Source organism: Rhodanobacter sp. AS-Z3 (assembly GCF_029224025.1).
In the GTDB taxonomy this organism is placed as follows: domain Bacteria; phylum Pseudomonadota; class Gammaproteobacteria; order Xanthomonadales; family Rhodanobacteraceae; genus Rhodanobacter.
The window spans coordinates 105,172-219,536 of sequence record NZ_CP119392.1; the positions used below are offsets into that span (position 1 = coordinate 105,172).

Genomic DNA, 114,365 nt, shown 5'->3' on the forward strand with positions numbered 1-114,365 from the left:
TCGACACCGAGACCACCAGCATCGATGCGATGCGCGCCGATATCGTCGGCCTCAGCCTGGCAGTGGAATCGGGCAAGGCCTGTTACATCCCGCTCGATCACGATTACCCGGGCGCACCGAAGCAACTGGATCGCGAAGCTGTGCTCGCCGCACTGAAGCCGATCTTCGAAGATCCGTCCCGACCCAAGCTCGGCCAGCACGCGAAGTACGACATCAACATCCTGGCGCGCTACGGCATCGCCGTGCAGGGTGTGCAACACGATTCGATGCTCGAATCGTACGTGTGGAATGCCACGGCCACACGCCACGACATGGATTCGCTGGCCAGAAAATATCTCGGCTACGAAACGATCAAGTACGAACAGGTGGCCGGCAAGGGCGCCAAGCAGATTTCGTTCTCGCAGGTGGATCTGGACACGGCCTGCGGCTACGCGGCCGAGGACGCGGACATCACCCTGCGCCTGCACCATGCGCTGTGGCCGAAGCTGGAGAGCGTGCCCGCCTTGCGTGACGTCTATCAGGACATCGAGATTCCGCTGGTACCGGTGCTCGCAGCGATGGAGCGCCGCGGCGTACTGATCGACGGTGCCGCCCTGCGCACGCAGAGCCAGCAGTTAGGCAAGCGCATGCTTGAATTGCAACAACAGTCCTACGCGCTGGCCGGCCACGAATTCAATCTCGACTCGCCCAAGCAGTTGCAGGCCGTGCTGTTCGACGAACTCGGCCTGGCGGCGAAATTGAAGACGCCGACCGGCCAGCCGTCGACCAACGAAGAAGCGCTGGACGCCATCGCCGATACGCACGAACTGCCGCGGCTGATCCTCGACTACCGCAGCCTGGCCAAGCTGCGTTCCACCTACACCGACAAGCTCTCCGGCATCGTCAATCCGCGTACCGGCCGCGTACACACCAGCTATCACCAGGGCTCGGTGGCAACCGGCCGCATCTCGTCATCCGACCCGAACCTGCAGAACATTCCGGTACGCACCGAAGAAGGCCGGCGCATTCGCCAGGCCTTCATTGCGCCACCCGGCTGGAAGGTGATGGCGGCAGACTATTCGCAGATCGAGTTGCGCATCATGGCGCACTTGTCCGGCGACGAAGGTTTGCTCAAGGCCTTTCACGAAGGCGGCGACGTGCATCGCGCCACCGCCGCCGAAGTCTTCGGACTGAAGCCTGCAGACGTCAGCACCAACCAGCGTCGCGCCGCGAAAGCGATCAACTTCGGTCTGATGTACGGCATGAGTGCGTTCGGCCTGGCCAAGCAACTGGGCGTGGATCGCGGCGAAGCCAGCGATTACATGGCGCGCTATTTCGCCCGCTACCCCGGCGTGCAAGCCTTCATGGAAGCCACCCGCGAACGCGCCCATCGCGACGGTTACGTGGAAACCATCTTTGGCCGTCGGCTGTATCTGGACAATCTCACCGCACGCAACCAGGGCCTGCGTCAGGGCGCCGAGCGCGCAGCGGTGAATGCGCCGATGCAGGGCAGCGCCGCGGACATCATCAAGCGCGCGATGATCGCCGTGGCAGCGTGGCTGAAGGATCGCGACGACGCCCACATGCTGATGCAGGTACACGACGAACTGGTGTTCGAGGTGCGTGCCGATGCTGTCGAAGCGGTGCGTGCCGGCGTGATCGAGCGAATGTCCGGCGCCGCTGAACTGGCCGTGCCGCTGGTGGTCGACGTGGGTGTGGGTAAGAACTGGGACGAGGCGCACTGAGGCACCGCGTGGCGGCGGAACAGCCATCTGTTCGTTAAGTTTTCATGGGAATGAATCGTCCATGAATTTCTTTTGGAACCGTGCAACTTTTGCTGAAAATGGCGCTCTAATCTTTCGGATGCACGCAACGGCATCCACGGCGGTTTCACCTCCCTGAGCCGCCACCGGCACGAACCTCTCCCCTGGGTCTTCGTGTCCGCCCTGCCCCGGATGCTTCCCCTGGCATCCGGGGCTTTTTTATCTGTCGTTCGCGCGACCTGTACATTCCGTGCACATCGGCATTCCGATACTCGACGCACTTCAACCAAGGGGAACATCATGCGTACTGGTCTGATCATCGTTGGCATCGTCCTGGTAGCCGCCGGCATCTGGGTCGTCGCTGGCCATGCCTTCTATCAGGACACCGACACCTTGCTGCAGGTAGGTTCGGCCAAGATCACCGCCACCCATGACAAGGGCGTTCCGCAGTGGGTCGGCATTGCCGGCATCGTGGTTGGCGCCTTGCTCGCGCTCGGCGGGCTGATGCAGAAGCGCTGATTGAAGCGTCCAGCCATCGAAAACCGCCGCTTAAGCGGCGGTTTTTCGTTGCGCCCACTACACTAGGCACGATGGATGTCTCGTACCTGATCGACCCGCTCAACGAAGCCCAGCGCGAAGCCGTCTGCGCGCCACCCGGCCACTATCTGGTGCTGGCCGGCGCCGGCTCCGGCAAGACCCGGGTACTGACCCACCGCATCGGCTGGCTGACCCAGGCCGAAGGGGTGCCGCCGTGGGCCATCTTGGCGGTGACCTTCACCAACAAGGCGGCCGGCGAAATGCGCGCGCGACTGGACGCGTTGATCCCCGGCAGTACGCAAGGCCTCACCGTCGGTACCTTCCACGGTATCGCGCATCGTCTGCTGCGCCGACACTGGCGTGATGCCGGGCTGCCCGAAACGTTTCAGATTCTGGATTCCGACGATCAACTGCGGCTGGTGAAACGCGTGGTCGCCGGGCTGGGGCTGGACGATGCGAAGTTTCCGCCACGTCAGGCCTGCTGGCAGATCAACAACTGGAAAGACGAAGGCAAACGCCCGGATGGCATCGAGCATCGCGATCATCCGGTTACCCACACCTTCGTCAACATCTACAAGGCGTACGAGGATGCCTGCCGCCGTGCCGGCCTTGTCGACTTTGGCGAACTGCTGCTGCGCGCGCATGAGTTGTGGCTGAAAAATCCGGCCGTACTGGAGCATTACCAGCAACGCTGGCGCCATCTGCTGGTCGACGAATTCCAGGACACCAACACGCTGCAATATGCGTGGATTCGGGTGCTCGCCGGCGCTACCGGCCAGGTCTTCGCGGTCGGCGATGATGACCAGTCGATCTACGGCTGGCGCGGTGCCAAGGTCGAGAACATGACCCAGTTCCTGCGCGATTTTCCCGGTGCCCGCACGATCAAGCTGGAACAGAACTACCGCTCCACCTCGACCATCCTGAAAGCTGCCAACCAAGTGATCCAACGCAATGGCAGCCGTCTGGGCAAGGAGCTGTGGACCGCTGGCGATGACGGCGAACGCATTGCGCTGTACGCCGCCTACAACGAACAGGACGAGGCGCGCTTCGTGATCGAGCGCATCCGTGAATACATCGACGAACAAGGCTCGGCGAAAGACTGCGCGATCCTGTATCGCTCCAACGCGCAGTCACGCAATTTCGAAGAGCAACTGGTCCAGCGCAAGATCGGCTACCGCGTCTATGGCGGCCAGCGCTTCTTCGAGCGCGCCGAAGTGAAGGACGCGCTAGCCTACCTGCGCCTCACCGCGAACCGCCACGACGACGCCGCGTTCGAGCGGGCCGTGAATACCCCACCGCGCGGCATCGGCGACCGTACGCTGGATATCCTGCGTCGCCGCGCCCGCAGCGAGAACGTCTCGATGTGGGAGGCCGTGCTGGGCGAACTGACCAGCGGCAACGAGCTGGCCGGGCGATCGAAGAATGCAGTGAAGGCGTTTCTTGCGCTGATCGATGAAATGGCGCGGGCATTCGGGGGAGCAGGAAACGGGGAACAGGGAACAGCGGAAGCGGCATTCGGCACAACTGACGCTGTGGCTCCTGTTCCCCGTTCCCCGCCACCGCCAGGAAGTCCCCTTGTGGGATTCCCCGTTGCCCAGCTACTGACGCTCGCCGAACAGATCGAACACGCCATCACCCACACCGGCTTGCGCGACTTCTACGAGAAGGACAGTCGCGGCAACGCCGAGTCACGCGTGGAAAATCTGGACGAACTGATCAACGTGGCCAGCCGCTTCGAGCGCAGCAACGAAGACATCGACGCCGGCATCAGCGAACTCAATGCGTTCCTGTCCAACGCCACGCTGGAAGCGGGCGAAAGTCAGGGCGAGGCATGGGACGACTGCGTGCAGTTGATGACGCTGCACTCTGCCAAAGGGCTGGAGTTTCCGGTGGTGTTTCTGGTCGGCATGGAAGAAGGGTTGTTCCCCAGCCAGCGTTCGGTCGACGACGAAGGCCGGCTGGAAGAAGAGCGCCGGCTCGCTTATGTCGGGATCACCCGCGCCCGCGAACGGCTCATCGTTACCCATGCCGAATCACGCCGCATGCACGGCACCGAAATGCTGGCGCGGCCGTCGCGTTTCCTCAGCGAGATGCCGGCCGAACTGATTGACGAAGTACGCCCACGCGTTAACGTGACTCGACCGATGTATGCCGGCCGCCCGCGCGAAACCTCCTCGTCACTGGAAGAGACCCTGCCGGTCAAGCTTGGCCAACGCGTCAGTCACCCCAGCTTCGGCGAAGGCGTGGTGGTCAGCGCCGAAGGCAGCGGGGCGCACACCCGCCTGCAGATCAATTTCGAAGGTGTGGGCAGCAAGTGGCTGGTAGCGGCGTATGCGAATCTGACGGCGCTGTAGTTTCACGCACGAGAGAAGGGCGCGAGCGCCCCTCTTTCAAAGCATCTCTGGCTTGAGTCCTAGTGTCCGCCTGCAGCAGCTCGCCTGGCCTTTACGTCGCTGGCGGCAATCTGCTTGCTCTGGTTGCCCCACGATGAGCGTTCGTGATTGACGATGTCGGCAATCTCCGCGTCGTTCAACTGACCTGCAAAGGGTGGCATCGCGGTGGGATAGACCACGCCACCAATGTTCTGGCCTTGCAGCCCCTTCAGTACCGCGTCGATCTGCACGGTCGGGTCAGGATCGAGTACGGCCGCATTCGCCTTGAGTGGCGGAAAAGCTCCGGCGATGCCTTCACCTGTCGGCTGGTGGCAGGCCGCGCAGTTCGCTCCGTAAAGCGCATCACCCTTGGCAGCATCCACGTGATACGGACCCAGGGCCGCCGACGCTGCCGCCATGTCTGCAGCCGGCGCAGCAGCTGCCGGCGCGGCTGCGGCAACCGCCGGCTCGACCGCCGCTGCACCCTCAGCACGCACTTCAAGCACGCCGATCGCGCCAATCATCGCGTGCGCCATGTCGTGATCGACGAACGGATACTTGCCGGGGCCGGGAATGACCAGGTCGAATACCGCACCAGCACCTGGTCCGATCGAGTAGGTCGAAACACCGCTCAACGCATGCGTGGCATCGCCATCGGGATAGACCTTGTCGAAGATCGCGCCGATCACGTGGAACGAGCTCCACAGATCCGGGCCGGCATCCACTACATACAGGCGCACGCGCTTGCCCGCGGTGGCCACCAGCGGGTGGTCGCGGTACTGGAACGCGGCGCCGTTGAACACCACTTCGTCGGGGCGTTCCTGCGACATCTTCTCGTAGTTGGCGCCCATCAGGTGATCGGCAACCTGCTGCGTATACCACTCGCTTTGCTCGATCACGTAACTCGCGTCGGCGGGCGGCAGCGGCGTGGCCGGGTCAACAATCAGCACGCCATACATGCCATTGGCGATATGCAGCAGTACCGGCGGTGTACCGCAGTGGTACAGGAATGCACCGGGCACCTCAGCCACGAACGAGAACTTGATCGCCTTGCCGGGCATGACCTCCACGTAGTTGTCACTCGGCGCCGTGATCGCCGCATGGAAGTCGATGGAATGCTGCATCGTGCCGCTGTTGCTGAAGGTCACATTGACCTTCTGGCCCTGACGCACGTGGATGATCGGGCCGGGCACCGTGCCACCGAAGGTCCACGCGTTGTAGTCGACACCGCTGGCAATGGAAACCTTGCTGTCCGAGGAATCAAGGTGCACCTCGACACTGTCACCCGTGCCGATCAGCGGCGGCAGGCGCGCATCGCGCGGATTGGCGATCGGCTGGCTGGACGCCATCGCCAGCGGGGAGACCGCCGCCGCTGCCGCCATCGGTGACGGCGACTGGACGTCCATACTGCTGTGCAGGCCGCCAATCAGGAAAACCAGCAACACCAGTACACCGAGCATGGCCGGAATCTGCACTCCCATCGGCAGGCGTTGCGGCTCCTGCGCCAGCGTTTCGCTGCTGCCCCACTCGGCGACACGGCGCCAGCGCGGCCAGCGCTTTTCGATGAAGTAGTCGAGGCTGTACGGGCTGCGGCCGCCGCGGGTGTTGATCGCGATCAGCGCCACGAAGATCAGTACATAGGTGATCGCCGTACCCATGTTGTTGGCGCCCACCGTGTAGGGGCCGCCGAAACCTTCAGCGGTGCTCCACACCAGCAGGCTGAACAAGGCACCGACCACGTACAGGGTCTTCCGCGCAAAACCGGTCAGCAGCGCCAGTGCGATGGTGGTTTCGATGATCCGCGTGAGCCAGGTGAACAGCATGGCGTGCGGCGTGACCACGCCGATCCACAGGGCGAACCAGCCGGCCAGCCAGGCCGGCTGGCCCTGCGCGGCATTGTGCAGGTAACCCACATAGTGAACGGCAAAATCCGGTGACCATGTCAGCGCGGCGCCCACCGCCCAGATGATGCCGAAGCCGACCCGCAACGCGGCGGCGGCCACGGCTGGCCATGCTCGCGAGGCAGTGCCTTGAAGCTGGGTTTGTGACATGTGCGTCCCCTGTTCGAGTGCCTTGCGACACGGTGATTGACTGGCAGTCTAGACCCTGAGCGCACGCTCAAGTCGAGCCGTGACGTCGCAGGCAAGACGCCCGCATCACCATCGTAAATTCAAACGAAATCAGAGTGCTGCACGCAACTTGTTGCGATCACTCGCGCAGGCGCGGCACCCCGTGGACATCGCGCTCTTCGATCGCAATCGGATGCGTATCCGGCTGCATCGGGCTGGCCGATTGCGCCAGCGGCGTGACCGCCTCGCCGCGAGAAAATGCGAGGGCGTTACGGTAACAACGCTGCGCCTGCGCAGTGTCGCCGCGCCCGGCAAAGGCATCGCCCAGCGCTTCCCAGGCCGCTGCGCCTGGCGCAAGCGCCAGCGAACGCTGCAGGTATTGATGCGCCTTGCCCCACACTTTCAGCCGCACACACATGCGGCCGAGGGTGAGCAACAGATTCGCGTCGTTCGGATGCGCGTCGAGCCAGCCTTCGGCACGCCGCAAACGAGCTTCGATGTCGTCGCCGGCCAGGCTGCCGTAGGTTTCGATCAACAGCGGCGACCATTCACGACGCAGCGCCGACTCCACCTCATCCATCGCCGGCAAGGTCAGTCCGAAGCTGGCGGCGCGACGCGCGTAGGCGTCAACCACCGCAGGCAGCCGACGCTGTGGCTTGGGCCACTGAGACCACATTGCGTTGAGCGTGGCGCCATCCGGGGTGGCGTTGATGGCAGCCACCAACACCTGGGTTTCCAGCGCCGCATAGGCGCGATGGCCCAGTGCACCACTTTTCTGCAGCGGCGCCAGCGCCTCGCGGGCACGGCGGATATCACCGGTTGCCAGCGCCGCCTGCACCAGTTCACGCCAACCACCGGGCGTCAGCGTGCCTTTGTCGGAGTCGGGCAACAGCAAGGCCAGCGCTTCGGCCGGCTTGCCATCGCGACGCAGCACGCGAGCGCGTAACACGCGTGCGGCTTGCGGCACCGATTGTGCAGCCTGATCCAGCGCCTCCAGCGCACGGCCATGCTCGCCACGGCGCGAGGCAGCTTCAGCGGAAGCCAGCAAGGCCGGGCCACGCAGACTGTCCAGTCGCGAGGCGCGATTGAGATCACGCTCGGCATCACCGTGACGGCCTTCGATCAACGCGATCAGGCCAGCGCCCAGACGCTGTTGGCTAAGCCGCCGGTGCCGGCGCGAAAGCGCGCCGAACGGCCAGCGCAGCAATCGCCACAAGGTGGTCAGCAAAGCCCATCCGAGCAGCAGGATGACCAGTGCCGCCACCACGGTGGTTTCCACCCTCCAGCCACGCAGGCGCACCAGCACGTAGCCCGGATCTTCGGCCACCCAGTGCCAGCCAAACGCGGCCAACGCCGCGGCAACCACCGCCAGCAGCACCCAGTACCAGAGCTTCATGGCCGCGCCTCGCCCGCCGCCGCCGCATCATGGCTCGGCGTCGGGCTGCCCAGGGCGTGTACTGCACGCAGGTTGCGCAATTCGTTCAACGCCGCGCCGAGTTGCACCGTGGGCTTCGTCGGCAATTGACTGGCCAACTGCTGCAACTTCGCGCGCACCTGCTGTACTTCCGGCGTAGCCAGATCGAATTGACTGGCCAGCGCAGCATCCACCCGTTGCAATGCCGCTGCGTAATCCTTGCTGTCGTAGGCGAGCAAGGCGGCCTGCGCCTGGGCCAGGTCGAGCGCAGCCAATTCACGCGCGAACCGTGCGTCGGCGACGGCCAACGGCGCGCCATTGTCGCGCTGCACGCTGACCACGCTGCTCAATGCGCGACGAACCCGCGACCAGCTATCGGTAGCCTGGGTAGCAGGATGATCCAGCGGCTTCAGCGGCAGCGCGGCCAACTCGCCACGCAGCGCCAGCAATTGCTGCAAGGCATCGTTCTGGCTGAGCGGCTGGCTTTTCGCCAGCGCTTCACGTTCGGCCTCGATGCTTTGGCGCAGCCCACCAAAAGCGCCATCGTTGACGGCTGCCAGAGCCTGGTCAGCCAACGCATAAGCTGCAGCGGCGCCCTGCGCGTCATGGAACAGCGTGTAGCGCTCACCGGCCATGCGCAACAGCGACTCGGTTTCATCCAGCAGCATGCCGTCACGACCGCTCAAACTTTTCTCGGCGAGCTTCGCCACCGCGTCCTCGACGTGGCGCGTACGCTCGGCCTGACCGAGCAACTCGTCGCGCAACGAGCGATTGACTTGCGCAGCATCATCCAGCCGCTGATTCAGACTGCTGCGCTGTTGGTCGAGGGCGGTCAGCGTGGTCTCCAGCGTGGCTACACGCTGCTGCAAATCAGCCATATTCCGGCTGTCGGCAGCCGTGCCCTGCTGTTGTTGCCACTGGCGCCAGCCGATGTAACCGGATGCGCCAACGGCGATCAACGCCAGCAGCACCGCCAAGCCCAGCGTGCCACCGCCATGCGAGCGCGGCGCCGGATGTACCGGAGCCGATCGCGTCGGACGAACCGGCGGTTCAACCAGTACGGCGTCACGCGGCGCAGGATCGGGACGAACGCCCTCGGGTTTGCTTGGTTGGTCTTGGTTGCTCATGCACGCATGCTAGCAGCCCATACGGGCCCGTTCGTAGCACCTCTACGTGAAGAAAACTCATGCTGCGGCGATGGCCTCGGCCAGCAAGTCGGCGGACACGGCTGAAACCGCCACGCGAGTGCGCCGAAAACCGGCCGCTCGCGCCGCCCCGGCCAGTCGTTCGCTGCTGACCACGGCGGAAGCAGCGCACAGCCGCTTCCACGCGGGCGCCGGCAACCTTTGCTGCAAGTTGCACAAGGCCTCGCTGCTGGACAGCAGCACCTGCGCCGTTACCGGTAACTGCAGCAACGCCTGCACATGGCGAGCATTCAGCCGTGGCGGAACGCGCTGGTAGACATGCAGCTCGCGCAGTTGCGCACCACGTGCAGCGAGCTGCTCACGCAGCACGCCGCGACCACCGGGCGCACCGATCAAGGCCACCCGACGCCCGTGCAGCGACTGCAGCTCAGGCAGATCCAGCAGACCTTCACTGTCCTGCTGGCGCGGCGCCAACGGTTCCGCAATACCGTGCCGACGCAACGCCCGCGCGGTGCCCTGGCCCACCGCCAGCACCCGCGCAGTTGTGCGCAACGGCAGCAGCGCGACCGCATGGCGCACTGCTGCCGGGCTGGTGAACACGATCATCTCGTCCGCCAGCGCGGCGCGCAGCCCGGCTCGAGCAGCATCGACGTCCGTGATGCCACGCAACGCAAGACCGGGCAACAGCAACGGCACGCCGCCCAGCGCACGCACCCGGCGCGCCAGCGCCGCAGCCGTGCCGACCGGCCGAGTAATCACCACGATCCGGCCACCCAGCCCCGCCGCTCTACGGGGGGCTGGTCGCTGCGTCCGCGCACCGTGTTCGCTCACTGTCATGGCCGCAGTGTAGCGGTGGCTTTACACTGTCGGGCTTCCCCGCACGCGAATCCCCATCACGTGAGTACGATTGAAGCGACCCTGCAAGCAGAACAACTGATCCAGTTCATTCGTGACGAGATTCCGCTGGCCCATGCGATGGACCTGGAGCTCGCCGGTTACGACGACGACAGCCTCACGCTGCGCGCGCCACTGGCGCCCAACATCAATGACAAGGGCTGCGCTTTCGGTGGCAGCCTGGTCAGCGTGATGACCTTGAGCGGTTGGGCACTGGTTGAGCTGGCACTGCGCCAGCGCGACATGGCCTGCGACGTGTTCGTCGCCGAATCCAGCGTGCGTTACCTGGCGCCGTTGTGGGACGACTTCCTCAGCGAAGCCCGACTGTCCGCCGACGCCGACTGGTCGATATTCTTCAACACGCTGCAGGCACGTGGCCGGGCGCGCATTGCGGTGGACTGCATCGTACCGGGTGAGAACGGTGAACCGGCGTGCATCTTGAACGCGCGCTTCGTGGCCAAACGCCGCGATTGAGTGGACAAGCCGTGCATCAGGCAGAATGGGCGAAACGTTCTCGGGGAGAAAATCACATGCGTCGGATTACCAGCATTGTTGTCGTACTGCTGTCGGTATTGCTGCTGGCGGGCTGCGCCACAAAGACGCGCAGTGACTCGCTCACCACCACGCTGAAGGCTTACGGCAGTACCCTGCGCTGGGGCGATTTTCAGAGCGCTACGCAATTCATCGAGCCCAAGGTTCGCACCGCGCATCCGCTGACCTCGCTGCAACGCGCGCGCTTCCAGCAGGTGCGGGTCACCGAGTACGACGATGGCGCCGGCCCCGTGCCGATCAACGACACCGACGTGCAGCAGACGGCGGTGATCAACCTGGTCAACATCCACACCCAGTCCGAGCGCAGCATTGTCGACCACCAGACCTGGCACTACGACGAGGCCACCAAGCATTGGTGGCTGATGAGCGGCCTGCCGGACATCACCCAGGACTGAGTGGCAGCGTGCGTCCGCGCGGCAGCTGGCAACCCCGTATAATCGCCGGTTTAGCTGATTGCCGCGCTTGCGCGAAGTGGACTGACGATGAATGATTTTCTGCAAAAATTGCCCGGATTTATCGGCAACAACACGGCCCTGGTGGCCCTGTTCGCAATCCTGCTGGTGGCGCTGATCGTCATGCAGATCAGCACGCTGTTCAGCAGGGTCAAGGAGCTGAGCCCCGCCGGCTTGACCCTGCTGATCAATCGCGAGACACCGCTGCTGATCGATCTGTCAGCGATTGCCGAGTTCGAAAAGATGCACGTACCCGGTGCGAAGCATGTGGCGATGAGCCAGTTCGATCCCGAGAACAAGGACCTCGCCAAGGCCAAGGAACTGCCCGTGGTGGTGATGGACAAGGATGGCCGTGGCAACTCGGTCAAGGCCGCGCAGCGCTTGGTCAAGGCGGGTTTCGGCAAGGTCCATCGGCTCGATGGCGGCGTGCTGGCCTGGCACGCTGCGCAATTGCCGGTCGCCAAGGGCAACCGGTAGAAGCCCAGCCTGAGGGCGAACCTCTTGAGCAACACCGGCTCCAGCGCAGCGCGCACAAGGTGCGCTGCTACAGCGGAAGGTCGCGAATGCCGGCACGGCCGGCAATGATCTGCGCCAGCACGTCGGGCGCGTATTCGAACGAATCGTAGTAGAGCCGATCTTCCGGCAGCCCAGCGGCGAGGAACGCAGGGTGCGCGACATCGATCATCGCCGGCGGACCGCTCATATAGAGATCGTGCCCGGACAGATCCGGGTGGTCGGCCAGTACCGCGTCGTGCACCAGACCCGTGCGCAAGCCAGCCACCTCACCGCCCTCGGACACCACGGCGTGGAACGCGAGGTTCGGCAACTGGCCGGCCCAGCGCTCGGCCAATCCACGCAAATACAAATCACTCGCCACCCGTGCACCCCAGTAAAACTGGATGGAACGACGCGTGCCCAACGCGATGAAGTGCTCGATGATCGCCTTCACGGGTGCAAAGCCGGTGCCGCCAGCCATGAAGATCATCGGTCGCTCCGAATCCTCGCGCGCCACAAACGTCCCCAGCGGCCCTTCGACGCGCAGGTGATCACCGGGCTGCAGGCCAGCGCTGACCCAGGAAGTGAAGCCGCCACCAGCGACATGGCGTACATGCATTTCGATCATGCCGTCGGTCTGCGGGCCATTGGCGATCGAGAACGGCCGGCGCTTGCCGTCCTCCAGCAGCACATCGATGTATTGGCCAGACAACCGCTTCAGCGGACGCTCGCCACGCGCCGGCAATAGCCGCAGGCCGGTCACATCCGGTGCCAGCGCCCATTTCTCGGTCACCATCATGCTGAGCTGGCGTCGCGCAATGTCTTCCACCGAGGTGACCTCGCGCGCCTCCAGCAGCAGGTCACTCGTCGGCACCGCCTGACACAGCAACACGGCATGATGCGCCTGCTCGTCAGCGTTCAGCGCCAGCGGCGGGTTGCGCGGATACTCGCAGCGCCCGTCCAGCAAGGTGGCCTTGCAACTGCCGCAGACACCGGCACGGCACGAATAAGGCAACGCCACACCCGCCCGCTGCGCGGCCTCCAGTACGGTTTCGCCTGCCGCCACCGAAAACTGACGGCCGGAAGTTTTGAGGGTGATTTTGAACACGCATGCATTGTCGTGGCGATGACTGCGGACAACAATGCGGGTTCGACCCACGAGAATCAACGATGAGCATCTGGAAGCAGGAACCCGATCTGGCCCGCATCAACACATGGAGCGCCAACACCATGATGGAGACGCTGGGCATCCGCATCACCGCGATCGGCGACGACTGGTTGCAAGGCACCATGCCGGTCGACCATCGCACCCATCAGCCCTACGGCTTGCTGCACGGCGGCGCCTCGGTGGTGCTGGCTGAAACCCTGGGCAGCACCGCAGCCATGCTGACGCTGGACCCGACCCGGGAACTGGCAGTCGGTCTGGACATCAACGCGAACCACATTCGCGGTGTGCGCAGCGGCACCGTCACCGGCACGGCGAAGATGCTGCACATCGGCCGCACCACCCAAGTGTGGGAGATCCGCATTGAAAGCGAGGAAGGCTCGCTGGTATGCATGTCGCGGATCACCATGGCGGTGATTCCGGCACGCACGATGGCGCCGCGTTGAACGATGCCCCGTACGCCAACCTCACTCCCGACCTGGTACTGGACGCGGTAAGCACCTGCGGCTTGTGGCCAGACGGCCGCTTGCTGGCGCTGAACAGCTACGAGAACCGCGTGTGGCAAGTCGGACTGGAACAGGATGGTCCTGAGCCGAGCCAGCCAGTCATCGCAAAGTTCTACCGGCCGGGCCGATGGAGCGACGCGGCGATTCTCGAAGAGCACACCTTCGCGCAGGAACTGGCCGACGCCGAACTGCCGGCTGTCGCACCGCTTGCGTTCGCTGGTCAGACTCTGCTGCATCACCAAGGTTTCCGCTATGCGTTGAGTCCGCGCCGGGGTGGCCGCGCACCGGAGCTGGAATCCGACGATCAACTGCAATGGCTGGGCCGGCTGATTGCGCGCATGCACCTGATCGGCGCGCGCACACCATTCGAGCATCGCGGCCGGCTGGATCGCGACACGATGGTGCAGCAACCGATGCAGGACGTACTCCATTCCAGCTTGCTGCCCGCGGCGCTGGCCACCAATTATCGTGCCGCCGCAAAGCGGTTGGACGCGGCAATCGGCGCACGCATGGAAGCGATCGGCCCGGTTCGCCAGTTGCGTCTGCATGGCGATTGCCACCCTGGCAACGTGTTATGGACGGATGCCGGCCCGCACTTTGTCGACTTCGATGACGCGCGTACCGGCCCGGCGGTGCAGGACTTGTGGATGCTGGCCGGCGACGAACGCACGATGAAGGCCCTGCTGGAGGGCTACCAGCAGTTCCGCGATTTCGACCATGGCGAACTGGCGTTGATTCCGGCCTTGCGCGCGATGCGTCAGCTGCACTACGCCGGCTGGATCGCCAACCGCTGGCATGATCCCGCGTTCCCCGCCGCGTTCCCGTTCGCCGCCGAGTCTCGTTGGTGGGAACAACACATCGCCGATCTGCACGACCTGTCGGATGAGCTGGAATAGCTATCGCCTGTAGCAACCCGCCAGCGGGCTCCTGCGGTTTCCAAATCCTATCCATCCGCAAGAACTTTCATCTATCCAGCCAAGCAGGCATGCTTGAGCGGATATTTTGCCGAGCGCACCCATGAAACGATCCCGCACCGCCGCCCTGCTGCTGATGAGCACCGCCCCGCTGCTGCTGACCGCCTGTGACCGCAACCAGTCGCGCGAGGGCTTGTACACCTCGGTCGAAGCCTGCGTAGCGCAGACCAACGACAGCGCAAGCTGCAACGAAGCGTTCGCCAAGGCGAAACAGGAGTCGCTGGCTACAGCCCCACGGTTTGCGAACCGCGAGGAATGCGAGGCCCGTTATGGCGCGCAGCAGTGCGCCGAACGTAGCGATGGCAACAATCATTCGTTCTTCGGCCCGCTGATGACCGGCTTCTTCCTATCGCAGATGATGCGCAACGGCGTGGCGACGAATGGTTTCAACAGCGCGCCAGCATTTCGCGACAGCAATGGCGGCTGGCAGCGGCCAGCGGCCGATGGCGCTTCAGGCGGCGTCTATCGCGGCGCCAATACGGGTACCGGCATGGTGCCAGTCACCGCCACACCAGACCGTGCCGTCACCAGCAGCCGCTCGGGCTTCGGCCGCTCCAGCGGCAGCCGCGGTTTCGGCAGCTGATGCGCCGCATCGCACTGGCCGAACGCTCCGACTGGCGTGCGAAGGCCGCTGACTGCGGCTTTGGGTTCCACACCATCGATGACGCGCCGTACTGGGATGAATCAGCGTATTACGCCTTCAGCCTGCGCGAGATCGAGCACGACATCGAGGCGCCCAGCGAAGAGCTGCACGCGATGGCACTGGACATGGTCGAGCGCATCGTCGGCAGCGAGCAGCACATGCAACAGCTGGCCATTCCCGAACCGTACCGCGACTGGATTGCGCAGAGCTGGCGCGAACGCCAGCCGCATCTGTACGGGCGCATGGATTTTGCCTATGACGGCAGCGCTCCGGCCAAGCTTTATGAACTGAACTACGACACACCAACTTCGCTGTTCGAGGCCGCCTTCTTCCAGTGGCAATGGCTGGAAGATCAACTCGCGCGTGGGCAGCTACCTGCCGGCAGCGACCAGTTCAATTCGATCCAGGAATCGCTGGTGGAAGCATTCGGCACGATCGCCCGCGGTATCGCGCGGCCATTCCACTTCGCCGCCGTGCGCGACTCCACCGAAGACCAGGGCACCATTGCCTACTTGCGTGATTGCGCGCTGCAAGCCGGTATCGACTGCGGCACGCTGGCGATCGAGGACATCGGCATTTCCGAGGATGGCCGTTTCACCGACCTCGACGACAACGTGATCGGCTGCCTGTTCAAGCTGTATCCGCTGGAAGACATGTTCCGCGAAACGTTCGGACCGTACCTGCCACGCGCAAGGCTGCAATTGATCGAGCCACCGTGGAAAGCACTGCTGAGCAACAAGGGCATTCTGCCGCTGCTGTGGGAGGCTCATCGCGGCCATCCGAACCTGTTGCCGGCCGAGTTCGATGCCGGCGGCGAGTTGCCACGCGGTTGGGTGCGCAAACCGCTGCACTCACGCGAGGGCGCCAACATCGCGATGCATCTGGATGACGGACGCGAGCTGCGCACCGACGGCCCATACGACGGCCCATGCATCCGTCAGGCCTGCCATCCGCTGACCGCGTTCGACGGTCACTATCCGTTGATCGGCAGCTGGGTGGTTGGCGACCGCGCCTGCGGCATCGGCATTCGCGAAGACAGCTCGCTGGTCACCCAGGACAGCGCGCGCTTCGTACCGCACGCGATCGTCGAGGAAGCGCGCGGCGTGCTGATCGCCTAAGCTTGCGTTTTTTCCGCCAAGGCCTCGCATGCGCACTGTTCTGTTCCGCCTGATCGGCGTCCTCGAAATCGCCGGTGGTTTCTATGGTGTGGCGGCGATGCTGCAGCGCCTGTTGCCGTTCGGCGCCCACGACAGCCTGATCGCCCTGCTCGGCCTGGCCTTGTATGGCTTCGTGCTCGCTGCCGGTATCCAGCTGGTCGCCGGCAGCGAACACGGCGTGCGCATGTCGCGCTGGGCACAGCTGCTGCAATTGCCGCTACTCGCCCTGCCGGTGCTCAGCTACGGCCTGCACTGCGGCGCCTTCGTCAACGTGTTCGCCACCTTGCAGGCGACGCCACGGCTGGGTATCGACTGGCACTTCGGCTCACAGGGTTTCATGCTGGCCGCTGCCGGTCCGTCCGTGTCACGTATCGGCATCAACCTGTTGGCACTGCTGTCGTGGCTGGTGCTGCGGCTGCGTTGAGCTCCGTCCATTCCCACTCCCGAGAAGCTGACCATGGCGCGTCCCAATTACATCGAACTGCCAGCGAGCGACATCGAGGCCGCGCGGACTTTTTATACCCGCGCCTTCGGCTGGGAGCTCACCAGTTTCGGCCCGAGCTACGCCTGCACGATGACCGGCGATGTCGATATCGGTTTGCAGGGCGACGCTGCCGAAGCGCCACGCGCGCCACTGCCGGTGATCAGCGTGGACGACCTTGAAGCGGCATTGGCGGCGGTCACGGCGGCAGGTGCCAGCATCGTGCGTCCGATCTTCGCCTTCCCCGGCGGGCGCCGCTTCCAGTTTCTCGACCCGCATGGCAACGAACTGGCGGTAATGCAGGCGGACTGAGCGCATTCCCGGAACGCTTGCTGCGTAGGGCGGGCACTGCCCGCCGCCTCCGCCACGAAGCCGAAAAACAACAGCGGCGGGCAGTGCCCGCCCTGCGGTTACCAGCCGAATTGTTGCCCCCACCAGTTATCATGCGCGGATGAATACTCCTGCCGCGCTGCCCGTCATCCGCCTGAAATCCGATCGCAACCCTGGCCACCCGTGGGTTTGGTCGGCACAGATCTACAAGCCGGAATGCAAGTTGCCACCGGGCAGCGTGGTCGAAGTGCAGGACTCGCGAGGTCGCTTTGTTGGCCGCGCGTTCTGGAACGGCCATGCGCGCATCGCACTGCGGGTGCTGGACACGCATGCCGAAGCCAGCATCGACGCCGAGTGGATTTCCGCACGCATCGCCCGCGCCGTGCAACTGCGTCGCGAGTGGTTGCAACTGGATCAGGTCAGCGACGCCTGGCGCGTGGTGCATAGCGAGGGCGACGATCTTTCCGGCTTGATCGTCGACCGCTACGCCAATGTCATCGTGATCGAATACTTCGCTGCCGGCATGTGGAAATTCCGCGAGGCGATCAATGGCGCGCTGCTCAGTCACTTCCCGGGCGCAGAGCTTTATTGGTTCGCCGAATCGCATGTGCAAAAGCAGGAATCCTTCGACTGCCGCAGCCCGGAAGTGCCTGCCGCGTTCGAAGTGCGTGAACACGGCTTGCGCTTCCACGCTGCACCGGGCTCCGGCCACAAGACCGGTTTCTTTGCCGACCAGCGCGACAACCGCAAGCGTTTTGCCGAACTGGCGAAAGGTCGTCGCGTGCTCGACCTGTGCTGCAATGCCGGCGGTTTCGCCGTGCATGCGATGGCCGCTGGCGCGAGTGAGGCGGTCGGCGTGGATCTGGACGTCGGCATCCTCGAGGTGGCCCGTGCCAACGCCGAGGCCAACAACGTCGCGGTGACGTTCGAGCAGTCCGATATCTTCGACTGGGTTCGCGCTGCCGTGGCTCGCGGCGAACGTTACGACGCCGTAGTCCTCGACCCGGCCAAGCTCACCCGCGACCGCAGCAAGGTGATGGACGCGCTAAAGAAGTATTTCGCGATGAACCGCATGGCGCTGGATATCATTCCGCCCGGCGGCCTGCTGCTGACCTGCTCGTGCACCGGACTGGTCGGCGAAGGCGAGTTCCTGGAAATGCTGCGCCGGGTGGCGCTGAACGCCGGCCGCGAAATACAGGTACTGGAAATCCGCGGCGCCGGCGCCGATCACCCGTTCCGCACCGACGTGCCGGAAGGTCGCTATCTGAAGGCGGTGTTCTGCCGGGTGGATTGAGTCGATACAGCCGGCGCAGCAGCGCACCCCGTGCGTGATGCTCCTGACAAAATCGGCAACAGAGCAGCGCGCACAGGATGTGCTTGTAAAGGCTCCCGACAATTTGCCTATCTGTCAGACGTCCATCAGAGCATGAGAATTCGAACGCTTCTGCTCACCGTTGCGACACTGGCGTGCCTCTATGTCGTCTCTGGAGCCTGCCTGCTGCGCTTCGCGCTTGAGCCGCTGCTGCTGCCACATGTCGATCTGTCCGCACCGGCGACTGCACCGCTGTTCTTGCGCATCCACAACGATGATGGCAATGCCATGCTGGTACGGCGCTACGGAGTGCCGAAGCTGGGCTGTGTCGTCTTCTTTCCCGGCCAACATGGCCTCATCCCGGCCTACCAGCAGCACCTATTCCCCGCATTTTCCACGCGGGGTATCGGCGTCCTTGCCGTCAGCTATTCGGGGCAGAATGGCGCCGCCGGCACAGCTCATCTGCACGAGCTTGTAGCGCTGGCCGCACAAGTAGTCGCTGCTGCTCAGGCCGCCTGTCCAGGCCATCGCGTCGTGGTGTACGGCCACTCGTTAGGCTCCATGGTCGCAGCCTATGCGGAAGGAAGATCGCATCCGACGGGACTTATCCTGGAGAGCACCGCACCCTCGTTCTCATCCGCGATTCGCCTTCGGTTGAGCGCACGCTGGTATCTGGCGCCGCTAACGCGGCTACCGGTTTCCAGACTGATCGCACATGACTATTCGCTCACCGAAGCGCTGTCGACCACTCTGGATATGCCCACCGTCGTATTTCAGGGCGCGACGGATAGCCAGACGCCCCTTGCAGAGCTACAGGCAGCCGGCATGCCGGGCAACCTGCAACTTGTCGTGGTCCCGGGCGGGACACACTCAACCACGTATTTGCTGGCCCGAAACCGGATGCTGCAAGCGACCCTGTCCATGCTTTGTGCACAGCAGAGCCAAAGCCCATGTGACTCTGACACGCCGCTTGTCTCAGGCGTTGCGCGGTAGCCGGCCACGCAAGGATGCCGCGTCAAACGGCCCGACTTCCGCGATCAGCTCACGCGCCGCATCGACCTGATCCCACACATTCCACAACAACACGCCACGCACGCGACCGGCGTCCAGGTAATACACCACGCCCTCGCGATAGGGCTCGCGCCAGTCTTCAACCACCTGCAGTCGGGTATCGAGCAGACCTACCGCTTCGTAGCCCAGATCGAACATATCTGAATAGAACAGTGGCGTCGCGGTGTAATCATCGCTGATACCGGTCATCGCGCGACCGGCGTGCCGGCCCATGCTCACCGCCGCATCCTCATGTTCCACGCGCATGCGTCGGTCCAGCGCCGCGCTGTGGAAGTTGGCCACGTCGCCGGCCGCCCAGATGTCCGCGTCGCCGGTCCGCAGTTGGGCATCCACCACGATGCCGTTGTCGACGGCCAGGCCGGCTTGCTCGGCCAGCCCCGTGTTCGGTGTCACGCCGATGCCGGCCACCGCCGCTTCCACGCGCAGCAGGCTGCCATCGGACAAGGTCAATTCCACCCCGCCATCGGTGGGTTGACTACCGGTGACCTGCACGCCGCTGCGCAAGTCGACGCCCTTGCTGCGGTAGTAGTCGTCGAGGTTATGTGCGAGATCATCCGGATAACGCCCCGCACCCAGCGTCTGCGCGGGAAACAACATGGTGACCTTGCAGCCGAGGCTGCATAGCGACGCGGCCAGCTCGCAGCCGATGAAGCCACCGCCAATCACCGCGATGTACGCGCCGGGCTGGGCGTAGTGGCGCAGCGTCTGGTAATCCTGCAGCGTACGAAAGTGGATGATGCGCTCGCCACCTTCGAACGGCAGTTGCCGCGAGGTGGCACCGGTGGCCAGCAACAGCTTGCGGTAGTGATACGTGTCGCCGTGATCATCCCGCGCCACATGCGCGGCACGATCCAGCGACTCGATCCGGCGCCCCTGATGCAGGATTGCGCCACTGCCCGCTGTGCCCAGATCGATGTCGGCCGGCGACTTGTCGCCCTTCCACAAGGCCTTGCTCAACGGCGGCCGCTGGTACGGTGGTGACGCCTCATCGCCCACGATGCCTATGTTCGCGCCGGGCTGGACTTCCGCAATGGCCTTGGCCGCCGCATCAGCAGCCATGCCCCCACCAATGATCAGGTAATCGTGGGTGTATTCCATAACGTTCTCCCGGGCTGATATCAGCCCATGATGCGCCGCCCCGGCAACGGCTACGTGAAATCCGGGCGCAGCCCATGAGACGGCTCGACGTACACTGGATGCATTACCCCGGGAAAACGTTCCATGCCGCTCAATGAAATTTTGCTGATCGTCCTCGTCATCCTCGCTGCAGCGCTGTTGCTGTTGCAGGTGATCATGCTGCTGCGCGGCCGCGGCGACCCCGGCCTTGGCATCAAGCTGGACGCCCTGAAAGACGACAGCGCCCGCGTAGAGCGCACCCTGCGCGAAGAGCAGCGTGCTGGCCGCGAGGAACTGCAGCAAGGCTTCGATCGCTTCCGCAGCCATCTGGGCGAACAGCTCAACGGCATGTCGCAACAGCAGGCCGAACGCATCGACGGGTTTGGCCAGCGCCTGACCCTGCTGACCGAGCGTACCGATGGCGGCTTGCAGACACTGGCGCAACGGCTGGCCGAGGATGGTCGCAAGAGCCGCGAGGAGGCCGCGCTCACGCTGGGTCGATTCGGCGAACAACAGCAGCAACAGTTCGCGGCACTGACCGGTGACAACGAAAAGCGCATGGGCGAAGTACGCGCGACGCTGGAGTCGCGACTCACCCAGCTCACCGAACGCACCGATACCGGTTTGCAGTCGCTGACCCAGCGACTGGTCGACGATGCGCGCAAGGGGCGTGAGGAAGTCACCATTACGTTGAACCGGCTCGGCGAACAGCAACAGCAGCGATTGGCCGCACTCACCGCCGACAACGAAAAGCGCATGAGCGAGATGCGCGCCACGCTGGAAGCCAAGCTCGGCGCGATCCAGCAGGACAACGCCGCAAAGCTGGAGCAGATGCGCGCCACCGTCGACGAGAAGCTGCACGCCACGCTGGAAACGCGTCTCGGCGAGTCGTTCAAACTGGTCTCCGAGCGACTGGAGGCGGTACAGCGCGGGCTGGGCGAAATGCAAAATCTGGCTGCCGGCGTGGGCGATTTGAAGCGCGTGCTGACCAACGTGAAAAAGCGCGGCATCTTTGGCGAAGTGCAATTGGGCGCGCTGCTGGAAGACATGCTCACTGCCGAGCAATACGGCTCCAACGTGATCACGGTACCGGGCAGCAATGACCGCGTGGAGTTCGCCATCCGCATGCCGGGGCAAGAGGAAGGCGAGCACGTCTATCTGCCGATCGATGCGAAATTTCCGGTCGAGGACTATCAGCGCCTGCTCGACGCGCAGGAAGCCTCCGATGCCGAAGGCGCATTGGCGGCCGGTCGCGCGCTGGAGACCCGCGTGCGCGAGGAAGCCAAACGCATCCACAGCAAGTATGTGGCGCCGCCGCACACCACCGATTTTGCGGTGCTGTATCTGCCCACCGAAGGGCTTTACGCCGAGGTGATCCGTCGCCCTGGCCTGTTCGAGAACCTGCAGCGCGACCATCGGGTGACCGTAGCAGGACCTACCACGCTGAGCGCCTTGCTCAACAGCCTGCAAATGGGCTTTCGCACGCTGGCGATCGCCAAGCGCAGCAGCGAGGTATGGAAGATCCTCGGCGCGGTGAAGAACGAGTTCGGCAAGTTCGGTGTGGTGTTGGACAAGACCCGCAAGCAACTCGACGCTGCGCGCAACAGCATCGACAGCGCGGGGGTACGTACCCGCGCCATCGAACGCACGCTGCGCGAGGTGGAATCGCTGTCCAGTGACGCCAGCCAACTGCTGCTCGATGACGCACCCTTGGCGAGCGACGACGACGGCGGCGACGACGAGTAGTCGTCTACAACGCGGTTGATCGCGGGCAGCCCTGCGCGCTTTGGGCAAGGAAGTTGCTGGCGAGAAACGCATGGACGCGGTCGAAGTGCGCCAGCGGGGCGGCATGACCACCGTCGAATACGTCGTGGGTGTGGGTGAAGGCGAATTGATGCGTATCGAGGCGTCGCATCATCGCCGCTGCCATCGGCTGCGACGGCCACAACTCATCGTGGGTTGCCGACATCAGGTATACCGGCCCGTTGATGCGCTCGACCGGAATGGCAGCGGCCTCGACCGCCGGCTGGTTGGTTGGTTGGTTGGTCAGCATCTTCTCGAAGGCCTCGCGCAGGTGGTGCTTCAGCAGGTCGGGCACGGCGGCCCATGGCACCGGCACATAGGGCAGCGGCTTGCCGTGCCAGGTAAATGCCGAGGTTTTCATCGATGGGGTATTGCCCGCGAACACCGCGCTGCCGGGCACGATAGCCATCACCGCCTTGATGTCCGGATAACGGCTGGCCACGGTCAACGCCAGTTCGGCGCCACGTGAGCCGCCGATCAGCGCGATGCAGCGACCTTCGACCTGCGGATTTTTCGCCGCGACAAGAATGGCGTCATGTACGGCGTCCAGCGAGAGGCGATCCAGCCGCTCAGGCGTGCCCGGCATGCCGAAGTAACCCGGCGCAAGGAACGCGTAGCCTTGCTTGACGAAGGTATCGCGCTCGCCCTGCCAATGCCGGCTGGCCCAGGCGTTGCCGCCCTCGGCACCACCGAAACCCGCCAGCAACGGTTGCCGCTCACCCTCACCGAGGTACAGTTTGCTGACCACCTTGCCGTAGTTGGTCGGCAGCGTGGTGGTATCGAACGTCTTCGCCTGATACCAGCCGTAGCCGACAACGCCGACGATGATGGCTACGACCGAAATGGCCATCCATTTGAAAATATTCCGCAACATCTTCCTCTAGCGTTTCCCCGGAGTGCTGCTCGGAGGGCAACGGCAACAACGTGACGCAACCACTGAATCAGCACGACTCGAAAACTCAGCGCTTCCATTGAAATACGTCTTCCACCCCCACACCGAACGCGCGGGAAATGCGAAACGCCAGTTCCAGTGACGGCGCGTACTTGCCACCTTCCAGGGCAATCACCGTCTGCCGGGTGATACCGCAGGCATCGGCCAGCGCTTGCTGGGTCATCTCGCCATGCTCGAAGCGCAGCTTGCGGATGACGTTGCCGATCGGCGTGCCAGTCATGCGCTGCGCCGGTCAAGCCAGCAGGTCATGCCGGTCACCACGTACTCCAGCAGGCACGAAGCGATCAGGCCGGCCATAAACAGATTGGAGAGTGTCATCGGCCTGGCCCAGCGCAGATGATCCAGCGGCGTGAAGGCGAACATCACCGCCAGCGCCAGCATGAAAACCGAAAGCCCGCCGCGCGCCCAGCTACTGGCGCGTGCCTCGATGTGGCGATCGCGCTCATCGGCCTCCACGGTGTCGCGCCAGCGTTTGCGCAGCACCCGCATCACCACCAGCCAGGCGATCACCACCCAGCTGATAGGCCGACCGATCGCCGAGGCTTCCGGCGCCATGGAGTCGTCTGCCTTCGCCGCCGCAGCCGATTCCCGCAGGCTCGCCCACAGCAGGTACCAGACCAGCCAGGCCGCCGCGAGCATGGCCAGACCACCCGGCCAGCCGAGGTCGATATCCGGCAGCACGAACAGCACATAGAACGCGAGCAACGACAGGGGAATCTGCACGGCATAACGCCGGGAACGGGACATGGTGTCATCTCCAATAGACGCTATGTACGTTAGACATTACATATTGTCATGTAAACATGACTTTTGCCCCAGCTTCACCCACCCAAACTGCCTGCCAACTGTGTTTCGTCAGCCAGCGCAGGCATCCGATCGCCGCACTACGTCGTACGGACAACAAACCTGAAGCGGCCAGTCGAGACTGGCATGCGGGTAAACTTTCCCTTCGATTGACCCAAGGACACGGCATGAGCGACCACGCCAAGCAAACCGACGTCACCCGCGACCAGGCCGAAGAGGCCGTGCGCACGCTGCTGCGCTGGGCCGGTGAAGACCCCACGCGCGAAGGCCTGCTCGACACGCCAAAACGCGTGGTGAAGGCTTACGGCGACTGGTTCTCCGGCTATGCCGAAGACCCGGCCGACTTCCTCAAACGCACCTTCAAGGAAGTGCAGGGCTACGACGAAATGGTGGTGCTGCGCGACATCCAGTTCGAGAGCCATTGCGAGCATCACATGGCGCCGATCATCGGCCGTGCGCATGTCGGCTACCTGCCGACCAACCGCGTGGTCGGCATCAGCAAGCTGGCGCGTGTGGTCGACGGTTTCGCGCGGCGTTTCCAGGTGCAGGAAAAGCTCACCGCGGAAATCGCCCATTGCATCCAGGAAACCCTGCAGCCGGCCGGCGTGGCGGTGGTGATCGACGCCAGCCACGAATGCATGACTACCCGCGGCGTGCACAAGCGCGGCGTGTCGATGGTGACCAGCCAGATGCTTGGCACGTTCCGCGAGGACGCGCGCACCCGCGCCGAATTTCTGCAGTTCATCGGCATCCACGGCGGCCATCGCTGAACATCCGGCGACTCGTCTGGTGGCTGGCCTTGCTGCCGACTGTCGCGGCGGCGCAGGACAGCCGCGCCGCCTATCTGCGCATGTTTGATAGCAACGGGGACGGCCGGGTCAGCGAGTCCGAGTACGTCAGCTGGATGAGCCGCGGCTTCGCCACGATGGACAGCAACGGCGACGGCATTCTGGAGCGATCCGAGCTGCCGGGCGGGCGCGGCAAGCCCGTTACCTTGCACGAATTCCAGGACAACCTGCGACGCCAGTTCCACCGACTCGACCGCAATCACGACGGCTACCTCAGCGCACGCGAGCTGACCGCACCGCCGCGCTGACTACTCATCCACCCCCGGACAAGCGGCCCCTCAGGTCGAGATCGCCAGCTTCTCCGAGCGATACAGCGCGATGGTCACCAACACCGCAATCAGCGCCGCTGCGAGGCTGCCCGCCAGGCACAAGCCAATCTGCGCGTCGGTGACACCATCGCCACGCAGCAATTGCATGATGCCGAGGTTCTGCCCCATCAACGGCACGGCATACATCCATGCCTTCGCCTTGATCGGCAGGAACGACAACAACAGGCTCGGCAGGATCGGCAGCAACATCAGCAACGAGATGTAGGTCTGTGCTTCGCGGTAACTCCTGGCAAATGCCGCCACCATCGACTGCAGCGCCGCCAGCAGCAGCACCAGTGGCAGCATCAACAGCAGCACCACGCTGGCGAAATGCACACCGAAGTCCAGTTCCATGCCGATCTTTTCCGCGGGAATGAAGTGGCCCATCACCGCGAACGCGAGCAGGCTGATCAACAGGCTGGCGGTGGAGAACACGCAGATCGCCGCCAGCTTGCCGCACAGGATTTTCCAGCGTGGCACCGGATTGGCAAACAGCGGTTCCAGCGATTGCCGCTCACGTTCGCCGGCGGTGAGGTCGATCGCCAGATACATGCCACCCATGAAGATCGTGATCACCAGAAAGTACGGCAGCATGGCGAACATCAGCACGGCACGCGACTGCGGCGTCGCCTGATCACGCGCAGCGACCTGCAGCGGCCACGCCGTGGTCGGTGACAGACCGCGTGCTACCAGTCGCATCACACCCTGCTGGCGGGCATAGCCTTCGATCAGCCGGGTGACCCGCTCCACCGAACTCTGCGCGTCACGCTGGGACGAGTCATGGAACAACTCGACCTGCACCGGCTCGCCCTTGCGCCACGCCTTGCCGAAATCCGGGGCAATCCGCAGCACGACATCCGCATCCTGCGCGCGCACGGTCTGCTCGGGATCAGCCACGGCAGGGCCGGGCATCACGCCACCGGCGCGCAATACATCGAGCAGGTTTGGCGCGTATTGCGCACCAATCACCGGCACGGTCAGCGGCTGCTCGGCCTTGTCCAGCTCGCGGTTCACGGTGAAGCTGATCAGCATCAGGAACAACAGCGGACCCAGCAGCGGGCCGGTCAGGAAGGCGCTCATCAAGGTGCGCCGGTCGCGCAGGTTCTCGCGCACTTCCTTGAGGAACACGGTAAGCCATGCGCTGCGACGCGTGGATACTGCACTGGCCGTCTTCATGCGGCCAGTCCTTCTTCGCTGCCAATGATCTTGACGAAGGCCTCTTCCAGATTCGCCTCACCGGTTTGTTCGCGCAGCGCATCGGGCGTTTCGTCGGCCACTACGCGACCATGTGCAATCACCACAATGCGGTCACACAGCGCAGCCACCTCCTGCATGATGTGGCTGGAAAATAGTACGCAACGTCCCTCGCCCTTCAGCCGCTGCATGAACTGGCGCAGCGCGCGGGTGGCCATCACGTCGAGCCCGTTGGTCGGCTCGTCGAGAATCACATTGCGCGGATCGTGCACCAAGGCGCGAGCGATCGCTGTCTTGACGCGCTGCCCCTGCGAGAAACCCTCGGTACGACGGTCGGCGATATCACGCATATCCAGCGCCTCGATCAAGGCCTCGCGACGAGTCGCCAGCAGCTCCTCCGGCAAGCCGTGCAGGCGTGCGAAGTAGTCGATGTTCTCGCGCGCGCTCAGTCGCTTGTACAAGCCGCGCGCATCCGGCAGCACGCCAAGCTGGCGGCGCACCGCAAGCGGATCGACAGCGGCGTCAATGCCATCCACCAATACCTGACCACGGTCAGGCGTCATCAGGGTGTAGAGCATGCGCAAGGTGGTGGTCTTGCCGGCTCCATTGGGACCGAGCAGGCCGGTGATCTCGCCATCACGTGCCGCGAAAGTGACGCCATCCACGGCCTTCACCGCGCCGAACGCCTTGTGCAAATCCCGCACCTCGATCATGGCGTAGCTCCGTTGAAGTCGATGAAGAAAGGTGTGGGCTGCAGCCGCTTCAGGCAGCTGGCATCCAGCGCCTTGGGCTCGGGCTTCTCGATGAAATCCTGGATCAACTGCGGCGCACAGCCTGCCGTCATCACGCCGTGCGCTTGCCCCTTGAAGTCCAATACGCGCGCATTCGGCAAACCGTTGGCCACCTCCTCCGCATAGCGCGGCGGCGTCACCGGGTCGTACTGGCCAGCGAGCAGCAGGACGGGCTTGTCGGTTTTCAGTGGCTGATGGAAGTCAGCCGGACGCGTACCTTTCGGCCAGATCGAGCAGACCGTCTTCAGCGCATCGACCATGCGGGTGCCGAGAATGGTTGAAGCGTCTTGCGGGCGATCGACCAGCAGGTCGGCATCCTCGGCGCAGATCACCGAGTACTGCATGCCACCACCGATCAGTTCCGACAAGTCACCTGACAGCAGGCGCGCCTGACCGAGCAGCGGCCCCACGTCACCATGGGCTGCCGTGTTGATCGACAACGGCAACAAGGCGGCGCTGCCCGGTCGGTAGGCAAACATGCGCACCACACTGGCCAGGGTATCCTCATCGAGCACTCGCTTCACCGTCTGCCAGGTCTGCGGATCGCGAAAACTGACCGGATGCGGGTTGGCGCGCAGCGCATCGCGCAGTTGGTACAAGGTCTGGCCAGGATCGCCAAACGCCTGCTTGCACGCAGGCTCGGCAGCGCAACGGGCGAACTGTGCCTTCAGCGCATCATCGAGGTTGCGCGCGAAGTCCTGGCCCAGTGCCAGCGAATTGGGCACCACACTGTCCAGCACCACGCTGCGCACGCTGGCCGGAAAGCGCATCAGATATTGCTGCGCCATTCGTGTGCCGTAGGACACGCCGACCAGATCAAGCGCCGGTGAGCCCAGCGCCTTGCGCACATCTTCAAGGTCCTGGGCGGCGATGGTAGTCGTGTAGTAGCGGGGGTCGGCGTGCGCCTGCAAACCCTTCAGGCAAGTGGCCGCAGCGGCGCGTAATTTGTCGGCATCGAAGGATGTATCGTCGTCAGCGGCGGCAGGGCCGTCAGACTCACTGCAACGCAGCGCATTGGAGCCACCGGTGCCGCGCTGATCCAGCAGCAGCACATGCCGGTGTGCCAGCAACGAGTGCATCACGCTGGCGACGCTGCCGGCCGACTCGGTGGCGGCCTGGCCGGGACCTCCGGCAAGGAAGGCCAGCATGTCTGGACTGGCGACCTGCGCGCGTGCACGCAGCACCGCCAGCTTCAGCTTGATCGTGCGGCCATGCGGGTCGGCACGGTTTTCCGGCACGGGAAAATCAGCACACCAGGCCGCCGTGGTGAGGCCTGAATTCGGTTGGCCCAGATTGCAGGCCGTCAACGTCAGCGAGCCCAGCTTCCAAATTGCCGCCGGCGCCTTGGCCACCGTTTCTGTGCCGGTGGTCGGCGGAATCGTTGCGGCTGACGGCGCCTTGTCCTGCGCGTGACGACTGGTGACGTGATGAGCCGACAGGATCGCCACCGCAATCGCCACGATCACCCCGGTACGCTTTGAGGACTTCAGGCTCACACGTCATCCCCAGGCAGGAAAATGGATTCGATGGCTTGACTGAACAGTCGCGCAATCTTGAACGCCAGCGGCAGACTCGGATCGTATTTTCCGGTCTCGATCGCGTTGATGGTTTGCCGCGAAACATCCAGTCGCTCGGCCAGATCCGCCTGCGACCAGCCCTGCTCACTACGCAATTCACGCATATGGTTATTCATCGCGATAGCGCCGCGAAATGATGGCAACCACGACACCCCACACGGCGAATGTCGCCGGCAAGACCCAGACGATCTGATCTCGGAACACCGGCACCACTTGTGCCCCCTGCAACAGGCCCAGCGCAAAGGTGCCCGCGCCGATGATGGCGCAGGTCAGCCCCATCGCCTGCAACTGGATTCGCTGCTGCAGCTCGTCCAACCCGCGCAACAATCGCGTCATTGCGCGTATCACCAGCAGGATGGGAAACGCGGGCAGCAACACCACGAAGGCCTTGAGTGGCAGCGGCATCGATACCTGCTTCAACAACAGGATCGATACCGGCAGCAAAACCATGTAACCGACCATCGCCGGGAAGAATTCACGGATGTAGCGCATCTGCACGGAGCGCAGGCGCTCGGGCTTGCGTGCCATGGCGCAAACCACCCACACCGCCGCAGTGGCGATGGCCACCCAACCCAGGCGGACCAGCCATGCATAGCCGGCCATGCTGCCCACGGCCAACGCGATCGCTCCGATCAGGGCGCTGATGATTGCCGCAACAATCAGCACTCTGCGCTGGGTGGGCAGCCTGGCCGGCGGTGATAAGGGTGGCAACGCGTTGGACATGGACGGTCCCTCTGGTGATGCGGTGTGGTTCAGGCAACGATCGTGTGATCAGCTCAGAGCGACTTGAGAAAACTGTCCAGCGCCTGCTGGAACTTCACCGGCTGGTCGAGCATCACGAAGTGCCGTGAGGGCGAGACCGAGACCACTTTCGCGTTCGGCGCATCGGCCAACAGCGACTGGTAGTAAGCGGTCTTCTGCACTTCACTCATGACCATCGGCGGCGTGCTGAAATCCGGCGCGTTATAGGGCGAAATTTCGAGGATCGGCACGTTGGCGTTCTTCAAGCCGGTACGACCATCGAATACCAGATCCTCTGCCATGTACCGGGCGCTGGCCTTGATGTCGCTGCGCGCATTCATCGGCGCGTATTGCGCGGCCAGCTTCGGATCAATCACGCCGATCTTCTGCATGTAGGCCAGCGACTGTGCCTGGAACTGCGGCTGAGTCGCCGCGCCCATCTGCTGCTGCATCTGCGCAGCCATGGCCTGGCGCTGTTCCGCACTGGCGCGCTCCATGCCCGGGAAGATCGGCAAGCCATCCACCGCAACCACACCAGAAATCAACTCGGGATGTTCGCCGGCAAAGCGCAGCGCCAGCGTGCCACCCAGGCTGTGGCCGACTAGTACCGGCTTGTCGATCTTGTCCTGCTTGATCAGCTGCAGCAGGGACTCATCGGCGCGATCAAACAAATTGCCGCCATCGGCGGGTGCCGGCTTGCCATCGAACCCGGCCAACGTCACCGCATACACCACGTGGTCTTTTTGCAGGCGATCGATCGTTTGCTGCCAGACCCACGGACCACCTTGCAACCCGGGAATGAGAATGACCGCGCTACCGTGATTACCGTGGCGCTGCACGCTGAGCGTGCCCGCCTGCTCCGTGGCCACAGCAGGCTGTGCCAGTAGCCCGCCTGCGGCCAACAGCAGCAGCGGAAGCAACCGACGAAAACTTGGACGGACCGACAAACTTGGCATGAACATGACGAGCTCCGAATGGGATGAGGTGTCAAGCACGCTTGACAAGCGCATCCTATTTCCAGGGCTCGACCTAAGTCAAGCGAACTTTACATATATTCAGAAAGTAACTGAGGTGAAAAGCCACACAAGCCTGAATTCATGGAACTATGTGACGCAAAATGTCCGCCCCGTGACATAATTTGTAAGGCAAGCCTGACAACCAACTGTCAAAACTCCGTCTCGCGACGGAAAACCCGCACCACACCGCCATTGTCTGGGAAACCTGCTCCACTGGCATTTGTGGCACGGCGGTTGCTGTGAATCTTGCGAACCACACTGGAGCACGTGGTTTTTACCTGATCCGGGTGGATCAGGTTCACCGAACCACCGGTTCACGCCGATGCATTGCTGCTAGCGCCAAGCGATGCCCCAGTGCCGGACTGCCTTTATTCACCATGAGGATGTATCAATCCATGAACAAGTCCCTGCTCGCGACCGCGCTGGTCGCCGTCATCGCCGCTACCGCGTTCGCGCCGAGCGCCCACGCTGCCAATAGCGGCACCATCAATTTCAGCGGCAAGGTGCTCGCCGATACGTGCGTCGTCAACGTCAACGGCAATACGACCAGCACGGTCACCCTGCCCACCGTCATGACGGGCGCGTTCACCGGCGCGGGTACCGTGGCTGGCACCACGCCGTTCACGATCGCGCTGACTGGCTGTGACAACAATGCCACGGCGGCGAACATGGCCTTCACCGCAGGCACCAACGTGGACAGCACCACCGGCAACCTGAAGAACGCCACCAGCGGCGGTGCGAATGTGCAGATCCAGTTGCTCAACAGCAGCAATGCCGCGATCAACACTTCGACCAACACGAATGCGCCGACCATCAGCATCAGCGGCGGCGCTGGTTCGACCGCGTTGAAGGCGCAGTACATCGCGACCGCAGCTGCCACCTCGGCGGGCCTGGTCACGTCGTCCGTCGGCTTCACGCTGACCTATCTGTAAGCAATAGCGCCACCGCTGCAGCTTCCCGGCTGCAGCGGTGCTCGTGTCGACCACCACGGTTGCCTGATTGTCCGGACGGAATACCTCGATGAAAAGCCTGCTCTGCGCCATGGGCGCAGCCTTGATCGTGCTTTCCACCTTCGTTGGTAGCTCCCATGCCAGTGTCGTGATTGCCGGCACGCGAGTGGTCTTTCCTGCAGCGAACGGCGAGGTCACCGTACGCCTGAACAATCAGGGCAACGCACCGGCGCTGGTCGAGGCGTGGATCGACAGTGGCAATCCGGATTCCACCCCGGACACCTCGCACGTGCCCTTCCTGGTCACGCCACCACTGGCGCGCATGAATCCGGGCAATGGGCAGAGTCTGCGCATCGTCTACACCGGTCAGTCGCTGCCGAGCGATCGCGAGTCGCTGTTCTGGCTCAACGTATTGGAAATCCCGCCCAAGCCGGTGACCAAACCGGGCGAGGAACAAAACACCTTGCAGTTCGCCGTGCGCTCACGGCTGAAGCTATTCTTTCGTCCCGCCGGCCTGGCCAGCGATGCGGCGCATGCCGCCGAACAGATCACCTGGTCGGTGGTTGCCGATGGCGCAGGTTATGCGCTGGAAGCGCGCAACCCGACGCCGTACCACATCACCATCAGCCAACTGTCGCTCAATGTCGACAAGGTCGCCTACGCGCTGGGTAGCGGCATGGTCGCGCCGAGGTCGTCACTACGCATGCCGATCAAGAACCTCGGTCACGCGCCCGCAGCAGGCACGCCGATCGCATTCACCACGATCGATGATTTCGGTGCTGTCAAGGTCCATGAGGGCAACGTCGCGCCGTGAGTTCGGCACTCGCCAAGTCGGGCCGGCACAGCGAGGGCACGCCCTCGTTTTGCCGACACTTGCCGGCGGCACTGCTGGCACTGGCATTGGTCAGTTGGGGTGGACATGCGCGCGCTGCCGAGGTGGCTGACGCCGGACCGGTAGCCGCCACCGCGACGCCAGCGGATGCTGCGACCGACGCAACTTTCGATCGCAGCATGCTTTCCGGCGCGGGACAGAACACCACGGATCTGTCGCGTTTCGAGCGCGGCGACTTTGTGCTGCCGGGCAACTACAGCGTCGACATCTACCTCAATAACGTTTCGGCAGGCCGCAGCGAGATCCGTCTTGCGACGCCATCGGCAGATGTCAGCGCCACACCGTGCACGACGCGCGCACTGCTCGACACGCTGGGGCTGCACCCCACCGAACTCTCCACGCAGATCATCGCTGAGCTGGCGGATGCCCATGCCTGCGTCGATATCGGCAGTGTCATTCCCGGCGCCCATATCACTTTCGACGTGGGCAATCTGCGCCTGGATGTCAGCGTGCCGCAGGCTTACATGGGGCTGCAGGCGCGCGGTTACGTCGATCCGAAATACTGGGATTCCGGCGTGAATGCCGGCCTGCTCAACTACAACTTCAACAGCTACCGCACCAGCAGCGCCGGCATTTCGCAAACCTCGTCGTACCTGGGCGTGAATGCCGGGCTCAACCTGGGACGCTGGCATCTGCGTCACAACGCGTCGTTGACCTGGCAGTCGGCCGTGGGCAATACGCGCTCCACCCACCACTGGCAAGGCATTTCCACTTACGCGCAGCGTGATTTGCCCGCCTTGCATGCGCAGCTGACCCTTGGCGATTCGTTCACCAGCGGCGAAATGTTCGACAGCTTCGGCCTGCGCGGCGTGCAACTGGCCACCGACGACCGCATGCTGCCGCAATCGTTGCGTGGCTATGCTCCCACCGTGCGCGGCGTTGCCGACGGCAATGCCAAAGTCACCGTGCGCCAGAACGGCATGATGATTTACCAGACCACGGTGGCGCCCGGGCCGTTCACCATCGACGATTTGTATGCGACGGGCTATGGCGGCGATCTGGATGTCAGCGTTTCCGAAGCCAACGGCCGGGTGCACACGTTCTCGGTGCCGTATGCCTCGGTGCCGCAATTGCTGCGTCCCGGTGTGACACGCTTCAGTGTGGCCGCCGGCCAGCTGCGCAATCGGGCAATCCTGACCAAGCCCGGCGTCGTGCAGGCCACGATGCAGCGCGGCTTCAACAACCTGCTCACCGGATATGCCGGTGTCGAAGCTTCGCCGGGTTACGGCGCGCTGCTGCTGGGCAGCGCACTGAATACCCGCCACGGCGCGTTTGCCATGGACGTGAGCGCCGCGCGAACGCAAATTCCAGGCCTCGACACGATGTCCGGCCAAAGCCTGCGACTGAGCTACAGCAAGACCATGGTGCAGACCGGCACCTCGCTCACCGTTGCCGCCTACCGCTATTCGACCGACGGCTATCTCACGCTCGACGAAGCGGTGCGAGCACGCGACTATTCGCGCCGCGGCCTGCCGGTGTTTGCCAGCGGCAGCACGACACCGATCGTGATTAACGGCGTGCCCGTCTCCGGCTTGCTGACTCCCGCGCAGCAGGCCGCCCTTGCCGGCATCGACCTGAACAATTTACTGGTGCCCGCCGGCGTCGATCGCCAGCGCAACAACTTCTCGATCAGCCTGAACCAGCAATTGGGTGAACGCGGCGGCTCCTTGTATGTCAACGGCTCGGCGCGTGACTACTGGAACCGCAGCGGTGCCGACACCCAATTCCAGCTCGGCTACAACAACTCGATCGGGCCGGTGAGCTACAACCTCTCGGCCAGCCGCGAACGCGACCTGTTCGGACGCAGCGACAACCGCTACATGGCCAACGTGACGATTCCGCTGGGCAGCAGTTCGCATGCGCCACTGTTCACGGCCGGACTCAGCCGCAGCAGCTCGGGCAACACCCAGCAGCAGGCTACCTTGGGTGGTACGGCTGGCGATGACAACCGTTTCAGCTACGGTGCCACCGCCACGCATGATGGCGGCGACAACAACAGCAACAGCTCCGTGGGCAGTACCGCCAGCGTCAACGGCGGTTATCACGGTGCACACATACAGCTCAATGCGGGTTTCGGTGTTGGCGACGGCTATTCGCAGGCATCACTCAATGTTGCCGGCGGCATCGTTGCCCACCCGGGTGGCATCACCTTTGGCCAGCCGCTGGGCGACACCGTGGCAATCGTCGAAGCACCTGACGCCAACGGCGCGCGCATTGGCAACGCGGCCGGCGTACGGATCGGACCCTCCGGCTATGCCCTGGTGCCCTATCTCACGCCATACGTGCTCGATACGGTGACCATCGACCCCAGCGGCCTGCCGCTGGACGTTCAGCTCGACAACACCAGCACACAGCTGGCGCCACGTGCCGGCGCCGTGGTGATGGTTAAATTCAAGAGTGAAAGCGGGCGCTTTCTGTTGTTCCAGGCGCAACTTGAGAATGGCAAGACGCTGCCGTTCGGCGCGGAAGTGACTGACGAGCAGAACCACACCGTCGGCGTCGTCGGACAAGTCGGCCAGATCATGGTGCGTGTACCCCATGAAAGTGGTCAGCTGAAGGTGCAATGGGAATCCATCGCAGGAAGCGTCGATCGTTGCGTATTCGATTACCGCGCACCCGCCAAGGCGGCGAGCGACCCTGCCAGCCGCTATGCAGCGCAGCACGTAGTTTGCCGCAAGGCCGAAATAAATGAAGCCGCCGAGGAACACAAGCATGGGCAGTAAGCGCGCGCGGCCATCGGGTTTCGCATCCATCATCCGGCAGCTGGGTCGAGTTATCGGAGTGCTCGTGGGCCTCGCGATGCTGGCCGTGATTCCCGGGCTGGCACGGGCCGGCTGCAGCTTCAACGGGGGCAACACGCAAGGCACCTATCTGGTGTCCGTGCCCACCACCCTCGTCAACGATCCGAGCATTCCCGTCGGCAGCGTGCTTTACACCTCGAGCGCCACGGCGGTCAGCCAGGCGGTCAACTTTACCTGCAAGAACTCGGGCAATGGCTGGGGCCTGCTTGGCAGTTCCGGCGCCACGCTGCCGAGCGGGGTGAACCTTTTCCCCACCGGAACGACAGGCGTCGGTTACCGGGTATCGCAAAAGGGCGACTACATCTATGCCTACCCCTACTTCAGCCTGGATAGCGGTGCTAGCTGGGTGGAAAATGATGCGGTCACGATCGAACTGGTGAAAACCGGAACAATCACTGATGGCAGCGCGCTGCAAGGTGCGTTGTCGCAGTTCAAGGCGGGCACGTCGAGCAACTACATCATCGACGCGGTGATCAATCTCGCCAACCGGCTGACCTTCACGGCGCCGGCCTGTCAGGTCAGCACCAGCAACATCAACGTGACCTTGCCCACGGTCACCGGCCAGGCATTCAGCGGCGTGGGCTCGGTCACGGGCACGACGCCGTTCCAGATCGGGCTGATCTGCTCCAAGGGAGCCATCGTGCGGGTGACTCTGGATACCGCGACGCCGGTGGCCGGCAAGCCTGGCGTCATTGCGCCGTCAAGCGGAGGCAGCAGCGGCGTTGGCGTGCAGGTGCTGGATTCCTCCGGCACGACGCCAGTGAGTTTTGGCGTTGCCAAGACGATCGGCGCCACACCCAATGGGGCGCTGTCGGTGAGCTATTTCGCCCGCTATTACCAGACTGGAGCGACCGTGGGCACAGGCCTGCTGGGCGCCACCGCCACTTTTACGCTGTCGTACCAGTAAGTTCGGCAGCCTTCCATCTGCTGGCAGGCTGCATCAGGCGCATCCTGTCTGCGTGGCATTGAAAATACCTGCCAGCGGACCGACGCGATGACGCGTTGGTCCCACCAACCTGATCAGTCAGTCGTAGGTCTGCACGATGACTTTCGCCGCCGCGTTGCCGGCTGCGGCTGGACCAGCGTAACTGGCGAAATAGGCCAACAGCGGGTCATGAACAAGATTGGCCGCAACCACACTCGCCACGGTGCGGGAATAAGACCGCCCCGAATCAGTGGCCGTGCCACCGCAGCTCTGGCGTTCGACAGTCGCCGTGGCCGCCGCATGGATGGCGGCGGCAGCCGAACCCGCTTCCGTCGTGCAGGTGGACTCGAGAACCGCACCGGAGAACGCAATACGACCCGTCGCAGCATGCGCAGACGGCATGCCGATGCATGCGCACACTGCGCAGCCGATCAACCATTTGCAAAGCGATCCAGCCATACCGTCACCCCATCAGGCGGGGCTCCGCCACTGCGAAGCCTCAAAAGGGCTGTCGGCACGTAATGCGGGGGCTTGATGGGCCGAGAGAAACCCACGCGCCGGAATGCGACGGCGGTCACACTATCGGGCAACATCGCGCAGGCCAGTGGCCAAATTTCCGAATGCCTTGGCCACATAAGGCATGGGCACGCGACAACCGAAAGCCGTCGAAACAGCTCGCGGGCCTGGAATGCATCGGCCACTGGTGGCCGAACTTGATCAGCGGGACGAAATGTACTTCTCGCGCCGAATCTGTTTCACCGGCAAGCCAAACTCCTGCAGCGCGGCAAAGGCGGCGTCGACCATGTTCGGATTGCCGCACAGATAGGCGATGTCGCGCTCGGCCTGCGGGCCAAGTTCGGCCAGCACGTGTTGCACATGGCCGCTGCGATCGGTGGAACGCGGCACGGCGCGGGCATCGCGGCTGAGGCAGCCGTGGAACAGGAAGCCGGGGTGCGTTTGTGCGAAGGCTTCGAATTCCTCGCCATAGAGCAACTCGGTTTCGTTGCGTGCGCCATAAAGCAGGACGACCTCGCGCCCACCCTTGGCCAGTAGCTTTTCGATCTGCGGCAACATCGCTCGATACGGGGTCACTCCGGTGCCCGTGGCCAGCAACAGGTAGCGCGGATGCGTATCAGCCTCCTGCAGGCAGAAACGGCCATAGGGACCACTGGCGTCGATCACGCCGCCATGGCCCAGTTCGCCGAGAACTTTCGTCGCGGCGCCACCTTCCACATAGCTCACCGCAATCTCGACCTGCTGCACCGGGGAAGCCCCGTCACCGACGGTACCCACCGAATAGCTGCGCTTGGTCGCGGTACCGTCGTCGTAGTGGAAATGCACCTGCAGGAACTGACCGGGCTGGAAGCTCAGCGGCAGGCCGTCAACGCGCTCGAACACCAGATGGCGCACGGTAGGCGCCAACATGTGGCTGTCGACGAGACGGAGCTGGAATTGATCGGCCATGAGCGGTTTCCGGAAACAGTGTGTGCGGCCCGGCACGGTCGGGTGGCGGGACATAGCCCGCTATAATAAGGGTTAACCCTCTCGGTGCAGCCCATGTCTCCGCAATACACCTCCTCGGCCCCCGCGCTTGTCGTCGACAATTTGCGCAAAACCTACGGTAATGGCGTGGAAGCGCTGAAAGGCATCAGCCTGACCGTGCAACCGGGCGACTTCTTTGCCCTGCTCGGCCCCAACGGTGCGGGCAAATCGACCCTGATCGGCATTCTGTCGTCGCTGGTGAACTCCAGCTCGGGCGACGCGCAGGTATTCGGCGTATCGGTCAACCAGGACCGCAGCGCCGCCATGCGCTTGATCGGACTGGTGCCGCAGGAGATCAACTTCAACCAGTTCGAGAAGCCGTTCGACATCTGCGTCAACGAGGCGGGCTTCTACGGCATTCCGCGCAAGCTCGCCGCCCAGCGCGCGGAAAAATACCTGAAGGAACTGCGCCTGTGGGACAAGGCGCATATGCAGGCACGCACGCTGTCCGGCGGCATGAAGCGGCGACTGATGATCGCCCGCGCGATGATGAACGAGCCCAAGCTGCTGATCCTCGACGAGCCGACCGCCGGCGTCGACATCGAGATCCGCCGCTCGATGTGGCAGTTCGTCAGCGCGATCAATGCGGCCGGCACCACGGTGATCCTGACCACGCATTACCTGGAGGAAGCCGAGTCGCTGTGCCGCAATATCGCGATCATCGACCACGGCACCATCATCGAAAACACCAGCATGCAGCGCCTGCTGGCCACGCTGGACGTGGAAACCTTCGTGCTCGACGTCAATCATGCACCGGCCGAACTGCCGAGCCTGCCCAACGTCACCCTGCGTCGTCGCGACGAGCACACGCTGGAAGCGGAAGTGGCCCGCTCGCACGATCTCAACTCGCTGTTCGCCGGCTTGTCCGCGCACGGCATCACGGTAACTTCGATGCGCAACAAGACCAACCGGCTGGAGGAACTGTTCGTGCGCCTGGTGGAACATGGCCGACAAGAGCAGGGCCGCAACGGCGCCGCCCCTGCCGACAAGGAGCAAGCCGCATGAGTAACGCATCGGCCAATCTCGTTGCCCTGCACACCCTCGTACGCCGCGAAATCGTACGCATCATGCGCATCTGGACGCAGACGCTGATTCCGCCGGCGATCACCATGACGCTGTATTTCGTGATCTTCGGCAAGCTGATTGGCAGCCGCATCGGCACCATCCAGGGGGGCTTCACCTACATGCAATACATCGTGCCGGGCCTGGTCATGATGAGCATCATCACCAACAGTTACGGCAACATTTCCAGCTCGTTCTTCAGCGCCAAATTCAGTCGCGCGGTGGAGGAAATGCTGGTATCACCGATGCCGAACTGGGTGATCCTGCTCGGCTATGTGACCGGCGCGGTGGTGCGCGGACTGGTCGTTGGCATACTGGTGCTGCTGATCGCGCTGTTCTTCACCGACCTGCACGTATTGCATCCGCTGATCACCTTCACCTCGGTGCTGCTCGGCGCGACGATCTTCTCACTGGCCGGTTTCGTCAACGCGGTGTATGCCAAGAAGTTCGATGACATTGCCTTGGTGCCGACTTTCATCCTGACCCCGCTGACGTATCTGGGCGGCGTGTTCTATTCGGTTCACATGCTCGGCGAACCGTGGCAGGCGATGTCGCGCGCCAACCCGATTTTGTACATGGTCAACGCCTTCCGCTTCGGCGTGCTCGGCATCAGCGACGTGGATGTCGGCGTGGCGTTCGTGGTGATGATCGGATTCGTGATCGCGCTGACGCTGGTTGCGCTGCACTTGCTCAAGCGCGGCATCGGGCTGCGTTCCTGACGAACGCTGCAGGAGCGCACCCTGTGCGCGATCGGGCGTCCTGCAAGAGCAATCGCGCACAGGGTGCGCTGCTATACATCGGGACTGGAAATGCGCGTCAACAAATACATCAGCGAAGCCGGTCTGTGCTCACGCCGCGAGGCGGACGAGCTGCTCATCGCCGGTCGCGTCACGATCAACGGCGAAGTCGTCTCCACCGGCGCCAAGGCGCTGGAAGGTGACGAAGTGCGTGTGGATGGCGAGATCATCAAGGCGCGCGTGCTGGCCGCCACACCAGGCGCCAAGAAAGCCATCTACGTCGCGCTGAACAAACCGGTCGGGATCACCTGCACCACCGACCAGAGCGTCGACGGCAACATCGTGGATTTCGTCGACCATCCGCAGCGGATTTTTCCGATCGGCCGGCTGGACAAGGATTCCGAAGGGCTGATCCTGCTGACCAGCAACGGCGACATCGTCAACGAAATCCTGCGCGCGGAAAACAACCACGAGAAGGAATATCTGGTGGGCGTGAACAAGGCCGTGACCGACGAATTCCTGACAGGCATGAGCAAGGGCGTGCGCATCCACAACCAGATGACCAAGCCGTGCAAGGTGCGACGCATCGCGAAGTTCGGCTTCTCGATCGTGCTGACCCAGGGCCTGAATCGGCAGATCCGGCTGATGGCCGCCGCCTTCGGCTACCGGGTGACTCAACTGCGCCGCGTACGCATCGACAACGTCAAACTGGCGCATCTGAAAGTTGGCCAGTGGCGTAATCTCACCGAAGCGGAATTGAAGGGTCTGCTGCCCGGACGCACGCAGTGGTGAGCTGAGCGGCAAGGCTCACTCTGACGGCACGGTCGAGTCGCCCGGCACGCCATACGACACGGAACGCAGTCCATCGATCTGGCGCATATCGTCCACCAGCGTCGCCAGCTGCTCGGCCCGCACCGTACGTTCAAACAGGATATCGACCACGTCGTCGCCGCTCTCATGACGGCGCAGGATGATCTTGAACGTCGACAGGTGATGGCGCGACAGCACTTCCTCCACGGCAGCCAGCGCGGGCACGCCGGCGAGGCGGGCGGTCACTCGCGGCCGGCGATTGCGGCGCTGGATAAACCGGCGTTCGATCGGCTTGAGCAGGGCGAGAATCACCCAGATCACGGCGGTCGCCATAGCCGCCGCGAAATACATGCCGCTGCCCGCGGCCAGACCGATCGCCGAAACCGCCCACAAACCGGCCGCCGTGGTCAGTCCGCGAATTACCTGTTCACGTTGCAGGAACAGGATCGTGCCCGCACCGAGAAAGCCCACGCCGCTGATTACCTGCGCCGCAATACGCGAGGGATCGAGCACGATGTCCGGTCGATGCAGCACATCGGCAAAGCCAAAAGCCGAAACGATCATCGCCAGCGCCGCACCCACGCTGACCAGCATGTGCGTGCGCAATCCGGCCGCCCATTCGAGCCGACCGCGGTTGACGCCGATCACCCCGCCGAGAACTGCGGCCAGCAATAACCGAATGAGAATTTCCTGCGGCTGAATCATGCGGCGGCTCGATGCGACCCAATGGTCTGACCCACTGTATCAAGTCGTCCGCGTGGTGCCGACCGATCAAGCCGCCTGCAGCGATCAGGGACGGCCCACGGCCAACGCAGCGATCACGTCACTGGCGTTCACCGCATGCGTTGTCCGGCCCACCAGAAACGCCGGAAGATACTGCGGGCCGCCCGGCCAGGTGTGACCCGCACCGGTCACTTCGTAGAGCGCGACCTGGCTACCGTCGGCGCAACCGGGGTAGTCGTGTCTGCTCACGCTGATCCCATCGGACAGCCCGGCAACCACGGTGTCGCGACGCGCGGCGCTGCAGTGATTCCAGCCGGCCCAGTCATGCATGGTCACCGACACCGGAAGCACCTGCCCGCCGCCAGACACATGGATGCGGCCACCTTCGAACGGATCGATCGGATCACTGCTCCCATGGAACTCCACCACGCTCAGCGCACGCACCGGATGGCAGCCGGCCGCCACCGACGGCGCCAAGGTACCGCTGACCGGCACGATCGCACTCACCCGATCTGCCATGCGGCAGCCCAGCAGTTGCACCAAGTGGGCTCCATTGGAGAATCCGGTGAGTACGATATGCGCCGGATCGATGCTGTATTGCTGCTGCAGTCGATCCAGCAGGGCCGCGGTGAAAGCGGCATCGTCCACACCCGCCTTGTCGGCCGGACTGTCGACTCCCGCCGCCCACGAATGATCCACGCCTGCGGGATAAACCACGATAAAGCCGGAGCGGTCTGCCAGCCGATCCAGCCCGGTCAGATGCGCCATCTTTTCCGGCGAGCTGTAACGCCCGTGGAAGGCAAGCACCAGCGGTACGCGATGTCCGGCGCGATAGTCCGCCGGCAGATGCACCAGCCACTGTCGGTTGTGCCCGTCGACAACGCCGGTTTGCGCCAGATCACCGGATGCCGGCACCCATAACCAGGAAGCGATCGTCAGTCCGAGCGCGATGATGACCAGCAGAACGGCGGCGAGCCAGAAACGCCATTTGCGCGAGCGGACAACGGGGCCGCTCATGCTGCGGGCAGCGTTTGCAGATCCCAGCGCGGGCGCACCTGGATCGTTTCATCCTGGTGCTGGCCGCTGGCCAGCCGGATGGCACCGGCCAGCGCGATCATCGCGCCGTTGTCGGTGCAGAAATCCAGCCGCGGGAAGTACACCTGGAAGCCGTCCTTCTCGCCAGCCTTGGCCAGCTCGCTGCGCAGGTGCCGGTTGGCACCCACGCCGCCGGCAATCACCAGCCGGCGGGCGCCGCTGGCTTCCAGTGCGCGCCGACATTTGATGATCAGCGTGTCGACGATCGCTTCCTGGAACGCGCGCGCCACGTCGGCGCGGGTTTGCTCACTCTGGTCGGACTTCTGCCAGGCCAGCAGCACCTGGGTCTTCAGGCCGGAAAAGCTGAAATCCAGCCCGGGTCGGTCGGTCATCGGCCGCGAGAAGCGGAACGCACCGGCGCGGCCCTGATCGGCCAGTTTCGCCAGCGCCGGGCCGCCGGGATAGGGCAAGCCCATCAGCTTGGCGGTCTTGTCGAACGCCTCACCGGCGGCGTCGTCCAGCGTGTCGCCCAGAATCGTGTACTGGCCGATCGCCTTGACCTCGACCAGCAGCGAGTGGCCGCCGGACACCAGCAGCGCCACAAAGGGCGGCTCCGGCGGATTTTCTTCCAGCAGCGGTGCCAGCAGGTGGCCTTCCATGTGATGCACCCCGATGGCCGGCACACCCAGCGCCCAGGCCAGCGCCCGGCCCAACGACGCACCAACCAGCAAGGCGCCGACCAGACCGGGACCGGCGGTATACGCCACCCCGCCCAGATCCTGCACGGTCAGCCCGGCCTGGGCCAGCGCCTCGCGGATCAGCGGCACCAGCTTGCGCACGTGATCGCGGCTGGCCAGCTCGGGCACTACCCCGCCGTAATCGGCGTGCAGCTTGATCTGGCTGTACAGGGTATGGGCCAGCAGCCCCTTCCCGGGCGCGTCCGGCTGCCAGCGCAACAGCGCCACACCGGTCTCGTCACAAGAGCTTTCGATGCCCAGAATCGGCTTCATTGCCCCCACCTTTGAAAATTCTTCGTTATGCACGGTATAATTCCCGGCTCACCACATTCAGCTGTCCTGCACGAGCAGGCAGATTACCACTCGGAGTTTCCATGCCCAACGTAAAAGTTCGCGAGAACGAGCCGTTCGAGATCGCACTGCGTCGTTTCAAGCGTACCTGCGAAAAGGCCGGCGTCCTGGCCGAAACGCGCAAGCGTGAGTTCTACGAGAAGCCGACCCAGGAGCGCAAGCGCAAGCGTGCTGCTGCCGTGAAGCGTCATCTGCGCCGTCTGTCGCGCGACGTTTCCCGCAAGGTCCGTCTGTACTGAGTTTCCCGATCTGCCGTTACGGCAGATCCGCTGGTGCCCCGGCGCCACGCATCTGGAAACACGGTCGGCGCGGGTTCTCGCAGCCACCGCAAGCACAGCAGATTCGACATGGCCGGTGTTGTCCCCAGGGCAACGCCGGCTTTGTCGTTTCCGTAGAATTATCCCTTCACTTCACGAGGTTCCGCTCATGACGCTCAAGCAGCAGCTCACCGAAGACATGAAAAACGCCATGCGCGCCGGCGAAAAGCACAAGCTGGGCGTGATCCGGCTGATGCTGGCGGCGATCAAACAGCGTGAAGTGGACGAGCGGATCGAGCTGGACGACGTCCAGATCCTGGCCACGCTGGAAAAGATGATGAAGCAGCGCAAGGACTCGGTCAGCCAGTTCGACGCCGCCCACCGCGAGGACTTGTCAGCGATTGAGCGTGCCGAAATGGTGGTGATCGAGACCTACCTGCCGACCAAGCTCGACGAGGCCGAGATCGACGCGTTGATCACCGCCGCGATCGCCGAAACCGGCGCCAGTTCGCCGCGTGACATGGGCAAGGTGGTGGCCGCGGTGAAGGAAAAGGCCGCCGGGCGTGCCGACATGGGCGTGGTTTCCGGCCGGATCAAGACGCGTCTGGCGGGTTGATTCAAAGCTGAGGCACGCGGCAGGTCAACCCTGCCGCATGAACAGCAGCAGCGCGAGCAAGCCCAGCAAAATTGCCGCGATACCCAGTGCCACGCGCTGGCGTCGTTTGCGCAGCCGCTGCCAGTTCGCCCGATCCAGAAAGTAGCGCCCTTCGCCCGGACAACGCAGCACCGCATGTTGCACCAGTTGGTACCAGGCCATGCCTTGCTTCAGTCCAAGCTGATCAGGGCCGCACGCGGTTCCCGCGGTAGTCGCTGCCGCACGCTCGAACGCACGCACGATTGCATGTTGCTTCACCATCATCACCGCGTTGATCACCACGATGCCGCACTCCTTGAGGTTGACCGCGCAGCTTGCCGCGGCGAGGAGGTGCGGGCAAGCCTGATCATGCATCGCCTTCACACCAGGGACGCTACAAAGCACACCGGCCGGTGGAATTCCACCGTGCGCAAATTTTGTCGCAGGAGACACGCATGCTGAAGTGGGCCATCATTTTCGCCGTCATTTCGCTGATCACCGGCTGGCTCGGTTTCAGTGGCGTTTCTGGCGCGACCAAAACCATCGCCAAGGTGCTGTTCGCCTGCTTCGTGATCCTGTTCGTGCTGGCCCTGCTGGTACTGATTGGCGTGTTCCACATCCTCTAGCCAGCCCGCGCGAGCCATTGCATACGCCGGTGGTCCGATACGCACCCCTGCGCATTGGCCAGCGTGGACTTGTTCTCGGCGATCACCACGAAACCCAGCCGCTGGTACAGGCGCTGGGCGGCCGGATTGCTGGTGGCCACGTCAAGGATGACCGGACCACGCGCGCGCGCCGGTCGTGTCGCCAAAAGATGATCGACCAGCGCGGTACCGACGCCCTTGCCACGCATGGCGGGACTGACGCCGAGGTGACCGAGGTAGTACATGTCTCCGGCTGGCGGCGGGATCACTGATTCCGTGCGCAGGCCGCGCGCCAGCACTCCGGCCGCATGCCTCCAACCGTATTGTCCAAGAATCTGGCGTGCGGCGGCCAGCGTGAACGGCCACTTGGTATTCCCGCCATAACCGGCACCGGTCGCGACCACGTCGCCGTCTAGTTCGGCGACGACGTGGTTGCGCCAGCCGAATTCGCCCGATCCATCGACAAAGGCGCGCTGCAAAAAGCTCTGCGCATCGCCCATGGCCGGTACCGAGAACACATAGTCAAACGACGCCGGGCCCGAACTGTGGATCAAGGGCACGGCCACATCGGCATCGGCAGCCCGCGCCGGGCGGAAGATCAATTCAGACATCGTCGTCACATTCCCCTTGAGACTCCATCACAGATTAGCGCGATCGCCGGGCGGCGGTGGCCGTCCTGACCGACTAAACTAGACCGCCTATGCGCGGCCTTATTCCCGACAGCTTCATTGACGAACTGCTTGCCCGCGTCGACATCGTCGACGTGATCGAGCGGCGGGTGCCGTTGAAGAAGGCCGGCCGCGAGTGGACTGCCTGCTGTCCGTTCCACAACGAGCGCTCGCCCTCGTTCTATGTCAGCCCCGCCAAGCAGTTCTTCCACTGCTTCGGCTGCGGCGTGCACGGCAGTGCGATCAAGTTCCTCATGGATTACGACCGGCTGGAGTTTCCCGATGCCATCGAGGAACTGGCCCAGACGGTCGGCCTCACCGTGCCGCGCGAAGGTGGCCGCGAGGCGGCGCCACGCGAAGACAAGACCGACCTGTACGCGCTGCTGGATGCGGCCGCCGGCTGGTACGAGGGCGAACTGCCACGCAATAGCGACGCCCAGGCATATTGCAAGAAACGCGGACTGGATGCAGAGACGATCAAGCGCTTCCGCCTCGGCTGGGCGCCGGCCGGCTATGACGGCGTGATGAAGTCATTGGGCAATACGCCGCGCCGGCTGGAGCTGCTGAACGAAGCCGGCATGATTGCCAGCAACGAAAAGGGCAGCAAATACGACCGTTTTCGCGAGCGGTTGATGTTTCCGATTCTCGACCGCCGGGGCCGGGTCATCGCGTTCGGTGGCCGGGTCTTGAGCGCCGAGCAGTCACCGAAATACCTCAACTCGCCCGAGACGCCGCTGTTCCACAAGGGCCGCGAGCTGTTCGCGCTGTGGCAAGTGAAGCAGGCCAACCAGAACCTGCTGCGCATTCTGGTGGTCGAGGGCTACATGGACGTCATCGCGCTGCATCAGGCGGGGTTGCCGATTGCGGTGGCTACGCTGGGCACGGCGACCACGCCGGAACACACCGAGGTGCTGTTTCGCGCGGCGGCGGACGTGGTCTTCTGCTTCGACGGCGATCGCGCGGGCCGCGCCGCTGCGTGGAAGGCGCTGGAATCCGCGTTGCCGCGACTGCGCGACGGCCGCCAGGCGTATTTCCTGTTCCTTCCCGACGGCGAAGATCCGGATTCGCTGGTGCGCAAGGAAGGCAAGGACGGCTTCGAGAAGCGCATCAAGGAAGCGATGCCGCTTTCGGACTATTTCTTCAACGAACTGTCACACGATGTCGATATGGCCAGTCTGGATGGCCGCGCCCGACTGGCGGAACGCGCGCGTCCGTTGATCGGCAAGCTGCCCGATGGCGCGTTCCGCGACCTGATGGCACAGGAGCTGGAAAAGCGCAGCGGCGCACGCGCCATGCTGCAAGCCGATCCGGCCACCCAACGGGCAGTGCAACGACCCACGACAGTGCAACGCAGCCTGGTGCGCAGCGCCATTTCGCTGCTGCTGGCGCAGCCGGGTCTGGCCGACCAGGTGGAAACGCCTTATCGCTTCCTGCGCCTGGACAAGCCCGGCGTCGAACTGCTTGCCGAACTGCTCGATCTGGCGCGCTCACGACCGGGCATCAATCCAGCGATGCTGGTGGAGCACTTTGCTGAGCGACCCGAATATCCATCACTGCAAAAGCTGATGGCGGCGCTGTCGGTCGGCGAGCCAGAAAGCCAGAGCGTCGAGTTTTTCGATGCGCTGGCGCGCATGGAGGATCAGGCCATCACACAGCGCCGCGACGCACTGACCGCGAAGAGTCGCGAAGGCGCTCTGGACAGCGCCGAAAAAGCCGAGCTGCGCGAGCTGCTGGCCGCCCGCGTGCGCCCGCCGGCAGCTTCGGCATGACTGCGCTGAACTGCCGCAGGCTCACGCGTGGCGCGTTCGTCATCCTGGCCGTGGCTGCGGGTGACAATACGAGTATGGGATCATGTCCGGCTTCGTCCTGGCGTATTCCGCGGGACGCACGGGACTACTGATGGATCTGCTGCAACACCTCGTCACGATTTTTGCCGAGAACGGCTACGTCGCCGTGTTCATCGCGCTGATGATCTGCGGCGCCGGCCTGCCGCTGCCCGAAGACATTACCCTGGTTGCCGGCGGCGTGATCGCCGGACTGGGCTACGCCAATGTGCACGCAATGGTCGCGCTGGCGATGTTTGGCGTGTTGCTGGGCGATTGCGCGATCTTCCTGCTCGGCCACCATTACGGCGCACGCATTCTGCAATGGCGGTTTGTGGCGCGCATCCTGACTCCCTCGCGCTACAGCAAGGTGCAGGACAAATTCCAGCGTTACGGCAACCGGGTACTGTTTTTTGCGCGCTTCCTGCCCGGCATGCGCACCACCATCTATCTCACCGCAGGCATGACGCATCGCGTCTCGTTCATGCGCTTCCTGCTGATCGACACCGCCGCCGCATTGATCAGCGTACCGTTCTGGGTGTACCTGGGCTTCCTCGGCGCCGACAACCACGAGTGGCTAGTGAAGTGGATCGATCGCGGCCAGGGCGGCCTGTGGGCACTGGTCGGTATTCTGCTGCTGATCGGATTGGTGACATGGTGGCGCCGCAAGCGCCACGACCAATGCGAGTCGGATTGAATCAAAGGCATTCCGATGCGCCGCCTTGTTCCGGACAACTTCACTCTCGCCCTGCTCGCTACCGTCGTACTGGCCTCGCTGCTGCCTTGTCGCGGCGATACGGCACGCATTTTCGACATCATCACTGACGCGGCCATCGCACTGCTGTTCTTCCTGCACGGCGCCAAGCTGCCGCGTTCGGCCATCGTGCAGGGACTGACCCACTGGCGACTGCATCTGACTGTCTTCGCCGGCACCTTCGTGTTGTTTCCCCTGCTCGGTCTGGCCTTGCGTCCGCTGGGTCATGCGCTGCTCACGCCTGACCTTTACCTCGGCATCCTGTTCGTCTGTGCGCTGCCATCGACGGTGCAGTCCTCGATCGCCTTCACCTCGATCGCCGGCGGCAATGTGTCGGCCGCCGTGGTCAGCGCTTCGATGTCGAACCTGATCGGGATTGCACTGACCCCGCTGCTGGTAGGTCTGCTGCTGGCCACCCACGGCGGCGGCACCTCCTGGCATGGCGTGCTCAACATCGTGCTGCAATTGCTGCTGCCGTTCACCCTCGGTCACATCGCGCGACGCTGGATCGGCGAGCTCGTCGACCAGCACAAGCCACTGCTCCGCTTTACCGATCAGGGCACCATCCTGCTGGTGGTCTACGCCGCCTTCAGCGCGGCGGTGGTCGAAGGCCTGTGGCACGACACGCCGATCTCCGCGCTGCTTTCGACACTGGCGATGTGCGGATTGTTGCTGGCGCTGGTGATGCCCACGCTGACCTGGGCCGCACGCCGGCTCGGCTTTTCGCGCGAAGACGAGATCACCATCGTGTTCTGCGGCTCCAAGAAAAGCATGGCCAGCGGCATCCCGATGGCAAAGATCCTGTTCGCCGGCCAGCTCGGTGGCCTCGGCGCGCTGGTGCTGCCGTTGATGATCTTCCATCAATTGCAGCTGATGGTGTGCGCGGTGGTGGCCAGGCGATATGCGGCGCGGGGGGCGCAACTCGTTGTCGAGGATGATCGCGAAGCGGATTGAGACACGATGGCGTCGTTGTTGTCGACAGCAGCCTGTGACTTCAGAGCAAGAGCTTTCGTCCTCCTTCGGAGGGCGAGTTACTTTCTCTTTGCGTGGCCAAAGAGAAAGATAACCAAAGAGAAAGGCCACCCCACTTGGCGCTTGCCGGGCATCCATGCCCGGCAAGTCCGTGAGCCGGGGCCGGGCTTTTCGACAGCACATGCATGTACTGACGAAAAGGCATCGGCATCCATGCCGATGTCCGCTGCGCGGCCTGTCGTCCCCGACTCACCGCCGCACAGGGGCCCCGGGTAGAGCAGCGGGCCATCCTGGCCCACACTCGGTGGGCAACCGCTACGCGGTCGCGAGAGCAAAAGGCAAGTAGCTTTGGACGATTATTCGAGGGGGAAGGAGGTCTGCTATCGGCCAAGTGCGGCCGCTCAACCTCGAAGCTAAGCCGCGGCGAAGCTGTCCCTATTGAACGGCGTCCAAAAGGCGCCGCGGCTGATTCCCGCACACCGGCCAGTCCGACAAACTAATGAGGTCGCCGGGCGCGGTCTATACGCTCGTCCGGGCCGGAAGGACCGGCCCAACAGGCCCCCCGAAGCCCGATCGATCATCTGAACGGTGGTGGAATCCAGGATCCCCGCAAGTTGAACTCGGCAAACGTGTGTAGGTGACGATTCTCCTCCCCTGCTCCTCACAACCAGGGGAACGTCGTTTGCTCAAAAAATAAGGTTCACGTTATCTACGTACAAGATGACCACCCTGCGAGTGACCGGATCGAGATAGAACGTCCGATCAATAAACGGCGATAGGGCGAAGGTATGGTTCTCAAAGTCAACTACAACATCTCTTTTCTCATCTAGCGAGAGGCTATCACCTGGCCCCTTGAAACCACAGCCCGTCTTGTGACAAATCACACTGGGATCAGCAAACCAAGTGACCGCCTCGCTGGTCCGCCCCATCGTCAGTTTGAAAGCATGCCCATCGAATACCGCGCTGGAGTCTGTATTAGATATAACGGCGTCGGTTGGATGAAAATTAAAAACCGCGTCCGTGCATCCTAGGCTCATACGCACATCGGCCCGCTTGGGACAATCGCCAGTGTAGAAGTCTCGCTTAGCGTCATCAATATTTAGGAAAGGCGTCAGCTTTGCACCAACAGTCTGATAGATGACGACATCTGGCATCGATTGAGCGTCTGTGTTTGTGCGTTTCCTAGCGATGTCGGCAAAAACAACTCCGCCACGACTGAAGTCTATGAACGACCTCTTGATGCGCACTTGATGATGCGGTGAATGCCGGTGGATTTCGTCGAAACTTTCGACAACCGGGATCCCTTTTCCTGGTAAAAGAACGAAAAGGTTCGATGGAACGTCTAAGTGACCCGTACCATTGCACGCGTAGCCTTGCCTGCTTCCGACAACATATCGGGAACCGTCTTTAAGCCGGCCTCGAACTACCGTCTTGGAAGTCGTCTCAATCCAATAATCGCCGCGCTCGAAATTCCACAACTTGTAACAATCGTTCGTGGCAACCGAGCTGTACTGTTGGCCATCGACCTCAAAGTCAACTGTATAAGTAATCTGCCTCTTGTCTGCAAACGGAGAGCAGCCGGTTAAAGCTGCAAGCAGTGGGACCATCACAACTGCGACAACGAATGTTCCTTTCTTCCATAACAGCCTTGAAACCGGCATAAAACTCCTTGCTTGTACGGCATTAACGTCGGGTGTCTGCGGCTCAGTTGCGCTAGCACGGCGGGGGTGTTCGAAAAAGCAGCGATTGAGCGTGCCGGTCTCAAAGCTGCTTTGCTTGTTGAAAGATCGTCCGGTCGATCAACCACAGGGCGGCGACTGGATTTTGGGTGGTTGCGACCGTGAAAGCATAAACGTGCTAACTCCGCTTCATCGGGCCGGTCCGGCTATCACAAAGAAGTATAGCCGGACGCAGCAGTTGGCCAATTTGTCTATCTTGGTGCCGTGCTGGAGCGGACATCTGCGTGCCAGGGCTGCGCCGGATTGCTCCGAGAACAGTACTCGCGCTGGCGCTCCCGGGACAGCCCAAATTTCGCCCCCCAGCCCCGGTAATGGACTCCCCCAAAGTAGCCGTTCATGACCGGCCGCTTTGGGTCGATAGCAGCCCTTCAAACGTGCTGTGACTGGGGTCTTCATTTCAAGTGATGGCGGGCGATTACCGTCCGCGACGCCCGTTGCTGTTGCTTGGCTCTTCTGAAGAGTGCGGGCCACGATGGCCCGCTGCTCTACCCGGGGCCCCTGTGCGGCGGTGAGTCGGGGTCGACAGGCCGCGCAGCGGGAGTCGACAGGGATGTCGGCTCCTTTTCGCGCGGGCAGGAAGCCCGCTCGAAAAGCCCGGCCCCGGCTCACGGACTTGCCGGGCATGGATGCCCGGCAAGCGCCAAGTGGGGTGGCCTTTCTCTTTGGTTATCTTTCTCTTTGGCCACGCAAAGAGAAAGTAACTCGCCCTCCGAAGGAGGACGAAAGCTCTTCGCTCTGAATGCCACAGAATTAGAGCAAGAGCACCGCGCACAGGACGTGCTCCTGCGGAAAGCAGCTACAAGCACAGAGCCATCAGAGCCATCAGAGCCATCAGAGCCAGCGCTTGTACCGCCGAATGTAAATTACCTTCATCAGCTGCGTCAGCACGCTGTAGCTCACCAGGGTCAACGCCAACCAGGCGAAATACATCGGTGGCAAGGGCACCATGCCGATCTTCGCGCCGATGGCGCTGAATGGAATCAGCATGCCAAGCACGATGATCGCGATGGTCAAGCCAAGCACCGGTGCGGCGGCAATGCTCTGCACGAAGGGGATCTTGCGGGTGCGGATCATGTGCACGATCAGCGTCTGCGACAGCAGACCCTCGATGAACCAGCCGGACTGGAACAGCGACTGATGCGCCGGTGAATTCGCGCCGAAGTAATGCCACAGCAGCCAGAACGTGGTGATGTCGAAGATCGAGCTGACCGGGCCGATCCACACCATGAAACGGCCAATGTCACCGGCGTCCCATTTGCGCGGCTTGCTCAGGTATTCCTCGTCCATGCGGTCGAACGGAATCGACAACTGCGAAATGTCGTACAGCAGGTTCTGCACCAGGATCTGCAGCGGCAGCATCGGCAGGAACGGCAGGAACGCGCTGGCCACCAGCACGCTGAACACGTTGCCGAAGTTGGAGCTGGCGGTCATCTTGATGTACTTCATGATGTTGCCGAAGGTGATGCGGCCTTCCAGCACGCCCTCCTCCAACACCATCAGATTTTTTTCCAGCAGGATGATATCGGCCGACTCCTTGGCGATATCGGTCGCGGTATCCACCGAGATGCCGACGTCCGCATCATGCAGCGCCGGCGCGTCGTTGATGCCGTCGCCGAGGAAGCCCACGGTATGACCGAGCCGCTGCAGCGAGCGCACCACGCGCGCCTTTTGCAGCGGGGACATCTTGGCGAACACGGTGACGCGCGCGACCAGGGTGTCCAGTGCGGCGTCATCCAGCACTTCGATTTCCCGCCCTTCCACCGAGTGGGTGACATCGAGCCCGACCTCACGGCAGATCTTGCGCGTCACCGCCTCGTTGTCGCCGGTGATCACTTTCACTTCGACGCCGTGCGCGTTGAGCGCACGAATCGCTGTAGCTGCCGAGTCCTTCGGTGGATCGAGGAAGGCCAGGCAGCCGACTGCAACCAGGTCGCTTTCGTCGGCTACACCGTAGGGACGCTCATGCGCGGACCCACGCCGCACGGCCACCACCAGCACGCGCAAGCCGTCCTCGTTGAGTTTGTGCGTCATCGCCTTGATCTCGCGGCGACGTTCGTCGGTCAGCGGCTCGGTGACGTCGCCGGTCTTCGCGAATGCACAGATCGCCAGCATTTCCTCGACCGCGCCCTTGCAGATCAGCAGATGCTCGCCATCGCCCCTGGCCACCACCACCGACATGCGCCGGCGCTGGAAGTCGAACGGGATCTCGTCGATCACGCGATAGCGCTGCGCCGCCGCCTCGAGGTCGCGATGCTCCAGCACCGCCTTGTCCATCAGGTTCTTCAAACCGGTCTGGAAACGGCTGTTGAGATAGCCGTATTCCAGCGCCTCGTCGGATTCCTCGCCATCCAGATCGAGGTGCCGCTCCAGCACGATCTTGTCCAGCGTCAGCGTGCCGGTCTTGTCGGTGCACAGCACGTCCATCGCGCCGAAGTTCTGGATCGCGTTGAGCCGCTTCACCACCACCTTGCGCCGCGACATCGCCAGCGCGCCCTTGGACAGGTTCGCGGTGACGATCAGCGGCAGCATCTCCGGAGTCAGCCCCACGGCCACCGAAAGGCCGAACAGGAACGCCTGCAGGAAGCTGCCCTTGTCGATCCAGTTGATCGCGATTACCACCGGCACCATCACCAGCATGAAGCGGATCAGCAACCAGCTGACCGAGTTCACGCCGCGATCGAAACTGGTTTGCACGCGCTGGCCGGACATGCTGTGTGCAATCGATCCGAGATAACTCTGCGATCCGGTCGCTACCGCCACGGCGGTGGCGGTACCGCTGACCACGTTGGTGCCCATGTAGCAAACCGTAGGCAAATCCAGCGGGGCAACGTGGTCGCTCGTCGGCACGGCTCCGCGCAACGGCGCCGACTTCTCTACCGGCAACGATTCGCCAGTGAGAATCGCCTGACTGATGAATAGATCCTTCGCGCTGAGCAGACGCAGGTCGGCCGGCACCATGTCGCCGGCGCCGAGATGAACGATGTCACCGGCTACCAATTCGACCACCGGTACTTCGATCTGTTCGCTGTGGCCATCGGAAGCACGCCGCGTCACCGTGGCGGTATTGCGCACCATCGCCTTCAGGTTCTCGGCGGCGCGGGTCGAACGGTATTCCTGGGTGAAGCTGAGCAGCACGCTGATGCCCACCATCACGCCGATGATGATCGGGCCGGTCAGGTCACCCTTGTCGGTGAACAACTGCACCCCGGCCAGCACCAGCAGCACGATGATGAAAGGATTCTTGAACGCGTGCAGCAACTGCATCGACCAATGCGGCGGCTTTTCATGGGCCACCTCGTTCACACCGTCGCGCTGCAGCCGTGTCTCGATCTGCTCAGCATCAAGACCTTTGCTTGAGCTATCCAGCTCGGCCAGCAAAGCCAGGTTGTCGCTGAAGGCCTGCGCCGCGACGATCACAGGTACCGCCTTGCCTGCTGCGCGTGCGGCAGACGTGGAGAAGTTCTTGCTCATGTTTCGCTTCCGTGAAGCGGAATGCCGATGCGGCAGGCGCTGGCGAAGTCCATCCGGCGCCACCCCGCTGCGAAGATCAACGGATGACCGCAGTGTTCCTTCCTGCCAACTGCCGGCAGCGAGTTGGCACCCGATGGATCAGCGCGGGCGGGGAATCAGCCAGTCGGATGGCACGATGGTGGAGGCCACCCCAGACGTACGATCAGCATGCTCATCAGCGTGCGAGACCGCGCCGTCGATGACGCGCCGCTTTGAGAAACGAGGCCGGCTCGCGGCGCACAGCGAGCGCAGCCGTTGGCAACGTGTCGCCATCCGCCGTCGATCCGGCCAGCGGCGCCGGCACGGTCACGCTGAACCCCGGCAAGGCGGCGCCCGCGGTGTATCGGCCTGCAAGGTGCAGCCGGAAAAAATCGTGAAGGAGCTTCATCAGCCCATCTCCTCATGACAACGCCAATGGCGTCCTCAGGAGTGGGCCGGACTTTCCCTAGCGGAAAGCACCAGCCGACCGCAGGCGGTCGCCGCAGGCGTTCGTGTTGTTTTGCGGCGCCGGCACCCGAAGCGAGCGGATGTCGACGTTGCGACTAGGGTAAACGTCCATATGCCTTGGTTAGTCAGGACAGGAAGCCGGCCGGCGCAAGCGCGCCGAAGGGCGCGCGCATTGTGGTGCTGCAGCGCGCAAGTGTCAATCGGTGGAACCCATCATGGCGGCGAAGATTTCCCCACCATGATGTCCTCGCTACTCGCTCAAATCACCCGCTGCAAGCTCAGACCCTGCTGCACCAGCGGATCGACCAGCCAGTGATCGACCAGCAGGAAGGCGAACAGCGCCATCAGGTAGATGATCGAATAGTTGAACACCTTCATCGAGTACAACTCGTCCGGCGGATTCAACAGTCGCACTGCGTAATAGAGGAACGCGCCGCCAAGCACCGCCGCGCCACCGAGGTAGATCATCCCGCTCATGCCGGTCAGCGCCGGCAGCAGGGTCACCAGCACCAGCAGCACGGTGTAAAACAGGATGTGCCAACGGGTGAATACCACGCCATGAGTCACCGGCAGCATCGGTACCTGGGCGCGTGAATAGTCGTCGCGGCGGAAGATCGCCAGTGCCCAGAAGTGCGGCGGCGTCCACACGAAGATGATCAGGCACAGCTGCAACGCATACGGATGCAGTGAACCCGTCACCGCGGTCCAGCCCAGCACCGGCGGAATCGCCCCGGCCAGGCCGCCAATCACGATGTTTTGCGGCGAGGCCCGTTTGAGGAAGGCGGTGTAGATCACCGCGTAACCGATCAGGCCGGCGAAGGTCAACACCGCAGTCAGCGTGTTGACCAGCAGCACCAGCACGACCATCGAGAGGATGCCCAACGACAGCGCGAACACGAACACCTGACGCACGTTGAGATGGCCGGTAGCCAATGGGCGGTGTGCGGTGCGCACCATCAACTTGTCGATGCGCTGGTCGATCAGTTGATTGAACGCGGCGGCCGATGACGAGGCCAGCCAGATGCCCAGCGTACCGAACACCAGCGCACGCCAGGGCGGCATGCCCGGCACGGCGAGGAACATGCCGATCACCGCGCAGAACACCAGCAGGGCAACGATGCGCGGCTTGGTCAGTTGCAGATATTCACGAAAAACGCTCATCTTCAGTGTCGCCCCAACGACTGGAACATCGAATCATCATGCCGCCGCTGTGTGCGCGCCAACGTGGCCAGCAAGGTGAACAGCAGCAGTGCCGCGCCGCCGTTGTGCGCGGTTGCCACCGGCAGCGGCAGACCGAAATAGACGTTGCTGATGCCAAGCATGACCTGCACGGCCAGCGCCGCCGCGATAGCCAGTCCGGCCAGACGCAAGCCGCGACGTACAGCAGCGATCGCCACTCCGCCGAGATAGCAGAACACCACCAGCGCACCGATGCGGTGGGCAATCTGGATCGCGCTGCGCGCGGCCATGTCCAGCACGCCGCCCTCGTAATTCACGCCGATGCCACGCCACAACACGAAGCCTTCATGGAAGTCGGTCGGTGGCGCCCATTGGCCGAGACACTGCGGAAACGAACCAGGACCGTAACCACAGGCCAGTGCCGCGTAGTTCGCCGAAGTCCAGCCACCCAGGGCAATCTGGCAAAACAGCAGCACGATGCCGAGCGCGACCCAGCGGCGCAAGCTGGCGTAGTCGTCATTCCGGGCAGCCACCCCACCGAAACGCAGAGCAGCCCAGGCCAGCAGCGCAAACGTGGTCATGCCGCCGAGCAGGTGCCCCATCACCACCACCGGCTTGAGCAGCAGGGTCACCGTCCACATGCCAAGCATCGCCTGGAAGATGATCACCGCCAGCGCCAGCACGCAGATCTTCCAGGCACCGGGGCGCGGCAGTCGGGCGGCGGCAAGCAATGGCAGCGCCATCGCGCAAATGGCGAGCCACGACGACCACCAATGCTCGCCCCGCATGTACAAGCCCACCCCGCAAGCGGCGAACACGGCCCCCAGCAACACCGCCAGCAGCGCACCGCGGCGACGCCAGCTGGCAAGCAAGGCCAGCACCAGCACCAGCACGCCCAGCGTGCCGGCGAAGAAGCGATGGATCTGCTCGCGCCATGCCTTGTGCGCTTCGTAGGGTCGATCGGGGAAACTGGCATCCGCATGAGCCACCGCTTGAGCGTGTTGTGGCCAGGTGACCTGTCCGTAGCAGGTCGGCCAGTCCGGACAGGACAGCCCCGCGTTGGACAAGCGAACGAACGCGCCAAACATCACCAAACCGAACGCGAACACGGTCGCGAACAGCGCCAGCCAGCGCAGAGCTTTCATGGTCCGCAAGGACATCACTTGATCACCTTCTGCATGTCGCGCATCAAACCGGGCACATCAAACCCAGCCGGGTAAAACGACAGCGCCGTGCCATTCGACTCCACCAGCACGGCACTGATGCTGTCCGCGGTGGTCGGCACATAGGCCGCCAGCTTGCCCTCGGCATCAGTGCCAAACGTCCAGTACGCCTGCATCGCGGCGCGCCGATCCGCATCCGCCGGCGGCACGCCGATATAGAGCAGGCGCAGTCGTGACTGGTTGCGATTGAGCATGACCCGCGCCTTGGCGATGCCAGTCAGGGTTTCAAAACATTGCGCGGCACAGTCCGGGCCGGCCAGCGCGACCAGGGTAAATCGCGGCTCGCTGTCGCGCCATGCGTAGGTCTTCCCGTCAGCCAACGCTACACGCACTTGCTCGGTCACGAAATTTCGCTGTGGCACGATCGGCTCGCCATTGCCCTTGGTGGCCGGCATCCAGCCAGCCCAACCGAGCACGCCGGCAATGATCATCGGCGCGGCAAACACCAGCGCAATCAGTACCAGGAACAAGCGATTCTTGCGCAGGGCAGCGGGATCGGCAGCTTTCATCGGACGTCATCAACCTTGGCGGAATCGGATTTGCGCGGTTTGCGCTTGCGATGCAGGACCAGCAGGATCACCACCGCGGCAAGCGCGAAGGTGAACCACTGGAACGCATAGGCGCGATGTCGCGCGGGCGGCATCGAGGAAAAATCGAGCGTGTGCACGCGCACGTAGATTGATGCCGGATCTGCATCCAGCGCGAGCAAGTGGGGATACAGCGGACGGCCAAGATCACGGGAGACTTCGCCGGTATCGAGGAAGATCGTGGTTTTCGGCCAGCTGCTCTGCTGCGTAAGGGCATTGCCACCCATCTCGAAACCCACCGGCGGCGGCGGCACGTACAACCCCTGCAAGGTCACTTCGCCTTCCGGCAGCGGCGGCAACTGGGGTTGCTTGCCGTTGCCATTGCCAGGCAGGAACCCGAGGTCAACCAGCAGCAGTTTCGATTCATCGTGCAGCGCAAGCGGAACGAACACTTCCACGCCACCCATGCCGTCGTGCTTCGGGTTGTCCAGCAAATACAGTCGATCAGCCAGATAACGGCCGTGTACCCGGACCCGCGCGAACATCGCCCCATCCGGGCTGGACGACCGTTGCGAGAAGTCCTGCACCGGCGCCGCAGCCGCCGCGGCATACCGTCGCAGAAGCGACTCCTTGAAGTCGGCACGATGCAGCTGCCAGACGCCCAAACGCACGAAAAGCAGGGCTCCAGCCACGGTCAGCAGCAGCGCCCACCACGACGGACGGCGAAAGCCGCTCACGCTGGACGCCTGCTGGTGGCCGCTATACTGGCCATGTCAAACCGGATCGGATCAATCACGTGGAAACCATCTATAAAATCGCGCTGGTCGTAGTGCTGCTGGTGGTGATCTTCAGCCTTGGCCAGGCGCTGTACTTCATGATGACCGACAAGGACGACGACCGTCGCACGGTATGGGCGCTGACTCGTCGCATCGGCCTGTCACTGCTGTTCATTGCCATGGTCGCGTTTGGTATCTGGATGGGTTGGCTGCATCCCCACGACGTCGGCCAGTGATTGTACCGGTTGCGCCGCTGCCGCGCTTCCTTGGCGCCAGTGGGTGCAGCAGTAGGCACTCAACCAGACCAACAAAAAACCCGCCAATGGCGGGTTTTTTGTTGCCTGCTCGCGGGACGGATCTTGCGCTCTTTCGAAGCGTCCGGCCCAGACGGCCGGTCCTGCTCTCCGCAAGAGGACCTCGCATCGCTCTTTCGAAGAGTCCGGCCCAGACGGCCGGTCCTGCTCTTCGCGAGAGGACCTCGCGTCCAACTAGAGAATATAGACGAACATGAACAGGCCGAGCCAGACCACATCAACGAAGTGCCAGTACCAAGCCACGGCTTCAAAGCCGAAGTGGTGGTCCTTGCTGAAATGACCGGCCAGTACGCGGAACCAGATCACTGCCAGCATGATCGTGCCCAAGGTGACGTGCAGGCCATGGAAGCCGGTGAGCAGGAAGAAGGTGGAGCCATAGACGCCGCTGTGCAGGGTCAGGTTGAGCTCGCGGTAGGCCTCCATGTATTCATGGGCCTGGAAGTTCAGGAAGGTCGCGCCAAGCAAAACAGTCAGGCCGAGGAACACCAGGATCTTGCCGCGATGACCGGCACGCAGCGCATGGTGCGCAATCGTCACGGTGACGCTGGAGGTCAGCAGGATCAACGTGTTCAGCAGCGGCAGGCCCCACGCCGGCACGGTGCGGAACGTGCCGCCGACCTGCTCCGGACCATTGCCACCATTGGCGCCCCATGAAGCGGCATAGTCGCTCCACAGGAATTCATGGGTCAGCACGCCATGGCCTTCGCCACCGAGCCACGGCACCGAGAACATGCGGATATAGAACAGTGCGCCGAAGAACGCGCCGAAGAACATCACCTCGGAGAAGATGAACCACATCATGCCCATGCGGAACGACGTATCGACCTGCGGGTTGTAGCTGCCGGCGAGCGATTCGCGAATTACCGAACGGAACCAGCCGAAGAACATTGCCAGCACGCCAATCACGCCGACGGTCAATACGGTCTTGCCAAAACCGGCATCACCGGGCTCGGCGTTCAACCAGTGCGCGGCACCGAACACGGTGAGGAACATGACCACTGCGGCCACAATTGGCCACTGGCTCTTGGCCGGTACAAAGTAAGCGTCGTGCTGCTGACCCATGGTGTAACCCCGTGGATTTCTCTTGATGGCTCTGCCCCGTCATGCCGCCCGGGGAACTGCGTGCCGGCCGCGTTGGCGAACCGGTGAAAGATTTTGTAGCGACCGCGTTGCAACTATTTCATCAACACTATCTGCACGAACGAAATCAGGAAGAAGAACGCCACGATCGCCACCAGAATGGTCACGGTGCGGCGCACGCCCTTGCGGCGATTGTCGTCGCCAGATACTGGATGACTCGTCGTCTGTTGCATCATGTTCCTGCACATTCCATGACGGTGCCCGAGCCGATTGGCCAGAGCACCGCGAAAGCCATCAATCGTTCACGTGACCGTGTGCGAGTTCGTCGTCGTTGATCACCGGCGGCACCTCGAAGGTGTGATGCGGCGCCGGCGAAGGCACCGTCCACTCCAGACCCTTGGCACCTTCCCACACGCGGTCGGTAGCTTTCTTCTTGGAGAAGAACACGCAATGGATCAGCACGCCGATGAAGATCAGCTGGCTGGCGCCGAACAGGAAGCCGCCGATCGAACTGATCATGTTGAAGTTGGCGAACGCCACGTTGTAATCGGGAATGCGGCGCGGCATGCCGGCCAGGCCCAGGAAGTGCTGCGGGAAGAACAACACGTTGACCCAGATCACACTGTTCCAGAAATGCACCTTGCCCCAGAACTCGCTGTACATGTTGCCAGTCCACTTCGGCAGCCAGTAATAAGCAGCCGAAATGATCGCGAACAGCGCACCGGTGACCAGCACGTAATGGAAATGCGCTACCACGAAGTAGGTGTCGTGGTACTGGAAGTCGGCCGGAACCAGCGCCAGCATCAGGCCGGAAAAGCCGCCGATGGTGAACAGGATGATGAAGGCCAGCGAAAACAGCATCGGCGTCTCGAAGGTCATCGAGCCGCCCCACATCGTGGCCACCCAGTTGAACACCTTCACACCGGTCGGCACCGAGATCAGCATGGTGGCGTACATGAAGAAAATTTCGGCGCCCAGCGGCAGGCCCACGGCGAACATGTGGTGCGCCCAGACGATGAACGACAGGAACGCGATGCAGGCAATCGCGAACACCATCGCCTTGTAGCCGAAGATCGGCTTGCGGGCGAAGGTCGGCACCACTTCCGAGATGATCCCGAATGCCGGCAGGATCATGATGTAAACCTCGGGATGACCGAAGAACCAGAAGATGTGCTGATACAGCACCGGGTCACCACCGCCGCCCGGGTTGAAGAAGTTGGTGCCGAAGTACTTGTCGGTCAGCAGCATGGTGACCGCGCCAGCGAGCACCGGCATCACGGCAATCAGCAGGAACGCGGTAATCAGCCAGCTCCACACGAACACCGGCATCTTCAGCAGATCCATGCCCGGCGCGCGCATGTTGAGGATGGTGGCGATGATGTTGATGGCTCCCATGATCGAGCTGATGCCCATCAAGTGGACAGCAAACACCACGTAGGCCAGCGAATCACTCTGCAGCGACAGCGGCGGATACATCGTCCAGCCACCGGCCGGGCCACCACCGGGCATGAACAGGGTGGACAGCATCAGGAGGAAGGCGAACGGCAGTATCCAGAACGACAGGTTGTTCATGCGCGGCAGGGCCATGTCCGGCGCACCCACCATCAACGGGATCATCCAGTTACCCAGGCCGACGAAGGCCGGCATGATCGCGCCGAAGATCATCACCAGCGCATGCATCGTGGTCAGCTGGTTGAAAAAGTACGGCTGCATCAGCTGCATGCCGGGCTTGAACAACTCGGCGCGGATCAGCATTGCGAAGCTGCCGCCGATGAAGAACATCGTCAGCGCAAAAACCAGGTACAGCGTACCGATGTCCTTGTGGTTGGTGGACATGACCCAGCGCTGGAAGAAATTCTTCGGCGCGCCGTGGTGATCATCATGGTGATCATGGGTGGCTGCGTAGGACATGGCCTTGCACCTCTAACCTGAAATATGAATGCGACTGCGAAAGGGAAATATTTGTCAGCAACGGCAGCAAGCGGGCTCAGCCCTGCTTGCCACCCGCCGGTGCGGCAACCTGCGCGGTTTGCGGTGCGGCGGCAGGTGCAGCGGACTGCGCCTCCTGCTCGGCCAGCCACTTGGCAAAGTCCGCCTTGGACTTCACCACCACCACGATCGGCATGAAGCCGTGATCCTGGCCGCACAACTCGGCGCACTGGCCGCGGTACGTACCCGGTGTGGTGAAGTTCGCCCACGCGGCGTTGATGATTCCGGGGATCGCATCGATCTTCCAGCCGGTGGCCGGTACCCACCACGAGTGGATCACGTCGCCGCTGGTGATCACGAAACGGATCTTGGTGTCGACTGGCACCACCAGCGGCTTGTCGACATTCAGCAGATAGGTGCTTTCGTCGCCAACCTTGACCGCGTACGGGTCCATGCCCGAACCGATCTGGCGGGTCTGGTCGCTCTGCGAGTCCAGCTTGGACATGAAGCCGACCTTGGCGATCGACTTGCCCATGTAGTCGACGTAGTCGTAGCGCCACTTCCACTGGTAGCCGGTGACCTTGACGGTCATCTGCGAGCCCGTGGTATCCGCCCAGCTGGTCAGACCGCCGGTGGCCAGGTAGGCCAGGGTAATCAGGATCAGCACGGGAATGGTGGTCCAGATCACTTCCACCATGGTGTTGTGCGACCACTTCTCGGCAACCGCACCGCGCGATTTGCGGAAGCGGAACATCGCCGTGAACATCGCACCGAACACCAGCACACCGATCACGGTGCACACCGCCAGCGAGATGTTGTTGAGATGGTAAGGCACCGCCGACCAGGTGCTGGCGCCGGGCTCCATGTTCAATTGCCACGGGCCGGGGGCGGCCAGGGCCACGCTGCCGAACGAAGCAAGGGCGAGAGTCGCCGCTGCCATGAAGGATCGCCTGATGCCGCCAGATGTCATGTCTTGCACCTTTATTGAACCTACTTGCGCGGCTGGTTGAGTTCGGCCAGCAACACCATGAGTTTCTTCGACAGCGCGACGCGTTCCTGTTCCGCTAGGAATGCGCCGATCTCCAATTTTCGTCCATGCGACGCCAGCAGCAACCGCTGGCGTCCATGACCCGGCTCCAGCAACACGCGCACCCAGCAGGACTGGAAACACGTGCGGCGCCGACCCGGCAGCGAATGCACTTCCAACGACGTTTCGTCGAGGGTGATGCGCTCACTACGGTCGCCGGCCCGCCAGGCCACGCTCAAGGCGAGGGCCACGGCGGCGGATTCAACCAAGGCAAACAGCGGAGCAAACACATTCCCCTGCCACGCCCCCAGTCCTGCCGTCATCAGCACCAGTGCCACCAGAATCATGATCAGTCGACGCAGACCGCGCCGGCTGAGCGTGCGATTGGGCTTGAGCCACATCGTCACGCGGGGCAAGCCGGCGATAGCTGGTCGAAGCACGATCATGGGGACCCGGCGTGCCTGGAACCAGAGAATGATAGGCCGCGGCGGCGAAACGGGCAAGAATGTCGCACCCCGTTGACCTGGATCAGCTCCTGCGGCCAACCTTGCCGACAACATCGCGCGAACTGCGGATAGTGGCCGCAAGCGGGCAAAACAGGCACTCGAACACCCCATGTGACGGTCTCCGGCGTACAATTCCGCGCTTCCCTTCGCCCCGCGCGAATCCTGGCAGCTGCCCCGTGACCGAAGCCATTCTCAGCCCCGAACTCCCCGTCGAATGCACGCCTGCGCGCGCGCGCATCACCGCCGCCTGGCTGCGTGACGAGACCGAAGCGGTCAACGATCTGCTGGCCCAGGCCAGCTTGCCCGCCAGCAAACGCGAGCAGGTGATCGACGTGGCGGCCGGCCTGGTCTCCCGCGTGCGTTTGCGCGCCAAGGACCAGAGCGCGGTCGAATCCTTCATGCGCCAGTACGACCTGTCGTCCGAAGAAGGCGTGCTGCTGATGTGCGTGGCCGAAGCGCTGCTGCGCATTCCGGACAAGGCCACCGCTGACAAGCTGATCCGCGACAAGCTCGGCGACGCGGACTGGAAGAAGCATCTGGGTCAGAGCGAGTCGCTGTTCGTCAACGCCTCGACCTGGGGGCTGATGCTCACCGGCCATCTGGTGAATCTGGCCGAAGATACCCGGCATGACTTCGGCGGCGCGCTGAAGCGGCTGGTCGGCCGCGCCGGCGAACCGGCGATCCGCCTGGCCGTGCGCCAGGCCATGCGCATCATGGGCCACCAGTTCGTGATGGGCCGCAGTATCAACGAGGCGCTCGATCGTTGCGCGAAGAAGGAATATGCGGTCTATCGCTATTCCTACGACATGCTGGGCGAGTCGGCGCTCACTGCGGAAACGGCCGAGCGCTATCAGGAAGACTATCGCCGGGCGATCGCCGCTATCGGTGAGCGTGGCCCGTTTGCCAACCACACCGATGCACCGTCGATCTCGGTCAAGTTGTCGGCGCTGCACCCTCGCTACGAAGTGGCCAAGCGTGAACTCGCCCGCCGCCAGCTCACCGAAAAGCTGCTGGAACTGTCGCAACTGGCGATGGAAAACGGCATCGCATTGTCGGTGGATGCCGAAGAAGCGGATCGGCTGGAGCTTTCGCTGGACATCATTGGCGACGTCTTCGCCGATCCATCGCTCGAGGGATGGAACGGCCTGGGCATCGTGGTGCAGGCGTACTCCAAGCGCACTCCGTTCGTCATCGACTGGCTGATCGAAACCGCGCGCGCTGCAAAACGCCGCTGGTATGTCCGCCTGGTCAAGGGTGCCTACTGGGATGCCGAGATCAAGCGCGCGCAGGAAAATGGTCTGGCTGGCTACCCGGTGTACACGCGCAAGCCGAATACCGATGTGTCCTATCTGGCCTGCGCACGCAAGTTGTTCGATGCCGGCAGCGAACTGATCTATCCGCAGTTCGCCACCCACAACGCCCATTCGATCGCTGCCGTGCATGACCTCGCACAGGGCCGCCCGTTCGAATTCCAGCGACTGCACGGCATGGGCACCGATTTGTACGCCGAAGTGATCGGCGCGCAGAACCTCAACGTACCCTGCCGCGTCTACGCGCCGGTCGGCACGCACGAGGACCTGCTGCCGTACCTGGTGCGTCGCCTGCTCGAGAACGGTGCCAACACCAGTTTCGTCAACCGCGTCGTCGACGAGACGCTGCCGGTGCGCGAACTGGTCGCCGATCCGTGCGAGACGGTACGCAGTTTCAGCTCCATTTCGCATCCGCGCATCCCGCTGCCGGTCAATCTCTTTGGTGAACTTCGGAAGAATTCCATGGGCGTCAACTTCTCCAACGACAACGAACTGAAAGCGATGGCCGATGCCGTGGCGGCCAACCCCGGCCCGTGGACGGCGGCACCGCTGGTGCCGGGTGCCAATGCCAACGGACCGACCGTGCAGGTAACCAATCCGGCCGATCGCCGTCAGAGCGTGGGCAGCTACATCAGCGCCGACAGCGCCACCGTCGACAAGGCGCTGGGCAACGCGGTTGCCGCGCAGTTCGGCTGGGACCGCCTGCCGGCTGCCAGTCGCGCCGCCATCCTCGAACACGCCGCCGAACTGCTTGAAGCACGTCGTGGCGAGTTCATTGCGCTATGCGTACGCGAAGCGGGCAAGAGCCTGCCCGACGCGATCGCCGAGATCCGCGAAGCGGCCGACTTCCTGCGCTACTACGCCAGCATGGCGCGCCGTCTGTTCGGTCAGCCGGAACAGCTGCCCGGCCCGACTGGCGAGAGCAATCAGCTATTTCTCAACGGTCGCGGCGTATTCGTCTGCATCAGCCCGTGGAACTTCCCGCTGGCGATCTTCCTGGGCCAGGTCAGCGCCGCGCTGGCCGCCGGCAACAGCGTGATCGCCAAGCCGGCCGAGCAGACTTCGCTGATCGGCCATGCCGCGGTGAAACTGCTGCATGAAGCCGGTGTGCCAGTCGACGTGCTGCAGTTCCTGCCGGGCGACGGCACCACTGTCGGCGCGGCACTGACCAAGGACCCGCGCGTGGCCGGCGTGGCCTTCACAGGCTCCACCGATACCGCCTGGGCGATCAACCGCGCACTGGCCGCACGCAACGCGCCGATCGCCGCACTGATCGCCGAGACCGGCGGCCAGAACGCGATGATCGCCGATTCATCCGCATTGCCCGAGCAGATCGTCAAAGACGTGATTGCCTCGGCATTCCAGTCTGCCGGCCAGCGCTGCTCGGCCGTACGCGTGCTGTTCGTGCAGGAAGACATCGCCGACAAGGTGACCGCCATGCTGACCGGCGCGATGGCCGAATTGAAGGTCGGCGATCCGGGCCTGCTATCCACCGATGTCGGCCCGGTGATCGACGAAGACGCGAAAAAGATCCTGGTCGAGCATGCCGCGCGGATGGACCGTGAAGCGAAGAAGATCGGCGAAGTGGCGATGGACCCGACACTCACCGCCAACGGGACCTTCTTCGCACCGCGCGCCTATGAGATTCCGTCGCTGGCCACACTGACTCGCGAAGTGTTCGGTCCGGTACTGCATGTGATCCGCTGGAAGGGCAGCGAACTGAAGCAGATCGTCGACCAGATCAACGCCACCGGTTACGGGTTGACCTTGGGCATCCACAGCCGCATCAACGACACCATCGACTACATCGCCAGCCACGCCCGCGTGGGCAATTGCTACGTCAACCGCAACCAGATCGGCGCGGTGGTCGGCGTGCAGCCGTTCGGCGGCGAGAACCTGTCCGGCACCGGCCCCAAGGCCGGCGGCCCGCACTACCTGCTGCGCTTCGCCGGCGAACGCACGCTGACCGTCAACACCACGGCAGCCGGCGGCAACGCGTCGCTGCTGACCATCGGCGAGTGATCAACTCAGGGTCCTCTGGCCGCGTGGTCAGAGGACCCTGAGCACGGACTCACAACGGCTTCGTTGGTGCAACGCGCAAGCTCTTGTGTGTGCGCGCATGGTAGAAAGACGGCAAATGCCGGCCGCGTCCGGCCTGCACCTGCTGGAGCAACCAACCCATGGCACGCCCTGCTGAAAGGATCGGCCTGAACCCGCCATCCGCCACGCTGGCTACGGATGACCCGCGCTACACGGCGGCGGAATTTCCGCCGAACAAGCTGCTGTATCTGGCGCAGCTGGCTGACGCCGCAGGCATCGACAGCCGGTCGTGGTTTGCCGGACTGGCGTTGAGCCGCGAGCAGATTGCCGATCCCGCGCTGCGGGTTTCCTACCGTCAGGCCAACATCTTTGCGCGCCGCGCACTGCAGTCACTGGGCATACCCGACGCCGGCCTGCGCATTGGCCGCGAAGGCACCATCGGCGGCTTCGGCCTGCTGGGCTTGGCGATGATGACTTCGCGTACGCTGGGCGAGGCGATGTTCGCCGGGATAGCCCATCACAAGATTTGCGGCTGTCTGCTGGAAGTGGCGGTCGAGCCGGTCAGCGAACGCGAGGTGTCGCTGGTGGCGTGGCCGCGTTTCGGCGACACTGAACTGATGCCGTTCTTCTGTGAGGAATTGTTTGCCAGCTGCCTGATGATTGCGCGCGAACTGGTCGGCGCCGAACTGTGTCCGGTGCGCGCGGAGTTTGCCTACTCCAGACCTGCCTACGCCGCCGAGTACGAAGCGTTGTTTGGTTGCGAAGTCCGTTTTGGCGCGCCACGCAACCAGTTGCTCATCAGCACCCAATGGCTGGCGCGACCCTTGCCCGGTTTCAATCCACTGACCGCGCAACAGGCGCTGGCGCTGTGCACACAGCAACGCACGCCAGATGGTGGCGAACCCCATCAGGAGATCGTGGCCGCGGTAGAGCGCTTGCTGCGCAGTCAGCTGTCAACGCAGCCGCGCCTCAATGACGTGGCCCGCACGCTCAACCTCAGCGAACGCTCGTTGCGGCGCAAGCTGGCCGAGAGCGGGCGCATCTTCCGCGAAATCCATGATCGCGTGCGCGCCGAACGTGCACTTCAATTGCTGCAGGCGGGCTCGCTCAGCGTGGCCCAGATTGGCAGCGAGGTGGGCTTCAACGACCCACGCGAGTTTCGCCGGGCGTTCAAACGCTGGACCGGCATGCCGCCACAGGATGCCCGGCGCAACGCCGCCTGATCACACATGACGGGTCATTTGGCCTGTTTACCCCCCGTCGATTGGCCGTTGTGCCCTCCCCCTTTGGGGTGGATTGATGGACAGTGGTGGCAACTGTGCATTCGTTCCTAATGGGGGAGTCCGACGTCATGCGTAAATTGTTCATCACCGTAGCCATCGCTGCAGCACTGGCCGGTTGCGGCAAATCCGAGCCGGCACCGCAGGCCAGCAGCGACGCCAGCTTCGAGGCCAGGCTGCAGGAACAATTGCTGGACGCCAAGCCCGGCAGCGTGATCGAGATTCCGCCCGGCCATTATTCGCTCAAGCGCGGCCTCAGCCTGCATACCGACGGCGTCACTATCCGCGGTGCCGGCATGGACAAGACGGTGCTGTCGTTCAAGGGCCAGATCGTCGGGCCGCAGGGCCTGCTGGTCAATGCCAGCGACTTCACCATCGAAAACCTGGCCATCGAAGACACCATGGGCGATGCGCTGAAAATCATCGAAGGCAAGAACATCACCATTCACGGCATCCGCGTGGAATGGACCGAGGGTGCGAAGACCAGCAACGGCGCCTATGGCATCTATCCCGTCAAGACGCAGAACGTGCTGATCGAGAACAACGTGGCAATCGGCGCCTCCGACGCCGGCATCTATGTCGGCCAGACCACCAATGCCGTCGTGCGCAACAATCGCGCCGAGCAGAGCCCGGCCGGTATCGAGGTCGAGAACACCATCAATGCCGATGTCTACGGCAACACCGCCACCAACAACTCCGGCGGCATCCTGGTGTTCAACATGCCCAGCCTGCTGATGGAAGGGCACTCCACGCGCATCTACAAAAACAAGGTTTTCGACAACAACCACGTCAACTTTGCGGCGAACGGTGCAGCCGTTGCCAGCGTGCCGGCCGGCTCCGGCGTGGTTATCAACTCCAACGACAAGGTGGAGATCTTCGACAACGATATCTCCGGCAACCAGACGGCGAACATCATCATCGCCAGCTTCTACTCCACCAACTACGCCACCAAGACCGGCGTGGCCGCCAACTACAACCCGTATCCGGAAGGCATCTACGTTTACGGCAACCGCCTAAAGGGCGGCGGCAATTCTCCCGGCAACATGGAGTTCAAGGCGCTGAAGACCGCGCTGTACGGGGTCAATGGCAGCTTCCCCGATGTGCTGTGGGATGGTTACGTCAACCCGAAATATCAGGGCGGCGAAGTACCGGCCGAAGCGCGCATCTGCCTGGAGGGCGTCAACGGCGTACTCAATGCAGACGGTCCGAACGGCTACAAGAACCCCAGCAAGGACATGAAGCCGTTCGCGTGCACGCTGCCGAAATTGCCCCCGGTGGTGCTCAATCCCGAGCCGAAGATCTGAAGGGCACGCTGATGAATTTGACGAAATGCGCAGCGCTGCTGGCGTTGTTGTTGCTGGCGGGTTGCCATCACGAGATGGCACCCGTGGCCTTCCACGAAGACGGTCGCCCGCCCAAGCTCAGCGACTGGCATCTGGTCGAGGTGCACGACGGCATGCTCGAACTCAACGCGGGCGTGGTGCCCTACGGTCTCAACACGCACCTGTTCTCCGACTACGTGCACAAGCTGCGCACGGTGTGGATGCCGAAGGGCGTGTCGGCGAAATACTCGGCTACCAACACCTTCGACTTCCCGGTCGGCACCGTGGTCAGCAAGACGTTCTATTACCCGCGCGTCGCCAACGGCAAGTTCAGCGAGGTGGCCCGTACTTTGCGCGACCACGGTGACTTCGCCGGCCAAGGCCTGAACATGGCGTCTGTCCGCCTGATCGAGACCCGCTTGCTGGTGCTGCGCAAGGATGGCTGGGCCCCGATGACCTACGTCTGGAACGATGCCCAGACCGAAGCCACGCTGACCCGCATTGGCGCCGTCGAGCCGCTGACCCTGGTGGACGACGAGGGCAAGCGCACGGACTTCAACTACGTGGTTCCCGATGAAGGCCAGTGCGCCACCTGCCACAAAGCCAACATGGTCACCAACCAGATCCATCCACTCGGCCCGCGTGCACGCAACTTGAACCGGGACTACGACTACGGCACTGGTCGCCAGAATCAATTGCAGCATCTGGCGGCCATCGGCTACCTCAGCGATCTGCCGAAGCCTGCGGAGATACCGAAACAGGCCAACTGGCGCGATCCAAGCGCCACGCTCGATGCACGGGCGCGCGCTTACCTCGACGTCAACTGTGAGTCGTGCCACAACCCGAACGGCGTCGCCAACGTCACCGGTCTGTGGCTGGGCAGCGACATCCCTGCCGGAACGCATTACGCAGGCATCTGCAAGTCGCCCGAGGCAGCCGGCCCGGCAACGGGTGGCCGTCTGTTTGACATCGTTCCCGGCAAACCGGATGAATCGATTCTGGTACACCGACTGGAATCCACCAGGCCGGGCGTGATGATGCCCGAGCTTGGCCGCGACACGGTGGATCGCGAAGGGGTCGCACTTATCCGTTCGTGGATTCTCGCGATGAAGGGCAACTGCGACATCCTGCACTGACGTGGCTGTGCGCAGATAGCGCCCGGCACCAAATAGAGATTTGTCGTGTGCTGGCGTCGCCAGCGCACGACCCAATACCCAAGGGGATTATTCGGATGATCATGCGCCAACGACTTCTGTCCGCCAGTCTGCGCCACCTTCTTCTCGGTAGCAGCGCCGTGCTGCTGTTGTGCGGCTCGCCGCTGGCGTTCGGCGCCAGCGCTACGCAGGACCCGGCTCCGGCCACGACAAAATCGGCCGACGACTCCACCAAGCAGGTCACCGAGCTCGGCAAGATCACGATCACCGCGCAGAGCCGCTCGCAGGAAATGCAGCAAGTGCCGATCCCGTTGCAGATCGTCACCGCCAAGCAGATCGATACGCTCGCCGCCACCGACCTCAGCAAGATGAGCCTGTTCGTACCCGGCCTGGTCGTGGGCGGTGATTCGCCGACCCAACCCAGCTACGAGATGCGTGGCATCTCCACCGGTGACTTCGGCATCGGTACCGAATCGGCCGTTGGCGTGTACATCGATGGCGTCTACTCGGCGCGCTCCGGCGCATCGCTGCTGGCGTTCAATGACGTCAGCCGGATCGAAGTGCTCAAGGGCCCGCAAGGTACCTTGTTTGGCCGCAATGCTGCAGCCGGCGCCATCTCGATCATCACCAACGAACCCAGCGACCACGTTGAGGGCCGCGTGCGCGTGCGCGTGGGCAACTATGGCCGGAAGTATGTGGACGGCCTGCTCAATGCCCCGATCAATCAGGACATGGCGCTGCGCTTCAGCATGTACAGCAACCGCAGCGACGGCTGGATCACCGATGCCGCGAATGGTCAGGATTACGGCGGTGACCACGACTTTGGTGCCCGTGCCAGTTGGCGCTGGAACATCACGGACGACACCCGCGTGCTGCTGTCGTGGGATCACGAAGACTTGAATCAATTGCCGAAGCCGGCGATCAGCCTGATCGCGCTGTCGAACGACACCAACGAGCGTCCGCCCTATCCGGCCGATCCGTCCACCTACGTCGATCCGCTGCACGCGCCGTTGCACAACGACACGGTCGGCGCCGTGGAAAAGCGCAAATTCGACGGCGTCACCTTGAGCGTGGATCACTCCTTTGCCTGGGGCAACCTGACCTCGACGTCTGCGTTTCGCAAGTTCAACACCGAGAACCGCGGCGACTACGACGGTACCAACCACATCGTCAGTTATCTGGACACGGCCAATCTCGAGCGCAACCGCAGCCTGTATCAGGAGTTCAAGTTCAGCGGCAATACGGGCCTCGTCGACTGGGTCGCCGGCGTCAGCTACTACGATGAACACGCGAACCAGACCAGCCAGACCAACACCTTCACCGACAGCATCGACACGCTCGCCAACAACCTGATGGGCGTGGGTTACCCACTCACCCAGATCAGTGCCGGGCTGGCCCAGATGGGCGTGCCGTACACGCTGCTCGGTGATCCGTGGAACGAGGCGATCAGCAACGTCGGCCACTTCAAGGCCTATGCCACTTACGGCGACGTGATCTGGCACCTCAGCGACAAACTCAACCTCACCACCGGCATTCGCTATACACGCGACCAGAAGACATTCTCCTGGTACAACATGCCGCGCCGCGCCGACGCGTTCGACGCCACCGTTGCCGGACTGACCCAGGCCGGTGTCGTCGGCATGCTGCCGCCCGAAGCCCAGTACGCGCTGGCGATGTTCGGCAACAACATCATCTTCACCGACGCCATCGGTACCCCGGTGCAATTCAACAACAGCTGGAGCGATCTCAGCCCGCGCGCCGTGCTGGATTACCAGTTCACCCCCGACATGATGGGCTACGTCTCAGTCACCAAGGGCTACAAGGCGGGTGGTTACAACAGCGTCCAGATTGGCTCGCACTTCGCTCCGGAGAAAGTCTGGAACTACGAAGCCGGTCTGAAAACCGTATTCCCGGAGCAGAAATTGTTGCTCAACGGTTCGGTCTATCACTACGTCTACAGCAACCGTCAATCACTGACACTTGACCCGAACACGGCGGGTTCCGGCGTGCCGCGCTACCTGGTGAACAGCACCGACCAGGAAGCCAAGGGTGCGGAGTTGGAACTGCAGTGGCGTCCACTGGCCGACCTGCAATTCAGCCTGACTGGCGCCTATATCGATGCGACTTACAGCAAGGCGGTGGCTTCTTCCGGTGCCATTCTGACCGGTCAGCCCACCGGTGAACCGAAGTACTCGTTCGCCAGCAACCTTGGCTACACTTGGCACGACGTCGCCCATGGCGACCTCGCCTTCACCGTCAATCATGCGTTCCGTGGTGCATCACGCTGCAACCGCGACTCGCAGTTGCAGGGTACCTGTCAGGTCAGTCCGAATTTCACCACGGGAAGCAGCCAGCAACGCACCGATGCACGGCTGGACTGGAGCTCGTCGAACGGTCACTGGGGAATTGCCGTGTACGCCAACAACGTGTTCAACAAGCGCTATGTTACCGACGTGAACAATATCTCCGCGAGCGTGTTCGGTACGCCATACGCCGGCATCACGCCGCCGCGCATGGTAGGTGTCGAACTGCGTGCGAAGCTCTGAGACGATCATGACGGACAGTGACGAACTGACCACCCGCTTGGTGCGCCTGCGCGAGGCGCAGGCGGTCGAGCCGATGCCGCCATGGGCCGCACGCGCACGCCGCCTGCGGGCATTGGAAGCGATGCTTCGCGCACAGCGCGAGGCATTCGCTGCGGCGATCAATGCTGACTTCGGCCAGCGACCGGCCGAGGAGACCGACTTGCTGGAAATCTTCCCCAGCCTGTCGGCTATTCGCCATGCGCTGGCCCATGGCCGACGCTGGATGAAGCCGCGACGGCGGCTGGCCGACCTGCTGTTTCTGCCGGCACGCACCGAGCTGCAACCACAGCCGCTTGGCGTGATCGGCATCATCGTGCCGTGGAATTACCCGCTGTACCTCGCCATCGGCCCGCTGGTCGACGCGCTGGTCGCCGGCAACCGCGCGATGCTGAAAATGAGTGAATTCACGCCGCGCTTCTCGGCGTTGTTCGCCGAGCAAATGGCCAAGGTCTTTGCCGCTGACGAAGTCGTGGTAGTCAACGGCGATGCCACGGTGGCGCAAGCCTTCTCGGCGCTACCGTTCGACCACCTGCTGTTTACCGGGTCCACCGCCGTAGGCCATCACGTGATGCGTGCGGCATCCGCCAACCTGACGCCGGTGACTCTGGAACTCGGCGGCAAGTCACCAGCGATCATCGGACCCGGCGCACGTTTCGACCATGCGGTAGAGCGCATCGTGTTCGGCAAACTGGTCAATGCCGGACAAACCTGCATCGCGCCCGATTACGTCTTGCTGCCACGGGCACGGGTAGATGACTTCATCAGCACGGCCGGCAAGGTGCTGGCACAAATGTATCCCGCGCTGGGCAGCAGCAAGCAGTACGCCAGCATCGTGTCGGATCGCCAGTACCAGCGCCTCGTCGAACTGCGTGACGACGCCCGCACCCGCGGTGCCCAGGTGCATAGGCTCAGCGAGGCCGGTGAAGATCCGGCACGCCGACTGTTGCCACCGCAGTTGCTGAGCGGCGTCAACGACGAGATGGCGGTGATGCGCGAAGAAATCTTCGGCCCGCTGTTGCCGCTGGTGCCGTATGACAGTATCGACGAAGCGATTGCCTACGTCCGCGCTCATCCGCATCCGCTGGCCTTGTACTTGTTCGAGAATGACCGCAGCCTGGTCGACCGCGTGCTGACGCGTACACATGCCGGCGGCGTCAGCATCAACGACACGCTGTATCACATTGCCCAGCACAACCTGCCGTTTGGTGGCATCGGCGCTTCTGGCATGGGTGGCTATCATGGTGAAGCAGGCTTTCGCACGTTCTCGCACGTGAAGCCGGTATTCCGGCAAGCGCGTTTCAATGGCGCAGGCCTGCTGAACCCCCCTTACGGAGCGCGCTTCCGCCGCATGCTCGATCTGTTGCTGCGTCGCGGATGAATCGATCGATCGCCTGGACATGAAAAAACACCCCGCTCGCGCGGGGTGTTTTTTTTGCATCGTTCGCCGATGGTCGACTAGAACTTGTACTGCGCCGACAGGCTCAGCAGGTTGCCGTAGTCCTCAAAGTTGCCGGTGATCACGTCGTGGGTGCTGCTCGAGCTCTGGATGTGCGCTTGGCTCACGAAGATGTGCGCATACGAGGCGTTGATCTCGAAGTGCTCACTGGCCTTGTAACCCACACCCACGGTCACCAGCCGGCGAGTCGCGTCGGGTACGCGCACATCACGTACAGCGAGATAGGTCGGCGAACTGTCCACCGCAACGCCGGCACGCAAGGTGAGCTTGCTGTTCAAGTAGTAGTCGCCACCGATCGACGCGTAAATCGTGTTGCGCCAGTTGAACGTCTCGGCAGTATCGGGCTGCAGCGGAGCCGTGCCGTACTTGACGCGCAGTTCCTTGAACACATCCCACTTGGTGTACGACAGGTCGGCACCAAAGCCGAACTTCTCTTCCTGATGCCAGTAGCTGGCGCTGATCACGGCCGGAGTCGTGAACGGTGCCGTGCCAGTGGTGTTGGAGAACGGCGGGATGCTGCTGGCGAGTGCCGGGTTGTTCAGCAACAAGCCATAGCCGGCAGGCACATTGAACTTGCCGGTGCCCTGCAAAACGTGGCTGATCTTGGAGCGGTAGTTCACCGCCAGCTTGTCGTTCGGGGTCATCTTCCAGAACATGCCCACCTGGTAACCGTAACCCCAGTCATCACCCTTGATGGTGGCAAACCCGTCGACGCCCTGCGGTGTCGCTGCGGCCACACCCGCGGCGGCGGCCTGACCCTGCGCCACGGCCTGCTGAATCATCGCACCCGCTTGCTGCGGGGTGAGCTGACCGGCCCCGACGGCGGCCTGGATTTGCGCCACGCCCGCGGCGGTCTGCGCACCGATGGCCTGCTGAATACCCAAGCCCACCGCGTTGAAGTTGATCGCACTGGACAGCTCAGCGGAGGTGCGCTGGGCAATCGCGCTGACGCCGACGGCAAAGCTGTCGGAAACGTCGAAAGACGCCGAGACCGTCGCGTCCAGCGACTGGAACTTGGACTTGACGCCGTTGTAGCGACCGACCCAGTCCTTGTCGAACTCGGTCTGGAAGCCAAACGGTACCGAGAAGCCAAAGCCCAGATGGACCTTGTCCGACACCTTGGTCGACATGAACAGGGCCGGGACCGGCAGCGTCGTGCCGCCGTCGCCGCCATTGCCACCACTGATCGGACGACTCAGCACGTCGCTGGCGCTGCCGGTGAACTTGGTGCTGAAGTTGATCGCCGTGACATCGGCCTGGAAATAAGTGCCATCCAGTTCCGTCATCGCGGCAGGATTGTTCGTGACCACCGAAACATCACCGCCGGCAGCTGCGGAACCGGCGTAGGCACGGCCCAGCCCCTTGGCGCTGTTTTCCTTGAGCTGGAAGGCACTGGCGCTGGCGCTGGTTGGCGCAAACGCGGCCACAATGGCGAGGCTCAGCGCGGCAAGCGCGAGCGGGCGACTAGCACCCTTGAGGGAATGGAAGGTCGTAGGCATCACTTGCTCCTGCATTTCATGTGGCGGCCGGTGGTACGCGTGGTTGTCGCGAAGGACGAGGTAGCGTCATTGAATTCATACGTGCGTTTGAACTGCCTCGACGGCACTTTGCCGCCTCGTTGAAGACGTTGCAAGTGCAATCGCAACAAATTGATAACATTGCCTGCCGACGCCCACCGTTCGGTGCGTCGTCAGCCCACACTCAGCCATACCGCGCCCGCCACTGCTACGCTCGGCGGTCGGGCTCTTCCCACCATCCACCCGCGAGTATCGCCATGCAATGCTTTGTCTACGCCAGCCTGCGCAAGGCTGGCAGCTACCTGTGGCTGACCAAACGCGATGGCTTCGATGCGCTGCCGGAATCGCTGGTCACGCTGCTGGGTGAACTGCGTTTCGTTATGGAAGTTCCACTCGACGCGCAGCGCAAATTACCGGTCGAGGACGCCGTGCAAGTGCTCGCCCACCTGCATGAGCAAGGATGGCATTTGCAGGTGCCACCGAAGGAGTCCCTGGCGACCGCCAACCATCCCGCGTATACGCACTCGCCGCAGAATGATCGCGGCGAATGAACAAAGCTTCATTCTGTTGCCCGCGTTAACACTTGGTTACCGTCTGCACCTTCAACGATTTCTATACTGTCTCCATGACCCAGCCCAAATCGCGTCGCCATCCGCCCTTCCTGCAAGCCTTGGCCTGGTTCTTACCCGGTTCGCTGGCGGTCTTCGCGGCCGGACTGGTCACTCATCCGCTGACCCTGATCCCCTTGCTGCTGGCCAACGCCTTGACCCTTGCCGCGGTCTGCCACGCGATCGGCTTTGATCCCGAACCGCAGTTCATGCGCACCGTGCTGCGCCGGGGCGCCGCGCACCTGGTGATGTTCACTGGCTACACCGTGCTGGTGTTCGCGCTGGTCGCCTGGCCGATGATGCAACTGACTCACACACCCAGCCTCAGTGCCGCGCTGCTGCTGGCCGCCGCGCTGGTGTTGGCACTGGTGGCGCTGTGGCGACTGTGGCCCGCTTATGGGCTGCTGTTTCTGTGGGATGACGCCTACCCGCGCCAACGTGACGGTTCGTGGATCTTCACCGCTACCTTGCGCAGCATCGCATTTGCCCGCCATCTGTCGCGCGAAGAACGCTTCTTCAGCCACTTTCTGCCGGTCGCCTTCTCGATGCTGGTGCTCTCTTTTGGCGCCATCGCACTGACCGGCTTGTATGGCGTGCTGCCGCCGGAGCCGCGCATTGCGGCGATCGTGCTCTACGGCATCGTGCTGCTGCCACTGGGTTGCCTGGTCATCGCCAACCGCACGCTTCGTGCGCTGTTGTGCGAAAGCCGCCACTCGCGCCGGCGCGTCGACCAAACGCCAAGCACCGCGCACCGGCCTACCCTCACCGAAAGCGAACGTACTGCCGGTACCCCTGATCAGGCAGCAGCGCTGCTCGCCGCCACCCGCGATGGCGATATCGAACGCGCACTGGCTCTGCTCGAAGTGGGTGCCGCTCCGGACACGGCACCGCCGGCGGAGGACCGCGACCAGCGCCCGGTCTTGATGCTGGCCGCGCTATTGCCGGACACCCGCTTGTTGCGCGCGCTGATCGCCAAGGGCGCCGACGTCAATCACGCCAGTGGCGGCCTGACCCCGCTGCTGGCCGCCACCCGCGACAGTTGGCATGGTCGCGCCGAAGCCGTGCTGACCTTGCTGGCCAACGGCGCCAGCCCGCTGGCCACCGATGCCGAAGGCAACACCGCGCTGCACGGAGCGGTGCTCAGCGCCGATGCCGGCGTGGCGGCCATGTTGCTGGACGCCGCCGCACCCATCAACGCGCTCAACCAGGCCGGCATCAGCCCGCTGGCCAACGCCTGTCGTGCGGCCAACTGGCCGCTGGTGAAATTCCTGCTGGAGCATGGCGCCAAACCGGCACCTGCCGACGGTGAGCCCGCACTGGTCGCCGCCAGCAGCATTGCCGACGATGACATCGAAGGCGTGAAGCTGCTGCTCAAGCATCGCGCGGCCATCAATGCGCTCGACGCGCGCCATCGACACGCCTTGATCACGGCCGCCAGTGAAGGGCACGAGCAAATCGCCCGCGTACTTTGTGCAGCGAACGCGGACGTGAACCTGGTCGACATGCACGGAAGCAGTGCGCTGATGGAAGCCGCACGCGCCGGTGCCGGCGGCATCGTGCAGCTATTGGCTGAAGCGAAAGCCGATGCCGGCCTGCGCGACGACCATGGCCGCGACGCACTGACCCTCGCCTGCCAGTCACCGCGTGCCGACGCGGATACCGTGCGTGCACTGCTGGCGCTGGGGGCCGCACCCAAGGTGCCCGGCACGGATGGTCGCAGCGCGCTCGACCACGCCGCCGCAGCCGGGCGCTGGGATCTGGTCGCCCTGCTCGATCCGGATACGCCGCTGCCAGCGAGTCTCAGCGCAGATGTCTTGACCGAGGGCGCCGATACACCGGGACACCTGCTTGAGGCGCTGCGCTCGGGCCACTGGGCGGTCGTTTCCGGTTTCAACAGTCGTGTGCGTGAATGGCCACAGACCGATCTGGCCAGACTGTACCTCGATCTGTCGACGCCCGGCCTCGCGGCAGGCCGGCGCTGGCTGCTCGATCACGGGCTGGCTGCCGAAGCACGACTTGAAGCACCACGCACCGATGATGCCGATACTGGCGAAATCGCCGAGCTGCCGCCGCTGGGCCAGCGCCTGTTCGATGCCTTGCTGCGTCGACTACCAGACACTACCGAGGCGCTCGACGACCTGCTGCAGGCTGGCGCAAGTCCCGCCGGCGCCGGCTTGCTGGCGCTGGCCTTGCTGCACGCGAACGGCGCGGCACAAGCAGCGGCCTTGCCCATGAAAATGCTTGAAGCAGGCGCCGATCCATTCGGCCCGGATGCACGTGGCCGCACACCGTTGCAGTTGGCCGCGAACACCGCGCAGTCGGCCTTGCTGCAGGCCCTGCTGGAACGTGGTTGCGACCCGAATGCTCGCGACCGCGACGGCCGCACACCGCTGTTTTCTGCGCTCGAACACGGCGCCAAGGCACTGCCGCTGGTACGTGCACTGATCGCCCACGGCGCCGATCCTGAAGCAGCCGATGCCAACGGTGAAACTGCGCTGGGCTTGTCGCTGGAACATCCTGCCGTCGAGCGCTGGCTCGATTGGCGTGACTGGTCCCGACCGAACCGTGCGCTGCGTGCCAATGATCTCCCCGCCGCGGCCAGGGCTGGCGCACTGACCAGCGTGCAGCGCCTGCTGGAACTGGGTTTTGCCGTGGACACCCGCGACGAACAAGGCGCCACCGCACTGTTACATGCCTGCGGCGCCGGTCATCGCGATATCGCTGCCTGCCTGCTGGAAGCCTCCGCCGACCCGACGCTGGCTGCGCGCAGCGGCGTCACTCCACTCGCCGCCGCCGTCGCCGCACGACGCGAAGCGCTGGTGGCGTTGTTGCTGCAACACCAGGTGGCAGTCGACCAGCGTTTGCCAAATGACGCTACGGCGTTGATGGCAGCGGCCGCGATGGGCTATCCGGAAATTGCCGAGCAATTGATCGACGCCGGCGCCGACATCGAAGCCGTCGACAGCGCCGGGCGCAGTGCATTGCATGCCGCGGCCCAGTTCGGCTTCGAGCACAACGACAGCCTGCGGGCGCGGCGCCTGTTCGACGTGCTGCTCAAGCGTGGCGCCGAGATCAACCACGCCGACAACGAGGGCAAGACGCCACTGTTGTTGTTGCTCGGCGCACAGCTGCGGCCCGGCAGCAACTGCGACGCCACCCACATCGGGGCACTGATACCGCTGTTGCTCGATGCCGGTGCCCAGGTTGCGCATGCCGATCAGCGCGGCGTCACCGCTCTGCACGCCTGCGCCATGCATGCGCTGCTGCCGCCAGCACGCGTGCTGCTGTCGCGTGGTGCCGACCGCAACGCCACCGATGCGTTCGGGCGCACCGCCGCCGAAGTGGCACGGCAACTCGGCTATGTCGACATCGCCCACGAACTGACCGCACGCAGCGGTACGATCCCCAGCGTGCGGCAGACCTTGCGCCAGCCCGCGCAGCCGGCAGACTAGGCACGCCTTGAACGAAGTCCGGCCGCACAGCGACCGGACTTCGGCGTCAGTCGCCGTCGCCTGCCTGTGCCGTGGTCGGGTCGCGTTCACGCTCGCGCTCAGCGCTGCGCTCGGCGTCGGCCTCGAACAATTGCTGCAGATCGATCAGCGCATCGCGATTGCTCTGGATCAGCTTGGTCTCGTCGTCGTAAACCAGCGCCTGCCTTTTCAGCAAGGCCTCGTCATAGCGACGAAAGCGCTCGACCCGGTCCGCCGCCAGTTCGGGCGACAGCCCCAGTGCCTCCAGCGTCTTCCGGGTCATCTTGAGACTGGAGTGGAACGTCTCGCGCACCGGCTCTTCCACGCCCATGTCCATCAGCCGAAATACATGCTGGCGATTGCGTGCTCGCGCGATGATTTTCAGGTGTGGGTACTGCCGCCGAACCAGCCGCGCGGTGCGCAGGTTGGCCTCCGGATCGTCGGTGGCCAGCACGAACACCTCAGCCTTGTCGGCGTGCGCGGCACGCAACAGTTCCGGTCGCGCCGGATCGCCAAAGAACAGATCAATGCTGCCAAATCGACGCGACAGATCCACCTGTTCGGCTGAATGTTCCAGCGCCACGAACGGGATACCTTGCGCGCGCAACAAGCGGGCAATGATCTGGCCCACGCGGCCGAAACCGGCAATGATCACCCGTGGCGGCGCCGCATCGATGGCGTCGAATTCACGCGTGGGTTTCTTCGGCCGCAGGTGCAGGCCACGCGCCGCCAATACCACCAGCAGTGGCGTCAACGCCATCGACAAGGTGATCGCCAGCACCAGCGCATCACGTTGGCTCACCGCAATCAGCTGCTGCTCGGCGGCCTGGCGCAACACCACGAAGGCAAACTCGCCACCGCAGGCAAGCAACACCAGCAGACGCAAGGTATCGGAACGGTTGAGCCCGGCCAGCAGTCGTCCCAGCGGCCACAACAGCAGCCCCTTCAACAGCAACAAGGCGACCACCAGCTCCAGGATCAGCAGCGGCTGATGCAGCAACAGCGAGACATCCATCGACATGCCGACGCTGATGAAGAACAAACCCAGCAGCAGGCCCTTGAACGGCTCGATGTTCGATTCCAGCTCGTGCCGATACTCGGAGTCGGCCAGCACCATGCCGGCGAGAAACGCACCCAGGGTTGCCGACGCGCCGGTCAGCTCCATCAACAAGGCAACGCCCGTCACCACCAGCAAGGCGGTGGCAGTAAACACCTCAGCCGAATCAGCCCTGGCCACGAAGCGAAAGATCGGACGCAGCAGATAGCGACCACCAACAACCACGGCGATAATCATGCCTACCGTGCGCAATACCGCGATCAGGTTGAAGTCCTGGGCGGTGGACGAGGCCAGCAACGGCACCGCAGCAATCAACGGAATGGCCGCCAGATCCTGAAACAACAGAATCGAGAACACCTGGCGCCCATAGGCCGAGCCAGCTTCCTTGCGCTCGGCCAGAATCTGCAGACCGAACGCCGTGGACGATAGCGCCAGACTGCCACCCACGATCACCGCCGCCTTCCCGCTCAGGCCGAACAGGTAGTAGCTGGCCGCGGCAATCGCGATCGTGGTTGCCAGCACCTGTGCCAGGCCCGTGCCGAATACCGACCGGCGCATCACCCACAGCCGCTGCGGCGAAAGTTCGAGGCCGATCACGAACAGCATCAGCACCACGCCGAACTCGGACACCGTGGCGACGCCTTCGGTGTCGCTGATCAGACCAAGCAGTTGCGGGCCAATCACGATGCCAGCCAACAGGTAGCCAAGCACGGCCCCCAGCCGGAAACGCTTGGTCAGCGGCACGGCAATCACCGTGGCCAGCAGGAACACCACTGCGGTCTGCAGAATTTTGTGGCTGTCCATGCGCCAGCGACTCCAGTCAGGAAGTGCCGATTATTCCACGCGAGGACGACATGCCACCGTCGACGTGTCGTTCGTTCATTCGTCCAGATGCACCTTGCCACTGCGGAAGTGACAAATACGGTTGCGTCCTTTCGCCTTGGCGGCGTACAGCGCCTTGTCGGCAGCATTGACCAGGGTGCCGGGATCAGCCATGCCCGGCTCCTTGCACGCAATGCCGATGCTGACCGTGACGCTCAGCCATTCGGCCTCGAAACGCACCTTCAGCTCAGCCACCGCCTTGCGCAAACGCTCGGCGGCAATCAACGAGGACTTCAGATTGGCATTGCGGCAGATCACCAGAAATTCCTCTCCGCCCATGCGACAAACGGTGTCTTCCTTGCGCGCGGAATTGCGCATCACTTCCGCCACCGCGCCAAGTACCTTGTCACCCACGGCATGGCCGTGCGTGTCGTTCACTTCCTTGAACTTGTCGATGTCGATCATCATCATCGTCACCGGTTCGCCGGAGCGCTCGCAGGCGCTCCATGCCTGGGTCAACGCTTCCATGCCGGCACGCCGATTCTGCAGGCCGGTCAGTTGATCAATCAGCGCATAACGCTGCAACTTTCGATTGCTCAACGCCAGCTCGGCAGAAAATTGCTTGAGTTGGGCCCGGTCCTGCTCCCAGTGACCAAGCAACTTCACGTACTGCCTGGCCGCGCTCATGCGCAACGGCAACAGGCGAGCCACCTCGGCCGGACTGAGGCAATCGTTGATCCGGGCTTCCGCTGCCTGATTGATTTCACCGGGCGAGTCCATGTTCGCCAGCATGATCAGATAAATGGACTGCCCCCACGAAGTGGCGCGCAAGGCATGGCAGAACGCCCAGCCATCCATGCCGGGAAGGCGCGCATCGACAATCACGATCTGTGGCACCAGTTGCACCGCCAACGCCAGACCCTCCTCAGCATCCTCGGCGGAGTGCACGACCTGACCGGTCATCTCGCCCACGACTTTTTCCAGAGCCATCCGCACGTCCCGCGCGCCGGATACCCACAGCACGTTGGTCATGGTCGGGATCGACTTGCCTGCCAATACCTCACGCGGCGCGCTGATCAACTCGGCAAACGGCAGCTCGTCGCTGTCCGGCACATTCAGCAACTCACTCCAGTTACGCCAGCGTGCGTGGACGTTGTCGATCAACACACTCAATTCATCGGCATCAAGGCCGATCTTTCCACCCAGCAGCATCAACTCGGCGACATGCGCATGGCGCTCGTCCGCCGGCGCCAGACTCATGTCAGCCAACCGCTTCGCCTGGTGGAACAGGTGGGTGAGCTGGTGCGGTCGCGAGCCCTCCGCAAAACCGGACGTCTCGGGCGCCTCGTGGAACAGCACCGGCTCGGCCAGTGCGTTGGGAATGCCACACTCCTGCAGGATCGCCGACGTAAGCTCGTTGTGATCGATATGCAGGTGCTGTCGTTCCTGCTCCACCGTTTGCTCGGTCGATTCCCGCAGGAAGCGGGCGTACTCTTCCGGATACAGCGTGGCCAACGCCAGATAGCCGATCTGTGCCAGCAGCCCACAGGCAAACAGTTCGTCAGGTGGCGCGATGCGAACGCACTTGCCGAGCTCCTGCATGGCCACTGCCATCAACAACGAGCGCGACCAGAACCGCGAATAGTCGAATGCCGCGCAGGCGCCGTTGCGATATTGGTCGACCAGCGAAAAACCCATCGCCAACTGGCGCACGACCGTCAGACCAAGGCGAACGATGGCGTCGGGAACACTGGCAATCGGGCGACCCGCGACATTGGCGGCGTTGGCCATGTGCAACAGTCGGCTCGCCGTGACCGGATCGGTCTGCACCAGCCGGCTGATTTCCTCCAGGGTGGCATCTTCGCGCCGGCTGATCTGCATGATCGCCAGCGCCACACCCTTGGGACTGGGCAATCCGCCATTGATTCGCAATTGTTCGATGGCTGTCATGCATTGGCACCAGGGTTGTCGGTCAGGCGGGGTTGTCGATCAGACGGTGGTACAGACACACATACGACAAATCCAGATCCAGGTGCGTGTGCTAAGCGGCGTTCGGACACGAAAGCCCCAACGCGGCAATGCCGCCCGAGGCTGTGAGGAGATCTACGGACGCGACTGCAGGCCCGGTTATCGGCCATGCATTAATTTACTTTAATTCGTGGCTGACACGTTCAGTCCGCGTCATTCCAGCCGTGCAAGCCGCGAGCCGGATCTGCACGCCTGCAGACCCGGTCGCCCCGCGGCACTTACGCAGGCTTACTTCTTCGGCGCGTCCTTCAAGCCACGGTTTTCCAGCATCGGCTCGATCTTCGGGTCCTGCCCACGCCAGTCGCGATACATCTTGGCCAGCTCTTCAGTGTTGCCACGCGACAACACCATGGCGCGGAAGCGATCGCCGTTCTCGCGGGTAAGACCGCCGTGCTCCTGGAAGCCTACAAACGCATCGTCCGCCAGCATCTGCGTCCACAGATAGGCGTAGTAACCGGCGGCGTAGCCATTGCCCCAGATGTGCTGGAAGTAGCTGGAGCGGTAGCGCGGTGGCACATAGCTGAGGTCGATTTTGTCCTTCTTCAGCGCGGCCGCTTCGAAGGCGTCGGCGTCCTGCAGCGGCGCGTCAGCACCCAGCATGTGCCAGTTCATGTCCAGCAGCGCGGCTGAAACCAGCTCGGTCATGTTGTAGCCGGAGTTGAACTTGCCGGCCTTCATCATCTTGTCGACCAGCGCCTTCGGCATCGGCTCGCCGGTCTGGTAGTTCTTCGCGTAGTTGGCGAACACCTTGGGATTGGTCGCCCAGTGCTCGTTGAACTGGGACGGGAACTCGACAAAATCGCGCGCCGTATTGGCACCGGACAGACCCGGATACTGCGCGTCGGCGAAGATCCCGTGCAGCGCATGACCGAACTCGTGGAACATGGTGGTCACATCATCGAACGACAACAGCGCCGGCTGGCCTGCCGCCGGCTTGCTGAAGTTGGCAACGTTGTAGATCACCGGCTTGTTGCCCAGCAACTTCGACTGGTCAACCAGGTTGCTCATCCACGCGCCACCGTTCTTGTTGTCGCGCTTGAAGTAGTCGCAATAGAACAGCGCCATCGAGGTGCCGTCCTTGTCGAACACCTCGAAAACGCGCACGTCCGGCTGGTAGACCGGGATATCCTTGCGCTCCTTGAATGTTATGCCATACAGCTGGTTGGCGGCGTAGAACACGCCGTTCTGCAGCACGTTGTCGAGTTCGAAGTACGGCTTAATCTGGCTTTCGTCGAGGTCGTACTTGGCCTTGCGCACCTGCTCGGCGTAGAAGTCCCAGTCCCACGGCTGCACCTTGAAGCCGCCATGCTGCTGGTCGATCACCTGCTGGATATCCGCTGCCTCGAGCTTGGCCCGCCCGGTGACGGCCGGCACCAGGTCCTGCATGAACTTCAGCGCGGCGTCCGGCGTTTTTGCCATCTGGTCGTCGAGCTTCCACGCCGCATAGTTCGGGAAGCCGAGCAACTTGGCCTGTTGGGCGCGAACCTGCGCCAGCCGTTCGATGGTCTTGCGGGTGTCGTTGGCATCGCCCTTCTCGGCGCGGGTCCACGAGGCCTCGAACAGCGCCTGACGGGTGGCGCGGTCGGTCAGATTCTGCAATTCGGGCTGCTGGGTGGTGTTCTGCAGTGACAGCACGTACTTGCCATCCTGCTGGCGATCCTTGCCCGCCTGACTGGCCGACGCCAGTTGGGCCTCAGACAAGCCGGCCAGCTTCGCCTTGTCGTCGATCACCGGTGCAGCGTCCTTGGTCGCCGCCAGCAGCATGTTGGTAAACGCGGTGCTGAGCGTGGACTCTTCCTTGTTGAGATCCTTCAGCTTCGCCTTGTCGGCATCGGACAACTTGGCGCCGGCGTGAACGAAGTTCTTGTAGACCACCTCGACCAGGCGCGCCGATTCGGGATCAAGCTTGAGCGTGTCGCGCTGGTCGTAAATCGTCTGCACGCGCTGGAACAGCTTGCTGTCCAGATAGATCGCGTCCGAATGCGCGGCCAGCTTCGGCGCTTCCTCTTCCTGCACCTTCTGCAGCGCGTCGTCGTTGTTGGCACCGGTGACAGCGTCGAACGAGGCCAGCACGCGAGTCAGCATGGCACCGGACTTTTGCATCGCCACGTAGGTGTTCTCGAAGGTCGGCGCTTCGGGGTTGTTGGCGATTTTCTCGATCTCGGCCAGGTGCTGTTTCATGCCCTCGTCGATCGCCGGCTGATAGTCGGCGTCATGGATCTTGTCGAACGGCGGCGCGTGAAACGGCAGCGTACTGGCGTTGTAGAACGGATTGCTGCTGATGTCGGAAGCCGCCGGCGCGGTACTGCTGGCGCTGCTGGCCGACGCCGCCGGCGCGGGCGCCGCGGTGTTTTCGGGCTGTTGCGAGCAGGCGGCCAAGGCCATCGTGGTGGCAATCACAATCGTACGCAGACGAAGCATCGGTTTCCCCATTTGGTGGTGCGTCCGTTGCCGGACGCGGAAGTCAGACCGTCGACTCTAGCGAGTGCGCGGCCAGTTTCCAAACAGGTACGGTTTGTCGAGCTCAGGCCGCGCGCAGATCGCGCAGTTGCCACGCCCCGCCAATCAACAGGTACAAGCGTTGGCGCACCACGGTCATCGGCAGGTCGGTGATCAGGTCCACCTCGGTGTGCAGGTCGATCATGCGGGCGTCGACCCGCGCCGTCGGGTCGGTATCACCCAGGGCCTCGTCCACCGCATCCGGATCAGGCTGGGCAGCACGCCAACGCTGGAACAATTCGTCACTGCGCAGGGCTGATTGCAACGCCGCGGCGAACCCCGCGGGACTGACGCCGTCCCATGAAAAGCGGTCATCCTCACCGCGGACGTGGGCGATATCGGCGATCGAGAGGTAGTAGTGATTGCGTGCCATGACGGCTCCGGCTTGGGGAATCCACGCTATCGGAGCACAACGAATGTGAAATTCACTCCAACGCCACCACCGCCGAGTCCAGCAGCTCAGCCGCCTGCGCGGGCGCCAGACCATGCGGCAGCACGCCCAGGCACGGCGCCGGCAACAGCCGACGCAAGCTTTCCAGGTTGTCGTCATACCGATCCATCGCCGGATCAACCGCATTGCCGACCCAGCCCAGCAACCGGCAGCCATCGGCAAGAATGGCGCGCGCGGTCAACTGCGCATGGTTCAGACAGCCCAGCCGCAGCCCGACCACCAGGATCACCGGCAAACCGAGCGCCTGCGGCAGCGCGTTCGCCTCAAGCGTCGGCGACAACGGCGCCAGCCAGCCGCCGACACCTTCGACCAGCACCACGTCCGCGTTTTGCGCCAGCTGCGCAAAAGCCGTCTTGATCGGCGGCATCGTCACTTCGGCGCCTTCGGCCGCCGCCGCGAGATGCGGCGACACGGCCTCGATGAAAGCGAACGGGTTGCACGTGGCGTAGTCCGGCCGTGGATCACTGGCCGCGATCAAGGCCAGCGCGTCGTCATTGCGCAAGCCCGCGGGCGTGACCAGGCAGCCGCTGGCCACGGGTTTCATGCCAACCGCTCGCTGGCCGTGCATCCGCAACGCATGCAGCAACGCGCAAGACACGTGCGTCTTGCCGATTCCGGTATCGGTACCGGCTACGAAAACCGCCGTGCTCATGCCTGCGGGTGACACCGATCGAAACGATCCGTCACCGGCCCAATCAGAAACAACAGCCAATAGATCATGCCGGGAATCGACCACATCCACCCGGGCACCGACAGCGGCATCAGCAGGGCGACCAGCGCAGAGAGCAGGCCGATCACCGCCGGCACGCTCCATATCTGCATCTCGCGGCGCGCGCCCAGACTGTCCAGACCACGGCGCATGGCAACCTTCGCCGCATCGCGGAACAGCAGGGTCAGCGTGCCGGCCATGCAGGCATAGGCCAGCCCGTAACAGGTAAACAACGTGCGCATGTCGGAGGGTGCCTGCACCACGAAATTGCTCGGCAGATAGCCACCACTGAGCCAGGCGAACACCCCGGAAAACACCATGTGCAAGGGGTAGACGAAGATCATCGCGAAGAACACCAGCAATAGCGACAGCCAGCGACCGCTGGCGTCGGCACTGTGGCAACGCTTGCGCCAGCGCACGTGACCATGCCAGAAAAACGCGATCTGGAAGAAACAGATGGCAAACGCGGGAATGCCGCCCAACGCGTGCAGCAGCTTGTCAGTGCTGTCGGGAATCGATTCGCCACCGATCAGCAACAAAGTGAGGATGAACGCAAACGCCCCATCGACAAACATGTCCAGCCGCCCCGCCTCGATCCCCTCGCGCTGTTCGGTCAAGCTCATGCCGCATCCCCGGTGATGATCGCTCGGCGCATAATACGGCCTTTGCCGCGGAACGCATCGCATGTTTGACCTCAAAACGCAGACCTACGCCAGCAAGCATGAGCACTACGCCGACCTGTTACAGCAGGCGCGCGGCGTACTTCACGGCGAACACAATTTGATCGCCAACGCCGCGAACTTCAGCGCGCTGGTTTATCACAGCCTGCCGGAAGTTAACTGGGCGGGTTTCTACCTGTTTGACGGCACCGAACTGGTGGTCGGACCGTTTCAGGGCAAGCCGGCCTGCATCCGCATCGCACTGGGTCGCGGCGTCTGTGGTACCGCCGCGCAAAGTCGCGAAACCCAACTGGTGCGCGACGTCAACGCGCATGCCAATCACATCGCCTGCGATGCGGCCTCGCAATCGGAAATCGTGGTGCCGCTGATCAAGCCCGACGGTTCACTGCTCGGCGTGTGGGACGTCGACAGCCCGATCACCGATCGCTTCGACGAAGACGACCGCGCCGGCATGGAAGCGCTGTGCGCGGTGTTCATGGCGTCCGTACAAGGCTGAAAACCACGATTCTGCGCGGCTCGCGCGCCCCTCGAAGGAGTGAACTTTGCGAGCAAGTCCCTGGCAGACTCCGCCGCCATGGAAGGCGTGATTGTTTGGCCTGCCGCTTGCGCCTGCCCCTCGTTGCAAGGCGCCATGGAAAGCGCGGTGCAACAGCCGGTTTCGAGCCACGGTCTGGCTCCGGTCTCGCAACAGCGTGGGCCCACATGGATCAGCACGGAGCCGCGCCAACGGCTGCGAAGGCTAGGCAATCGCGAGATAGAGCAGCGCGCCAAACACGGCAGCGACAGGTCATGCGTGGTCGACACCGGCAGCCCGCGCCAGCTGGCGATCGCGATGGTGAGCGCCGCGCCGAGCGCCACCGCCAACGCAAAACGTGTCTGTGCGGCAACATCCGCTGTCACCAGACCGGCACCGGTGAAGGTTGTGAGCAAGGCCTGCGCCAGCCATACCGAAGCCAGCGAACCGGCCAGCGTCGTAACGCTGGCCCAGCCGAGCGCGACCGGGTAGCTCACCACGCGGCTGCCGTACAGTGCTGCCACACCCTTGAAGTTGTCGTTGGCGCCATTGCTGGCGGCCAGCAACAACACGGTGATCAGCAAGGCGATGCTCATGCTTCACGCTCGACCGAACAGGTCGATGCGCCGACGGTATCGAGCCACTGCCGCAGGGCTTGCTGCGCCGGCAACGGATGGCTCAAGCGGTCCAGCGCATCACGCAGCGCCGGCAGATCTTCCGCATTGTCGACATCGGTGAGGCCACCCACGCTGCCAACCGCACCGTGGGACGCCAGGTGTTGCTGCAGTTCCGCGGCGGTCTGCGCCTGCGAGTAGCGCACGCGCGTCCAGACCTCGCGAGGAATCGCCGCGCGACCGCCGAACAACCAGAAGCCACCGTCGCTGGCGTCGCCGATCACGAACGGTGTGCGTGGATCGCCCAGCACGGTGAGCGCCTGCTGCAACAGCGCGCTGGTCAATTGCGGAGCATCGGCACCGATCAGCAGCACGCTGCCATGACGGGCCTGGAGATCGGCGTATACCGTGTGCAGGCGCTCGCCCAGATTGCCTTCACCTTGATGCAGCGAGGCAAAGCCAGGCCATGCCGCCATGGCGGCGGGGCCGACTTCGGCAATCGCCCAGTACGGCGTCAGCCACGGCTCGCAAGCGCGCGCGACTTCGGCGGTGGCAGCCGCGGCCAGCTGATGGAAACGCCGGGCGGCGGGCGCGCCGATACCGGCGGCAAGTCGCGTTTTCACCGGCGACAGGTCGGGCGTCTTGACGAAGATCGCCAGCGCCGGCGTCATGTGCCACTCCCGCGCATCGCGCGCCATGCCGGCCACGCCTGCGCCAAGGTAAGTCGCCAGTGGCGCCATGTGGTGCGCCACCAGCCGTGTCGCGCGTATTTGCGCGCACTGGTTTCCAGCACCGCGGGGATGTGTCGCAACCGCAAGCCGGCGCGCCGTGCCGCCCAGACCAGTAAATGGTCTTCGCCATAGGCAGCCTGCTCGTCAAACCCATGCAGCTCTTCGAAGCACGCCCGCGGCAGCAGCAGTCCCTGATCGCCGAACGGCAACCCAAGCCAGCGCGCGCGCCAATTGGCACCCGCCGCGTTCAAGGCGGTCCAGCGCGGCCCGTCGCGACGAAACGCCAGCGTGAACCAGCCCAGCGCGTCGCTGCCTTGTGCGATGAACCGTTGCAGTTCGCGCAAGGTGTCTGCGCGCAGGCGCGAGTCGGCATGCACGAACCACAACCAGTCGCCGCTGGCCATGCTGGCACCCAGGTTCTGTTGGCGTGCACGCCCAGGCTCGCTGCGGCAGGCGCGATAATGCAAGTGCGCCGGCCATGCGGCAGGTGGCAGGCGTGACACCTCATCGGCGCACACCACAATCACCTCGCTACCAGGCGGCAACGCGACGAGTTGCTCAAGCAGCGGCTGCCATTCGCTCTCGGCCGGAGCCAGCGGCACGATCACCGAGAGCGAAGGTCGCAGCGGTTTGATCAGGTCGGACATCGGCCGGCTCAGCAGCAGCTGGGCGCGGCGCCGCCGGCCACACTGGCGGGCGCGCAATCGAACAGTCCGTGATGCCGACGCTTGTCGCCTTCGATGCGAAAGTGCGCTGCATAGCGGCTGCCCGAAAGCATGTCTGCCGTGTTGCCGCAGACCAGCCTCGGCCGGCCATGCTCGAACCGATGATGGTCGTCCAGTTCGAAGTCGTGTGGATGTCCGGGCAGGCTGCCGCGATAGGTGGCGACCTGGCCGTAGTCTTCGCAACGATCTTCCAGCGGCAGCTTGAACGCGCGCCAGGTGATCGACTCGAAGCGGGCGAAGCCGATGCGTTGTTCGATTGCCGCGTCGGTCAGTGCAATCGGACTGCGCGCGCAGACGCGGGCATCGGCCACACCCAACTGGGCGAGCAGGCGACGGAAATCCTCCACGTACAAGGCGCCGGCCAGGCATTCGCCCAGCAGCACCGGATCGGCCAGCAACTCGCGCGGCAAGCGGCGGTCGCTGAACACGTCGGAGAAAAACAGTTCTCCGCCGGGCTTGAGCACGCGCAAGGTTTCGGCGAACGCGTGGCACTTGTCTGGCACCAGGTTCAACACGCAGTTGGACACCACCACGTCGACCGAATTGTCGGCGATGCCCAGCGCAGCCAGATCCGCCAAATCACCCAGATGGAATTCGACGTTGGAGTGCGCATAGCCGAATGCTTTGGCATGGAACACGCGATGACGCTCGGCCACGTCCAGTTGCTGCGCCGTCATGTCGACGCCAATCACCCGGCCGTGCTCGCCGACCAGGCTCGACAATAAATAGGCGTCGCGCCCGCTGCCGCAGCCCAGATCAAGCACGGTCATGCCGTCCAGCGCCAGCGGCAGCGGCGAGCCGCAACCGTAGAAGCGGTCACGCACTTCCGGATGCAGCTGCGACAGGATCGTGCGCAGTGGCAGCGGCATCGCATCGATGCTGCAGCAGGCGGTGGTGCGCAAGTCGCTGCTCGATTGCAGGGTCTCGCCGTAATAGTCGCGCACGGCGGCTTGTTGCGCCTCGGCGCTGGCGCGGTTGTCGGTGTCGATTTCGTGCTCCACGTTCATGCCAGCGAACCTCCACAGGAACTGCCCGCGCCTGCGGTGCAGCCATAGCAATGGTCGCCAAACACGATCGGATCGTGTTCGACGTCGGTGAATGACTGGATGTCCCAGAGGCTGTGCTGACGCCCGCCCTGCGGCAGCTCCAGTGCCTGGTTGAAGTCGCAGTCGTAGAGCTGGCCGCGCCAATCGACCGACAGCAGGTTGCGGCACATCACGCCCAGCGCCGCCTGCGGATTGAACGCGTCGAGCAGGGTATGCATGTAGCTGTCGTAACGTCCCTCGCGTTCGAGCAGGTGCAGGAAGCGCTTGATCGGCATGTTCGTGATCGTGAACAGGCGGTTGAACACGATGCCGAAATGTTCGGCCAGTTCATGCCGGTAGGTCGTCTCCAGTGAAGCCTGCGACGGCGGCAGGGTCGCGCCGATCGGGTTGTAGACCAGGTCCAGTTCCAGTCCACTGTGCGGCTCGCCATAACCCAGAGCGTTGAGCTGATGCAGCGCGCGCAGGCTGGGGTCGAACACATGCTGGCCCCGTTGCTTCTCCACGTTGGCCTTGCTGTAGCACGGCAGCGAGGCGACCACCTTGACGCCCTGCGCGGCGAGGAACTCTGCGGTGTCTTCCTGCCCGGGCCGGAACAGCACGGTGAGGTTGCAACGGTCGATCACGGTCTTGCCCAACGCACGCGATTCGCGCACCAGGGTGCGAAAGTGCGGGTTCAGCTCGGGCGCGCCGCCAGTGAGATCGACTGTGTGTATGTCTGGCGCCGCCGCCAGCAACTCGAGCAGACGATCGACCGTGGCTGCCTGCATGATCTCGGTACGCTTGGGTCCGGCCTCGACGTGGCAGTGCTGGCAGGCCAGATCGCACAATTTGCCCACGTTGATCTGCAGGATTTCCAGCGGCGTGCGCGGCAAGGCCAGGCCATGTTCGCGCAACGTGTGCATAAAGGCGGGTGGGCTGGCAGACAGTACGGCGTTCACGACCATTTGCTCCGGTTCGAAATGAGGGTGGTATCCAGCCGGGACTCGGTCTTCATTGCGTAGCCTCCGCCGCCGATGAAGCCATCGCGGGCGCGAGCGTCAGGTCACCGAACCATGCCCTGACATCGGCACCGGTATTGTCGGTGTCGGCAGCCAGCGCTACGCCCGTCACGCGTGGCGCAGCGTGACCGAAGGCGGCGCGATAGTCGGCGGCGAGGTTGCGCTGCTGTGGCTGCCAGCTGCCAGCATGGGCGTTGCCGCTCTGCAGGACGATGGTGCGCACCAGATCGGTATAGGCGTTCGGTGCGATGGTGCCTACCGGATGCCGGTTGTCCCATACGTAGCAAAGGGCGGCGGTGGGTATCGCGTGACCGAGACTGCGACTGGCGACGTTCAATTTCATGCGTTGCAGCCAGGACAGCTGCGAGCGCGGTACGTCGAAGAAAACATAAACGCGCGCTGCGAAGTCGTCGCCGGATTTCTTCGACAGATCGGCTTGCGCGACGCTGTGGTCGACTTTCCAGCGCCAACTCAACGTCGTGGTCGCAGGCATGTCCAGCTCGTGAGCGATGGCGCCCGAGGCATGCCTGGCATCGATGCTGAACACGCGATCGCTGCCATCGCGAACGATGGCCATATTCGCATTGGCGGAATGGCGCGACATCGCATAAACCTTCCAGCCTGGCGGCAAAACCTGACCCGGCGCCATATCTGAAAAGCGCAACGTCATGGCCGCCGCGGACGCGATCGCCGATACGGTCAACAGCAGCAACGCCGCCGCCACCACTTTCGTCATGGCGCTCATGCGCGTCTCCAGGCGTGATAACGCGCCAGCCAGCCAAGCAGGCGTTCCGGCGCATGCGCCTTTTTCCAGTTGCCGGCGGCGTATTTGTTCGCTTCGGCCCAGGTCGGGTAGGCGTGAATGGTGCCGAGAATTTTCTCCAGACCCAGCCCGTGACGCATCGCCAGCACGAACTCGGCCAGCATCTCGCCGGCGTGCTGACCAACGATGGTGGCGCCCAGAATGCGATCCTTGCCGGGCACGGTCAGCACCTTGATGAAGCCGCTTGCATGATTCTCGGTGATCGCGCGATCGAGGTCGTCGAGGTCGTAACGGGTAACTTCATACTCAACCTGCTGCTGTTTCGCCTCACGTTCGTTGAGGCCGACCCGCGCCACCTCGGGGTCGACGAAGGTCACCGCCGGAATCACCGAATAGTCGACCCGAAAACGCTTGAACTGGCCGAACAGCGAATTCACCGCCGCGTACCACGCCTGATGGGCGGCAACGTGGGTGAACTGGTACGGGCCGGCCACATCGCCGCAGGCGTAGATGTTCGGATACAGCGTGGCCAGGTAAGCATCCGTTTCCACCGTCCGCTCGGCCGGGATGCCCAACTCCTCCAACCCGAATCCAGCCGTGCGCGGCTGGCGACCGGCGGCCACCAGCAGCGTGTCGAACGGCACGCGCACGCGCTTGCCGCCCTCGTCGCAGACCAGCACCTGACCATCGCCATCGCGCTCGACGGCGACGGCCTTGAGCTCGGTGCGTACATCCACGCCGTCGGCCGTGAGCCGCTCGCGCACGAAGGCGGATACCTCGTCGTCCTCGCGTGACAATAGTCGCGCGTGACTCTGGATCTGCACGACGTGCGAACCCAGTCGCGCGAACGCCTGCGCCAACTCACAACCCACCGGACCGCCGCCGAGCACCGCCAGACGAGCCGGCAGTTCACGCAGCCGCCACAGCGTGTCGGAGGTGAGATAGCCGGAATCGGCCAAGCCCGGCAGGTCGGGCACGTGCGGCTCGGCGCCACTGGCAATCACGATGGCGCGGGTGGAAATCGGCTTGCCATCCACCTCCACCACCCACGGCGACACGATCCGTGCATGCCCATGCTGCACATCCACGCCGAGCGCACGATAGCGTTCGACGGAGTCATGCGGCGCCACCGTGGCAATCGTGCGCTGCACGCGTTCCATCACCGCGCGGAAGTCCACCCGAACTCCGCCAGCATCCACGCCAACCGCGTTCGCCTCGCGCATCTGCGCCGCCAGCTTCGCGGCATGGATCAGCGCCTTGGACGGCACGCAGCCGGTGTTGAGGCAGTCGCCACCCATCTCGTGTTTTTCGATCAAGGTCACTTTTGCCCGCACCGTGGCCGCGATATAGGCGCTGACCAGCCCGGCGGAACCGGCACCAATCACCACCAGATTGCGATCAAATTTTTTCGGTTTCGGCCAGCGTGCATAGACTCGCCGCGCCTTGATCCGGCCGACCATCCAGCGCGCCACCAGCGGGAACACGCCCAGCAGCACAAATGAACCGATGATCCGCGGCGACAGAATGCCCGACAGCGAGTGCAGGCTGGCCAGCTGCGTGCCGGCGTTCACGAACACCACGGTGGCGGCCAGCATGCCGAGCTGGCTGACCCAGTAAAATGTTCGGGCTTTCAGCGTGGTCAGGCCCATCAGCAGATTGACCACAAAGAACGGAACCACCGGTACCAGCCGCAACGTAAACAGGTAAAGCGCACCTTCGCGCTGCATGCCTTCATTGATGGTGGACAGTCGCTTGCCAAAGCGTTGTTGCACGCTGTCGCGCAGCACGAAGCGGCTGGCAAGGAAGGCCAGCGTGGCGCCGATACTGGAGGCGAACGAGACCAGCACGGTCCCTTCGAGCAGGCCGAACACCGCGCCAGCGGCCAGGGTCAGCAAGGTCGCCACCGGCAGCGACAGCGCAGTGACCCCCACGTAGGCGAGCAGGAACCCGCCAGCCAGCAGGATCGGGTGCGCCTGTCGCCAGGCACCCAGATCATGCTGGCGCGCCTGCAGCGACTGCAGGCTCAACTGGTGCTGCAGGCCCAGGCTGAAGAACGCGAGCACCGCGCCGAGCAGCGCCATGACGAGCAACCAGCGAACCAGCGTGTGCTTGTCTTTCATGTTCGGGGCAAGCCTGGATAGTGCGGATGGTGTGCCCACTGGAGCACGGTGGTGGCAAGGGTACTTCGCCGGCGCCTTGCAAGTGTGCGATTGTCAGTAACGTCAGAACCGATGACATGCGGCAGCGGCGGCGAAGTCGTGACTCCATGCATTCGTCCGAGTGACCGCTCGGGTTACCCGAAACATAGAACGAGATGCCGTGTTCAGACGCTGCCACGCGGACTGCTTTCGTGCCACGAACAGCCTTCCGCATCCGGATCTCGCCACTGCGCCACCTCTGCAGGCATGCACGCATCAGTCTCTCAGGTATTCCTGCACCATCTGGCGGCCTCGGTAGATGCGGCTTTTCACCGCCTCCCGGGTGAGCGAAAGCTGGTCGGCAATCTCGCCGATCGAGAACTCTTCGAAATCACGCAGGATGATCGCCTCCCGGTACTTCTCCGGCAGTGACTGGATCGCTGCGGCCAGATCCAGGCGCAGCTCCGGATGTTCGGTATAGGCAAACTCCGGATGATCGGCCGCCGGCAACGCCACCTCGCCGCGCATCGAACGCCACAGCCGATGACATTCCCGCCGCACGATCGAGAACGTCCATGCAGGAAATGCCGCCACCGTGCGCAGCGCGCCGATGCGCCGGTAGATCAGCAGCAACGACTCCTGCACCGCATCCTCGGCATCCACCCCGGCCGCGCACTGCGTGTGCGCGATCCGGCGCAAATTCGGGCGACACGCGGCCAGCAGATGTTCCGCCGCCGCGATGTCGCCCAGCCGTGCCGCCTCTACCATGATCGGGTCGTGTTGCATGAAGCACCTTGCCAAGTTGGCCCCGTGTCCCGGAAGACACCTTTGTGGACTGTTATCCCATGGAGGCACGTGGATGCCAAAGGGATTCAACGGCCATGTCACGTCGGCAACCGGGAAGCACGCTCAAACGGCGGCCAGACGCGCCATCTTGCTACGATGTTGCACGCCCGCCTGATTCGGTAGCGCCCGTCTTGACCACCTTTCTGCTCACTCACGAACCCATGATTCGCCTGGGCGCCTTTGCCGGCATTTTTTGCGTGATGGCGCTGTGGGAAGTGCTGGCGCCGAGGCGGCAGCAGGCGATCGGACGCTGGTGGCGTTGGCCATCCAACCTGGGCATCGTGGTGCTGGACAGCGTGTTGGTGCGGCTGATCTTTCCCACCGCGGCCGTCGGCGTGGCTCTGTTTGCCGAAGCGCACGGCTGGGGCTTGTTCCACGCGTGGCCATTGCCGGCATGGTTTGCGCTGGTGGCGTCGATGCTGCTGCTGGATCTGGCCATCTATCTGCAACACATCATGTTTCACGCGGTGCCGCTGCTGTGGCGGCTACACCGAATGCATCACACCGACATCGAATTCGACCTGACCACCGGTGCGCGCTTTCATCCGCTGGAAATCCTGTTGTCGCTGGTGATCAAGCTGGCTGTCATCGTCGCGCTGGGCGCACCGGCAGTCGCGGTGCTGGTATTCGAGGTGGTGTTGAATGTCACTTCGATGTTCAACCACGGCAATGTCCGCCTGCCGCGCCAGCTGGACCGCCTGCTGCGCTGCCTGCTGGTCACGCCGGACATGCACCGCGTGCATCACTCGTGGCATCCGGATGAAACCAACTCCAACTTCGGCTTCAACCTGCCCTGGTGGGATCGTCTGTTCGGCACCTATCGCGCGCAACCGCGGGACGGTCACACCGGCATGACCATCGGCATCAACCAGTTCCGCGATCCGCGCGAGCTGCGCCTGGACCGGATGCTGTGGCAGCCACTGCGCGGGCCGGTTGACAGCTACCCGATCAACGCGCGCCGAGATGACCCTGCGCATCGCGACAGGCCATGAACAAGCCACGCTGATGGCAACGGGCACGATAGCCCCGAGAGCAAGTTCGGAAGTCATTCCATTGAGCTCACTGGAGCCTGTCTGCATGGCAGACAAGCGAGGCGCCAGTTCGGCTGCGGCATCATTCCGGCAATGCTGAGATCGCCAGTCGATAGCAGCCGGTGGTAACCCGCCAACGGACTGCTGCGAAACCGCTTGCTCAGCGTTCGCGCCCCTGATGCGCGCCTTCGCGCGGCTTGGCCAGCAACGCCATCACCGCCTGCCGCGCTTCTTCCACGCCGGTGCCGGCAGAGGATGAAAAGACCTGTGCCGTGGCGGAAAGGCTTTCGTCCGCGAACTGCTTGCGCAGCGCAACCAGAGCCTGCGCGCCATGGCCTCGCGAGATCTTGTCCGCCTTGGTCAACAACACATGACAGGGCAGCTGCGTGTCGAAGCAGAACTGCAGCATCAGACGGTCGAATTCCTTCAGCGGATGACGGATGTCGACGATCAGCACCAGCCCGCGCAGACTGCGGCGCTGATGCAAATAGGCATCAATCTCCTGCTTCCAGTGCTCGCGCATGTCCAGCGGGACCTTCGCGTAACCGTAGCCGGGCAGGTCGATCAGGCGCAGGTCCGACTCCGGCGATGCGGACACCCCCCGCTGCGGTGGCAGGCTGAAAGCCACCATCTGCTGGGTGCGTCCCGGCGTCTTCGAGGTTCGCGCCAGACCCTTGTGATTGGTCAGCGTATTGAGCGCACTGGATTTGCCCGCATTGGAGCGGCCGGCGAACGCCACTTCGGCGCCCTGATCGGCGGGAAGCTGGCTGATGCGATGGGCGGCGAGCACGAATTGCGCGCCCTGGAGGGGATTCGACATGGGAATGGTTTGACCAAGCTGGGGTGGCACAGGGATAATTCTACGGTTTCTGCCTGTTGCAGCCTGCGTGGCTGCGATTGTTGGCAGTGTTTGCAAGTCTCTCGGGAGTCAAGTGTATGAGTTTTCGGTCCGCTGGTTTTCGGCCCACTGTTCTCGGGTCCGCCCTGGCACTCGTTTTTGCGCTGTCCGCCAGCGTGACGATGGCCCAAGATGCCGCGCCGGAAACTGCGGCAGCCACCGCCGCCAGCACCGCTACAGCAGCTCCCGCGGCGCCCGCCGTCGCCGCCGCTGAAGCTCCGGTCAAGCCCGGTGATGCCACCGCTGGCCAGGCCAAGGCTGCCGTTTGCGGCGCCTGCCATGGCATGGACGGCAATTCGGCCGACGCCCAATACCCCAAGCTGGCCGGCCAGAGCGAGCAGTACATCGTGCGCCAGCTGACCTCGTTCAAGGCGGCCAAGCGCCAGAATCCGATCATGATGGGCATGGCCGCACCGCTGTCGACGCAGGACATGCACGACATCGCCGCGTATTTCGCCAGCAAGACGCCGCTGCCGGGCGTAGCTGACCAAGCCCTGGTCGAGCGTGGCCAGACGCTGTTTCGCGAAGGCGATTCCAAGCTCGGCGTGCCGGCCTGCATGGCTTGCCACAGCATCGACGGCCGCGGCAATCCCGGCGCGATGTATCCGCAGCTGACCAGTCAGCACGCGCAGTACATCGAAGCCACGCTGAAGTCGTGGCATGACGGCACCACCTGGGGTGACGACGCTCACTCGCAGATCATGCCGGCTATCGCCAAGCAGCTGACACCGGATGACATCGCCGCGCTGGCCAGCTACATCGAAGGCCTGCACAGCACCGACAGCCAGCCGGCCGCCACCCCCTGACCCACCCCGCGCCGACCCTGAGAAGTGTCGGCGTGCTGGTTTTTGCGCCCCACTTTTTGAGGTTTGCCATGTTGAAGCGTTTGCCGCTCCTGTGTGCCGCCCTGCTCGCGCTTGCCGCCTGCAGCCATGACAGCAACAACGGCAGTGCTGCGGAGGCAACCGCGCCGGCAGCTGCCAGCTCCGCTGCTGCCGCGCCGGCCAGCGCCGCAACCACTTCAAGCGCCGCCGCGCCTGCCGCCGCAGGCACCGCTGCAAGTGCCAGCAGCGCAGCGGTCAGCCCCGAGCAGCCGCCGGCCACGCCGGCCGTCGCTGCCGCGCCATTCGTCGATACCGGCAAGTGGGTGGAAGGCAAGAACTACTTCCTGATCGACCCGGCACAGCCGACCAGCCACCCGGGCAAGATCGAGGTGACCGAGGTGTTTTCCTACGGCTGCCCTGCCTGCAACGGCTTCCACTCCACCGTCGATCAGATCGCCAAGAGCCTGCCGTCCGATGCGGTGATGAACTACCTGGCCGCCTCGTTCCGCCCGGACGAAAACTGGCCGATGTACCAGCGCGCGTTCTACGCCGCGAAGGCGCTGGGCGTGCTCGAGAAGACCCATGACGCGATGTACGACGCGGTGTGGAAAACGGCCGAGCTGTCCACCTACAACGCCAGCTCGACCGGGCTGAAGCCGCACGATGCGTGGCCAACAATCGAAGACGCGGCGAAGTTCTACGCCAAGTACGGCATCGACCCGAAGGAATTCGTCGCGGTCGCCAACTCGTTCAGCGTCAACACCCAGATGAAGCGTGCCGACGACCTGATGAAGGCCTACGGCGTGGACAGCACGCCGACCATGATCGTCAACGGCAAATATCGCTTCACGGCAGGCTCGGCCGGCGGCTACGCGCAGGCCATTGAACTAACCCTGTGGCTGGTGTCGAAGGAAGCGGCCGGCAAGTAAGCCCGCTTCAGTCAGGCTGACCTGTCGACATCCCCACCCCGTCTTCGAGCAAAAACCCCATGTTCAAGCGATTCGCGTGCCCCCGTACCCTGATCCTGATTGCCGGCCTGCTGCTGGCCACCGCCTGCACAGCCAAGTCCGGCAGCACACCTGATCCGTACACCGAGGGCACCGAGTACGTCACCCTGCCTGCACCCCACCAGCGCTATGGCAGCGCGGGCAAGGTGGAAGTGGTCGAGGTGTTTTCGTACGGCTGCATCCACTGCGCGCAGTTCGCTCCGGTGGCCGACGCATTGAGCAAGGTGTTGCCGGCAGGCGTGGTGTTCAAGGAATTGCCGGCGCCCTTCAGTGCCGAGTGGGTGCCGTTTGCGCGGGCGTTCTACGCCGCCAAGCAACTCGGTGTACTGGAACGTACCCATCTGGCCTTGTTCGACGCCAAATTCAACCAGCACTACCCGATCAATTCGATGGACGAACTGGCGGACTTCTACGCTCGCGCAGGCGTGGATCGCGCAGCGTTCATGGCGGCCGCCACCTCGCCGCAGACCACCAACCAGATCAAGAGTGACCTTGCCCTGATCCAGAAATGGCAGGTGGGTGGCACGCCGACCATCGTGATCGATGGCAAGTACCGCGTTGCCGCCGTGCACTCCTACGACGAGATGGTCGCGGTGACGCAGTGGCTGGTGAATCGCGAATTGGCCGGCAAGTAATCGCTCACTCGTGGCACGGCGGCTGGCGTGACGTTCACGCCAGATGGATCATGCTCGTTGCAGTCTTCAGCGCATGAGTTCATGCGCCAGCATCCCCTTCCCGCGTAGTGCCCGATCATGACTCGCGCTCCCACCCACGCCACACCTGTCGTTGCCGCCGAGCGCCAGCTGCGCCTGCTCAGCTGCAATATTCTGGCTGGCGCCAGCGTGCAGCGTTACCGGCAATACGTGACGCGCAGCCTCAGCGCCGTATTCCCGGGGCGGCAGAAGATGGACAACCTCGACCGACTCGCCGAGGTGCTTGCGCAGTTCGACGTGATCGGCCTGCAGGAGGCCGATGCGGGCAGCCTGCGTTCGGGCTTTCTCAACCAGACCCGCTACCTCGCCGAAACTGCCGGCATGCCGTTCTGGAGTCATCAACCAAACCGCGCGATGGCCAAGCTGGCGCACTCTGCCAATGGGTTGATCAGCCGGCTGGAACCGCATTCGGTGACCGACTACCCGTTGCCCAGCCGCATTCCCGGCCGCGGCGCGCTGCTGGCTCAATTCGGCGAAGGCGACAACGCCCTGGCGGTGATGATTGCGCACCTGTCGCTGAGCGCGCAGGCGCGCGCGCGCCAACTCGGCTTCATCGCCGAACTGCTGCAGGATTTCCCGCATGCGGTCTTGATGGGCGACCTCAACGCCGAGCCCGATAGCGCCGAAATGAAGCATCTGTTCGCCAGGTCCACGCTGCAGCCGCCAGCACAGGCCACACCGACCTTCCCCAGTTGGAAGCCGCGGCGGGCGCTGGATCACATCCTCACATCACCGGCGATCGCGCTGGACAAAACCTGGGCGTTGCCGCAGGCGTTCTCCGATCACCTGCCGCTGGCGGCGGAGATCCGCCTGCCGGCCGCGGTCGGTGGCAAGGCATCGCCGAGGCGGGCGCGATGAAGTCGAACCTGTGGCAACGCGGATGGCCATGGCTGGCCTTGCTGCTGGTCGCGCTGGGCGTGGCGTGGTTGCGCTACGGCGTGATTGAACCCGGCAGCATGGCGCAGCAATGCAGCGCGGGTCAGCTGCCGTGGTGGTGCTCGTCGCGGCAGCTGCTGGTGCTTGGTTTCCTGCACAACGTGTATGGCATGGCCGCGCTGGCTGCCACGGCGCTGGCCTTGCTGTGGAAGCGCCCGTGGCTGGCCTGGCTGGCCGCTGCGCTCGGCATTGTGGCGTTGCAGCTGTACTGCTTCGAAAGCGGCGCGCTGGCCGCGCTGGTGGGCTGCCTACGGTTGCTCAGACTGCAGGCGAACGCTCTGACGCCAGGCGGACAATACCGTCACCACCAGCAACAGGTTCATCCCCAGCCATAGCCACGCCGCGACAGTCAGGCCAGCCTCCTGCAGCACCACTACGCTTGCCAGTGGCGGCAACAGGCAAGCCAGGAAACGTTCCTCCAGCGACGGCATCATGTGAATGCCGCGATCGCACAGCCAGCCGACCAACGCATAACCGGCGCAGGGCAACAGGAACAGGCCGAGCGGAAAGTCGCGATAGCGGCCATCGACTACCAGCAGCAAGCCGTAGAACGCCAGCGCGAACAACCAGCCCGACCGCCACCAGGCACGCGGCATCCGCGCCGGCATCACTCCGCACAGGCGCGCGGCAATCCAGCGCGCCAGCCGCAACGCGGTCGCCAAGGCCAGCACACAAGCCGCCAGCGACACCGTCCATTCCCACGCATCACGGCAGGCGTACCACATCTGCCGGTACTGCCAGGCCAATGCACCACCACTGGCCACCCCAGCCAGGGTCAACGCCAGCCAGCCACGCGCGCCCCGCCAGCGCCGTCGCCACGCGCCAATCAGCGCGAACACCCCGGCGCCAGCCAGCCCAGCCAGCCAACCGGCCCACCAATACGGCTCCTCGATCACCGGACCTTGCATCGCAAACTTCGGCCGCGCCTGCGCATCGAAGATGCCCCAGTAACCACCCACCGTGCCTTCCTGCGCGCGCTTCCACGGCTGGTCGAATGCCTCGATCACGTTGTACGGCATCTGCACGCTGGCCGCGTAACGCAGAAATTCGCGTAGATAACGCGCTTCGTTGACCACGCTGGCGCTGGCCGCCTGACGCGGGCGCCCGGCACTGGGCCAACCGGTCTCGCCGATCATTACCCTGCGCCCGGGGAAGGCCTGCTGCACCTTCGCGTACACGTCGGCCACGTGTTGCACCGCGCGTTCCGGTGGCACCGGCTTATCTTCCCAATACGGCAGGATGTGGATGGTCAGGTAATCAACCGAACTGGCCAACTCGGGATGGCGCAGCCAGAATTCCCACACGTCGGCATACGTCACCGGCACGCTGATCGCCTTGCGCACCTGCTGCAGATAGCCGGCCAATTGCGGTGCCGACAATTCACCACGCAGCAAGACCTCGTTGCCCACGATCACGCCACGCAGCACCTGCGGATACTTGTTCGCGGTGGCTATGCCCAGCCGCACCTGCTCGGCGTTCGCTTTCGCGTCGCCACCCAGCCAGATGCCCATCAGCACCTTCATGCCATGGCGTTCGGCAATTGCCGGCACTGCGCTCAGGCCCTGCCCTTGCGAATACGTGCGCACGCAATCGAAACGCTGCGATAGCGCGGCGAGATCGGCATCGATGCGCTCAGCGCTGATGTAGGCGTTCGGATCGAGTGGCGTTTCACCGACCCGCCGAAATGGCGCGTATGACACACAGGCGATCCGCGCCGAAGGCGCATCCGGCAGATTCACTGGCCGGCCGATCGCCCACCACCAAAGCATCGCAGCCAGCGCCATGACGGCCAACGCAAGCCAAGCCGGCCACACGCGACGAAGATCAGGCAAACCCGCTGGCGACATGTTGGTGCAGACCCAAGAGACAAACGGAGCGTGAGAGCTTAGCAGGGCACCGGGTACTCACCGAGTACCCACAAGTCGATACAGGGCATCCACTACAATGGCCTGATCTACTGCAGGAGTTGTCATGCTTTTTTCCGCTTCGTCGCGGCGTCTACCGCTTTTCCGCCTGGCACTGGCCAGCGTCTGGCTGCTGGCCGGTTCAACCGCTTTGGCGACCACACCCGATGCCGCGCAGCGCGCCGCCTTCAAGCAGGCCTACGCGGCCGCCCAACAAGGCGGCGACGGCTGGCAGGCCTTGGCGAAAAACCTGCACGACTATCCGCTGTATCCGTACTTGCTCGCAGCCGCCTTGCAGCACGATATCGAGCAAGCCGATCGCACCAGGGTCGAGGCTTATCTCGCGCAATACCCCGACTGGATACCCGCGTCCGACCTGCGCCGCGCATTTCTGCAGGAACTGGCGCGGCGACAGGACTGGAGCGGTTTTCTTGCGATGTACCAGCCTGGCCTGGGCGATGCGCTGAGCTGCGATGCACTGCAGGCACATCTCGCCAGCGGTGCAAAACTGGATTTTCAGCGTGACCTGGCTGCACTGTGGACCCGTGCCAGCTTGCCCAGCGCCTGCGATCCGGTACTCACCGCCGCGCACGATCAAGGCCTGCTCACCGATGAACGCCTGTGGACGCGCATCGACCGAGCGGCCGACGCCAGCCAGGCCGGCACCGTGGCCAGCCTGGCCGAGTGGCTGCCCACGCGCGATCGCACGACCGCCTTGCAACTGGCCTTGGCCTTGCGTGATCCGGCAGCAGCCCTGGCTGACGCGCTGCACTGGCCCGATGGCACGCGTCAGCGCGTGGCCGTCACCGAGGCACTGACCCGGCTGGCACGCCGCGACAGCAACGGTGCCGACACGGTCTGGCGGCAACTGAAGCCCCGCTTTCATTTGAACGAAGCACAACGTACGAAGATCCAGCAAACGCTGGCCTTGTTTCATGCCACCGATTTCGATGACGGCGCACTGGCCCGCCTGATCGCCCTGCCGGCCGCCGCGCAAACCGACAGCACACGCGAGTGGCGCGTGCGCGTGGCACTCGCGGCACAGAACTGGGACGCCGTACTGGAGGGTATCCAGGCGATGCCCGCGAGCCAGCAACAGGACGGTGAGTGGCAATACTTTCTGGCCCGTGCGCTCGCTGCCACCGGCCATCCGGCCGAGTCACAGCAGCAGTTCGCCAGCCAGGCCAGCCAGCCCACCTTCTACGGCTTCCTCGCCGCCGATCAGCTCGGCCAGCCGTACGCCATCTGCCCGCTGACCCCGGCCGACGACGCGCAACGCGAGCAACAGTTGCTGGCCATGCCGGGGCTGCTGCGCGCGTTTGAACTGTATGCGGTGGATCTGCCGAAACTGGCTCGGCGCGAGTGGACGCATGCCCTGCGCGGCAGTGATACGGCCACCCAGCGCGTTGCGGCCGACATGGCGAACCGACGCGGCTGGTACGACCGGGCCGTATTCACCCTGAGCAGCGGCGACGCCTTGCGTTTTTACGCACTGCGTTTCCCGCTGGCCAGCCAGGACGGCCTGGTGCCGCAGGCCGAGCAGGCGGGCATCGAACCATCGTGGGCCTACGGCATTCTGCGTGCGGAAAGTGCATGGATGAGCGATGCGCGTTCCGGCGCCGATGCGCGCGGCCTGATGCAACTGCTTCCCGGCACCGCCGCGCTGGTGGCCAAGCGCAACGGACTGGACTGGGCCGGCGGCGACAGCCTGTACGACCCGGCCACCAACATCGCACTGGGCACGCGTTATCTGGCACAGATGGCCGCACGCTTTAACGGCTCGCCGTGGCTGGCCAGCGCGGCGTACAACGCCGGCCCGAACAAGGTCGACCAGTGGCTGGCCGCGCGCGGAACGCTGCCAACGGATCTGTTTGTGGCCAGCATTCCGTACAAGGAGACGCGCGAGTACGTGGCGCGCGTGATGGCCTTCAGCGTGATCTACGACTGGCGCTTGAACGGCGATAGCGTGGTTCCGCTGTCGACCCGCATGGATGCGATCGGAAAACCGTATACGCTGCCGAATGACTCGACCCTGCGCCGTGCCGTTAGCTGCCCGGCGGTGGGGCCCGTTGTCAGCACGGCACCCTGATCGTCACGCCCCGCTTCAGTAGAGAGCAGCAACCATGGCCGCACAGCACATAGTCATTCTCGGCGGCACCGGTTTCGTCGGCCAGCAGCTGGTCGCGCGGCTCATCGCCGACGGCCATCGCGTGCTGCTGCTCAGCCGCAATCGCGAACTGCACCGCGAACCCGGCGTGCTGCCGGGTGTCATGGTGCGCAATGCCGACATCTACGATGACGGCGTGTTGCGCCAGCAGCTGGTGGGCGCCGACGCGGTAATCAACCTGGTCGGAATTCTCAACCAGGGCGGCCAGCACAGCTTCCAGCGCACACATGTGGAACTCACCCGCCGAGTGATCTCGGCGTGCCACGACAGCGGCGTGAAGCGACTGCACCAGATGAGTTCGCTGAAAGCCGGTCAGGGTTTGTCGCACTACCTCAAAACCCGGGGCGAAGCCGAGGTGTTGGTAAAGGCCTCCGGACTGGACTGGACGATCTATCAGCCCAGCGTCATTTTCGGTCACGGCGATGGATTGGTCAGCCGCTTTGCCGCACTGCTGCGCATGATGCCGGCACTACCGCTGGCTCGCGCGAAATCGCGCATGGCGCCGACCTGGGTGGGCGACGTGGCCGAAGCCATTGCACGCTGCGTCAATCATGATCGGCTGGGTCGGCAATGCAGCTTCGAGCTGTACGGCCCCGAAGTGCTCAGCCTGGGCGACATCGTGCGCAAGATCCGCGACGCCGCCGGCTTGCGCACGCCGGTCATCGACCTGCCTGACAGCCTCGGTCGGCTGCAGGCGCAGTTCGCCGAACTGCTGCCCGGAAAACCGTTTTCACTGGACAACTTCCGTTCGCTGCGCACCGACTCGGTCGGCAAGACTGATGGCTACGCCGCGCTCGGGATCACCCCGCAGGCGTTGACGCCCTGGCTGCCGGTGCTACTGCACGAGCCGGCCCGGCAACGGCGGCTGTCCGCGGCACGCTCGCTGCGTCGTTGATTCGCCAGCAGCCGACAGCTCACCCCAGGCCCAGCAAATCCCCAGCCGATCCAGTTCATTACCGTAACGCGGCACTCGTGGCGGTCGCGGCTGCGGCGGTTCGCGCAAGCGTGCCGCATGGCCGGCGCCAGCGCTGCGGCCGTTGCTATCCGCCTCCAGGCAGGACGGATCATCTTCCAGCTGCAGAAATGCCATCACCTCGTGCAGCTGCTTCGCCGGGTCGGCCAGCAAGGCTTCATGCGAATGCTGGAATATGCGACCGGGATACAACTGCCGCCAATGCCGACTGAGTCCGTCGTAGTCGCGCCAGTAGCTGGTCAGCTCGTCCAGGTCATAACTGAATTGATGGTTGTCGGTAAACAGTTGGCGATAGCAACTGAGGCAGTTCTCCAGCACGTCGCGCCGACAATCCAGCAGACGCGCCCCCGGCAACATCGCCATCGCCGCGACCATCAACTGCCAATCCTGCTCGCCCTGATGCACGAAATACCGATCGCCATCATGCGCGCGACCGATGCGCGCCAGGTATTCCTGCCCCAACGAAGCCCATAGCACCGGCGTTGCCTGCGCCGCCCACTGCGGCAACGCTTGTTGCCGGCGGCGCGACTCTTCTTCCAGCACATCACGCAGGTGTGGCGAGCGGTCGGCCGCATCGATATGTGCATGCCCGGCAAGCACTCGCCGCAGCAGGCCAGCACCCGAGCGCGGCAGTCCGGCGATGAACACCACATGGCTTCCGCGCGCCGGCTCCCCTGCATCACCCGGCGGCTCCGCGAACGCGGCACGCAGTTGCGCAATACCGGCCGAAGCCTGCGCTGCGTTCCAGCTCAAGGGTTTTCGACGCTGCCCATTGGCCTTCCGCAACGCGCGAAAAGCAGCGTGATAGTCGCCCTGATCTTCCAGCCCGCGGGCCAGCGCAAAGCCCAGCTGCCACTTCGATTCCGACGTCGTATCGGCACGTTGCATCAACTGCCGCAGCTGTGACACCTCCGCTGCCGTGAAAGGCTCGACCTGCCATCGCGACAAACCCAGCCACGCCTCCGGATGACCCGGCTCATGTCGCAATACTTCGCGATAATTGGCGCACGCGGCCGCGCTGATGCCAAGACTGGCTTGCGCCTCGGCCAGCTGGCTGCGCATCACCGCATCGCCGGGGGCAAGATCCAGCGCGCGATGCAAAGCGGTGATCGCTCCGGCAGAACGCCCACGTCGATGAAACGCTCGACCAAGGCTGAACCACGCCGGCGCGAAATCCGCTGCCAACTCGGTAGCTCGGCGCAACGCGGCGAACGCCTTGGAAAACTCCCCACTGTTGTACAGCGATGTGCCCAGATTCATGTGCAGCAGTGCGTTGTCCGGCTCAGCCAGCAAGGCCTGCCCAAGCACGACCACCGCTTCGGCGTAGTTGCCACGCATGTGCGCCACCAGTCCCAGCAGGCGCTGCGCCTCCACACACTCCGGCGCCAGTGCGAGCACCTCCTCCAGCGCGACTCTTGCCGCATCCAGTTGTTTGCGGGCCATCGCCACCGTCGCCTCATCGAAGCGCCGACGCGCGGCAGTCGGCAGGTCGACAACACGGTCACGCAGCAAGGGATGAATCGGCGTGTCCACCATGATGGAATCCGGATTGCAGCTGTCGTGTCAGCTTACGCGAGAGAGCTGCCGCAGGAAACGACGCCGGATCTGCGTCACTTCTTCTACTATGCGTTCTCGTTTGTTCGGGAACCGGTGATCATGTCTGGCAATTCGGCCACTCCAAACCCGCAAGGCCGCGCCGCCGATCTTCCGCCGGCAGTCGTGCAGTTACTGGCAGCAGCGCGCGGTGCCTTGGCCAGCGGCCTGTTGGAGCACGCCGAGCAACAGCTGACCGAACTTGTGACGCTGATGCCCGAGTGCACGGAAGCGCATCGCTTGCTGGGTATTGCCGCGCTGATGGGCAACCAGCCGGCCCGGGCGATTGATCACCTGCAACGCGCCGTCGCCAGCCGTCCCGGCGACCCCACGCTCAACATGAACCTGGGCAGTGCGCTGATCGAAACCGGTCAGAGCGAGGCAGGACTGGAGTATCTGCAACGCGCCTGCCAGCTGGCCCCGGATTCGGCCCACGCCTGGTACAACTGCGGCAAGGGACTTCAATATTGCGCGCAGATGGAACCTGCGCGCGACGCCTTGCAGCACGCCATCGCGCTCGACCCTGCGCACCTGCAGGCACGCAACGCACTGGCTACCGTGCTGACCAGCCTTGGCGACACCGCCGCCGCCGTGGCGACCCATCGCGAAACGTTGCGGCAACAGCCCGACTTCGCCCCCGCCTGGTTTACGTTGGCCAACATGAAGATCGAGCCTTTCAGCCCGGACGACGTCACGCAACTGCAACGTCAGTTGAGCCGTTCCGACCTTTCGGACGATGCACGCTTGCTGCTCGGCTTCACCTTCGCCCAGGCGCTGGAAGATCAGGGCGACCATGCACGAGCGTTTGATGTGTTGACCGACGCAAACGCCATGAAGCGACGCTCCATTTACTGGAGTCGCGATGAAGAGCGTTGCCGCGTGGAAGCGATTGCAGCGGCGTTTGCCCAACCGCTACCTGCACCGCAGGACCCCACGCTGGGCCGGGAAGTCATCTTCGTGGTGTGCATGCCTCGCTCCGGCTCCACCCTCACTGAGCAAATCCTCGCCTCCCATCCGCAGGTTGACGGTGCCGACGAAATTCTCGACCTGCCGCAACTGCTCAACGAAGAATCCGCGCGTCGTGGGCAGCCGTTTCCCGCATGGGTGCCAGCGGCAACCGCCGAAGACTGGCATCGGCTAGGCCAGGAGTACCTCGTACGCACCGCGCACTGGCGCCAACAGTGCCCACGCTTCACCGACAAGAACGTCGACAACTGGGCCTTCGTCGGCGCCGCCCTGGCCATGCTGCCCGGCGCCCAAGTGGTGAATTCCTGCCGCGATCCACTGGAAACCTGCTTCGCCCTGTACCGCCAGTTATTCGGCAATCAGTCCGTCCACTACAGCTACGATCTCGACGACATCGTCGACTACTACGCCGGCTATTCGCAGCTGTGTGAACTGTGGCGGAAAAACCATTCCGCGCGCTTCTTCGATCACGCTTACGAAGCGCTGCAGGCGGATCCGGAAGCACAGATACGTCGCCTGCTGACGTTCTGTGAGCTGCCGTTCGATCCCACTTGCCTTGAATTTCACCAGTCGCCACGCACCGTGCTGACAATCAGCGCAGCGCAGGTCAGGCAGCCGTTACGAAGGGATACGGCACGCAGTGAACGCTATGGGGTGAAGCTTGATCAGCTGCGGGTAAAACTGCGCACGGCGAGAGTGATTTCCGAGACCCTTGAACAAGACCCTTCAGAGCGATCGTCGATTTAATCGGCCTCGGGGTTTGTTGCGGCGCTTGCCGCGACCCGCTCAGTGACTGCCGGCTGCCGCTTGCTGATACAGCGATGCAACGTCGCCAACCGACAACAGCTTCAGCTCTTTGTAAGCCGCGTCGGTGACACGATCTTCTCCGTTGCCCTCACCGTAGAGCCGCATGCCTTTCGAGGAATGCGCAAAGAAGAAGTAGAACGCCATGGTGGGAACGTCTGGCGCGGAAACAATCTTGAGGTCGCGGCCACCTGCGCATCCATAGACCAACCAGTGCACGCCGCCGTAAGTCTTTTTCAAGGGTCCGATCGTGCAATCAGGCTGACGGGCAGGTTCCAGCGAGGGTGAGCCCGCTGCCACCGTGAACGTGACAGCGCTCAGCAGAATCGACATCAACAGGCAACTGATGGTTTTCATGCGGACGACCTGCGCGCCATGGGTGAGCGCCATTAAATCCGTTTGGATGCACCACTGCAACACCGCTCCCAGTCGCGGTGCTGAGGCGACCCGACGGCACGCACAAGGCCGTCGACTTGCCGCTGCCCGCTGCGGGTAACAGCTCGCCCACTCGCATCTCCGTGGCATCATGGCCTCATGCAAATCTACCTGGTCGGCGGCGCAGTCCGCGACAAACTGCTGAAGCGCGCCGTGGTCGACCATGACCGCGTAGTCGTCGGCGCAACGCCGGAAGCACTGCTGGCGCTGGGTTACAAACCGGTGGGCAAGGATTTTCCGGTATTTCTGCACCCGCAGACGAACGAGGAGTACGCGCTGGCGCGGACCGAGCGCAAGAGCGGGCGCGGTTATCACGGCTTTGTGTTCCAGGCCGATGCGACGATTACGCTGGAACAGGATCTGGCGCGACGCGATCTGACCATCAATGCGATCGCCGAGGACGAGCATGGCGCGCTGACCGATCCGTTCGGCGGCGTGGCCGACATCGAGGCGCGCATATTGCGCCATGTGTCGGAGGCTTTCGTCGAAGACCCGGTACGCGTGCTGCGGGTCGCGCGGTTTGCCGCGCGCTTTGCCCCGCTCGGCTTCCGCGTGGCGGCGGAGACGATGGCCTTGATGCAGCAGATGGTGCGCGACGGCGAGGTTGATCATCTGGTTCCGGAACGCGTCTGGGCAGAAACGCGCAAGGCATTGAGTGAGGCGCAGCCATCGGCATTCCTGCGCGTGTTGCGCGACTGCGGCGCGCTGGCCGTGCTGTTTCCGGAAGTGGATGCGCTGTACGGCGTGCCGCAACGCGCCGAGTTCCATCCGGAGATCGACACCGGCGTACATGTGGAAATGGTGCTGGACGCCGCCGCTGCGCTGACACCCGGCGACGACGTGGTGGGCTTTTGCGCGCTGACCCACGACCTGGGCAAGGCGCTGACTCCGGTGGATGAACTGCCACGTCATATCGGTCATGAACACCGCGGCGTGACGCCGCTGCGCGCGTTGGCGGCGCGACTGAAGGTGCCAACCGAACACGCGGCGCTGGCCGAACTGGTCTGTCGCGAACATTTGAATGTGCACCGCGCGTTCGAGCTTAAACCGGCCACCGTGCTGAAGCTGTTGACGGCGACGGATGCGTTGCGCCGACCGGTACGGCTGGACGTGTTCCTGGCCGCCTGCATGGCGGACAAACGTGGCCGGCCAGGTCACGGCGACGACGCCTACCCGCAGGCTGACTATTTGCGCGCGGCACGGGTTGTCGCCGCCGTGGTCGACTCCGCGCCCTTCATTGCGCAGGGGCTGGCCGGTCCGGCGATTGGCCAGGCGATGGAAAACGCACGCATCCATGCGATCGCGGAACTGAAGGCTAAGTCCTCGGAAAGCCGATCCGCGGTATAAAGACGCCATCATTTCGCCCAATCCGGGCGGTTGCAGTCCACTACTTTTCCCCGGAGTTGCCCGTGTCGAGTGCCTTCACCCCGACCTCTCCCCTGCGCCAGCGTTTCCGCCCGCTGTGGTGGCTGGCGATTACCTACCTGGCGATCACCTTCCCCACCCGCGTGGTGTTGCTGGTGATGTCTGGCGCCGAAGTGCCGCATACCGCGTTCAACCTCGCCTATGCGTTTGGCGTGGGACTGTTTTACGACGTGGTCACCTTCATCTACGTGGCATGGCCGCTGGTGCTGTTCCTGTGGATCGTGCCGACTCGTTCCGGACGCGTGGCACCGCTGCTGCGCTGGCTGATCTACGCGCTCGCCATGGCGCTGGCCTGCGCGCTGTGCATCGGTGCGTTGCACCTGCACTACCACGCCAGCCTCAAGCAGACCTGGCCGGTATTCCTGCCGTTCCTGTTCGTGCTGCCGCTGGCGGCGTTCACCTATACCTCGCGCATCGGCCAGTGGGTGCTGTATGGGTTCGCGCTGCTGCTGATCTACGGCCTGCTGTTCGTGGGCGCGTCGGAGCTGGTGTTCTGGAATGAGTTCAGCGTGCGCTTCAACTTCATCGCGGTGGACTATCTGGTCTATACCACCGAGGTGATCGGCAATATCCGCGAGTCGTATCCGATCGGCCTGTGGGTCGCCTTGCTGGCGGCGCTCGCGCTGGTGGTGTTTGCGTTCAGTCGCCGCGGCCTGCGCGTGCGCGACGATGGCAGCCGCTTCTGGCAGCGTGGCAAGGTGGCTCTGCTGTGGCTGGTGCTCACGGTGATCTCGGTGGCCGCGGTGAACGGCGGCATGAAAGACCGCACCAGCAACAACTACGTCAACGAGCTGGCCGGCAACGGCATCTACCAGTTCTTCAACGCGTTCCGCAGCAGCCACCTCGACTACGCGAAGTTCTATCGCACCCTGCCCGATGACGAGGCATTCCGCCGCGTGCGCGAGATGCTGAAGACGCCGGATTCAAGCTACGTCAGCAACGACTTGCACGACCTTACCCGTGCGATCCGCCGCAGCGGTCCGGAGAAACGCCTCAACGTGGTGCTGATCAGCGTGGAGAGCCTGTCCGGCGACTACCTGGGTACGTTCGGCAACAAGGAAAACATCACCCCTTATCTCGACTCACTGGTCGACCAAAGCCTGTTCTTTGACAAGCTGTACGCGAACGGCACGCGCACCGTGCGCGGACTGGAAGCGCTGGCGTTGTCGGTGCCGCCGACGCCCGGCGATTCGCTGGTGAAGGCGCACGACAACGAAAACCTGTTCTCGCTGGCCGACATCTTCAACGACCGCGGCTACCAGTCCGACTTCGTCTACGGCGGCTACGGCGAATTCGACAACATGAACCAGTTCTTCGGCAGCAATGGCTACCGCACGGTGGATCGACGCGCGATTCCCAAGAGCGCCACGATTCATGGCGAGAACGTGTGGGGTGTAGCCGACGAGGATCTGTACACGCTGGCGCTGAGCCAGATGGACCAGAGCCATGCGGCGGGCAAGCCGTTCTTCCTGCATATCATGACCACCTCGAACCATCGGCCGTACACCTTCCCCGGAGGCCGCGTGAAGCAGGCCAATGGCACCCGTGAGGGCGCGGTGGCGTATACCGACTGGTCGATTGGTGACTTCATTCGTCGTGCGCGTGAGAAGTCCTACTTCGATGACACCATTTTCGTGATCACCGCCGACCACTGCGCGTCCAGTGCGGGCAAGACCAGCGTGCCGATCAACCGCTATCACATCCCGTTGTGGATCTACGCGCCGAAGCATGTTCCGCCACAGCGGGTGGAACGGCTGATGGGCCAGGTCGATATCGCACCGACCGTGCTCGGCCTGCTCAACTTCAGCTACCGCACGCGCTTCTTCGGCTACGACTTGTTCCAGCTGGAAGCGGGCCGCGAGCGTGCATTCCCGGCTACCTACGAAAAGCTCGGCTACCTGCACGACGACGTGCTCACCGTGCTGGAACCGCAGCGCAAACTGGAGCAGATGAAGCCGGACTACGCCACCGGCGACGCCACCCCGATCGTGCCGCAGAACCCGCAGCAAATCGACGATGCGGTGGCCTATTATCAGGTGGCCAGCGACCTGTTCAAGCGCGGGCAACTGGTGCGTCGACCGGCGGACTCGACGCCCGTGCAAGCGCTGCCGGCGCCGGCCAGCCCGGTGCCCGCTGCCGCCAGTTCGGCACCTGCAGCGGCCAGCTCGACCGGATCACTGCCTGCTTCGGAGCCTTGAGAAGAAGGCTTCCACGCTCGCCAGAACCCTGGCGAGCGGCGTGCGCAGCAACAGCAGCGCGATGAGAATGCCGATGCCGTCGGCCAGCACGTC

At 63.6% G+C, this 114,365-nt stretch carries 104 protein-coding genes and 1 pseudogene (2 of these 105 only partly in view); 51 read left to right on the forward strand and 54 right to left on the reverse strand.

The window, feature by feature from the left end; genetic code table 11:
• The 3 genes from polA to PY254_RS00455 form a co-directional block, all read left to right on the forward strand.
• Positions 1-1,724, forward strand: the 3' portion of a protein-coding gene (polA, locus tag PY254_RS00445; RefSeq protein ID WP_281013520.1) for a DNA polymerase I. Its footprint begins 1,030 nt before the window's first position; the window shows 1,724 of its 2,754 coding nt (coding positions 1,031-2,754); its start codon lies off the left edge, out of view; it ends in the stop codon at positions 1,722-1,724.
• A gap of 318 nt (positions 1,725-2,042) precedes the next feature.
• Entirely contained in the window at positions 2,043-2,261 is a 219-nt protein-coding gene (locus PY254_RS00450; RefSeq protein WP_281013521.1) for a hypothetical protein, read from the forward strand.
• Between the two features lie 71 nt (positions 2,262-2,332).
• A complete protein-coding gene (locus tag PY254_RS00455; protein WP_281013522.1) occupies positions 2,333-4,633 on the forward strand; it encodes a 3'-5' exonuclease in 2,301 nt (766 codons plus the stop codon).
• A 59-nt stretch (positions 4,634-4,692) separates the two neighbouring features.
• On the opposite strand, the gene PY254_RS00460 is transcribed toward PY254_RS00455, so the two are convergent.
• From PY254_RS00460 to PY254_RS00475, 4 genes are all read right to left on the reverse strand, one after another.
• The gene (locus PY254_RS00460; protein WP_281013523.1) at positions 4,693-6,702 is read right to left on the reverse strand and encodes a c-type cytochrome; all 2,010 of its coding nucleotides are present in this window, start codon (positions 6,700-6,702) and stop codon (positions 4,693-4,695) included.
• A gap of 157 nt (positions 6,703-6,859) precedes the next feature.
• Positions 6,860-8,116, reverse strand: a complete 1,257-nt coding sequence (locus PY254_RS00465; protein WP_281013524.1) for a heme biosynthesis HemY N-terminal domain-containing protein — start codon at positions 8,114-8,116, stop codon at positions 6,860-6,862.
• The gene (locus PY254_RS00470; protein ID WP_281013525.1) at positions 8,113-9,261 is read right to left on the reverse strand and encodes a uroporphyrinogen-III C-methyltransferase; all 1,149 of its coding nucleotides are present in this window, start codon (positions 9,259-9,261) and stop codon (positions 8,113-8,115) included. Before PY254_RS00470 ends, PY254_RS00465 begins: the two co-directional genes overlap by 4 nt.
• A gap of 57 nt (positions 9,262-9,318) precedes the next feature.
• Complete coding sequence (locus PY254_RS00475) at positions 9,319-10,116, reverse strand: uroporphyrinogen-III synthase (protein ID WP_281013526.1); 798 nt, start codon at positions 10,114-10,116, stop codon at positions 9,319-9,321.
• A 60-nt stretch (positions 10,117-10,176) separates the two neighbouring features.
• Here PY254_RS00475 and PY254_RS00480 point away from each other — a divergent pair, with 60 nt between their 5' ends.
• From PY254_RS00480 to PY254_RS00490, 3 genes are all read left to right on the forward strand, one after another.
• Entirely contained in the window at positions 10,177-10,647 is a 471-nt protein-coding gene (locus PY254_RS00480) for a YiiD C-terminal domain-containing protein (protein WP_281013527.1), read from the forward strand.
• 56 nt (positions 10,648-10,703) lie between these two features.
• On the forward strand, positions 10,704-11,120 hold the full coding sequence (locus tag PY254_RS00485; protein WP_281013528.1) for a hypothetical protein: 417 nt from the start codon (positions 10,704-10,706) through the stop codon (positions 11,118-11,120).
• A gap of 87 nt (positions 11,121-11,207) precedes the next feature.
• Positions 11,208-11,654 (forward strand): rhodanese-like domain-containing protein, encoded by a 447-nt coding sequence (locus PY254_RS00490; protein ID WP_281013529.1) that lies wholly within the window; start codon positions 11,208-11,210, stop codon positions 11,652-11,654.
• 67 nt (positions 11,655-11,721) lie between these two features.
• Here PY254_RS00490 and PY254_RS00495 read toward each other — a convergent pair whose 3' ends face one another.
• Positions 11,722-12,780, reverse strand: coding sequence for a 2Fe-2S iron-sulfur cluster-binding protein (locus tag PY254_RS00495; RefSeq protein WP_281013530.1), 1,059 nt, complete (start codon positions 12,778-12,780; stop codon positions 11,722-11,724).
• Positions 12,781-12,842: 62 nt separating this feature from the next.
• Between PY254_RS00495 and PY254_RS00500 the strand changes: the two genes are divergently transcribed.
• From PY254_RS00500 to PY254_RS00535, 8 genes are all read left to right on the forward strand, one after another.
• Complete coding sequence (locus tag PY254_RS00500) at positions 12,843-13,283, forward strand: hotdog fold thioesterase (RefSeq protein ID WP_281013531.1); 441 nt, start codon at positions 12,843-12,845, stop codon at positions 13,281-13,283.
• Entirely contained in the window at positions 13,280-14,239 is a 960-nt protein-coding gene (locus tag PY254_RS00505; protein WP_281015117.1) for a serine/threonine protein kinase, read from the forward strand. The genes PY254_RS00500 and PY254_RS00505 overlap by 4 nt, the downstream gene beginning before the upstream one ends.
• A gap of 121 nt (positions 14,240-14,360) precedes the next feature.
• A complete protein-coding gene (locus PY254_RS00510) occupies positions 14,361-14,900 on the forward strand; it encodes a DUF1190 domain-containing protein (protein ID WP_281013532.1) in 540 nt (179 codons plus the stop codon).
• The gene (locus tag PY254_RS00515) at positions 14,900-16,078 is read left to right on the forward strand and encodes a glutathionylspermidine synthase family protein (protein WP_281013533.1); all 1,179 of its coding nucleotides are present in this window, start codon (positions 14,900-14,902) and stop codon (positions 16,076-16,078) included. The genes PY254_RS00510 and PY254_RS00515 overlap by 1 nt, the downstream gene beginning before the upstream one ends.
• A 28-nt stretch (positions 16,079-16,106) precedes the next feature.
• Positions 16,107-16,541, forward strand: coding sequence for a hypothetical protein (locus PY254_RS00520; protein ID WP_281013535.1), 435 nt, complete (start codon positions 16,107-16,109; stop codon positions 16,539-16,541).
• Between the two features lie 33 nt (positions 16,542-16,574).
• A complete protein-coding gene (locus PY254_RS00525; protein ID WP_281013536.1) occupies positions 16,575-16,910 on the forward strand; it encodes a VOC family protein in 336 nt (111 codons plus the stop codon).
• Between the two features lie 139 nt (positions 16,911-17,049).
• Positions 17,050-18,222, forward strand: coding sequence for a class I SAM-dependent rRNA methyltransferase (locus PY254_RS00530; protein ID WP_281013537.1), 1,173 nt, complete (start codon positions 17,050-17,052; stop codon positions 18,220-18,222).
• Positions 18,223-18,354: 132 nt separating this feature from the next.
• On the forward strand, positions 18,355-19,233 hold the full coding sequence (locus PY254_RS00535) for an alpha/beta hydrolase (RefSeq protein ID WP_281013538.1): 879 nt from the start codon (positions 18,355-18,357) through the stop codon (positions 19,231-19,233).
• Here the strand turns inward: PY254_RS00535 and PY254_RS00540 are convergent.
• Positions 19,216-20,409, reverse strand: a complete 1,194-nt coding sequence (locus PY254_RS00540) for an NAD(P)/FAD-dependent oxidoreductase (RefSeq protein ID WP_281013539.1) — start codon at positions 20,407-20,409, stop codon at positions 19,216-19,218. The genes PY254_RS00535 and PY254_RS00540 overlap by 18 nt on opposite strands.
• 123 nt (positions 20,410-20,532) lie before the next feature.
• Between PY254_RS00540 and rmuC the strand changes: the two genes are divergently transcribed.
• A complete protein-coding gene (rmuC, locus tag PY254_RS00545; RefSeq protein ID WP_281013540.1) occupies positions 20,533-22,173 on the forward strand; it encodes a DNA recombination protein RmuC in 1,641 nt (546 codons plus the stop codon).
• A gap of 4 nt (positions 22,174-22,177) precedes the next feature.
• Here the strand turns inward: rmuC and PY254_RS00550 are convergent, their stop codons facing one another.
• From PY254_RS00550 to PY254_RS00560, 3 genes are all read right to left on the reverse strand, one after another.
• A complete protein-coding gene (locus PY254_RS00550) occupies positions 22,178-23,080 on the reverse strand; it encodes an acyl-CoA thioester hydrolase/BAAT C-terminal domain-containing protein (protein WP_281013541.1) in 903 nt (300 codons plus the stop codon).
• A gap of 109 nt (positions 23,081-23,189) precedes the next feature.
• Positions 23,190-23,402 (reverse strand): helix-turn-helix transcriptional regulator, encoded by a 213-nt coding sequence (locus PY254_RS00555; protein ID WP_281013542.1) that lies wholly within the window; start codon positions 23,400-23,402, stop codon positions 23,190-23,192.
• The gene (locus PY254_RS00560) at positions 23,399-23,929 is read right to left on the reverse strand and encodes a hypothetical protein (protein WP_281013543.1); all 531 of its coding nucleotides are present in this window, start codon (positions 23,927-23,929) and stop codon (positions 23,399-23,401) included. The genes PY254_RS00555 and PY254_RS00560 overlap by 4 nt, the downstream gene beginning before the upstream one ends.
• A 224-nt stretch (positions 23,930-24,153) precedes the next feature.
• On the opposite strand from PY254_RS00560, the gene folE reads away from it, so the two are divergent.
• Both folE and PY254_RS00570 read left to right on the forward strand, forming a co-directional pair.
• A complete protein-coding gene (gene folE, locus PY254_RS00565; RefSeq protein ID WP_281013544.1) occupies positions 24,154-24,756 on the forward strand; it encodes a GTP cyclohydrolase I FolE in 603 nt (200 codons plus the stop codon).
• A gap of 29 nt (positions 24,757-24,785) precedes the next feature.
• A complete protein-coding gene (locus PY254_RS00570) occupies positions 24,786-25,082 on the forward strand; it encodes an EF-hand domain-containing protein (protein WP_281013545.1) in 297 nt (98 codons plus the stop codon).
• Positions 25,083-25,112: 30 nt separating this feature from the next.
• On the opposite strand, the gene PY254_RS00575 is transcribed toward PY254_RS00570, so the two are convergent.
• From PY254_RS00575 to PY254_RS00600, 6 genes are read right to left on the reverse strand one after another with little or no spacing between them, the layout of a single operon-like run.
• A complete protein-coding gene (locus PY254_RS00575) occupies positions 25,113-26,318 on the reverse strand; it encodes an ABC transporter permease (RefSeq protein ID WP_281013546.1) in 1,206 nt (401 codons plus the stop codon).
• Positions 26,315-27,049, reverse strand: coding sequence for an ABC transporter ATP-binding protein (locus tag PY254_RS00580; protein WP_281013547.1), 735 nt, complete (start codon positions 27,047-27,049; stop codon positions 26,315-26,317). The genes PY254_RS00575 and PY254_RS00580 overlap by 4 nt, the downstream gene beginning before the upstream one ends.
• On the reverse strand, positions 27,046-28,623 hold the full coding sequence (locus tag PY254_RS00585; protein ID WP_281013548.1) for an alpha/beta fold hydrolase: 1,578 nt from the start codon (positions 28,621-28,623) through the stop codon (positions 27,046-27,048). The genes PY254_RS00580 and PY254_RS00585 overlap by 4 nt, the downstream gene beginning before the upstream one ends.
• The gene (locus PY254_RS00590; RefSeq protein WP_281013549.1) at positions 28,620-28,820 is read right to left on the reverse strand and encodes a type II toxin-antitoxin system RelB family anti-toxin; all 201 of its coding nucleotides are present in this window, start codon (positions 28,818-28,820) and stop codon (positions 28,620-28,622) included. Before PY254_RS00590 ends, PY254_RS00585 begins: the two co-directional genes overlap by 4 nt.
• Positions 28,813-29,427 carry a hypothetical protein gene (locus tag PY254_RS00595; RefSeq protein WP_281013550.1) on the reverse strand — a complete coding sequence of 205 codons (615 nt, stop codon included), beginning with the start codon at positions 29,425-29,427 and terminating at the stop codon, positions 28,813-28,815. Before PY254_RS00595 ends, PY254_RS00590 begins: the two co-directional genes overlap by 8 nt.
• Positions 29,428-29,480: 53 nt before the next feature.
• On the reverse strand, positions 29,481-30,407 hold the full coding sequence (locus PY254_RS00600) for an alpha/beta fold hydrolase (RefSeq protein ID WP_281013551.1): 927 nt from the start codon (positions 30,405-30,407) through the stop codon (positions 29,481-29,483).
• A gap of 449 nt (positions 30,408-30,856) precedes the next feature.
• On the opposite strand from PY254_RS00600, the gene PY254_RS00605 reads away from it, so the two are divergent.
• The 4 genes from PY254_RS00605 to PY254_RS00620 all read left to right on the forward strand — a co-directional run bounded on the left by PY254_RS00605 (position 30,857) and on the right by PY254_RS00620 (position 36,011).
• Entirely contained in the window at positions 30,857-31,393 is a 537-nt protein-coding gene (locus PY254_RS00605) for a fimbrial protein (protein WP_281013552.1), read from the forward strand.
• Between the two features lie 88 nt (positions 31,394-31,481).
• Positions 31,482-32,225, forward strand: a complete 744-nt coding sequence (locus tag PY254_RS00610) for a fimbrial biogenesis chaperone (protein WP_281013553.1) — start codon at positions 31,482-31,484, stop codon at positions 32,223-32,225.
• Positions 32,222-35,026, forward strand: a complete 2,805-nt coding sequence (locus PY254_RS00615; RefSeq protein WP_281013554.1) for a fimbria/pilus outer membrane usher protein — start codon at positions 32,222-32,224, stop codon at positions 35,024-35,026. The genes PY254_RS00610 and PY254_RS00615 overlap by 4 nt, the downstream gene beginning before the upstream one ends.
• Entirely contained in the window at positions 35,016-36,011 is a 996-nt protein-coding gene (locus PY254_RS00620) for a fimbrial protein (protein ID WP_281013555.1), read from the forward strand. Before PY254_RS00615 ends, PY254_RS00620 begins: the two co-directional genes overlap by 11 nt.
• A gap of 117 nt (positions 36,012-36,128) precedes the next feature.
• Here the strand turns inward: PY254_RS00620 and PY254_RS00625 are convergent, their stop codons facing one another.
• Both PY254_RS00625 and PY254_RS00630 read right to left on the reverse strand, forming a co-directional pair.
• Complete coding sequence (locus PY254_RS00625) at positions 36,129-36,431, reverse strand: hypothetical protein (protein WP_281013556.1); 303 nt, start codon at positions 36,429-36,431, stop codon at positions 36,129-36,131.
• Between the two features lie 315 nt (positions 36,432-36,746).
• Positions 36,747-37,493, reverse strand: a complete 747-nt coding sequence (locus tag PY254_RS00630; RefSeq protein WP_281013557.1) for a ferredoxin--NADP reductase — start codon at positions 37,491-37,493, stop codon at positions 36,747-36,749.
• Positions 37,494-37,586: 93 nt separating this feature from the next.
• Here PY254_RS00630 and PY254_RS00635 point away from each other — a divergent pair, with 93 nt between their 5' ends.
• The 3 genes from PY254_RS00635 (at position 37,587) to PY254_RS00645 (ending at position 40,162) form a co-directional block, all read left to right on the forward strand.
• The gene (locus tag PY254_RS00635) at positions 37,587-38,576 is read left to right on the forward strand and encodes an ABC transporter ATP-binding protein (RefSeq protein ID WP_281013558.1); all 990 of its coding nucleotides are present in this window, start codon (positions 37,587-37,589) and stop codon (positions 38,574-38,576) included.
• Positions 38,573-39,352 (forward strand): ABC transporter permease, encoded by a 780-nt coding sequence (locus tag PY254_RS00640; protein ID WP_281013559.1) that lies wholly within the window; start codon positions 38,573-38,575, stop codon positions 39,350-39,352. The genes PY254_RS00635 and PY254_RS00640 overlap by 4 nt, the downstream gene beginning before the upstream one ends.
• 90 nt (positions 39,353-39,442) lie before the next feature.
• A complete protein-coding gene (locus tag PY254_RS00645; RefSeq protein WP_281013560.1) occupies positions 39,443-40,162 on the forward strand; it encodes a pseudouridine synthase in 720 nt (239 codons plus the stop codon).
• Between the two features lie 15 nt (positions 40,163-40,177).
• Here PY254_RS00645 and PY254_RS00650 read toward each other — a convergent pair whose 3' ends face one another.
• From PY254_RS00650 to tsaD, 3 genes are all read right to left on the reverse strand, one after another.
• On the reverse strand, positions 40,178-40,885 hold the full coding sequence (locus PY254_RS00650) for an MgtC/SapB family protein (RefSeq protein ID WP_281013561.1): 708 nt from the start codon (positions 40,883-40,885) through the stop codon (positions 40,178-40,180).
• A gap of 84 nt (positions 40,886-40,969) precedes the next feature.
• The gene (locus PY254_RS00655; RefSeq protein ID WP_281013562.1) at positions 40,970-41,920 is read right to left on the reverse strand and encodes a CE1 family esterase; all 951 of its coding nucleotides are present in this window, start codon (positions 41,918-41,920) and stop codon (positions 40,970-40,972) included.
• Entirely contained in the window at positions 41,917-42,948 is a 1,032-nt protein-coding gene (gene tsaD, locus PY254_RS00660; RefSeq protein WP_281013563.1) for a tRNA (adenosine(37)-N6)-threonylcarbamoyltransferase complex transferase subunit TsaD, read from the reverse strand. The genes PY254_RS00655 and tsaD overlap by 4 nt, the downstream gene beginning before the upstream one ends.
• Before the next feature lie 101 nt (positions 42,949-43,049).
• Here tsaD and rpsU point away from each other — a divergent pair, with 101 nt between their 5' ends.
• Positions 43,050-43,265, forward strand: a complete 216-nt coding sequence (gene rpsU / locus PY254_RS00665) for a 30S ribosomal protein S21 (protein WP_007081639.1) — start codon at positions 43,050-43,052, stop codon at positions 43,263-43,265.
• Between the two features lie 187 nt (positions 43,266-43,452).
• Positions 43,453-43,899 (forward strand): GatB/YqeY domain-containing protein, encoded by a 447-nt coding sequence (locus PY254_RS00670; RefSeq protein WP_281013565.1) that lies wholly within the window; start codon positions 43,453-43,455, stop codon positions 43,897-43,899.
• A 24-nt stretch (positions 43,900-43,923) separates the two neighbouring features.
• On the opposite strand, the gene PY254_RS00675 is transcribed toward PY254_RS00670, so the two are convergent.
• Complete coding sequence (locus tag PY254_RS00675) at positions 43,924-44,292, reverse strand: hypothetical protein (RefSeq protein ID WP_281013566.1); 369 nt, start codon at positions 44,290-44,292, stop codon at positions 43,924-43,926.
• A gap of 80 nt (positions 44,293-44,372) precedes the next feature.
• Here PY254_RS00675 and PY254_RS00680 point away from each other — a divergent pair, with 80 nt between their 5' ends.
• Positions 44,373-44,543, forward strand: coding sequence for a DUF1328 domain-containing protein (locus PY254_RS00680; protein ID WP_281013567.1), 171 nt, complete (start codon positions 44,373-44,375; stop codon positions 44,541-44,543).
• Here the strand turns inward: PY254_RS00680 and PY254_RS00685 are convergent.
• Entirely contained in the window at positions 44,540-45,172 is a 633-nt protein-coding gene (locus PY254_RS00685) for a GNAT family N-acetyltransferase (RefSeq protein WP_281013568.1), read from the reverse strand. The two genes, PY254_RS00680 and PY254_RS00685, sit on opposite strands and share 4 nt — an antisense overlap.
• Before the next feature lie 89 nt (positions 45,173-45,261).
• Between PY254_RS00685 and dnaG the strand changes: the two genes are divergently transcribed.
• From dnaG to PY254_RS00700, 3 genes are all read left to right on the forward strand, one after another.
• A complete protein-coding gene (gene dnaG, locus PY254_RS00690; protein WP_281013569.1) occupies positions 45,262-46,998 on the forward strand; it encodes a DNA primase in 1,737 nt (578 codons plus the stop codon).
• Positions 46,999-47,128: 130 nt separating this feature from the next.
• Complete coding sequence (locus tag PY254_RS00695; RefSeq protein WP_281015118.1) at positions 47,129-47,749, forward strand: DedA family protein; 621 nt, start codon at positions 47,129-47,131, stop codon at positions 47,747-47,749.
• A gap of 9 nt (positions 47,750-47,758) precedes the next feature.
• Positions 47,759-48,760, forward strand: coding sequence for a bile acid:sodium symporter family protein (locus PY254_RS00700; RefSeq protein WP_281015119.1), 1,002 nt, complete (start codon positions 47,759-47,761; stop codon positions 48,758-48,760).
• Between the two features lie 704 nt (positions 48,761-49,464).
• On the opposite strand, the gene PY254_RS00705 is transcribed toward PY254_RS00700, so the two are convergent.
• The 7 genes from PY254_RS00705 to PY254_RS00735 all read right to left on the reverse strand — a co-directional run bounded on the left by PY254_RS00705 (position 49,465) and on the right by PY254_RS00735 (position 58,140).
• Positions 49,465-50,439 carry a hypothetical protein gene (locus tag PY254_RS00705; RefSeq protein WP_281013570.1) on the reverse strand — a complete coding sequence of 325 codons (975 nt, stop codon included), beginning with the start codon at positions 50,437-50,439 and terminating at the stop codon, positions 49,465-49,467.
• A gap of 909 nt (positions 50,440-51,348) precedes the next feature.
• Complete coding sequence (gene mgtA / locus PY254_RS00710; protein WP_281013571.1) at positions 51,349-53,988, reverse strand: magnesium-translocating P-type ATPase; 2,640 nt, start codon at positions 53,986-53,988, stop codon at positions 51,349-51,351.
• A 214-nt stretch (positions 53,989-54,202) separates the two neighbouring features.
• Complete coding sequence (locus PY254_RS00715; RefSeq protein ID WP_281013572.1) at positions 54,203-54,415, reverse strand: hypothetical protein; 213 nt, start codon at positions 54,413-54,415, stop codon at positions 54,203-54,205.
• A gap of 317 nt (positions 54,416-54,732) precedes the next feature.
• Positions 54,733-55,635: a heme o synthase gene (gene cyoE / locus PY254_RS00720; RefSeq protein WP_281013573.1), complete on the reverse strand. Its 903-nt coding sequence runs from the start codon at positions 55,633-55,635 to the stop codon at positions 54,733-54,735.
• Positions 55,636-55,637: 2 nt separating this feature from the next.
• On the reverse strand, positions 55,638-56,813 hold the full coding sequence (locus PY254_RS00725) for a COX15/CtaA family protein (protein WP_281013574.1): 1,176 nt from the start codon (positions 56,811-56,813) through the stop codon (positions 55,638-55,640).
• A complete protein-coding gene (locus PY254_RS00730; RefSeq protein ID WP_281013575.1) occupies positions 56,813-57,385 on the reverse strand; it encodes a hypothetical protein in 573 nt (190 codons plus the stop codon). The genes PY254_RS00725 and PY254_RS00730 overlap by 1 nt, the downstream gene beginning before the upstream one ends.
• Positions 57,382-58,140 carry an SURF1 family protein gene (locus PY254_RS00735; protein ID WP_281013576.1) on the reverse strand — a complete coding sequence of 253 codons (759 nt, stop codon included), beginning with the start codon at positions 58,138-58,140 and terminating at the stop codon, positions 57,382-57,384. The genes PY254_RS00730 and PY254_RS00735 overlap by 4 nt, the downstream gene beginning before the upstream one ends.
• 59 nt (positions 58,141-58,199) lie before the next feature.
• On the opposite strand from PY254_RS00735, the gene PY254_RS00740 reads away from it, so the two are divergent.
• Complete coding sequence (locus PY254_RS00740; protein ID WP_068092259.1) at positions 58,200-58,415, forward strand: twin transmembrane helix small protein; 216 nt, start codon at positions 58,200-58,202, stop codon at positions 58,413-58,415.
• Positions 58,416-58,667: 252 nt separating this feature from the next.
• On the opposite strand, the gene PY254_RS00745 is transcribed toward PY254_RS00740, so the two are convergent.
• From PY254_RS00745 to PY254_RS00765, 5 genes are all read right to left on the reverse strand, one after another.
• Complete coding sequence (locus PY254_RS00745; RefSeq protein WP_281013577.1) at positions 58,668-59,555, reverse strand: cytochrome c oxidase subunit 3; 888 nt, start codon at positions 59,553-59,555, stop codon at positions 58,668-58,670.
• A gap of 113 nt (positions 59,556-59,668) precedes the next feature.
• Complete coding sequence (locus PY254_RS00750) at positions 59,669-59,806, reverse strand: hypothetical protein (protein ID WP_281013578.1); 138 nt, start codon at positions 59,804-59,806, stop codon at positions 59,669-59,671.
• Between the two features lie 61 nt (positions 59,807-59,867).
• Positions 59,868-61,484 carry a cytochrome c oxidase subunit I gene (gene ctaD / locus PY254_RS00755; RefSeq protein WP_281013579.1) on the reverse strand — a complete coding sequence of 539 codons (1,617 nt, stop codon included), beginning with the start codon at positions 61,482-61,484 and terminating at the stop codon, positions 59,868-59,870.
• Between the two features lie 76 nt (positions 61,485-61,560).
• Complete coding sequence (gene coxB / locus PY254_RS00760) at positions 61,561-62,442, reverse strand: cytochrome c oxidase subunit II (protein WP_281013580.1); 882 nt, start codon at positions 62,440-62,442, stop codon at positions 61,561-61,563.
• A gap of 50 nt (positions 62,443-62,492) precedes the next feature.
• Positions 62,493-62,930, reverse strand: a complete 438-nt coding sequence (locus PY254_RS00765) for a DUF2244 domain-containing protein (RefSeq protein WP_281015120.1) — start codon at positions 62,928-62,930, stop codon at positions 62,493-62,495.
• A gap of 281 nt (positions 62,931-63,211) precedes the next feature.
• On the opposite strand from PY254_RS00765, the gene putA reads away from it, so the two are divergent.
• The 6 genes from putA to PY254_RS00795 all read left to right on the forward strand — a co-directional run bounded on the left by putA (position 63,212) and on the right by PY254_RS00795 (position 74,104).
• Positions 63,212-66,367, forward strand: a complete 3,156-nt coding sequence (gene putA, locus PY254_RS00770; protein ID WP_281013581.1) for a bifunctional proline dehydrogenase/L-glutamate gamma-semialdehyde dehydrogenase PutA — start codon at positions 63,212-63,214, stop codon at positions 66,365-66,367.
• A 158-nt stretch (positions 66,368-66,525) separates the two neighbouring features.
• Positions 66,526-67,608, forward strand: a complete 1,083-nt coding sequence (locus PY254_RS00775) for an AraC family transcriptional regulator (RefSeq protein WP_281013582.1) — start codon at positions 66,526-66,528, stop codon at positions 67,606-67,608.
• A 128-nt stretch (positions 67,609-67,736) separates the two neighbouring features.
• Positions 67,737-68,969: a parallel beta-helix domain-containing protein gene (locus PY254_RS00780; protein ID WP_281013583.1), complete on the forward strand. Its 1,233-nt coding sequence runs from the start codon at positions 67,737-67,739 to the stop codon at positions 68,967-68,969.
• An 11-nt stretch (positions 68,970-68,980) separates the two neighbouring features.
• Positions 68,981-70,123, forward strand: a complete 1,143-nt coding sequence (locus PY254_RS00785) for an SO2930 family diheme c-type cytochrome (RefSeq protein WP_281013584.1) — start codon at positions 68,981-68,983, stop codon at positions 70,121-70,123.
• 101 nt (positions 70,124-70,224) lie between these two features.
• Positions 70,225-72,687: a TonB-dependent receptor gene (locus PY254_RS00790; protein WP_281013585.1), complete on the forward strand. Its 2,463-nt coding sequence runs from the start codon at positions 70,225-70,227 to the stop codon at positions 72,685-72,687.
• Positions 72,688-72,694: 7 nt separating this feature from the next.
• Positions 72,695-74,104 carry a coniferyl aldehyde dehydrogenase gene (locus tag PY254_RS00795; protein WP_281013586.1) on the forward strand — a complete coding sequence of 470 codons (1,410 nt, stop codon included), beginning with the start codon at positions 72,695-72,697 and terminating at the stop codon, positions 74,102-74,104.
• A gap of 77 nt (positions 74,105-74,181) precedes the next feature.
• Here the strand turns inward: PY254_RS00795 and PY254_RS00800 are convergent, their stop codons facing one another.
• A complete protein-coding gene (locus PY254_RS00800) occupies positions 74,182-75,681 on the reverse strand; it encodes an OmpP1/FadL family transporter (protein ID WP_281013587.1) in 1,500 nt (499 codons plus the stop codon).
• Positions 75,682-75,956: 275 nt separating this feature from the next.
• Between PY254_RS00800 and PY254_RS00805 the strand changes: the two genes are divergently transcribed.
• Both PY254_RS00805 and PY254_RS00810 read left to right on the forward strand, forming a co-directional pair.
• On the forward strand, positions 75,957-76,250 hold the full coding sequence (locus tag PY254_RS00805) for a YcgL domain-containing protein (RefSeq protein WP_281013588.1): 294 nt from the start codon (positions 75,957-75,959) through the stop codon (positions 76,248-76,250).
• A 74-nt stretch (positions 76,251-76,324) separates the two neighbouring features.
• Complete coding sequence (locus PY254_RS00810; RefSeq protein ID WP_281013589.1) at positions 76,325-79,759, forward strand: ankyrin repeat domain-containing protein; 3,435 nt, start codon at positions 76,325-76,327, stop codon at positions 79,757-79,759.
• A 46-nt stretch (positions 79,760-79,805) separates the two neighbouring features.
• Here PY254_RS00810 and PY254_RS00815 read toward each other — a convergent pair whose 3' ends face one another.
• From PY254_RS00815 to PY254_RS00840, 6 genes are all read right to left on the reverse strand, one after another.
• Positions 79,806-81,638 (reverse strand): monovalent cation:proton antiporter-2 (CPA2) family protein, encoded by a 1,833-nt coding sequence (locus PY254_RS00815; protein WP_281013590.1) that lies wholly within the window; start codon positions 81,636-81,638, stop codon positions 79,806-79,808.
• A 75-nt stretch (positions 81,639-81,713) separates the two neighbouring features.
• Positions 81,714-83,606, reverse strand: a complete 1,893-nt coding sequence (locus PY254_RS00820; protein ID WP_281013591.1) for a GGDEF domain-containing response regulator — start codon at positions 83,604-83,606, stop codon at positions 81,714-81,716.
• A gap of 306 nt (positions 83,607-83,912) precedes the next feature.
• Positions 83,913-86,105 (reverse strand): peptidyl-dipeptidase Dcp, encoded by a 2,193-nt coding sequence (gene dcp / locus PY254_RS00825; RefSeq protein WP_281013592.1) that lies wholly within the window; start codon positions 86,103-86,105, stop codon positions 83,913-83,915.
• A gap of 103 nt (positions 86,106-86,208) precedes the next feature.
• Positions 86,209-86,556: a hypothetical protein gene (locus PY254_RS00830; RefSeq protein ID WP_281013593.1), complete on the reverse strand. Its 348-nt coding sequence runs from the start codon at positions 86,554-86,556 to the stop codon at positions 86,209-86,211.
• A gap of 52 nt (positions 86,557-86,608) precedes the next feature.
• On the reverse strand, positions 86,609-87,286 hold the full coding sequence (gene bioD / locus PY254_RS00835) for a dethiobiotin synthase (protein WP_281013594.1): 678 nt from the start codon (positions 87,284-87,286) through the stop codon (positions 86,609-86,611).
• Positions 87,283-87,966 (reverse strand): TMEM175 family protein, encoded by a 684-nt coding sequence (locus PY254_RS00840; protein ID WP_281013595.1) that lies wholly within the window; start codon positions 87,964-87,966, stop codon positions 87,283-87,285. Before PY254_RS00840 ends, bioD begins: the two co-directional genes overlap by 4 nt.
• A gap of 61 nt (positions 87,967-88,027) precedes the next feature.
• On the opposite strand from PY254_RS00840, the gene PY254_RS00845 reads away from it, so the two are divergent.
• Positions 88,028-88,519, forward strand: a complete 492-nt coding sequence (locus PY254_RS00845; protein ID WP_281013596.1) for a free L-methionine (R)-S-oxide reductase MsrC — start codon at positions 88,028-88,030, stop codon at positions 88,517-88,519.
• A gap of 347 nt (positions 88,520-88,866) precedes the next feature.
• Here the strand turns inward: PY254_RS00845 and PY254_RS00850 are convergent.
• The 8 genes and pseudogenes from PY254_RS00850 to PY254_RS00885 all read right to left on the reverse strand — a co-directional run.
• Positions 88,867-89,133 (reverse strand): annotated as a pseudogene (locus tag PY254_RS00850) (inorganic phosphate transporter); the annotation flags it as partial.
• Entirely contained in the window at positions 89,130-89,822 is a 693-nt protein-coding gene (locus tag PY254_RS00855; protein WP_281013597.1) for a TIGR04282 family arsenosugar biosynthesis glycosyltransferase, read from the reverse strand. The gene PY254_RS00855 and the pseudogene PY254_RS00850, both read right to left, overlap by 4 nt.
• Positions 89,819-90,529, reverse strand: coding sequence for a TIGR04283 family arsenosugar biosynthesis glycosyltransferase (locus PY254_RS00860; RefSeq protein WP_281013598.1), 711 nt, complete (start codon positions 90,527-90,529; stop codon positions 89,819-89,821). The genes PY254_RS00855 and PY254_RS00860 overlap by 4 nt, the downstream gene beginning before the upstream one ends.
• 8 nt (positions 90,530-90,537) lie before the next feature.
• Positions 90,538-91,614, reverse strand: a complete 1,077-nt coding sequence (locus PY254_RS00865) for a methyltransferase domain-containing protein (protein WP_281013599.1) — start codon at positions 91,612-91,614, stop codon at positions 90,538-90,540.
• Positions 91,611-92,591: an arsenosugar biosynthesis radical SAM (seleno)protein ArsS gene (gene arsS / locus PY254_RS00870; RefSeq protein WP_281013600.1), complete on the reverse strand. Its 981-nt coding sequence runs from the start codon at positions 92,589-92,591 to the stop codon at positions 91,611-91,613. The genes PY254_RS00865 and arsS overlap by 4 nt, the downstream gene beginning before the upstream one ends.
• Positions 92,592-92,643: 52 nt before the next feature.
• The gene (locus tag PY254_RS00875; RefSeq protein ID WP_281013601.1) at positions 92,644-93,396 is read right to left on the reverse strand and encodes a DUF3047 domain-containing protein; all 753 of its coding nucleotides are present in this window, start codon (positions 93,394-93,396) and stop codon (positions 92,644-92,646) included.
• A complete protein-coding gene (locus PY254_RS00880; protein WP_281013602.1) occupies positions 93,393-95,534 on the reverse strand; it encodes a dihydrolipoyl dehydrogenase family protein in 2,142 nt (713 codons plus the stop codon). The genes PY254_RS00875 and PY254_RS00880 overlap by 4 nt, the downstream gene beginning before the upstream one ends.
• Before the next feature lie 294 nt (positions 95,535-95,828).
• Positions 95,829-96,338 carry an RNA polymerase sigma factor gene (locus PY254_RS00885; protein ID WP_281013603.1) on the reverse strand — a complete coding sequence of 170 codons (510 nt, stop codon included), beginning with the start codon at positions 96,336-96,338 and terminating at the stop codon, positions 95,829-95,831.
• Positions 96,339-96,529: 191 nt separating this feature from the next.
• Between PY254_RS00885 and PY254_RS00890 the strand changes: the two genes are divergently transcribed.
• Positions 96,530-97,390 (forward strand): sterol desaturase family protein, encoded by an 861-nt coding sequence (locus tag PY254_RS00890; protein WP_281013604.1) that lies wholly within the window; start codon positions 96,530-96,532, stop codon positions 97,388-97,390.
• A gap of 199 nt (positions 97,391-97,589) precedes the next feature.
• Here PY254_RS00890 and yihA read toward each other — a convergent pair whose 3' ends face one another.
• Positions 97,590-98,249: a ribosome biogenesis GTP-binding protein YihA/YsxC gene (yihA, locus tag PY254_RS00895; protein WP_281013605.1), complete on the reverse strand. Its 660-nt coding sequence runs from the start codon at positions 98,247-98,249 to the stop codon at positions 97,590-97,592.
• Between the two features lie 116 nt (positions 98,250-98,365).
• On the opposite strand from yihA, the gene PY254_RS00900 reads away from it, so the two are divergent.
• The 5 genes from PY254_RS00900 to PY254_RS00920 all read left to right on the forward strand — a co-directional run bounded on the left by PY254_RS00900 (position 98,366) and on the right by PY254_RS00920 (position 102,142).
• Positions 98,366-99,133: a c-type cytochrome gene (locus tag PY254_RS00900; protein WP_281013606.1), complete on the forward strand. Its 768-nt coding sequence runs from the start codon at positions 98,366-98,368 to the stop codon at positions 99,131-99,133.
• Between the two features lie 68 nt (positions 99,134-99,201).
• Positions 99,202-100,080, forward strand: coding sequence for a thiol:disulfide interchange protein DsbA/DsbL (locus tag PY254_RS00905; protein WP_281013607.1), 879 nt, complete (start codon positions 99,202-99,204; stop codon positions 100,078-100,080).
• A 59-nt stretch (positions 100,081-100,139) separates the two neighbouring features.
• Positions 100,140-100,793, forward strand: a complete 654-nt coding sequence (locus PY254_RS00910; protein WP_281013608.1) for a thiol:disulfide interchange protein DsbA/DsbL — start codon at positions 100,140-100,142, stop codon at positions 100,791-100,793.
• Positions 100,794-100,910: 117 nt separating this feature from the next.
• Positions 100,911-101,729 carry an endonuclease/exonuclease/phosphatase family protein gene (locus PY254_RS00915; RefSeq protein WP_281013610.1) on the forward strand — a complete coding sequence of 273 codons (819 nt, stop codon included), beginning with the start codon at positions 100,911-100,913 and terminating at the stop codon, positions 101,727-101,729.
• Positions 101,726-102,142 (forward strand): hypothetical protein, encoded by a 417-nt coding sequence (locus tag PY254_RS00920; protein WP_281013611.1) that lies wholly within the window; start codon positions 101,726-101,728, stop codon positions 102,140-102,142. The genes PY254_RS00915 and PY254_RS00920 overlap by 4 nt, the downstream gene beginning before the upstream one ends.
• On the opposite strand, the gene PY254_RS00925 is transcribed toward PY254_RS00920, so the two are convergent.
• Complete coding sequence (locus tag PY254_RS00925; protein ID WP_281013612.1) at positions 102,056-103,621, reverse strand: glycoside hydrolase family 17 protein; 1,566 nt, start codon at positions 103,619-103,621, stop codon at positions 102,056-102,058. The genes PY254_RS00920 and PY254_RS00925 overlap by 87 nt on opposite strands.
• Positions 103,622-103,778: 157 nt before the next feature.
• Here PY254_RS00925 and PY254_RS00930 point away from each other — a divergent pair, with 157 nt between their 5' ends.
• The gene (locus PY254_RS00930; RefSeq protein ID WP_281013613.1) at positions 103,779-105,800 is read left to right on the forward strand and encodes a transglycosylase SLT domain-containing protein; all 2,022 of its coding nucleotides are present in this window, start codon (positions 103,779-103,781) and stop codon (positions 105,798-105,800) included.
• A gap of 34 nt (positions 105,801-105,834) precedes the next feature.
• Positions 105,835-106,773, forward strand: a complete 939-nt coding sequence (locus tag PY254_RS00935; RefSeq protein ID WP_281013614.1) for a complex I NDUFA9 subunit family protein — start codon at positions 105,835-105,837, stop codon at positions 106,771-106,773.
• Here the strand turns inward: PY254_RS00935 and PY254_RS00940 are convergent.
• Positions 106,714-108,387: a tetratricopeptide repeat-containing sulfotransferase family protein gene (locus tag PY254_RS00940; RefSeq protein WP_281013615.1), complete on the reverse strand. Its 1,674-nt coding sequence runs from the start codon at positions 108,385-108,387 to the stop codon at positions 106,714-106,716. The two genes, PY254_RS00935 and PY254_RS00940, sit on opposite strands and share 60 nt — an antisense overlap.
• A gap of 24 nt (positions 108,388-108,411) precedes the next feature.
• Here PY254_RS00940 and PY254_RS00945 point away from each other — a divergent pair, with 24 nt between their 5' ends.
• On the forward strand, positions 108,412-110,157 hold the full coding sequence (locus PY254_RS00945; protein ID WP_281013616.1) for a tetratricopeptide repeat-containing sulfotransferase family protein: 1,746 nt from the start codon (positions 108,412-108,414) through the stop codon (positions 110,155-110,157).
• Positions 110,158-110,196: 39 nt separating this feature from the next.
• Here the strand turns inward: PY254_RS00945 and PY254_RS00950 are convergent, their stop codons facing one another.
• Positions 110,197-110,571, reverse strand: coding sequence for a hypothetical protein (locus PY254_RS00950; protein ID WP_281013617.1), 375 nt, complete (start codon positions 110,569-110,571; stop codon positions 110,197-110,199).
• Between the two features lie 177 nt (positions 110,572-110,748).
• On the opposite strand from PY254_RS00950, the gene PY254_RS00955 reads away from it, so the two are divergent.
• Both PY254_RS00955 and PY254_RS00960 read left to right on the forward strand, forming a co-directional pair.
• Positions 110,749-111,996 (forward strand): multifunctional CCA addition/repair protein, encoded by a 1,248-nt coding sequence (locus PY254_RS00955; RefSeq protein ID WP_281013618.1) that lies wholly within the window; start codon positions 110,749-110,751, stop codon positions 111,994-111,996.
• Positions 111,997-112,058: 62 nt separating this feature from the next.
• Positions 112,059-114,272: an LTA synthase family protein gene (locus PY254_RS00960; RefSeq protein ID WP_281013619.1), complete on the forward strand. Its 2,214-nt coding sequence runs from the start codon at positions 112,059-112,061 to the stop codon at positions 114,270-114,272.
• Here the strand turns inward: PY254_RS00960 and PY254_RS00965 are convergent.
• Positions 114,249-114,365: the final stretch of a VanZ family protein gene (locus PY254_RS00965; protein WP_281015121.1), read on the reverse strand. 231 nt of this gene lie beyond the right edge of the window; only the last 117 of its 348 coding nucleotides appear in the window; the start codon falls outside the window, past its right edge; it ends in the stop codon at positions 114,249-114,251. The two genes, PY254_RS00960 and PY254_RS00965, sit on opposite strands and share 24 nt — an antisense overlap.

What these genes read in the sequence shown, in the direction of transcription:
- PY254_RS00490 (WP_281013529.1), top strand. Translation starts at nt 11,208, where the DNA reads ATGAATGATTTTCTGCAAAAATTGCCCGGATTTATCGGCAACAACACG.
- PY254_RS00550 (WP_281013541.1), bottom strand. Translation starts at nt 23,080, where the DNA reads ATGGCCATTTCGGTCGTAGCCATCATCGTCGGCGTTGTCGGCTACGGC.
- PY254_RS00830 (WP_281013593.1), bottom strand. Translation starts at nt 86,556, where the DNA reads ATGGCACGCAATCACTACTACCTCTCGATCGCCGATATCGCCCACGTC.
- PY254_RS00485 (WP_281013528.1), top strand. Translation starts at nt 10,704, where the DNA reads ATGCGTCGGATTACCAGCATTGTTGTCGTACTGCTGTCGGTATTGCTG.
- PY254_RS00860 (WP_281013598.1), bottom strand. Translation starts at nt 90,529, where the DNA reads ATGTCCGACCTGATCAAACCGCTGCGACCTTCGCTCTCGGTGATCGTG.
- PY254_RS00840 (WP_281013595.1), bottom strand. Translation starts at nt 87,966, where the DNA reads ATGAGCTTGACCGAACAGCGCGAGGGGATCGAGGCGGGGCGGCTGGAC.
- PY254_RS00610 (WP_281013553.1), top strand. Translation starts at nt 31,482, where the DNA reads ATGAAAAGCCTGCTCTGCGCCATGGGCGCAGCCTTGATCGTGCTTTCC.
- PY254_RS00800 (WP_281013587.1), bottom strand. Translation starts at nt 75,681, where the DNA reads ATGCCTACGACCTTCCATTCCCTCAAGGGTGCTAGTCGCCCGCTCGCG.
- PY254_RS00455 (WP_281013522.1), top strand. Translation starts at nt 2,333, where the DNA reads ATGGATGTCTCGTACCTGATCGACCCGCTCAACGAAGCCCAGCGCGAA.
- PY254_RS00465 (WP_281013524.1), bottom strand. Translation starts at nt 8,116, where the DNA reads ATGAAGCTCTGGTACTGGGTGCTGCTGGCGGTGGTTGCCGCGGCGTTG.
- PY254_RS00630 (WP_281013557.1), bottom strand. Translation starts at nt 37,493, where the DNA reads ATGGCCGATCAATTCCAGCTCCGTCTCGTCGACAGCCACATGTTGGCG.
- PY254_RS00875 (WP_281013601.1), bottom strand. Translation starts at nt 93,396, where the DNA reads ATGAGCGCCATGACGAAAGTGGTGGCGGCGGCGTTGCTGCTGTTGACC.
- PY254_RS00795 (WP_281013586.1), top strand. Translation starts at nt 72,695, where the DNA reads ATGACGGACAGTGACGAACTGACCACCCGCTTGGTGCGCCTGCGCGAG.
- PY254_RS00500 (WP_281013531.1), top strand. Translation starts at nt 12,843, where the DNA reads ATGAGCATCTGGAAGCAGGAACCCGATCTGGCCCGCATCAACACATGG.
- dcp (WP_281013592.1), bottom strand. Translation starts at nt 86,105, where the DNA reads ATGCTTCGTCTGCGTACGATTGTGATTGCCACCACGATGGCCTTGGCC.
- PY254_RS00765 (WP_281015120.1), bottom strand. Translation starts at nt 62,930, where the DNA reads ATGTGGCTCAAGCCCAATCGCACGCTCAGCCGGCGCGGTCTGCGTCGA.
- PY254_RS00745 (WP_281013577.1), bottom strand. Translation starts at nt 59,555, where the DNA reads ATGGGTCAGCAGCACGACGCTTACTTTGTACCGGCCAAGAGCCAGTGG.
- PY254_RS00655 (WP_281013562.1), bottom strand. Translation starts at nt 41,920, where the DNA reads ATGAGCGGCCCCGTTGTCCGCTCGCGCAAATGGCGTTTCTGGCTCGCC.
- cyoE (WP_281013573.1), bottom strand. Translation starts at nt 55,635, where the DNA reads ATGAGCGTTTTTCGTGAATATCTGCAACTGACCAAGCCGCGCATCGTT.
- PY254_RS00540 (WP_281013539.1), bottom strand. Translation starts at nt 20,409, where the DNA reads ATGGAATACACCCACGATTACCTGATCATTGGTGGGGGCATGGCTGCT.
- dnaG (WP_281013569.1), top strand. Translation starts at nt 45,262, where the DNA reads ATGCGCGGCCTTATTCCCGACAGCTTCATTGACGAACTGCTTGCCCGC.
- PY254_RS00715 (WP_281013572.1), bottom strand. Translation starts at nt 54,415, where the DNA reads ATGAAGCTCCTTCACGATTTTTTCCGGCTGCACCTTGCAGGCCGATAC.
- PY254_RS00775 (WP_281013582.1), top strand. Translation starts at nt 66,526, where the DNA reads ATGGCACGCCCTGCTGAAAGGATCGGCCTGAACCCGCCATCCGCCACG.
- PY254_RS00685 (WP_281013568.1), bottom strand. Translation starts at nt 45,172, where the DNA reads ATGTCTGAATTGATCTTCCGCCCGGCGCGGGCTGCCGATGCCGATGTG.
- PY254_RS00920 (WP_281013611.1), top strand. Translation starts at nt 101,726, where the DNA reads ATGAAGTCGAACCTGTGGCAACGCGGATGGCCATGGCTGGCCTTGCTG.
- PY254_RS00450 (WP_281013521.1), top strand. Translation starts at nt 2,043, where the DNA reads ATGCGTACTGGTCTGATCATCGTTGGCATCGTCCTGGTAGCCGCCGGC.
- PY254_RS00560 (WP_281013543.1), bottom strand. Translation starts at nt 23,929, where the DNA reads ATGTCCCGTTCCCGGCGTTATGCCGTGCAGATTCCCCTGTCGTTGCTC.
- PY254_RS00530 (WP_281013537.1), top strand. Translation starts at nt 17,050, where the DNA reads ATGAATACTCCTGCCGCGCTGCCCGTCATCCGCCTGAAATCCGATCGC.
- folE (WP_281013544.1), top strand. Translation starts at nt 24,154, where the DNA reads ATGAGCGACCACGCCAAGCAAACCGACGTCACCCGCGACCAGGCCGAA.
- PY254_RS00935 (WP_281013614.1), top strand. Translation starts at nt 105,835, where the DNA reads ATGGCCGCACAGCACATAGTCATTCTCGGCGGCACCGGTTTCGTCGGC.
- PY254_RS00580 (WP_281013547.1), bottom strand. Translation starts at nt 27,049, where the DNA reads ATGATCGAGGTGCGGGATTTGCACAAGGCGTTCGGCGCGGTGAAGGCC.
- coxB (WP_281013580.1), bottom strand. Translation starts at nt 62,442, where the DNA reads ATGGCAGCGGCGACTCTCGCCCTTGCTTCGTTCGGCAGCGTGGCCCTG.
- rpsU (WP_007081639.1), top strand. Translation starts at nt 43,050, where the DNA reads ATGCCCAACGTAAAAGTTCGCGAGAACGAGCCGTTCGAGATCGCACTG.
- PY254_RS00790 (WP_281013585.1), top strand. Translation starts at nt 70,225, where the DNA reads ATGCGCCAACGACTTCTGTCCGCCAGTCTGCGCCACCTTCTTCTCGGT.
- PY254_RS00785 (WP_281013584.1), top strand. Translation starts at nt 68,981, where the DNA reads ATGAATTTGACGAAATGCGCAGCGCTGCTGGCGTTGTTGTTGCTGGCG.
- PY254_RS00815 (WP_281013590.1), bottom strand. Translation starts at nt 81,638, where the DNA reads ATGGACAGCCACAAAATTCTGCAGACCGCAGTGGTGTTCCTGCTGGCC.
- PY254_RS00470 (WP_281013525.1), bottom strand. Translation starts at nt 9,261, where the DNA reads ATGAGCAACCAAGACCAACCAAGCAAACCCGAGGGCGTTCGTCCCGAT.
- tsaD (WP_281013563.1), bottom strand. Translation starts at nt 42,948, where the DNA reads ATGAAGCCGATTCTGGGCATCGAAAGCTCTTGTGACGAGACCGGTGTG.
- PY254_RS00650 (WP_281013561.1), bottom strand. Translation starts at nt 40,885, where the DNA reads ATGATTCAGCCGCAGGAAATTCTCATTCGGTTATTGCTGGCCGCAGTT.
- PY254_RS00900 (WP_281013606.1), top strand. Translation starts at nt 98,366, where the DNA reads ATGAGTTTTCGGTCCGCTGGTTTTCGGCCCACTGTTCTCGGGTCCGCC.
- PY254_RS00955 (WP_281013618.1), top strand. Translation starts at nt 110,749, where the DNA reads ATGCAAATCTACCTGGTCGGCGGCGCAGTCCGCGACAAACTGCTGAAG.
- PY254_RS00750 (WP_281013578.1), bottom strand. Translation starts at nt 59,806, where the DNA reads ATGCAACAGACGACGAGTCATCCAGTATCTGGCGACGACAATCGCCGC.
- yihA (WP_281013605.1), bottom strand. Translation starts at nt 98,249, where the DNA reads ATGTCGAATCCCCTCCAGGGCGCGCAATTCGTGCTCGCCGCCCATCGC.
- PY254_RS00595 (WP_281013550.1), bottom strand. Translation starts at nt 29,427, where the DNA reads ATGTCCAACGCGTTGCCACCCTTATCACCGCCGGCCAGGCTGCCCACC.
- PY254_RS00635 (WP_281013558.1), top strand. Translation starts at nt 37,587, where the DNA reads ATGTCTCCGCAATACACCTCCTCGGCCCCCGCGCTTGTCGTCGACAAT.
- PY254_RS00810 (WP_281013589.1), top strand. Translation starts at nt 76,325, where the DNA reads ATGACCCAGCCCAAATCGCGTCGCCATCCGCCCTTCCTGCAAGCCTTG.
- PY254_RS00780 (WP_281013583.1), top strand. Translation starts at nt 67,737, where the DNA reads ATGCGTAAATTGTTCATCACCGTAGCCATCGCTGCAGCACTGGCCGGT.
- PY254_RS00885 (WP_281013603.1), bottom strand. Translation starts at nt 96,338, where the DNA reads ATGCAACACGACCCGATCATGGTAGAGGCGGCACGGCTGGGCGACATC.
- PY254_RS00620 (WP_281013555.1), top strand. Translation starts at nt 35,016, where the DNA reads ATGGGCAGTAAGCGCGCGCGGCCATCGGGTTTCGCATCCATCATCCGG.
- PY254_RS00590 (WP_281013549.1), bottom strand. Translation starts at nt 28,820, where the DNA reads ATGAATAACCATATGCGTGAATTGCGTAGTGAGCAGGGCTGGTCGCAG.
- PY254_RS00930 (WP_281013613.1), top strand. Translation starts at nt 103,779, where the DNA reads ATGCTTTTTTCCGCTTCGTCGCGGCGTCTACCGCTTTTCCGCCTGGCA.
- PY254_RS00680 (WP_281013567.1), top strand. Translation starts at nt 44,373, where the DNA reads ATGCTGAAGTGGGCCATCATTTTCGCCGTCATTTCGCTGATCACCGGC.
- ctaD (WP_281013579.1), bottom strand. Translation starts at nt 61,484, where the DNA reads ATGTCCTACGCAGCCACCCATGATCACCATGATGATCACCACGGCGCG.
- PY254_RS00880 (WP_281013602.1), bottom strand. Translation starts at nt 95,534, where the DNA reads ATGAAAGACAAGCACACGCTGGTTCGCTGGTTGCTCGTCATGGCGCTG.
- PY254_RS00950 (WP_281013617.1), bottom strand. Translation starts at nt 110,571, where the DNA reads ATGAAAACCATCAGTTGCCTGTTGATGTCGATTCTGCTGAGCGCTGTC.
- PY254_RS00605 (WP_281013552.1), top strand. Translation starts at nt 30,857, where the DNA reads ATGAACAAGTCCCTGCTCGCGACCGCGCTGGTCGCCGTCATCGCCGCT.
- bioD (WP_281013594.1), bottom strand. Translation starts at nt 87,286, where the DNA reads ATGAGCACGGCGGTTTTCGTAGCCGGTACCGATACCGGAATCGGCAAG.
- PY254_RS00820 (WP_281013591.1), bottom strand. Translation starts at nt 83,606, where the DNA reads ATGACAGCCATCGAACAATTGCGAATCAATGGCGGATTGCCCAGTCCC.
- PY254_RS00520 (WP_281013535.1), top strand. Translation starts at nt 16,107, where the DNA reads ATGCGCACTGTTCTGTTCCGCCTGATCGGCGTCCTCGAAATCGCCGGT.
- PY254_RS00535 (WP_281013538.1), top strand. Translation starts at nt 18,355, where the DNA reads ATGAGAATTCGAACGCTTCTGCTCACCGTTGCGACACTGGCGTGCCTC.
- PY254_RS00940 (WP_281013615.1), bottom strand. Translation starts at nt 108,387, where the DNA reads ATGGTGGACACGCCGATTCATCCCTTGCTGCGTGACCGTGTTGTCGAC.
- PY254_RS00555 (WP_281013542.1), bottom strand. Translation starts at nt 23,402, where the DNA reads ATGACTGGCACGCCGATCGGCAACGTCATCCGCAAGCTGCGCTTCGAG.
- PY254_RS00575 (WP_281013546.1), bottom strand. Translation starts at nt 26,318, where the DNA reads ATGAAGACGGCCAGTGCAGTATCCACGCGTCGCAGCGCATGGCTTACC.
- PY254_RS00475 (WP_281013526.1), bottom strand. Translation starts at nt 10,116, where the DNA reads ATGACAGTGAGCGAACACGGTGCGCGGACGCAGCGACCAGCCCCCCGT.
- PY254_RS00600 (WP_281013551.1), bottom strand. Translation starts at nt 30,407, where the DNA reads ATGTTCATGCCAAGTTTGTCGGTCCGTCCAAGTTTTCGTCGGTTGCTT.
- mgtA (WP_281013571.1), bottom strand. Translation starts at nt 53,988, where the DNA reads ATGAGCAAGAACTTCTCCACGTCTGCCGCACGCGCAGCAGGCAAGGCG.
- PY254_RS00645 (WP_281013560.1), top strand. Translation starts at nt 39,443, where the DNA reads ATGCGCGTCAACAAATACATCAGCGAAGCCGGTCTGTGCTCACGCCGC.
- PY254_RS00725 (WP_281013574.1), bottom strand. Translation starts at nt 56,813, where the DNA reads ATGTCCTTGCGGACCATGAAAGCTCTGCGCTGGCTGGCGCTGTTCGCG.
- PY254_RS00730 (WP_281013575.1), bottom strand. Translation starts at nt 57,385, where the DNA reads ATGAAAGCTGCCGATCCCGCTGCCCTGCGCAAGAATCGCTTGTTCCTG.
- PY254_RS00705 (WP_281013570.1), bottom strand. Translation starts at nt 50,439, where the DNA reads ATGCCGGTTTCAAGGCTGTTATGGAAGAAAGGAACATTCGTTGTCGCA.
- PY254_RS00675 (WP_281013566.1), bottom strand. Translation starts at nt 44,292, where the DNA reads ATGCATGATCAGGCTTGCCCGCACCTCCTCGCCGCGGCAAGCTGCGCG.
- PY254_RS00905 (WP_281013607.1), top strand. Translation starts at nt 99,202, where the DNA reads ATGTTGAAGCGTTTGCCGCTCCTGTGTGCCGCCCTGCTCGCGCTTGCC.
- PY254_RS00695 (WP_281015118.1), top strand. Translation starts at nt 47,129, where the DNA reads ATGGATCTGCTGCAACACCTCGTCACGATTTTTGCCGAGAACGGCTAC.
- PY254_RS00845 (WP_281013596.1), top strand. Translation starts at nt 88,028, where the DNA reads ATGTTTGACCTCAAAACGCAGACCTACGCCAGCAAGCATGAGCACTAC.
- PY254_RS00670 (WP_281013565.1), top strand. Translation starts at nt 43,453, where the DNA reads ATGACGCTCAAGCAGCAGCTCACCGAAGACATGAAAAACGCCATGCGC.
- PY254_RS00865 (WP_281013599.1), bottom strand. Translation starts at nt 91,614, where the DNA reads ATGAACGTGGAGCACGAAATCGACACCGACAACCGCGCCAGCGCCGAG.
- PY254_RS00805 (WP_281013588.1), top strand. Translation starts at nt 75,957, where the DNA reads ATGCAATGCTTTGTCTACGCCAGCCTGCGCAAGGCTGGCAGCTACCTG.
- PY254_RS00515 (WP_281013533.1), top strand. Translation starts at nt 14,900, where the DNA reads ATGCGCCGCATCGCACTGGCCGAACGCTCCGACTGGCGTGCGAAGGCC.
- PY254_RS00625 (WP_281013556.1), bottom strand. Translation starts at nt 36,431, where the DNA reads ATGCCGTCTGCGCATGCTGCGACGGGTCGTATTGCGTTCTCCGGTGCG.
- rmuC (WP_281013540.1), top strand. Translation starts at nt 20,533, where the DNA reads ATGCCGCTCAATGAAATTTTGCTGATCGTCCTCGTCATCCTCGCTGCA.
- PY254_RS00915 (WP_281013610.1), top strand. Translation starts at nt 100,911, where the DNA reads ATGACTCGCGCTCCCACCCACGCCACACCTGTCGTTGCCGCCGAGCGC.
- PY254_RS00855 (WP_281013597.1), bottom strand. Translation starts at nt 89,822, where the DNA reads ATGACGCCGGCGCTGGCGATCTTCGTCAAGACGCCCGACCTGTCGCCG.
- PY254_RS00640 (WP_281013559.1), top strand. Translation starts at nt 38,573, where the DNA reads ATGAGTAACGCATCGGCCAATCTCGTTGCCCTGCACACCCTCGTACGC.
- PY254_RS00460 (WP_281013523.1), bottom strand. Translation starts at nt 6,702, where the DNA reads ATGTCACAAACCCAGCTTCAAGGCACTGCCTCGCGAGCATGGCCAGCC.
- PY254_RS00910 (WP_281013608.1), top strand. Translation starts at nt 100,140, where the DNA reads ATGTTCAAGCGATTCGCGTGCCCCCGTACCCTGATCCTGATTGCCGGC.
- PY254_RS00525 (WP_281013536.1), top strand. Translation starts at nt 16,575, where the DNA reads ATGGCGCGTCCCAATTACATCGAACTGCCAGCGAGCGACATCGAGGCC.
- PY254_RS00510 (WP_281013532.1), top strand. Translation starts at nt 14,361, where the DNA reads ATGAAACGATCCCGCACCGCCGCCCTGCTGCTGATGAGCACCGCCCCG.